The following is a 113,834-nucleotide window of genomic DNA, read 5'->3' on the forward strand; positions in this document are numbered from 1 at the left end:
CTGGTGACGTCCGAAGCTCTTGCACAGCTTGCGTGCGACGATCGTTCCGTCGGCGTTCACAGCAGGGACTCCCTCGTGGTGGGAACGGGCTGGCCCGCCCCGGGCTCTGCCGAGGTGGCGGCCGGGGTCAGCTGCGCCCGGGTCGAGCGGGAGAAACGGCGCTCGATCATGGACTGCGGCACGCTCAGCACCAGCGTCATGATCAGGTACCAGAGGCTGGCCACGATCAGCAGCGGAATCGTCTGGTAGTTGCGGGCGTAGATCGACTGTGCGCTGTTCAGCAGGTCGGCGACGCCGAGCACGCTCACCAGCGAGGTCTCCTTGAGCATGCCGATCACCTGGTTGCCGGTGGCCGGAATGACCGCCGGCATGGTCTGCGGGATGATCACATGCCGGAGCTTGGTGAAGCCTGACATGCCCAGGGACTCCGCGGCCTCGTGCTGTCCGCGGCTGACCGACGCGAACCCGCCACGGATGATCTCCGACATATAGGCGGCCTGGTTCAGCGTCAGCCCCACCACGGCCGCGGTCATCGGTGTCATGATCGCGTTCACGTTCACCGGCGTGGAGATGTCGGTGAACGGGATGCCGATCGAAAGGTTCGGGTACAGCGCCGCGATGTTGAACCAGAAGATCAACTGCACGAGCACCGGCGTGCCCCGGAAGAAGGCGATGTAGAGCTGGGCCAGCCCGGAAATGGGCCGCTGGTGCGACATCCGCATCACCGCCAACACCAGCCCCAAAAGCGTGCCCAGAGCCATGCTCGCCGCGGTCAGAAGCAGCGTGATCAGCAGGCCGTTGAGGATGGTCTGGGTGGTGAAGTAGCTGAACACCACCGGCCAGCGGTAGTTCTCGTTCGTCACCGCGGTCCACACGAGACCGGCGACGATCGCGATCGCGACGGCCCAGGCGACATAGTCGCGCGGACGTTTCGGCGTGATCCGCTTCTTTTCTTCGGCCAGCAGTTGTGACACCGGTCGGCTCCTGGTCTTCGTACCGATCAGATCCGTGGACATGTCAGTCCTGCGGGACGGCCATGGCCGCGGTCTTGATCCCGAGGCCCTTGAGACCCCAGCGGTCCAGCGACTCGGCGTACTTGGGGTCGTCGATGATCGACTGGATGGCGGCCTTGACCGCGGGGGTCAGCGGCGAGTCCTTCTTCAGGGCGAGGGTCGCGGGCTTGGTGGCCACCAGGGGCTTGAGGACGTCGAACGTCTTGGGCTGCTGCTCGGCCGCCCACCCGAGCGCGATGGATTCGTTCATCACCGCGTCGATCCGCTTGGAGACCAGCTGGGTGAGGGCGTCGTTCACGCTGGGCAGGGTCACCGCCTTGATGGCCGGCTTGCCCTTGCTCGTACAGTCCTGCTTGGACAGCTGGGGCAGCCACTGCAGCTCCGCGGTGGTGCCGGAGGCGACAGCCACGCGGTGCCCGCACAGGGTGTGGGTGGTCAGCTTCTGCGGGTTCCCGTAGGGGACGGACACTCCCGTCCCGGAGTTGACGTAGTCGACCATGTCGAGCACCTTCAGCCGGTCCTTCGTGGCGCCCATGGTGGAGGCGGTGAAGTCGTACCGATTGGCCTGCAGGCCGGTGATGATGGTGTCGAACTTGACGTTGTTGATCTGCAGCTTCAGGCCGAGCTTGGCGGCGATCAGCCGGGACATGTCCGGGTTGAACCCGATCGGCGTCTTGTTGTCCGACGCCATGAACGAGGTGGGCGGGTAGGCCAGGTCCATGGCCACCGAGAGCGTGCCCTTGGCCTTCACCGCCGCGGGCAGCAGCTTCACCGCCTTCGCATCCGGCTTCACTCCCACCGAGATGTCGTCGGTGTGCTCGGCCGACGAACCGGACCCCCCGCCCTGCGTCGTGCTCTTCGCCCCCACGTTCTGCCCGGTGCCGCTCGCCCCGCACGCGGCGAGCGCGAGGGCCAGGGCCGTAGTGACGATCGGGACGCTCACGTGCCTGTTGACGTGCATGGCGGCGGCCAGAGCGCCTGCGGTGCGGAATACGGTTGTGCGGCCTGTCCGGTTGCTTTCCATGGCGGTGCCTCCTGGGGAACGCGGGGGATACGGGGATACAGGGGATAGAGGAATCCGGGATGCGGCGACGACGTGCGGATCGGACGGGAGGGACGTCGTCGGTCGGCGCCCGGAAACGCGCAGGGCTCATGGGCGGCCACGCGAGACCGGGCGCCTGCCTGGGAGAAGGTGCTGCGTGAACGGGTGTGCGTCGCGCGTCAGATGCCCAGCATCTGGTTGAGCTCGTTCAGGGACTTGACGGTCACGTAGTCGTAGCCGTGGGTCACCGGGTCGCAGCCGCGGTCCAGGAGGACGAGGTTGCGGAAGCCCATGTCGTGCATCGGCATCAGGTCGTAACGGGTGTGCGAGGAGACGTGCACGAAGTCCTCGGGGGACGCGTCGAGCTGGTCGAGCATGTACTCGAACGCCGCGTACCGGGGCTTGTAGTAGCCGGCCTGCTCAGCGGTGAACACCGCGTGGAAGTCCGCGCCGAGGCGGGGCACGCTCTCCTCGAGGAAGGCGTCTTCGGCGTTGGAGAAGATCACCAGCTTGTAGTTCTCGCCCATCTTCTTCAGCGGTTCCGGCACATCCGCGTGCGGGCCCCAGCTGCGCACGCCGTCGGCGAACCGCTTGCCGGCGTCCGGGGCTGCCTTGATGCCCCACTTGCGGCAGACCCGCTCGAAGGAGTCCTGCAGCACCTGCTCGTAGGGGTAGTACTCGCCGCGGACCTGGTCGTAGCGGTAGCCGCGGAACTCCTTGACGAACTGGTCCCAGTGCTCAGCCGGGACCTGGTCGCCGACGAGTTCACGCGTGATGGGGGTCATCGGCCACTCGATCAACGTGCCGTAGCAGTCGAACGAGACGTACTTCGGGCGGAACTGGAACGAGGGAATGGGCATGGAAGCGCTCACTTTCCTGCTTCGGGGAACTGGTTACGGGCGACACCGTTTCGGGCATGCCCATGACAGGGATGTCGGGGTGGGAGATGATGACGTCGGCGTTCGCCGGGGTCAGGTGGCGTCGACTCGCGCCGGAGCGAGGAAGTCGACGGGGTGGTCGGTGGTGCCGTCGAGCGCCAGGTCGGCGGCGATCTCTCCCATGGCGGGCGAGAGCTTGAAGCCGCTGCCGGAGAATCCGGCCATGACGACGATGTCGTCCTCGCCGGGGAGATGGCCGACGAGCGGGTTTCCGGACTTGGTGTAGCCCTCCATGTAGGCCGACATCCTGATGGGGTCGGGGTTCAGGTCGGGCATGAGTTCACTGATGAGCTCGTGGAAGGTGCCGAGTTCCTCAGGGCGGACCGTACGGTCGAGCCGTTCGGGTTCGGGCACCGGCGCATGGTATTTGAAGGACAGACCGAGCTTGACGGAGATGCCGTCGGGCGACGGGATCCCGAAGCAGTCGTGGGGTGTGCTGCGCACGAAGGAGGGGGCCCCGCCCGCGAACCAGTCGTAGCGGGTGGGCAGGTGCCAGGAACAGACCACCCGGCGGACGTCGACGGTCTGCGGCAGGTCCGCGAGCAGTGTGTTGATCCAGGGGCCCACACTCACCACGGCGGCGTCCACGTGGTCCGTGCCGTGGTCGGTGACGATGTTCACCCCGCCACCGGCCGCGGGAACGACCTCCCGCACCGGGGTGTAGCGGTGCAGACGGGCACCCAGCTGCTCGGCGCGGGCGGCGGCCGCCTGGATGGACGCCTCCGGCCTGATGACGGCGCCCAACCGGTCGAGTACGGCGGTGTGCCCGCCCGGGAGACGATGCTGCGGGTAGCGGCGGGCCAAGGCGTCCCGGTCCAGTGCCTCGTGATCCAGGCCATGGGCGGCGCTGGTGGACAGCAGGAGGCGCATGGCAGGCGAGGCGGTCTCTCCCATCACGAGGCTGCCGCTGCGGCGGCGCAGCTGCCGGCCCGTCTCCGCCTGGAGCTGCTCCCACAGCTCGTCCGCGAGCCGCAGCAGCGGAATGTACCCGGGTTCGCCGAGGTGGGCGGCTCGGAAGATGCGGCTCTCGCCCCCGGCCGCGCCGCGGTCGTGACCCGGCGCGTACCGGTCGTAGCCGATGACCTCGGCTCCGCGGGCGGCCAGTCGCCACATGGCCTGGCTGCCCATGCTGCCGGCGCCGATCACGGCGATGCGCTTCGGGATGCTCATGAGGTCGCTCCTTTCTTCCGGTTGTCTCCCGCTGGGTGGCGTTCACTGTCAGCTCGGGAAAGCTGCAGGTCAATCACTTGTGTGCCACCTTGAGGCAGGGGGAGATGACTCAGAGCAGTTCGATCAGCTGGTCGGTGAACTCGGCGGTGGTCGCCGTTCCGCCCAGGTCACGGGTGCGGATGTCGGTCTTGGCCAGGATCGAGGCGATCGCGTCCGTGATGTCCCTGGCCGCGGCGGGATGGCCGAGGTGGTCGAGCATCATGGCCGCGGACCAGATCGCGCCCAGCGGGTTGGCGATGCCCTGGCCCGCGATGTCGGGTGCGGAGCCGTGCACCGGCTCGAACATCGAAGGGAAGTCCCGCTCGGGGTTGAGGTTGGCCGCCGGAGCGATGCCGATGGATCCGGCGACGGCCGCCGCGAGGTCGCTGAGGATGTCGCCGAAGAGGTTGGAGGCGACGACGACGTCGAAACGGGCCGGGTCGAGGACGAACTTGGCCGCGAGAGCGTCGATGTGCTCCTGGTCCCAGGCGACCTGCGGGAACGAGGCGGCCCGCTCGGTGACGAGCTGGTCCCAGAACGGCATGGTGTGCACGATGCCGTTCGACTTGGTCGCGGAGGTCAGGCGGCCGCCGCGCCGGGAGGCGAGCGTGAAGGCGTAGTCCAGTACGCGTGTGACGCCGGCCCGGGTGAACACGGCCTCCTGCACGGCGATCTCGTCCGGGAAGCCCCTGTTGAGCCGGCCGCCGACTTCGCTGTACTCGCCTTCCGTGTTCTCGCGCACGACGACGACATCGACCTCTCCCGGCCGTGCGCCGCGCACCGGACTGTCGATGCCTTCGAAGACACGGATGGGCCGGAGGTTGACGTACTGGCGGAATTCGCGCCGGATCGGGATCAGCAGCCCCCACAGCGAGACATGGTCGGGCACCCCCGGGTATCCCACCGCGCCCAGCAGGATCGCGTCCTTGTCGCGCAGCTGGTCGATCCCGTCGGCGGGCATCATGGCGCCCTCCCGCAGGTACCGCTCGCACGACCAGTCGTACGACGTGTAGGACAGGTCGAAGCCGTGGCGGCGGCCGACGACATCGAGCACCTGCTGTGCTGGAGGCAGTACCTCGGCGCCGATGCCGTCGCCCGGGATCAGGGCAATGCGGTGGTTCTTCGTCATGCCGACGATTGCAGCAGGGCGGTCCGCAGGGCGTCCAAGACGCAAAGCGGATCTCCCTTATAAGCCGTACCTATCAGCTGTCGGCGGCCGAGGTCGCGGCCGCGACGAACGCCGAGGCTGCGGGCGACAGGCTGCCGCGGCGGGCGACGAGGGCGATGTCCAAGGTGCTCTCCGGCTCGATGTCCAGGACGCGGGCACCCAGCCGCCCGGCGAGGTCCCGCCATGAGTCCGTGACCACCGCGAGCCCGACCCCGGCCAGCACCAGGGGCATCAGCGACACCCGGTGCTCGGTCTCGACCGCGACGGTGAACTCGATGCCCTGCTCTCCCAGCGCGTCGACGTAGGCCCGCATCCCGGTACCCGACTGCCCGACGATCAGCCGCTGTCCCGCAAGCTCCCGGTACTCCACCGCCGTCCGTCCGGCGAACGGGCCGTCGGCCGGCACCACCAGCACAAAACGCTGCCGCCCCAGCGCATAGGAGACGACCTCCTTGTCGGAAAGAGAACCGGCGGACGCCAGGAGCCCCAGCTCCACCGCACCCGTGCGCACCATGTCGATCACATCACGCGACGTGAACGCCGCATTGATCGTCACGGAGACACCGGGATAACGGCGGCTGAAGGCACTCACCAAGCTCGTCAGCGGCTCCACCGCCTGCGACGGCATCGACGCCACATCCAGGCGCCCCTCACGCAGCTCATGCACCGCCGCAACACTCGCCCGCGCCGTCTCCAGACTCCGCACGGCCTCCCGGGCAGGCTCGATCAGGGCCCTTCCTGCCTCCGTCAGCACGGCCCTGCGCCCGATGCGATGGAACAGTTCGGAGCCGAGATCACGCTCCAGCGCCCGCACGGCCTGCGACAGCGACGGCTGGGACACGTACAGAGCCGACGCCGCACGGTTGAACCCCCCACGATCAACAATCGCAAGGAAGTACTCCAGCTGCCGAATGTCCATACGCGCCCTCTGCCCTGGAAGAAATCAACCGACGACTCGATCGGTCCCGACCATGGTGGCGTGAAGGATCGCCTCGACGAAGTACGGACCACCGACGCGCTGGGCGTCATCCTCACCGAAGCGGGGCCACAGCCATCTGAGGCACTCAATGGCTGGCTGCGGCACTCGGTCGCAGCCGTCTCCCGGCCCGAGGCTCGAACAGACACTGAGGGCTTCTCGCATGTGCCGTCACCGACAGGGCCGGTAACTGTCACACTCAATACTGCACCGTCCAGGACGGAACGCTTACGCAAGAGGATGCTCCTCTGGGAATGTTGCGTAGGTTGTTGGAGCGTGCCGGCGATGATGCGGTGGGTGAGCAAGAGTGGCTTCTGCGGCAGCAAGCCGGGGCGGGCCGGGAGACGCGTGCTGGGGAAGCATTTTGTTGAGAACGTCGATAACGGGGCGCGAACACCGGTAGTTCTCGTGTTGGTGATCGGCGTAAGTTTTGCATGCTGAACCGCACCGACGCCGGACCGGTAGATCTTTTGCATCGAGTCGCCGAAGAGGCCGATCACACAGGGGACCTGACCTGCGCCTGCCAGGTGGTCCAACAACAAGGTGTCCTGGTACTCGTCGACGAAGAGATGGGCGGCGATGAGACGGAGGGAGAGTGCAATGACATCGTCGTGGGAGATGCACCCCTCGCTCGGTTTCCGCCCTCGGTCCGAGTACTTGTTGTAGTCGAGGACCTGCTGCCGGAGCTCACGCGGGACAGGCCTGGATAACGCTCCAGAGAAATTCGTGGATGGTGCCGAGTTCGAGGTGACACATCGGACCACCAACCTCCGCGATTTCCGAGGCGGCCCCACCGGCCGCCGCCGCACGCTGGGGTTCGGCCCCGGCCGGCAGCGGAGCCGACCGGGGCGGTCCTGCACACGAAGAGGGGAACTACTCGTCCACGGAGCATGATTTCCATCCCCGTGTCCTATGGGCCACGCGGTGGCCATCGCTGATGGAAAGCGGCCACGGGATCTGGAAACCTACACCCGCTCAGCCGCCGTACGCGCCGGAAGCCGTCAGCCGCAGGGCCGTGTCGATGAGCGGCACGTGGCTGAAGGCCTGGGGGAAGTTGCCCACCTGGCGCTGAAGGCGCGGGTCCCACTCCTCGGCCAGCAGGCCGAGGTCGTTGCGCAGGGACAGCAGCTTCTCGAACAGCTTGCGGGCCTCGTCCACGCGGCCGATCATCGCCAGATCGTCGGCCATCCAGAACGAGCAGGCCAGGAACGCGCCCTCGTCGCCGGGCAGGCCGTCGACGCCCTCGTCGCCGCCCGAGGTCGGGTAGCGCAGGATGAAGCCGTCCGGCGTGGACAGCTCCCGCTGGATCGCCTCGATCGTGCCGATGACGCGCTTGTCGTCCGGCGGCAGGAAGCCCATCTGCGGGATCAGCAGCAGGGAGGCGTCCAGCTCCTTCGAGCCGTAGGACTGCGTGAAGGTGTTGCGCTCCTTGTCGTAGCCCCGCTCGCACACGTCGCGGTGGATGTCGTCGCGCAGCTCCCGCCAGCGCTCCAGCGGGCCGTCCGCGTCTCCGGACTCGATCAGCTTGATCGTGCGGTCGACCGCGACCCAGGCCATCACCTTGGAGTGCACGAAGTGGCGGCGCGGGCCGCGCACCTCCCAGATGCCCTCGTCCGGCTCCTGCCAGTGATCCTCCAGGTAGCGAATCAGCTTCAGCTGGAGCAGCGAGGCGTAGTCGTTGCGCGCCAGACCCGTCATGTGGGCCAGGTGCAGGGCCTCGGTGACCTCGCCGTACACGTCCAGCTGGAGCTGGTGGGCCGCGCCGTTGCCGACCCGGACCGGGGCGGAGTTCTCGTAGCCCGGCAGCCAGTCCAGCTCCGCCTCGCCCAGCTCGCGCTCGCCGGCGATGCCGTACATGATCTGGAGGTTCTCCGGGTCGCCGGCGACCGCCCGCAGCAGCCACTCGCGCCAGGCGCGGGCCTCCTCGCGGTAGCCGGTGCGCAGCAGCGAGGACAGGGTGATGGCCGCGTCGCGCAGCCACGTGTAGCGGTAGTCCCAGTTGCGGACGCCGCCGATGTCCTCCGGCAGGGAGGTGGTCGGCGCGGCGACGATGCCGCCGGTCGGGGCGTACGTCAGGGCCTTCAGCGTGATCAGCGAGCGGACCACGGCCTCCCGGTAGGGGCCGTGGTACGTACAGTGGTCGACCCAGTCGCGCCAGAAGTCCTCCGTCGCCTCCAGCGACTGCTCCGGCTCCGGCAGCGGCGGCGGCTCCTTGTGCGAGGGCTGCCAGGAGATCGTGAACGCGATCCGGTCACCCGGCGCGACCGTGAAGTCCGCGTACGTCGTCAGCGACTTGCCGTAGGTCTCCGCGGATGTGTCGAACCACACGGAGTCGGGGCCGGCGACGGCCACCGTGCGCCCCTCGTGCTTGTGCACCCACGGCACCACCCGCCCGTAGGAGAACCGCATCCGCAGCGCCGAGCGCATCGGCACCCGGCCCGAGACGCCCTCCACGATCCGGATCAGCTGCGGGGCGCCGTCACGCGGCGGCATGAAGTCGGTCACCCGGACCGTGCCCCGCTGGGTGTCCCACTCGGACTCCAGGATCAGCGAGTCGCCCCGGTAGCTGCGCCGAGCGGCGGTGGGGGGCTGCTGATCGGAGGCGTACGCGGGGCCGAGCCGCCAGAAGCCGTGCTCCTCGGTGCCCAGCAGGCCGGCGAAGATGGCGTGCGAGTCGAAGCGGGGCAGGCACAGCCAGTCGACTGTGCCGTCCCGGCAGACCAGGGCAGCGGTCTGCATGTCTCCGATGAGTGCGTAGTCTTCGATGCGCCCGGCCACGTGCAACTCCAGTCGAACGGCCACGTCACCCCACGAGGGGGCTGTCGCTAGTGCGGTCAAGGGGGGTTTCAGCAGGTCTTGCAATGCGTCGTTGAGCCATGAAGCAAAACAGGTCACTCAGCCGTGACGCAAAGCGCCAATTCTTGCTCAACGAACTGACGAGCTCACGTTGTTCCGGTGCTTGCGGGCGGGGGGTGGCGCCGTTGAGCCGGACGGGCTCGGCAGCGAGTGTCCGAGCAGGATACGACGCACGCGGATGATCCGGGTGCCCGTCCAGGCAAGGCGAGTACGCCGAACGAGTGAGCAACGGGTGAGAGACCGGTGAGGGCGATCGCCTCCGTGTCGGGATGTGTGCGGAGCGTGGCCGGAAGCCATCGCCTCGCGGCGCTGATACGCTGGTAGCCCGTGGACCGGTGGGCCCCTTCCCGACAGGGAACCCCCGAACCGCAGCGACGGCGCCCCGGAGATCTCCGGCGGCCAGCCGCACCGCACCCCCAGACCGCGACCACGGGAGCCCCGTCTTGGCCATGCCGCCCGCCGCTTTTCGTAACTCGACGACCAAGCACATCTTCGTCACCGGGGGTGTCGCCTCCTCGCTCGGCAAGGGCCTGACGGCCTCCAGCCTCGGCATGCTGCTCAAGGCCCGGGGCCTGCGCGTCGTGATGCAGAAGCTCGACCCGTACCTCAATGTCGACCCCGGCACGATGAACCCCTTCCAGCACGGTGAGGTGTTCGTCACCAACGACGGCGCCGAGACCGACCTGGACATCGGCCACTACGAGCGCTTCCTCGACCGCGACCTGGACGGATCCGCGAACGTCACCACCGGTCAGGTGTACAACACCGTGATCGCCAAGGAGCGGCGCGGCGAGTACCTGGGCGACACCGTGCAGGTCATCCCGCACATCACCAACGAGATCAAGCACCGCATCCGCCGCATGGCGACGGACGAGGTCGACGTCGTGATCACCGAGGTCGGCGGCACGGTCGGCGACATCGAGTCGCTGCCGTTCCTGGAGACCGTCCGCCAGGTCCGGCACGAGGTCGGCCGTGACAACGTCTTCGTCGTGCATATCTCGCTCCTGCCGTACATCGGCCCCTCGGGTGAGCTGAAGACGAAGCCCACCCAGCACTCGGTTGCGGCCCTGCGCAACATCGGTATCCAGCCGGACGCGATCGTGCTGCGCTGCGACCGTGAGGTGCCCACCGCGATCAAGCGGAAGATCTCGCTGATGTGCGACGTCGACGAGGCCGCCGTCGTGGCCTGCCCCGACGCCCGCTCGATCTACGACATCCCGAAGACCGTGCACGGCGAGGGCCTGGACGCCTACGTCGTGCGCAAGCTGGACCTGCCGTTCCGGGACGTCGACTGGACGACCTGGGACGACCTGCTCGACCGTGTCCACAACCCCGACCACGAGATCACCCTCGCCCTGGTCGGCAAGTACATCGACCTGCCCGACGCCTACCTGTCGGTGACCGAGGCGCTGCGCGCCGGCGGCTTCGCCAACCGGGCCCGCGTGAAGATCAAGTGGGTCACCTCCGACGACTGCAAGACCCCGGCGGGCGCCGCCCAGCAGCTCGGCGACGTCGACGGCATCTGCATCCCCGGCGGCTTCGGCGAGCGCGGCGTGACCGGCAAGGTCGGCGCCATCCGCTATGCCCGTGAGAACAAGGTGCCACTGCTCGGTCTCTGCCTCGGCCTCCAGTGCATCGTGATCGAGGCCGCGCGCAACCTGGCCGACATCTCCGACGCCAACTCCACCGAGTTCGACCCCGCCACCGGGCACCCGGTCATCTCCACCATGGCCGAGCAGATGGACATCGTCGCCGGTGACGGCGACATGGGCGGCACCATGCGGCTCGGCATGTACCCGGCGAAGCTGGCCGAGGGCTCGATCGTGCGCGAGGTCTACGACGGCAAGGAGTACGTCGAGGAGCGCCACCGGCACCGCTACGAGGTGAACAACGCCTACCGCGCCGAGCTGGAGAAGCAGGCGGGCATCCTGTTCTCCGGCACCTCTCCGGACGGCAAGCTCGTCGAGTACGTCGAGTACCCGCGCGACGTCCACCCGTACCTGGTCGCCACGCAGGCCCACCCGGAGCTGCGCTCGCGCCCGACGCGTCCGCACCCGCTGTTCGCCGGGCTCGTCAAGGCCGCGGTCGAGCGGAAGATTTCGAAGTAACACACCAGTTGTACGGTGGCCGGGGTGCATCCCTTCAAAGGGTGTGCACCCCGGTTTCTTTTCGGCAGGTCGCGCGGCACGTGGAAGGACAGGCATGACGATCAAGGACACCCCGGAGGCGTGGGAGATCCGGGCGACTCAGACCCCCTTCGTGGGCAACAAGACCTCCGTGCGCACCGACGACGTGGTCATGCCCGACGGCACCGTGGTCGGCCGCGACTACCAGGTCCACCCCGGCTCCGTGGCCGTCCTGGCCCTCGACGAGGCCGACCGCGTCCTGGTCCTGCGCCAGTACCGCCACCCCGTGCGCCACAAGCTGTGGGAGATCCCGGCCGGACTGCTCGACGTCCCCGGCGAGAACCCGCTGCACGCCGCGCAGCGCGAGCTGTACGAGGAGGCGCACGTCAAGGCCGAGGACTGGCGGGTGCTGACGGACGTCTACACCACGCCGGGCGGCTGCGACGAGGCGGTCCGGATCTTCCTCGCGCGCGATCTGTCGGAGGCCGAGGGCGAGCGCTTCGCGGTCGAGGAGGAAGAGGCCGACATGGAACTCGACCGGGTGCCGGTCGAGGACCTCGTCCGGGGCGTGCTGGCCGGCGAGCTCCACAACAACTGCCTCGTCGTGGGCGTCCTGTCCCTGGTCGCCGCGCGGGGCGGCGACGGCCTGGACGCCCTGCGCCCGGCCCAGGCACCGTGGCCGGCGCGCCCGTTCGAGGCGTAGCGCTCCGCGAGGGGTGCCGCGCGTGTTGTCGGGCGGGTGCGGCACCGTCGTGGCCGGCCGCGCGGTTCCCCGCGCCCCTGGAGGCGCGACCCTGACGCGGTCAGTCCTACGATCTGCTGATCCGATCGGGGGATGCGCCCGCCGTGCCCGCCGTGCTCCTCCGGGGACGTTGCAGAGCGTGAACTAGGCTCTGTGGCACGCCCGAACCGGAGTCCCGGCGGGCTTGCGTGTGCGGTGGGACGGGAGTGTGGCCCGTGGCGGATCAGGTCGTGGAGACAGGCGACGTGCGGCCGGCCGGGCGCGCTGCCGGGGAGATCGAGTTCCTGGGCCGCACACGGGAATTGAAGGAGCTGCGCGCCGACATCGAGCGCGCCGGACTGGACACCCTGGCAGGCCGCAAAGCCCCTCGCGCACGTGTGCTGCTCATCGCGGGACGACCCGGCTCGGGCCGCACCGCACTCGCCGAGGAACTCGTACGGCAGGTCGCGGACCGTTACCCCGACGGGGTACTGCGTGCCCGCCTCACCGACCTCGACGGCACCCCCGTACCCGTCGGGCGCGCCGCCCGGGACCTTCTCACCGCCCTGGACGAGCAGGCCCCGGCCGGGGCCTGCGAGGACGATCTCACCGACGCCCTGCGCACCGCCCTGGCCGCCCGCCGCACCCTGCTCCTGCTGGACGACGCGGCCGACGCCGAGCAGGTCGACGCCCTGCTGCCCGACACCCCGGACTGCCTGGTCGTGGCGGTCTCCGAGGGGCCGCTGACCGGCATCTCGGACGTCCGCCCCTGCACCCTGGGCGGTCTGGACGCCAAATCCGGGGTGGAGCTGCTGACCCGGTACACCGGTTCGGTCCGCATCACCGTCGACCCCCGGGCCGCCGAGGGCCTCGCCGAGGAGTGCCAGGGGCAGCCCGCCGCGTTGATGCTGGCGGGCGGCTGGCTCGCCGCCCGCCCCAAGGCCGCCGTCTCCGACCTCGCCAAGCAGCTGCGCGCCGAGGACACCGAGGGCACCGCGCTGACCCGGGTCTTCCGGCTCGCCCACGCCGCCCTGCCCACGACCGCCGCCCGGATGCTGCGCCTGCTCGCCCTCGCCCCGGCCGGACTGGTCGACCCGCAGACCGCCTCCGCGCTCGTCGGCTGCTCGGTCGGCAGGGCCCGCACCACCCTGGACGACTTCGTCGCCCTCGGCTTCCTGCACGCCGTGGACTCCCCGCTGCCGCAGTACGAGGTGCCCGGCTGTCTGCACCCCCAGCTGAGGATCCTCGCCGAGCACCACGAGCGCCCGGCCGAACTCCAGCTGGCCCGCGCCCGCATGCTGGAGCGGACCGTACGGCTGCTCCAGGCCTGCCGGGCGATCACCGAGACCGACAGTCCCACGGCACGCCAGAAGCTCCTCGACATGCCGCGCGCCCTGCGCTTCCCCACCCCCAGGGCGGCCGCCGACTGGCTGCGCCTGACCCGGCCCGCCCTGCTCGCCTCGGCCAGGCTCGCGGTCGCCGACGGGGAGCTGGACACCCTGGCCCGACGGCTGATGTCGCAGCTGGTGCGGGCCATGGCGGCCCACGTCGGCACTCAGGCCGCCGCGCCCGACCTCTACGACATCCACCGCATGGTCCTCGACGTCGCCGAGCGCCGGAAGCTGCCCCGCGAGCGTGCCGCCGCCCTGCTGAACCTCGGCGACCTCGACGCCCGCACCGGCCGCACGGCCGACGCCCTGGCGCGTTACCGGGCCGCACTGGATGCCGGACGCGAGGTGAACGACCCGTACGCGACCGGCCGCGCGATGGAATCCGTAGGGGGCGCCCACCTGGAGCTCGGCGACTTCGACCGGGCCGCCGACTGGTTCGGCCGCGCCCTGGTCGAGCGGCTCGCCCGGGGCGAGCGTGCCGAGGCCGCCCGGCTCTACGGGCGGATCGCCGCCGCCCACACCTTCGCGGGCCGCTACGGCGAGGCCTTGCGGAACTGGCGCGCGGCGGTCGCCGGGCACCGCAAGAACGGCGATGTGGCCGCTCAGGCGCGGGCCCTGAGCGAGCTGGCGCGGGTCCAGGAGTACGCGGGCCGCCCCGAGGAGTCGTTGCGCACCTGCCGGGAGGCCGTGGAGTGGGCGCGGCGCGCCGAGGACCCGCGGCTGCAGGCCGCCCTGCATCTGCGGGTCGCCGACACCCTCGAACACCTGGGTGATCCCGCGTCGGCAGGGCTGCACCGGGGCGCCGCCGAGCGGATCCTGGGCGACTCGAACCTGCAAAATGACCCCGACGCCTGCGAAATCCGTACCGCATCCGCAGAAGATTGATGCAATGAAAGGCTAGACAGCGAGAACACCTTCATTAAACTGGCTCTGCCGCACGTTCTCCTGCGGTCTCTCCCGGTGTGCCCGTGCGTGCCCGGGTATGTCTAAGAAGTACCCCCCCCATACCCTCTGAGCCAAGGACCGTGATCGACGTGAAGGTCGGCATCCCCCGCGAGGTCAAGAACAACGAGTTCCGGGTGGCCATCACCCCCGCCGGTGTGCACGAGCTGGTGCGCCATGGCCACCAGGTCGTCGTCGAGCGCGACGCCGGCGTCGGCTCCTCGATCACGAACGAGGAGTACGTCGCCGCGGGTGCGCAGATCCTGGACACCGCCGACGAGGTGTGGGCCGCCGCCGACCTGCTGCTGAAGGTCAAGGAGCCCATCGCCGAGGAGTACCACCGCCTCCGCAAGGACCAGACGCTCTTCACCTACCTGCACCTGGCCGCCTCCAAGGAGTGCACGGACGCCCTCCTGGAGTCCGGCACCACCGCGATCGCCTACGAGACCGTCGAGCTGCCCAGCCGCGCGCTGCCGCTGCTGGCCCCGATGTCCGAGGTCGCGGGCCGGCTGGCTCCGCAGGTCGGCGCCTACCACCTGATGCGCGCCAACGGCGGCCGCGGCGTGCTGCCCGGCGGTGTCCCCGGCGTGCTGGCCGGCCGGGCCGTCGTGATCGGCGGCGGCGTCTCCGGCTGGAACGCCGCGCAGATCGCCATCGGCATGGGCTTCCACGTGACCCTGCTCGACAAGGACATCAACAAGCTCCGCGAGGCCGACAAGATCTTCGGCACGAAGATCCAGACCGTCGTCTCCAACGCCTTCGAGCTGGAGAAGGCCTGCCTGGAGGCCGACCTCGTCATCGGCGCGGTGCTGATCCCCGGCGCCAAGGCCCCGAAGCTGGTCACCAACGAGCTCGTCTCGCGGATGAAGCCCGGAAGTGTCCTTGTCGACATCGCGATCGACCAGGGCGGCTGCTTCGAGGACTCCCGTCCGACCACCCACGCCGAGCCGGCCTTCCGGGTCCACAACTCGGTCTTCTACTGCGTCGCCAACATGCCCGGCGCGGTGCCGAACACCTCCACCTACGCGCTGACCAACGCGACGCTGCCGTACATCGTCGAGCTGGCCAACCACGGCTGGGTGGGCGCCCTGCGCCGCGACCCCGCGCTGGCCAAGGGTCTCAACACGCATGACGGCAAGGTCGTTTACCGCGAGGTCGCGGAGGCGCACGGCGTGGAGCACGTGGAGCTCGCCTCGCTGCTCGGCTGAGCCTGCACAGCCGCAAAGTCGGCTAAGTGACCAACCGGCAAAGGCGATAGGTCAACACGGCCCGTCAACGCCGCGCACCCGGCCGGACCTTGCCCGACGAGGTCCGGCCGGATGTGTGTATGGTCACTTCGCGATTCTCGAGCAACTCGCCTCGAACGTAACCCTTCAACCGATTCGCACACCGGTGAAACCTGCCGTGCGACGGCCGTACGCCCTTGACAGCCGGATGTTTCATTGCCGACACATCGGGCCGGGTCCGGCGGATTGTGTTGCTGTGGACGCCCGACACGCCATAGAGTCGCCAATCGTCGGCATGGTGCCACGCTGACCTGTCTAGAAGTTTCCTGGTCACCAAGGAGGTAAGACGACTTGTGAATGAGTCGACATTTACTCCCGGGGGTGGTCAACCAGGAATGCCTGCACGGGACCAGGGTCCCGCGGGGTTCGAGGCTGTCGGCTCCGTCGCTGTGCGCACCTTCGCAGCCCACCAGAGTCAGCAGGCGACTCACACAGCACACCAGAAGATGGATGGCCATCACGTGAACGCCATGGCCGGCGACGGAAGTGGCGCGCCCCACAACCACTTCGCCGACTACGACGAACTGCCCGAGGGGCACTTCTACGACCCCGACGCGGAGTACGAGCCCGACCCCGAGTACGCGGCCACTCTCGCGCCCGACGCGGCCAGACAGCGCCGGGAGCGGGTCGGCCCGACCGGGCGTCCGCTTCCCTACTTCCCGATCCCGGGGCCGCTGCCCGATCACGGCCCCGCGAAAATCATCGCGATGTGCAACCAGAAGGGCGGCGTCGGCAAGACCACGTCGACCATCAACCTGGGTGCCGCGCTCGCGGAGTACGGACGCCGGGTCCTGCTCGTGGACTTCGACCCGCAGGGCGCGCTGTCGGTCGGACTCGGTGTCAACCCGATGGAACTCGACCTCACCGTCTACAACCTGCTCATGGAGCGGGGGATGGCGGCCGACGAGGTGCTGCTGAAGACGGCGGTCCCCAACATGGACCTGCTGCCCAGCAACATCGACCTGTCGGCGGCCGAGGTCCAGCTGGTCTCCGAGGTCGCCCGTGAGTCGACGCTGCAGCGCGCCCTGAAGCCGCTGCTGCCCGACTACGACTTCATCGTCATCGACTGCCAGCCCTCGCTCGGCCTGCTCACGGTGAACGCCCTGACGGCCGCGCACAAGGTGATAGTGCCTCTGGAGTGCGAGTTCTTCGCGCTGCGCGGTGTGGCCCTGCTGACGGAGACCATCGAGAAGGTCCAGGAACGGCTCAACCCGGAGCTGGAACTCGACGGGATCCTCGCCACGATGTACGACTCGCGCACGGTGCACAGCCGTGAGGTGCTCGCGCGGGTGGTCGAGGCGTTCGACGACCACGTCTACCACACGGTCATCGGACGCACGGTGCGCTTCCCGGAGACCACGGTCGCCGGTGAGCCGATCACCACGTACGCCTCCAACTCCGTCGGTGCCGCCGCCTACCGCCAGCTCGCCAGGGAGGTGCTCGCCCGGTGTCACGCCGAGTGAGTCTGCCGGGGGCCGACGAACTCTTCCGTACGACAGGGGGGATGGCGCTTCAGTCGTCCCAACCCAGGCGTCAGGCCAACGGCGACGCCCGGGTGCCCGCTCCGGCGGGGGAGGGCGACGCGGCGGCGGCCGCCGAGGACGCGCCGCAGTCGGTGCCCGCACAGGGCGGTGACGGCGAGGGCGCCGAGCACGTCGCGGCGGATGCGGAGCCGGCCGAGGCCGGGGAGGCCCACAGCCGTTCCGCGGCCGCCGAGCGCTCCGGCTCCGCCCGTCGGCAGGCGGCGCAGGAAGGTTCTGCCGCCGGGGCCGCCGGGGCCGCGTCCCGCAAGCGCGGGCGGAACGCCTCGCGCCGTCCCAGCGGGCGTGAGCGGCACGACGAGAAGATCACGGTGTACGTGTCGGCCGAGGAGCTCATGGACCTCGAGCACGCCCGTCTCGTGCTCCGCGGCGAACACGGCCTGGCCGTCGACCGCGGGCGCATCGTCCGCGAGGCGGTCGCCGTGGTGCTCGCCGACCTGGAGACCCGGGGAGACGCCAGCATCCTCGTACGACGACTGCGCGGGCGGTAGCGGTAGCCTGCGGGGGCCATGACCTCGAACGTTTCTCCACCTCCCGCCGGCGGCCGGTCCGGCCGCCGGCGTGCGCTGGGGAGGGGACCGGCGACTCCGCCGGTCGAGCCACCCTGGCCTCCCGAGGAGGTGGACGGGACAGCTCCGCCGGCTGAGCCCGCCGAGGCGACGGAGTCGACCAAGCCGACGCAGACGGTCCGGCCCGGAGTTCCGGCCGCGGGCGCGGCGGCAGAGGACGCGGTCCGGACGGACACCGGCCCGGCCGGGGCTTCCTCGGCCGAGTCCATGGAAGCTGCCGTGCCGACGGAGGCCGGGGCGCGTCTCGCGCGCGTGAGTGAGGCAGCGGTATCGCCGGGCGCCGTGGAGCCTCCGGTCTCGCCTGCCGAGTCGTCGCAGCCGGTCCGGCCGGCGGTCGTGGACGAGCCGGGCACGCCGTCAGCCGAGGCGGCTCCCGTGGCTCAGGTGGCCGGGGCCGCGGACTCCTCCGGGGCCGGCCCGGGCCCCGCGCCCCGGGCCGGTGAGCCCAGGGCGGCCGACGACGGGGTCTTCAAGGTCCGGCTCGCCAACTTCGAGGGGCCCTTCGATCTGCTGTTGCAGTTGATCTCGCGGCACAAGCTGGATGTCACCGAGGTCGCACTGTCGAAGGTGACCGACGAGTTCATGGCGTACATCCGGGCGATGGGACCGGACTGGGACCTGGACGAGACGACCGAGTTCCTGGTCGTCGCCGCCACCCTGCTCGACCTGAAGGCCGCGCGGCTGCTGCCCGCCGCCGAGGTGGAGGACGAGGGCGATCTCGCGTTGCTCGAAGCGCGGGACCTGTTGTTCGCCCGGCTGCTGCAGTACCGCGCGTACAAGCAGATCGCCGACATCTTCAGCGGACGGCTCGACGACGAGGCCCGGCGCTACCCCCGGACCGTCGGGCTGGAGGCGCACCATGCCGAGCTGCTGCCCGACGTCGTCATCAGCATCGGCGCGGAGGGCTTCGCGAAGCTCGCCGTGAAGGCCATGCAGCCCAAGCCCAAGCCGCAGGTCTACGTCGACCACATCCACGCCCCGCTGGTCAGCGTGCAGGAACAGGCGCAGATCGTCGTGGCCCGGCTCCGACAGCTCGGCGAGGCCAGCTTCCGCGCCCTCGTGGAGGACACCGACGACACCCTGACCGTCGTGGCGCGCTTCCTCGCCCTGCTGGAGCTGTACCGGGAGAAGGCCGTGGCGCTGGAGCAGGAGGCCGCGCTCGGGGACCTGCTCGTGCGGTGGACCGGCGGGGACGGGGACGAGACACCGACCGTCACCGACGAGTTCGACCGGCCGCCCGAGCCGCCGAAGGAGGAGAAGAAGGCGTGAGCGAGCGAACGACCGATCTGCCGGCCGGGCTGAGTACCGTCGCCGGCCTCGACCTCAAGCCGGCCCTGGAGGCCGTCCTCATGGTCGTGGACGAGCCCGCGACCGAGGAGCACCTCGCGAAGATACTGGAGCGGCCCAGGCGGCAGATCGCGGACGCCCTGCGCGAGCTCGCCGACGAGTACACCGTGCAGGGCCGCGGCTTCGAGCTGCGCTACGTCGCGAACGGCTGGCGCTTCTACACGCGGGCCGCGTACGCCCCGGCCGTCGAGCGCTTCGTGCTGGACGGCCAGCAGGCCCGCCTCACCCAGGCCGCTCTGGAGACCCTGGCCGTCGTCGCCTACCGGCAGCCGGTCAGCCGCAGCCGGGTCTCGGCCGTGCGCGGAGTCAACTGCGACGGCGTCATGCGCACCCTCCTCCAGCGCGGTCTGACAGAGGAGGCGGGCACGGAACCCGAAACAGGTGCGATCCTGTACAGGACGACGAACTACTTCCTGGAGCGGATGGGCCTGCGCGGTCTGGACGAGCTCCCGGAGCTCGCGCCCTTCCTCCCGGAGGCGGAGGCGATCGAGGCCGAGACCCAGGAGGGCGTACCGTCGTTCGACCCGGACGCGCCTGACGACGACGTGCCGGGCCGCCCGGTGAGCCCGGGGACCCACGACGAAGACGACCAGACGGAACTTTGATGCGAAGCAGCAGCGGCAGGAACAGCAGCGGAAACAACGGCGGGAGCCGTGGTGGCAACAGCGGCGGCCGCGGCGGGAGTGGTGGTGGTCGCGGCAACTTCCGCGGCGCCGGCAACAACCGCGACGACAAGCAGGGCAGTGGCCGTCCGAAGAAGCCGCGCCCGGAGGAGCGCCGCTACGACGTCGGCCCCGGGGCGACGAAGGACGGCCCCAAGGCCGGGCGCGGCGGCGCCGCGCGCGGCGGCGCCAAGGGCGGGCCCAAGCAGCCCCAGAAGCAGGGGCGCTCGACCCCGGCGCGCCCGCGTGAGTACGACGCGCAGGTCGAGGAGCGCAACCGCGACCGGTACGCCGGGAAGAAGGAGGTCAAGCTCCCGAAGACCTTCCCCGGCGCCGAGCAGGAGGGCGAGCGGCTGCAGAAGGTCCTCGCCCGCGCGGGCTTCGGCTCCCGGCGCGCCTGCGAGGAGCTGATCGAGGAAGCCCGGGTCGAGATCAACGGCGAGATCGTCCTGGAACAGGGCCGGCGGGTCGACCCGGAGAAGGACGAGATCAAGGTCGACGGCCTGACCGTCGCCACGCAGCGCTTCCAGTTCTTCTCGCTGAACAAGCCCGCCGGTGTCGTGTCGACCATGGAGGACCCGGAGGGCCGGCAGTGCCTCGGTGACTACGTCACCAACCGCGAGACCCGGCTCTTCCACGTCGGCCGGCTCGACACCGAGACCGAGGGCGTCATCCTGCTCACCAACCACGGTGAGCTGGCGCACCGCCTGACCCACCCGAAGTACGGCGTGAAGAAGACCTACCTCGCGCACATCGTCGGCCCCATCCCGCGCGACCTGGGCAAGAAGCTCAAGGACGGCATCCAGCTGGAGGACGGCTACGCCCGCGCGGACCACTTCCGGGTCGTCGAGCAGACCGGCAAGAACTACCTGGTCGAGGTCACCCTCCACGAGGGCCGCAAGCACATCGTGCGCCGGATGCTCGCGGAGGCCGGCTTCCCGGTCGACAAGCTGGTGCGGGTCGCCTTCGGCCCGATCACCCTCGGCGACCAGAAGTCGGGCTGGCTGCGGCGGCTGTCCAACACCGAGGTGGGGATGCTGATGCAGGAGGTCGACCTCTAGGGATCGATCGTCCGAGAGGGCTTGTGAGTGACTCGCACCCCCTTTTATAGTCAGAGCGACTATAAAAGGGGGTGCAGGTGCATGGACGGCTACGACAAGTACGCCCACGAACCCTTCGCCGTCACCGTCGACCTGGCCGTGTTCACCCTCCGCCAGGGCGCGTTGCACGTGCTGCTCGTCGAGCGCGGACAGGAGCCCTACGCCGGGCGCTGGGCCCTGCCCGGCGGGTTCGTGCAGCCCGACGAGTCCGCGGAGACGGCCGCCCGGCGCGAACTCGCCGAGGAGACCGGCCTGTCCGACGTCTCGGGGCTGCACCTGGAGCAGTTGCGGACCTACAGCGAGCCCGACCGCGACCCCAGGATGAGGGTCGTGTCCGTCGCCTTCGCCGCACTGCTGCCCGACGCACCCGAGGCGCACGGCGGCAGCGACGCGGCCCGGGCCGACTGGGTGCCGTACGGCACGGCGGGGCCGCTCGCCTTCGACCACGACCGCATCCTGGCCGACGCCCACGACCGCGTCGGCGCCAAGCTCGAGTACACCGGCCTCGCCACCGCCTTCTGCCCGGCCGAGTTCACCCTCGGCGAGCTCCAGCAGGTCTACGAGACCGTGTGGGGCACCGAACTCGACCGGCCCAACTTCCGGCGCAAGGTGCTCGCCACGCCGGGCTTCGTCGAACCCGTCCCGGGTGCGGCGCGACTGACCGGCGGCCGGGGCAAACCCGCCGCGCTGTACCGGGCCGGCACCGCCGCCGCCCTCCACCCGCCCCTCCTCCGGCCCACCCGGGAAGGACGCCCCACATGACCATGCTCGTCCACAAGCAAGCCGCCACCGGAGCGCTCACGGGCCTGGCCCTCGGGGATGCGCTGGGATACCCGACCGAGTTCAGTGACGTTCCGTCGATACTCGCCGAGTTCGGTCCCTGGCGGCAGTTGGACCTGCCCGAGCGGGCCACGGTGTCGGACGACACCCAGATGACGCTGGCGCTCGGCCGGGCGGTGCGGACGGCGATGGACCGGGGGCTGCTCACCCCGCTGCGGCTGGCCCGGCCCCTGCGTGAGGAGTTCGTGAACTGGTACCAGTCCCCGGAGAACAACCGGGCTCCGGGCCGCACCTGCATGAAGGCCTGCTACCTGCTGAAGGACGAAACCCGCCCCTGGCAGGACGCCAGCCAGATCCACTCCAAGGGCTGCGGTGCCAACATGCGCGTCGCGCCCCTGGGCCTGGTGGCCGGCCTGAGTGACGAACAGCGGGCCGGCGCCGCCCAGTTGCAGGCGGCGCTGACACACGGGCATCCGACGGCCCTGGCGGCCTCCGACCTCACCGCGCACGCCGTCCGTCTGCTCGCGCAGGGCGCCGAGCCCACCGGGCTGGTCGGGCTGCTCCGGTCGTACGCCCTGGCGAACCGCAGCCGCTACCACGAGCGCTGGCTCGGCGACCTGTGGCGCCGGGCCGAGGACCCGAGCCCCGAGCGGTTCATCGCGCGCGGCTGGGACGAGTGCCTGGCGGCCCTCGACCGGCTCCAGCACTCCGTGCGCACCGTCTCGCCGGAGACCGACCCGTGTCTGGCCACCGGCGAGGGCTGGATCGCCGAGGAGGCCCTGGCGACCGGGCTGCTGTGCTTCCTGCTCTTCGTCGACGAGCCGGTGACGGCCCTGCGTCGCGCCGCCTGCACCGCCGGCGACTCCGACTCGATCGCCTGCCTGGCGGGCGCCTTCGCGGGCGCGTACCTGGGTGCTGAGGCCTGGCCCACCGAGTGGGCCGACCGCGTCGAGTACCGCGGTGACCTGCTCACCCTCGGGGCGCTGTGGGACGCGTGACGCCTCAGTGCCGCCCGCGGGCCCTCACGCCAGGCGGATCGCGTTTCCCTCCACGGTGATCTGCTCGGCGGGCAACGGCCGGGTCGCCGGGCCCTGGGTCACGGCACCGTCGGCGATCTGGAACCTGCTGCCGTGGCAGGGGCAGTTGATCGTGCCGCCGGAGACGGACCCCACCGTGCAGCGCTGGTGGGTGCAGATCGCCGAGAAGGCCTCGAACCGACCCTGCTCCGGCTGGGTCACCACGACCTCCTCGTCCTTGAAGATCTTGCCGCCGCCGACCGGGATCTCGTCGATGTTGGCCAGGACCTGGCCGGCGGGCCCGCTCGTCGCGCCCTCGCCGGTGGGGGAGCCCGTCGACGCGGAGCCGTTGTCGCCGCCCCCGCCGCAGGCCGCGACGAGCGCCGCCGCGCCCGTCGCGCCCGTCGCGAGGAGAACCGTGCGGCGCGTGGTCTCGTAGGTCATGTCGTCACTCCGAAAGTGCCAAAGAGGGGGTAAATCGGAATTTGGTTTATCTTCGCACTGAAATGACCCAAAGCTGTCGATCCCGGCGTCTCACCGGGCGGGCGCCGCGCACCCCGGCCGCGTGGGCTGACTAGGCTGGTCGGACATAGAGCGACACGCACGTCAGCAAGGAGCATCGCCGTGGCGGTACGAGCGGTCCGGGGCGCCGTCCAACTCGAACGGGACGAGGCCGGGCACATGGACGAGCAGGTCGGAGCCCTGCTCACGGAGATCCTGGAGCGCAACGATCTCGCCGCCGACGACCTGATCAGCATCTGGTTCACGGCCACGCCCGACCTGCACAGCGACTTCCCGGCGGCCGCCGCCCGCAAGCTGGGCATCGTCGACGTGCCGCTGATCTGCGCCCAGGAACTGGACATCGAGGGCGCCATGCCGCGCGTCGTCCGTGTCCTCGCGCACATCGAGTCCGACCGGCCCCGGGCCGACATCGCCCACGTCTACCTCGGCGCCGCGGCCGCCCTGCGCAAGGACATCGCCCAGTGAGGACCGCACTCGTCATCGGCACCGGCCTCATCGGCACGTCCGCCGCGCTGGCGCTGTCCCAGCGGGGCGTCACCGTGCACCTCGCCGACCCCGACCCGGAGCAGGCCCGCACGGCGGCCGCGCTCGGCGCCGGGACGGACGAGGCGCCGGACGGGCCCGTCGACCTCGTGATCGTCGCCGCCCCGCCCGCCCACGTGGCCGACGTGCTCACCGACGCCATGCGCCGCGGCACGGGACGCGGCTACCTCGACGTCGCCAGCGTGAAGGGAGGGCCGCGCCGGGAGCTGGAGGCACACGGCCTCGACCTGTCCGCGTACATCGGCTCGCACCCCATGTCGGGCAGGGAGAAGTCCGGCCCGCTGGCCGCGACCGGAGACCTCTTCGAGGGCCGCCCCTGGGTGCTGACCCCGACCCGGGACACCGACACCGAGGTGCTGAACCTCGCCCTGGAGCTGGTCTCCCACTGCCGTGCCGTGCCGGTGGTGATGGACGCCGACGCCCACGACCGTGCCGTCGCCCTCGTCTCCCACATGCCCCACCTGGTCTCCAGCCTGGTCGCCGCACGGCTTGAGCACGCCGAGGAGGCCGCCGTGCGGCTGTGCGGGCAGGGCATCCGGGACGTGACGCGGATCGCCGCCTCCGACCCCAGGATGTGGATCGACATCCTCTCCGCGAACCCCGCGCCGGTCGCCGACCTGCTCACGGACGTCGCCGCGGACCTGGAGGAGACCGTGCGGGCCCTGCGCGCCCTGCAGTCCTCCGACGACCACAAGCGCCGCGAGGGCGCCGGCGGGATCGAGGACGTGCTGCGGCGCGGCAACGCCGGGCAGGTCCGCGTCCCCGGCAAGCACGGGTCCGCCCCCCGGGCCTACGAGGTCGTGGCCGTGCTCATCGACGACCAGCCGGGACAGCTGGCCCGGATCTTCGCCGACGCGGGCGTGGCCGGCGTCAACATCGAGGACGTACGGATCGAGCACGCGACGGGGCAGCAGGCCGGTCTGGTGCAGCTGATGGTGGAGCCGAAGGCGGCGCCGGTGCTGAGTGCTGCGCTGCGGGAACGGGGCTGGGCGATCCGGCAGTAGGAGGTACGGTCGGCGGGCCGCTTCCGGGGGCTGCCGCCCCCGGCCCCCCGCTTCGGCCTGAACGGCCTCGTCCTCAAGCGCCGGCCGGGCTGGATGGGGGCTGTGCGCCGCGGTCGGCTGCGCGCCGGACGGGCTGGATGCGGCTGGGCGTCAGGGCCGGCTGTGCGCCCGACCGGCTGGATGCCGCTGGACGTCGTCGTCGGCGTCGTCGGCAGCCGGGCGCCGTCGCCGTGGACGCGCGGCCGGACGAGTGACCCGCACCCAGTAACCTTGTGCGGGGCACTCGCGCCCTCACCCCGCCGAGCCCGGTTCAGGAAGGTCCCCACTGTGGAAAGCGCCACGCCAGTGATTGTCGCCATCGACGGCCCCGCCGGCACCGGAAAGTCGAGCACCTCGAAGGCCGTGGCGGCCCAGCTCGGGTTGAGCTACCTGGACACCGGCGCCCAGTACCGGGCGATCACCTGGTGGATGGTGAACAACGGCATCGACATCGACGACCCGTCCGCCATCGCCGCCGCCGCGGGCAAGCCGGAGATCGTCTCCGGTACGGACCCGCAGGGGCCGTCCATCACGGTCGACGGCGTCGACGTGGCCGGTCCGATCCGCACCCAGGAGGTCTCCTCCAAGGTCAGCGCGGTCAGCGCGGTGCCCGAGGTGCGCGCCCGGATCACCGAGCTCCAGCGCTCGATCGCCGCCTCCGCGAAGCAGGGCATAGTGGTGGAGGGCCGGGACATCGGCACGACCGTGCTGCCGGACGCCGACCTCAAGATCTTCCTCACCGCCTCCCCGGAGGCACGCGCCGCCCGCCGCAGCGGCGAGCTGAAGGGCGCCGACGTCCACTCCACCCGCGAGGCCCTGATCAAGCGGGACGCCGCCGACTCCAGCCGCAAGACCTCCCCGCTCGCCAAGGCGGACGACGCCGTCGAGGTGGACACCACCGCGCTCACACTGGCCCAGGTCATCGAGTGCGTCGTCACCCTCGTCGAGGAGAAGCGGGCCGGAAAGTGACCGAACTGCCTTCGGCGCGGGGTGCCGAGGTCGGCCGGCGCATCGGCGTCGGCCTGATGTACGGGCTGTGGAAGCCGCGCGTGCTCGGCGCCTGGCGGGTGCCCGCCAGCGGCCCGGTGATCCTCGCGGTCAACCACTCCCACAACATCGACGGCCCGATGGTCATGGGCGTGGCGCCCCGGCCGACGCACTTCCTGATCAAGAAGGAAGCGTTCATCGGGCCGCTGGACCCCTTCCTGCTCGGCATCGGGCAGGTGAAGGTCGACCGCGACACCACCGACCGCACGGCGATCACCCACGCGCTGGGCGTCCTGGACAATGGGGGAATGCTCGGCATCTTCCCGGAGGGCACCCGGGGCGAGGGCGACTTCGCCGCGCTGCGCGCCGGCCTCGCGTACTTCGCCGTGCGCAGCGGCGCCCCGATCGTCCCGGTGGCCGTGCTGGGAAGTTCCGGGAAGCGGGGACGGTTGATAAAGGCGCTGCCTCCGCTGCGCTCCCGCGTCGACGTCGTCTTCGGCGAGCCCTTCGAGGCGGGCGACGGCAGCGGGCGCCGGACGCGCAAGGCGCTGGACGAGGCGACCGGGCGCATCCAGAAGCAGCTCGCGGCCCACCTGGAAAACGCCAGGCGCCTCACCAGGCGCTAGGCGACACTGAGTAGTGGATCAGCCCGCAACGCAGCGGGTACTCCACCGACCACCACGATGAACGACGAGGTACGGACTTCATGAACGACCACATCCAGCCCGACGGCTCGGACGCGTCCGAGGGCGCGTACGAGCATGACCACGGGGCGCTCGGCGACGCCGAGTTCGCGGAGTTCATGGAGCTCGCCGCGGAGGAGGGCTTCGACCTCGAGGACGTCGAGGGCGCCATCGAGGAGGCGGGCCACGGCCCGCTGCCCGTGCTCGCCGTAGTCGGCCGCCCCAATGTCGGCAAGTCGACTCTGGTGAACCGCATCATCGGGCGCCGCGAGGCCGTCGTCGAGGACAAGCCCGGAGTCACCCGCGACCGTGTCACCTACGAGGCCGAGTGGGCGGGCCGCCGTTTCAAGGTCGTCGACACCGGCGGCTGGGAGCAGGACGTCCTCGGCATCGACGCCTCCGTGGCCGCCCAGGCCGAGTACGCGATCGAGGCCGCCGACGCGGTCGTCTTCGTCGTCGACGCCAAGGTCGGCGCCACCGACACCGACGAGGCGGTCGTCCGGCTGCTGCGCAAGGCCGGCAAGCCGGTCGTGCTGTGCGCCAACAAGGTCGACGGCCCGAGCGGCGAGGCCGACGCGTCCTACCTGTGGTCGCTGGGCCTGGGGGAGCCGCACCCGGTCTCCGCGCTGCACGGCCGGGGCACCGGTGACATGCTCGACCAGGTCCTGGAGGTGCTCCCTGAGGCGCCGCGCCAGACGTTCGGCGGGGGCGGCGTCGGTGGCCCGCGCCGGATCGCCCTGATCGGACGCCCCAACGTCGGCAAGTCCTCCCTGCTGAACAAGGTGGCGGGCGAGGAGCGCGTCGTCGTCAACGAGCTGGCGGGCACCACCCGTGACCCGGTCGACGAGCTGATCGAACTCGGCGGCGTCACCTGGAAGTTCGTCGACACGGCGGGCATCCGCAAGCGCGTCCACCTCCAGCAGGGCGCCGACTACTACGCCTCGCTGCGCACCGCCGCCGCCGTCGAGAAGGCGGAGGTCGCGGTCATCCTGATCGACGGCTCCGAGTCCATCTCGGTGCAGGACCAGCGGATCGTCACCATGGCCGTCGAGGCGGGCCGCGCGATCGTCCTCGCGTACAACAAGTGGGACACCCTCGACGAGGAGCGCCGCTACTACCTGGAGCGGGAGATCGAGACCGAGCTCGGCCAGGTGGCGTGGGCGCCGCGGGTGAACGTCTCGGCGCGTACCGGGCGGCACATGGAGAAGCTGGTCCCGGCGATCGAGACGGCCCTGGCGGGCTGGGAGACCCGGGTCCCGACGGGCCGGCTGAACGCCTTCCTCGGTGAGCTGGTCGCCGCCCACCCGCACCCGGTCCGGGGCGGCAAGCAGCCGCGCATCCTGTTCGGCACGCAGGCGGGCACGAAGCCGCCGCGGTTCGTGCTGTTCGCCTCCGGCTTCATCGAGGCGGGCTACCGGCGCTTCATCGAGCGCCGCCTGCGCGAGGAGTTCGGCTTCGACGGGACGCCGATCCACATCTCTGTGCGGGTGCGCGAGAAGCGCGGCAAGAAGAAGTAGGAGAAACACCGGAAAGGGCGGCCCCGAACGGGGCCGCCCTTTCCGGTGTCCGGTGCTCGCTCAGGCGCCGCCGCGCCGTCCCGGCGGCAGCGCGGCCGGGACGTAGTGCATCCCGGTGCCGTGCGCGATCGTCTCGACGCGCTGCCACTGCGGCTGGTGGCCTGCGGCATGGCGGGCGCTCTGGGCGCCCGCGCTGTAGGCGCTGTAGGAGCCGCCGTACGTGCCTCCGTACGAGCCCGAGCCGTGCGGGGTGTTCCCGAAGGCGGTGAAACCCAGCTTCTCCTCGCCGCTGCGGTCGCCGGGCAGTGCGCGGAAGGACTTGACGTACTCGGCGTAGAGCGCGTCGTAGATCGGCGTGGCCGATGGGCCGCCCTGGGAGTCCTGAGACGATCGCGCGGACGGGATCGACGAGAAGGACTGGCGGCGGGGAACGTCGTATGCGTGCACGTATGTCCAAACGACCCCGGGGGTCAAGGGATGCGGCCCGGGTACGGCTTTCGCGGGTGCACGGCGTGCGCGGGTGACGGGTGGCTCAGGTGCCGGCCAGCGGCAGCGCGGAGGCGACCAGCTTTCCGTTCGCCGCCGCCTTGTCCAGCGCGTCCCGCAGCAGGTCCTCGCGCGGCTGGCGGCCGATCGAGCCGACGGGCGCGGCGAACATCAGCACCTGCTGGTGCTTGTTGGCGGCCGTGCGCCAGCCCTCGGTCACCTGGAGCGGCTGGTGCGCCTGCCACCAGGCCACCGGCCTGCCACCGTTGGTGCCCGGCTGGAGCACCGCGTGCAGCTGGCCCATGGCGAGCAGCACCGACCAGCCGTGCAGCACCGGCGGTACGGCGGACAGCTCGGTCAGCGGCATGAAGCCCTGCTCGATGAGCAGCGGCAGGAAGTCGTCGCCGGTGCCGGTCGCGCCGGGCCGGGCGACGGGCCCGGTCGGCTCCACCACCAGGGCCGGGTGCAGCTCGCCGCCGATCAGGACGAGCCCGCTGGTCACGCCGAGCACCGCCTGCTCCGGCACCACCTTGTCGGGCTCCAGGTCGACGGTGTCGCCGGTGATGGACTTCACCGCGCCCCGCAGCTGCTCCTCGGTGACCTGCACGACCTGCGAGGGCAGACAGCCGGCGTGGGCGAAGGCGAGGACGGCGGTCTCGTCCCCGATGAACAGGACGGTGCTGGTGCGCTCCTGCTCGGAGTCGCCCGGAGTGCGGCAGGACGTGCAGTCGTAACTGCCCGGGGCGGTCTCTCCGGCGAGCAGGCGGTCGGCTTCTTCGTCGCCGATCTCGGCGCGTACCTCGTCGCTGACGTCGAGCATGCGCGGCACGGGTGGCTCCCTCGGGGATGCGGTGCGTGGCAAAGCCGGGTGGCTCCCGGCCCGTGGTCCGGGTAGGTCCCGGCTCATGAAGAAGACAACGGGCGATCTGTGGCGGGAGTCACGCCCCAGGGCGAACGGAATCGAACCATCCAGCGCACAGGGTCACGTTCGACGCGGAATCGCGCACTCACCGTCAACTCGAAGCTGAGCAAGAGGCGTTGGGAGGGTGAAGTGGGTCACAGGCCATCGGGGAGGTTGGTCGACAAATCCCGAAATCCGCGAATGAAGTGGGTGTCCGGAAATCGACGTTACCCGGGGTATCGGTGAAGTGGCCTGCTCCGACGGGCGACTGGTTGATGCCGAGCCGTCGGCCTCCTTAGATTCCTCGGCCGTGTGCAACGAGCACCGCTCGGGTACGTCCGCCGACCGCCGGGTTCCCAGGAACCGGGCACAGCACCGCACCGGCGGACGGGGCGAGCGCGACCCACGCGCCCCATGGCGCGGGGAGTGGCGTTCCGCCTTGGGGGATCCCGGGTGTTTCGAGAGGGAACCACATGTCCGAATGTGCCGATACCACTCGCCACGACGCTCGGAAGAACCAGGTTCGTACAACGGCGGTCCTCGCCGGCGCGGCACTGCTCGCGCCCCTCGGACTGCTCGCCGCGACCGGAAACGCCGCGGCGGCCGACAGCGGAGTGTGGGACCGCATCGCCCAGTGCGAGAGCGGCGGCAACTGGCACATCAACACCGGCAACGGCTACTACGGCGGACTCCAGTTCGCCGCCTCCACCTGGAACGCCTACGGCGGCACGGCCTACGCCCCCACCGCCGACCGGGCCGGCAGGTCCCAGCAGATCGCCGTCGCCACCAAGGTCCAGCGCGCCCAGGGCTGGGGCGCCTGGCCGACCTGCTCGGCACGCGCCGGGGCGAGCGGCGGCGCACCCGCCGCCCCGGTCACCTCCACGGAGCAGGCCCCGGCGAAACCGTCGAAGGCGCCGGCGCGTTCCACGGCACACACGGACCGCGGCTCGTCCCGCGGCGACTACACCGTCCGTCAGGGCGACACACTGAGCGGCGTCGCCGCCCGGCACGGGACCACCTGGCAGCGTCTCTACGCCGCCAACAAGGCCGTCATCGGTGAGGAGCCCGACGTGATCGTGCCCGGCCTGCGCCTCGCACTCTGAGCCGCTGCTCCCCCTCGCCGGGACACGGGCCCCGTCCGGTCGACCGACCGGACGGGGCTCAGGGCGTCCCGGACCGGCCCCTGAGCTCTCCCGCCTCCCCGGCGAACACGACGGCCCCGCGGCGCAGCTCGTAGACGATCGCGGGCCGGTCCCGCAGGGCGAGCGGCAGCCGCTGCTCGGCGATCACCACACACGCGTCCAGCGCGCCCAGCAGCTCGTACGTCCGGGCCGCGACCGAGGGCGACATGCCCTGGGCGGGCTCGTCGACGAGCACCACGCGCGCGTGTGCGAGCAGTGCCCGTGAGAGGGCGAGCATGCGCTGCTCCCCGCCGGAGAGGGTGCCGGCGCGCCGCTCCAGCAAGGGCCGCAGCCGGGGGTAGGCGCAGAGGGCCACGGCGTGGTCGGACGCGGTGAGTTCGAGGTTCTCGCGCACGGTGAGCGAGCCGAACACCGCCTGCCGCTCCGGCACCAGACACAGCCCCCGCCGGGCCCGTTCGTACGCCGGGACACGGGTCACGTCGGTGCCGTCCCACACCACCGCGCCGCCCGACAGGGCGACGGTGCCGGCCAGGGCGCGCAGGGCGGTGGTGCGGCCGGAGCCGTTGCGGCCCAGCAGCACGGTCAGGCCCGGGCCGGGGGCGGTGAGGCTGATGCCGTGCAGGGCCTCCAGGGGGCCGTAGCGCACGCGGGCGTGGCGCAGGGAGACGGTCGTCATCGGCCGGCCCCCGTTCCCAGGGCGTCGAGGACGCGCCCGGGCGGGCCGGAGGCGACGATCCGGCCCGCGGCCATCACATGCACGACGTCGGCGAGACCGGCCACCAGGTCCAGGTCGTGCTCGACGACGAGGAGGGCCGTGCCGTCGGCAGCCAGGGCTTTCAGGACGCGGGCCAGGGCGGTCACTTCGGCGGTGTCGAGCCCGGCGGCGGGCTCGTCGAGGAGCAGGACGCGAGGGCCGCCCGCAAGGACCCGGGCCAGTTCGACGCGGCGCAGCGTCCCGGTGGGCAGCCCGGCGGCGGGTTGTGCGCGCACCGGTCCGTCGAGCCCGAGCAGTCTGAGGGTGCGCTCCACGGCGCCCGGGTCGGTCACCCGGCCCTGCTCGGCGCCCACCCGGACGTTCTCGGTGACGGTCAGCGAGGGGAAGACGGCCAGTTGCTGGAAGGTCCGCCCGACACCGAGCCGGGTGCGGGCGTGGGCGGGCAGCGTGGTGATGTCCCGCCCGCCGAGACGCACCGTGCCGTGCGCGGGCCGCAGCGTCCCGGCCAGACAGTGGAACAGGGTGCTCTTCCCGGCCCCGTTGGGACCGACGACCGCGGTGATCCGCCCGGGGGAGAGGTCCAGGCCGACTCCGTCGAGGGCGGTGAAACCGCCGTAGTGGGCGTGGAGGTGGCGGGCGGTCAGGACGGGGGCGGCGGGGCCCGCGGCGGTCTGACCCGTGGGCGGCAAGGCGGCTGTGGCGGGCGCCGCCGCGCGTGGCCGGGAGCCCGAGGAGGGCTCGGGGGCCGCCTCGGGCCGACCGGCCGCTCCCGCGCCCTTCGCCCTCCGTGCCAGGCGCGTCGCCCCGGTCGGCACCGCTGCCCTCCGGGCCGCCTGCGGCGCCACAGGCCGCAGTAGCCCGCGCACCCGGGCGCCCACCGGCGTCAGGGCCGGGGTGCGGTGCGGCCGGAGGCGTTCCGTGGCCGTGCGCAGGGCCTCGTACGGGCCGCCCGGGAAGCGGCCCACCAGGATCGCCAGGACGCCGATCAGGGCCGCCGCGACGCCGCCCCGGGTGCCGGCGTCCAGCCCGACCAGGAGGGCCGCTGCGGCGAGGGCGCCGAGCGTGCTGTCGGCGCCCAGCACCACCACCGCGGCGAACCACAGCAGGCCGCGCACGGGGTCGTAGGCGGCGGCGTCGAAGGCGCGCAGCCCCATGCCGAGCATGCCGCCGCCCAGTGCGGCCAGCGCGGCGCCCGCGACGAAGGCCAGCAGCTTGAGGGAGGGCACCCGGACGCCCGCCGCCTGCGCGCCCGCCTCGTGGTCCCGCATGGCGACCAGGGCCCGGCCGGTCCGCCCCCGGCGCAGCGCGTGCGTCGCCAGCAGCGCGACCCCCAGCAGGAGCAGCTCCAGCACGTAGTACGCCCGGTCCCCCTCGAAGCCCGCCGGGCGGCCCAGGGACAACCCCGACGTGGCGTACGGCTGGGCGAAGACGAAGCGGCTCACCCCGACGCCGACCGCGAACGTCGCCAGTGCCAGGGCCAGGCCCCGGCGGCCGATCGCCGGCCAGCCCGTCAGCAGGCCCAGCGGCGCCACCAGGACCACCGCCACCGCGAGGGCCGCCAGCTCCGGCAGGCGGGGCAGCCCCGGGAAGCGGCCCGCCGCCAGCAGGGCCGTGAACAGGGCGCCCAGCCCGGCGTACGCCGCCTGCCCCAGGGAGATCTGGCCGCCGCGGCCGGTGACCACCACCAGGGACAGCAGGATCACGGCCAGCGCCGGCACCTGGACGGAGGTGTGCAGGTCCCGGCCGGCCAGGCCCAGCGGCAGCAGGAACAGCACGAGGACCACGATCCAGGCACCCGGCGGGGTCGGCACGCGCGCCGTGGCCGTGCGCGGCAGCACGTCCCGCTCCCCGACCCCGGGCAGCACCAGCGCCGCGACCAGCAACGCGACGACGAACAGGTTCGTGCCCACCGCCTGGAGCAGCGGCTCGGCCCAGCCCGACGGGTGCAGCCGCGTCAGCTGGCTCTGCGCCACCCCGATGCCCAGCGCCACCACCACCGCGACCGGCAGACTCCGCATCCGCGCGGCCACCGCGACCGCCACGACCTCCATCACCAGCAGCGACAGCCCGTACGGGTCGAGCCGCACGTACGGTGCCAGCAGCACACCCGTCAGGCCCGCCGTGAACGAACCGAACGCCCAACCCGTGGCCGCGACCCGGTCCGCGTCGATACCGCCCAGCACGGCGAGCCGCCGGTCGTCGACCACGGCCCGCAGCTCCCGCCCGAACCGCGTCCGGCGGACCACCGCCGCGACCCCGGCGGCCAGCACCAGCACCACCGCCAGCTGCCCCCACGGCTCGTCCGGCACCAGCACCGGCGCGTCGTCCCGCGCCCCCTGCCCCCACAGCAGCGCCGCCCCGCCCACCAGCAGCACGAACACCCCGATGGACGCCACCAGCGTCTGCGCCGGATCACCGCCCAGGACCGCCAAGGGCCGGAAGACGAACCGCTCCAGGACGACACCCAGGCCGGGAGCCAGCACCAGCAGTGTCACGGCCGCCCCGAGCCAAAGGGGCCAGCCCCACTCGACCACGCACTGCCGCAGCGCGTACGCGCACACCATCGCGATCGCGCCGTGCGCGAAGTTGAGCACGCCCGTCGCGCGGTACGTCACGATCAGGCCGATCCCGGTCAGCGCCGCCGCGCTGCCGATCGAGAGCCCGGCGAGGGTGAGGTCGTACGTCAGCGACGACATCAGTCGGTTTCTTCGGCCGGCTCGCAGATCGGGCAGGGGGTCAGCTCACCGCTCGCCACCAGCTTGGAGTCCACCGGGACCGCCTCCGCCTTCCCCGCCACCAGCGGGCAGTCCGCCCGGTGCCACAGCGTGCCGCCCGGCACCATCAGCAGGTCGCCGCTGACCGCGAGCGGCGCGAGCGCGGCCCGGCCGGTCTCCGGAGGCTCGGCCGGCTCGGCCGCCACCAGCAGGCCGTACAGCTCCTCCACGCGCGCGGCGGCGATCGAACCCCGCCCGTGGGCCAGCAGCACCGCCCCGGCGATGACCAGCGCCGCGCCGGGAACCGTGCAGGACGCCAGGTAGGGCAGCTGCCGTTCGGCGTAACGCTCACCGGAGACGCCGTACCAGCCGACGACGCACAGCACCGCGCCGGCGGCCAGGGCCACCCAGCCGGCCCACAGGACGGGATGCACGGTCCGCAGTCGACTGGTCCGCATCGCTGGCTCCCACACGTCGGATTCGCTGTGCACGCGCCTGGCTGCCTGTTCAACTCCGCCGATCGCTTGCACTATGCCCTGTGGAAGCTGACCCTGAAAGCACCGGGCGCACATGGCCCGGACCGACACCCGGTGGTGAGCCAGATGGTTCTCGGCAGCGACCTCAAGCGGGGGAACGCGACGGGGGGTCCACGAGCCGCGGGACGGGGTACGGCGATCGCCGCCGCCCTGGTCCTGGCCCTCGCCCCGGCACTGGCGGCCTGCAGCGACGACAGCGGCGGCGGCAGCCGGTCCACGCCTCCCACCCCGACCGCGGAGCGGACCACGAGCGCGCCGGCCACCGCGCCGGCGGACCGGGCCGCCGCGGAGGCGGAGATCCGGCAGAACTGGCAGAAGTTCTTCGACCCGAAGACCTCGACCGAGGACAAGCAGGCCGTCCTGGAGCACGGCGACCGGATGGGCCCGGTCCTCCAGGCCTTCAGCGGTGACGAGCGCGGCGGTCAGGTCCAGGCGAAGGTCACCAAGGTCGAGTTCACCTCGGCGACCGGGGCGGACGTGACGTACACGCTCACCCTGAAGGGCACCACCGCCCTGCCCGACGCCTCCGGAAGCGCGGTCGAGCAGGACGGCACCTGGAAGGTGTCCGCCAAGACGCTGTGCGCGCTGGTGCAACTGAGCGGCAATGCGTCACCGGTCCCGGGCTGCTGAGGCCCTGGCCGCGGTGCTGCTGCTCGCCCTGAGCGCGGCCTGCGGCAGCCGGCTCCCGGAGAGCGACTTCGAGCACGGCGACCGCACCCCCGCGCCCCGCGACTCCGCGCCCCTGCGGGTCGGCATCATCACCAGCGCCACCAGCCCGGTCGGCGGCAGCGCCTTCACCGGCCCGCGCGACGGCGCCCGGGCCTTCTTCGACCGGCTCAACGGGCGCGGTGGCATCGACGGGCGCCGGGTCGAGGTGCTCAGCTGCGACGACGGCGGCAGCGGCGTCGGCAACAACGAGTGCGTCCACAAGCTCGTCGAGGAGGACAAGGTCGTCGCCCTGGTCGCCACCACCGCCCTCGACTACGCGGGCGCCTCCCGTGTCTCCCGCGCACGCGTACCCGACATCGGCGGCCAGCCCATCGGCACGGCCTACGACACCTACCCGCACCTCTACGGCATCTACGGCAGCCTCGCGCCCCGCGACGGCACCCCCGGCTGGGACGGCACGCTGTACGGCGGCACCGAGGTGTACCGCTACTTCAAACGCGAGCACGGCGCCCGCACCGCCGCCGTCGTCTCCTACAACCAGTCCGCCTCGGCCGCCTACGCCCGGCTCGTCGAGCGGGGGCTGCGCGCCGAGGGCTACAAGGTCGTCACCGAGCAGGTCGACTTCGCCCTGCCCAACTTCCGCGCCGTCGCCGCCGACCTCAAGGAGCAGGGCGCCGACCTGGTCTTCGACGCCATCGACGGGCACGGCAACGCCCGGTTGTGCCAGGCCATGGACGAGGTGGGCGCCGACGTCACCGCCAAGGTGACCAACGTGCAGAACTGGACGTCCACCGTCGCCGACGACTACAGGGACGCCCCACGCTGCCGCAACGCCCTCTGGGCGACCGGCGCCAGCCGCAACTTCGAGGACACCGGCCACCCGGCCGTACGGGAGTTCCGCGAGGCGACCGAGGACCTGAAGACGCACTCCCAGTGGCAGCTGGAGGGATGGGCGGCCGCGCGGTGGTTCACCGACGCGGCGACGTCCTGCGCGCCGACGGGCATCACGCGCGCGTGCGTCGACGCCTTCATGAACCGCAGCCAGGGCTACACCGCCGGAGGGCTGCTGCTCCCCGTCCGCTTCGAACGGTCGCCCGAACCGCCGAAGACCAGCAGGACCTGCCTGTCGGTGGCCCGCTGGCAGGACGGCAAGGGCTGGGTCGGCCAGGGGGACATGAACCGCACCTGTTTCACCGTCCCGCAACTGGCCTACGCGCCTTGAGGACAGTGGTTGTCCGCAAGGCCTGGCAGACTCGCCCCATGTTGGAGACCTCGGCCCGCCTGCTGCGTCTGCTGTCCCTGCTCCAGGCCCACCGCGAGTGGTCCGGCGCCGACCTGGCCGGCCGGCTCGGCGTCAGCGCCCGCACCCTGCGCCGGGACGTGGACCGGCTGCGCGAACTCGGCTACCCGGTCAACGCCAGCCCCGGCACCGGCGGCGGCTACCAGCTGGGCGCCGGCGCCGAACTGCCGCCGCTGCTCCTGGACGACGACGAGGCCGTCGCCGTGGCCGTCGGGTTGCGCACGGCCGCCGGGCAGGGCATCGACGGCATCGGCGAGACCTCGGTCCGGGCCCTCGCCAAGCTGGAGCAGGTGCTGCCGAACCGGCTGCGCCGCCGGGTGGGCGCCCTGAACGCCGTCACCGTGCCGATGCTGCGCAGCACGCTGCCCTCCTCGGTCGATCCGGCCGTGCTCACCGAACTCGCCCACCTGTGCCGGGACGCCGAACGGCTGCGTTTCGAGTACCGGAACCACGACGGCACCCCCACCCGGCGCAGTGTCGAACCGCACCGCCTGGTGTGCACCGAGCGCCGCTGGTACCTGGTCGCCTGGGACCTCGACCGGGACGACTGGCGCACGTTCCGCGTGGACCGCGTCACGCCCAAGCCGCCGCACGGCCCGCGCTTCGTGCCGCGCGACCCGCCCGCCGAGGACCTGGCCGCCTACGTCTCCCAGGGCGTCTCCACGCGCGCGTACGCCACCCACGCCGTCGTGCGGCTCCTGGCGCCCCTGGAGGAGGCCGCCCACCGCATCTCGCCCTCCGCCGGCGTGCTGGAGGCGGAGAGCGAGGACACCTGCCTGCTGCGCTGCGGCGCCGGCAGCCTCGACGTGATGGTCATCCACGTGATGATGCTGGGCTTCGACTTCGAGGTGCTGGAGCCGGACGGGCTGATCGAGGCGATCAGGACGACTCGGGACCGGCTTGATGGCGCTTTGGCTCGGGCTGCGCAGTCACCGCCGCGTACTCCGGATGGTGCAGATCGAACGCCGGCGACTCCGAGCGGATCCGGGGCAGCGTCGTGAAGTTGTGCCTGGGCGGCGGGCAGGAGGTCGCCCACTCCAGGGAACGGCCGAAGCCCCAGGGGTCGTCGACCTCGACCTTCGCGCCGTACCTGGCGGTCTTCCACACGTTGTAGAGGAACGGCAGCGTCGACATGCCGAGCAGGAACGCGCCGATCGTCGACACGGTGTTGAGCGCCGTGAACCCGTCCGCGGCGAGATAGTCGGCGTACCGGCGGGGCATGCCCTCGGCGCCCAGCCAGTGCTGCACCAGGAAGGTGGTGTGGAAGCCGACGAACAGCGTCCAGAACTGGATCTTGCCGAGCCGTTCGTCGAGCATCTTCCCGGTGAACTTCGGCCACCAGAAGTAGAAGCCGGCGAAGATCGCGAAGACGACCGTGCCGAAGACGACGTAGTGGAAGTGCGCGACCACGAAGTACGTGTCCGTCACATGGAAGTCCAGCGGCGGTGACGCCAGGATCACCCCGGTCAGCCCGCCGAACAGGAACGTCACCAGGAAGCCCGTCGCCCACAGCATCGGCGTCTCGAACGACAGCGAGCCCTTCATCATGGTGCCGGCCCAGTTGAAGATCTTCACACCCGTCGGCACCGCGATCAGGAAGCTCATGAAGGAGAAGAACGGCAGCAGCACCGCGCCGGTGGCGAACATGTGGTGCGCCCACACGACCATCGACAGGCCGGTGATCGCCATCGTCGCCCCGACCAGCGTCAGGTAGCCGAACAACGGCTTGCGGCTGAAGACCGGGATGATCTCCGTGATGATGCCGAAGAACGGCAGCGCGATGATGTACACCTCGGGGTGGCCGAAGAACCAGAACAGGTGCTGCCACAGGATCGCCCCGCCGTTGGCCGCGTCGAACACCTGCGAGCCGAACCGCCGGTCCGCCTCCAGCACCAGCAGCGCCGCCGCCAGCACCGGGAACGCCATCAGGATCAGGATGGACGTGAACAGGGTGTTCCACACGAAGATCGGCATCCGGAACATCGTCATGCCCGGGGCACGCATCCCGATGATCGTGGCGATGAAGTTGACCGCGCCGAGGATCGTGCCGAAGCCCGACAGCGCCAGCCCCATGATCCACAGGTCGGCCCCGAGGCCCGGCGTGCGCTCCGCGCTGTTGAGCGGGGCGTAGGCGGTCCAGCCGAAGTCCGCCGGCCCGGAGGGCACCAGCAGCGAGCCGAGCACGATCAGCCCGCCGAACAGGAACAGCCAGTACGAGAACATGTTCAGCCGCGGGAAGGCGACGTCGGGCGCGCCGATCTGCAACGGCATCAACTCGTTCGCGAAGCCCGCGAAGGTCGGGGTGGCGAACAGCAGCAGCATGATCGTGCCGTGCAGCGTGAACGCCTGGTTGAACTGCTCGTTGTTGATGATCTGCAGGCCGGGGCGGGCCAGTTCGGCGCGCATCAGCAGCGCCATCACACCCGCGACCAGGAAGAACACGAACGACGTGATCAGGTAGAGATGGCCGATCTTCTTGTGATCCGTCGTCGTCAGCCAGTCGACCACCACCCGCCCGTGCCGCGTGCGCGGCGCGGGCGGTGCCACCGCCCGTACGGTCTGCGTCCCCATCGCTCGCTCGCCCCTTCGCTCATCGCGTACCGGGCCCGCCGTAGCCCGCGCCTCACGAACCCGCGAGCTCACGCCATGATGCTCGCGTCACCGCGCGCTCCGACAGGGGGCGTACCGGCCTCTCTGTGCGGAAGCCATGCATTTCCCGTGCCGCACCCGCTCCGCCGGGCGGGTGCGGCACGGGAAAGGGACGGAGCCCCGGAGGCACTTCTCCCGGCACTTTCCGCCGGGTTTTTCCATGAGCTCATGTGACACGCGGGAATTACGAATACATGCCTCCGGAAGGCGTAAGGAACCGCTCGTCCGTGTGACGGGCGGAGCCCGAAACTGCTGTCGTGATCTTGTGACAGAAGCGTGACCGGGGGCGGACAGTGACCGGGCGGGCCCGGACTTCCGCGGCCGCCGGGCAGGACATAGCGTGGCGGCATGGCACCGAATCCGACACCTTCCGCGGAACCCGACGACAGCCCGGACACCTATGTCGGCCTGGAGGCCGGCCGGGCCGAACACCTCGCGCGTGAGCGCGGCTGGCCCACGGTGCGCTCATTGCCGCCGGGGGCGATCATCACCATGGAGTACCGCGTGGGCCGGCTGAACTTCGAGGTCAAGGGCGGCCGGGTGGCGCGGGCCTGGAAGGGCTGAGACGACGAAGGCCCTGGTTCCGCTCCGGAACCGGGGCCTTCGTCATGCCGGACGGGGTGCGCACCGTCCCGTGCTCAGCCGCCCGTCAGGGGACGGGCCGACGGGGTCGAACCGCGCGGATGGCGCTCCGTGTGGGGCGGGCGGCGGCTGCCGGCCGGGGTGATCGGCGTGCGCTCCGAGCGGGTCGTGTGCGGGCCCGGCGCCAGGTGGACCGGGGCCCGGGGCGAGCGGGCCGCGACGTCGTCCCGGTCGGGCAGCGGCGTGACCCTCACGGGCGGCGCGTCGACCGGAGCGGCCGAGGCGCCTCGCCTGCGGGCCCGCAGGCGGTCGCGCAGGCGGTCGCGCAGGTCGAAGATCCAGGCCTCCGCGCGGGCGATCAGCGGCTCGAACCACGGCAGGCCGAGCAGGATCAGCAGACCCGCGGTCCAGCCGAGGAGTACATCGCTCAGCCAGTGCGTGCCGAGGTAGACGGTGGCCATCCCGACGCCGAGCGAGGTCACCGCGGACACGGCGGACAGCCAGCGCTGCGCTCTCGCGCTGGAGGCCAGATAGGCCAGGATTCCCCAGGTCACGACGGCGTTGGCAGTGTGACCGCTCGGAAATATATCGCCGCCGAGCCACATCTCGTTCGAGCCGATGGAGGTCGCGTAGTGGGGTCCCAGGCGGCCCATGCCGTATTTGGCGGCGCCGACCGTGATGTTCAGCAGCAGCAGCGAGACACCGAGCGCGAGCAGCGGCCGCAGGGTGTGCTGCCGCCAGGAGCGCCAGCCCAGCCAGGCCGCGACCATCACGGCGGTCGGGCCGCGCTGTCCGAGGACCACGTAGTAGTCGACGAACCAGTGGATCTCCGACCACTGCTGGTACGGGCGGAAGAACATGACCTGCCAGTCGAGCCGGACCAGCCAGGACGTGATCACCACGGCCCACACGATCGCGCCGTAGAAGGACAGGGTCGCCGCGAAGAGCACGATGCGGTGCCTGCTCATCTTCGGCACATCGATGTGGGCCGGTCGTTCCGGCTCACGGTCCAGCCGGGCGAACACCCGGTCCAGACGGGTGAGCTTCGGTTCGGTACGCACCCAATCGACGTTACAGCGAGTGAGCTCAGATCCCGGGCGAATCAACGGCTTTGTGATGACGATGTGATGTGGGATTCCTCTCAGGAGGAGGTTTATTTCCAGCGAATCTGCAATCGCCGGACGCTGCGGCCTTCAATTCCTTTGATCATTCCGGATGCGGGTTTTATTGCGCTTTTGAATTCGTTCACCGGAGCATGGTGCGGAATTCCCCTGTCGCTCACAGCGGGTCAGGGCGGACCGGAGCCGTTCAGCCAGAACGCCCCGTACACCGCGGAGGCCACCCCGACGGCCCCGAGCACCAGCGCTGACCTGCGCATACGCTGCCCGGCCAGGGCCGACGCGAGGGGCAGCAGCAGCGGGAAGGCGGGCATCAGCAGCCGCGGTTTCGAGCCGAAGTAGCTCGACGCGCACAGGGCGAGCGCGGTCACGAGGCCGGTGTAGACCAGCAGCGGCAGCGGCTGGCGCTGACGTACGCCGACCACATACAGCCAGACGACTGACGCGACCCCGAGGATCAGCCCCACGCCGGCCAGGGCCGACGGGAACGACGTGAACTTTTCGGCGACGAACCGGCCGAAGGCATAGCCGCCGTCGAAGCCGTTGCGCCATCCGGCCTGGACGTCGAGATAGCCCAGCGGGCCCTTGCCCGTGTGATGCCCGACCCAGAGCACGTAGCCGGCGGTGCCGAGAGGGGCCAGGAGCATGCCGACGACGCGCCGGGTCCGGGTCCCGGAGCCGGGGGGAGCGCAGGCGCGTGTCGCGCTCCGCGCGCCGTGCGGCCCGGCCGCACTTCCGTCCCGTACGAACGAGGTCACCGCCGCCGCCCACACCGCCGCCACCACGGCCAGTCCCACCGGACGGGTCAGCCCGGCCAGCAGGGCCAGCGCGCCCGCCGTCACCCAGCGGCCGGTCAGGACCGCGTACAGCGACCAGGCCGCGAGAGCCGTGAACAGGGACTCGCTGTACGCCATCGACTGCACGATCCCCACCGGCAGGACGGCCCACAACAGCACCGCGCACACCCCGGCCCGGCGGCCGTACACGAGGTCCGCCACGGCGAAGACGCCCCAGGCCGCGGCGAGCGAGGCGAGCAGGCTGACGAGGAACCCCCCGTCCGCGTACGACAGCGGTGACACCGCCGCCACCAGCCGCTCCAGCCAGGGCAGCAGCGGGAAGAACGCCAGATTCGAGTGCACGTCCCCGTTCGCCAGGCGCACCTCGTAGCCGTAGCCGAGCTCGGCGACCCTGACGTACCACAGCGCCTCCCAGCGGGCGGTCAGCAGCGTGTACGCGTTCTTGTCCCGCGCCCCGCTCCACAGGAACAGGGCGAGCAGGCCCAGGGCGCGGACGGCCGCGTACCCGGCGAGCGCCGGGGCCGCCCGGCGCAGCGCCCCGGCGCGGGCCGGGGCCGCGCGCGTCTCAAGATCGGTCACGGGCCCGATTATCGACCCGGGCCGCAACCGCCCGGCCGGCCGGGGCGTCGACGACCTCGGGGGCAGTGGCGTACGCCACATCCTTCCGCCGGAGGTGTGAGAGGCCCGCCACTGGCCTCCGGCGGGGACTCGCGTACTCTGACGTGTCACTCGCTTTTCGTTTGCGCGGGCCGGAGACCACCGCTCCTCTCCGGCCGAGTCGCGGGGGCGTCCCCCACCCCGTGAGCCCGCCGATCGCGAGGGAACATCTGGGAGGTACGTACATGTCCGGGACGACCACGGCCGCCGCTGCGCTGCGCCGTCGGGCGGCCGGGGCCGGTGCCAACCGCTGGGTGGTTCTCGTCGTCCTCTGCGTCAGCCTGCTGCTGGTCGCCGTCGACGCCACCGTGCTGCACGTGGCGGTCCCCGCCGTCACAGAGGACCTGAAGCCCGGCGGGATAGAGCTGCTCTGGATCGTCGACGTCTACCCACTGGTCTGCGCCTCGCTGCTGATCCTGTTCGGCACGCTGGGCGACCGCGTCGGCCGCCGAAGAGTCCTGCTCCTCGGATACACGCTGTTCGGCGTCGCCTCCGGCCTCGCCGCCCTGGCCGACAGCGCCCAGGTGCTGATCGTGGCGCGGGCGCTGCTCGGCGTGGGCGGCGCGATGATCATGCCGGCGACCCTGTCGATCCTGCGGCAGGTCTTCCCCGACCGGCGCGAGCGGGCGCTCGCGATCGGCATATGGAGTGCCGTGGCCGCGGTGGGGGCCGCGGTCGGTCCGCTGCTCGGCGGTTTCCTGCTGGAGCACTTCTGGTGGGGCTCGGTCTTCCTCGTCAACATTCCGTTGATGCTGGTCAGTCTTCCGGTGGGGCGCCTGCTGCTGCCCGAGTCGAAGGGCGACGGCAAGGGCCCCTGGGACGTGGTCGGTGCGCTGATGGCGGCGGCCGGGCTGTTCGGTGTCGTGCTGGGCGTGAAGCGGCTCGGCAGCGGGGAGTCGGTCGGGAGCCTGCTCACCGTGCTGCCGCTGGTCGTCGGCGCGGCGCTGCTGGTCGGCTTCGTACGGCGGCAGCGGCGGCGGGCGTATCCGCTGGTGGACCTCAAGATGTTCGCGCGGCCGGCGTTCAGCACGTCCGTCGGGTGCATCGTGCTGGCGATGCTCGCGCTGGTCGGGCTGGAACTGATCGCGGCCCAGTACCTGCAACTGGTGCTCGGGCTGTCGCCGCTGGAGACCGGGCTGCGGCTGCTGCCGCTGACCTTCGCGGCGATGGCGGCCGGGCTGGCCGGGGCGCGGATGCTGCGGCGGTTCGGGCCGCGGCGGATGGTGTGCGCCGGGTTCTGCCTCACGGCGTTCGCGGTGGTGCTGCTGACGGCGCTCGGCCGGACGGACGACTGCGCGCTGATGCTGAGCGGCTTCGTGCTGCTCGGCTTCGGGCTGGAGACGACGCTGTTCGGGGCGTACGAGTCGATGCTCAGCGAGGCGCCGCAGGAGCAGGCCGGTGGGGCGGCGGCGATCGGGGAGACGTCGTACCAGCTCGGGGCGGGGATCGGGATCGCGCTGCTCGGCACGGTGATGAACGCGGCGTACGCGCCCGGGCTGTCGGGCGTGCCGGGGGTTCCGGCGTCGGCGTCCGCGTCCGCGGGGCATTCGCTGGGGGAGGCGTACGAGGTCGCCGCGCAGCTGGGCGGGTCCGCCGGTGCCGCGCTGCGGCATGCCGCCCGGGACGCGTTCGTGCACGGACTGCATGTGACGTTGCTGGTGAGTGCGGGGTTGTTGCTGCTCGGGGCGGTGATGGCGTTGCGCTTGCCGCGGGCCATGCAGTGCGAGCCCGCGGAGCCGGCGGAGCTCCCTGCCCCCAGGGACGCGGCGGAGTCCCGCGTCTCGGTGTGACACCCCTTCGCCCACCCACGCACCGCCCGTAGCGGTCGGAGGAGGGGCGAGGGTCGCCCGTGGGGGGTGGTTCGCCGTTGGCGGCTTGCCGGTGTGCGGGGCTATGGGTGGTGCTTGGGTGTGATCAGGTCGTAGCGTCTGACTAGCGGTGCTAGTTGAAGAGCTTCGGAGGGTGTCGATCATGTCCGGTTCGTCCAAGCTGCCTCCCTTCGATCCCGCCGATCCCCTCGGCCTGGACGACCTGCTGGAGCCGGAGGACCTCGGGATCAGGGACACCGTGCGGGCCTGGGCCGCGGACCGGGTGCTGCCGTACGTCGCGGAGTGGTACGAGAAGGGGGAGCTGCCGGGTGTCCGGGAGCTGGCCCAGGAGCTCGGCGGCATCGGTGCCCTCGGGATGTCCCTGGACGGGTACGGCTGCGCCGGGGCGTCCGCCGTGCAGTACGGGCTCGCCTGCCTGGAGCTGGAGGCCGCCGACTCCGGCATCCGCTCCCTCGTCTCCGTGCAGGGCTCCCTCGCCATGTACGCCATCCACCGCTTCGGCAGCGAGGCGCAGAAGCAGCAGTGGCTGCCCCGGATGGCCGCCGGTGAGGTCATCGGGTGCTTCGGGCTCACCGAGCCCGACCACGGATCCGACCCCGCCTCCATGCGCACGTACGCCAAGCGCGACGGCTCCGACTGGATCCTCAACGGCCGCAAGATGTGGATCACCAACGGGTCGGTCGCCGGTGTCGCCGTCGTGTGGGCGCAGACCGAGGACGGGATCCGCGGCTTCGCGGTGCCCACCGACAGCGGCGGGTTCTCCGCACCCGAGATCAAGCACAAGTGGTCCCTCAGGGCCTCGGTCACCAGCGAGCTCGTGCTCGACGACGTCAGGCTGCCCGCCGACGCCGTCCTCCCGGAGGCCACCGGCCTGCGCGGACCCCTCAGCTGTCTGTCCCACGCCCGGTACGGAATCGTCTGGGGCGCCATGGGCGCGGCCCGCAGCAGTTTCGAGGCCGCGGTCGACTACGCGAAGTCACGGGAGCAGTTCGGGCGGCCCATCGGCGGCTTCCAGCTCACCCAGGCCAAACTCGCCGACATGGCGGTCGAACTGCACAAGGGGATTCTGCTCGCCCATCATCTGGGGCGGCGTATGGACGCCGGCCGCCTGCGTCCCGAGCAGGTCAGCTTCGGCAAGCTCAACAACGTCCGGGAAGCGATCGAGATCTGCCGCACGGCCCGGACCATTCTCGGCGCCAACGGGATCTCGCTCGAATATCCCGTGATGCGGCACGCGACCAACCTCGAGTCGGTGCTCACCTATGAGGGCACCGTCGAGATGCATCAGCTCGTGCTGGGCAAGGCGCTCACCGGACTCGACGCCTTCCGGTAGACCGGTCCGGTGACCCTGCGCGGGGGCAGGGCCGGTGAGCGGCCCTGCCTCAGCTCTGGTTGAAGAAGCCGTCCGTGCGGTGCGCGGCCGGGTCGCCGTTGACGATCTCCGTGTTGGCGGGGGTCAGCAGGAACACGCGGGTCGACACTCTCTCGATCGAACCGCGCAGGCCGAAGATCAGCCCGGCCGCGAAGTCGACCACGCGCTTGGCGTCGGAGGCCTCCATGGCCGTGAGGTTCATGATGACCGGCACGCCCTCGCGGAACAGCTCGCCGATGGCGCGCGCGTCCCGGAAGCTGTCCGGGGTCACCGTGCCGATGCGGCGGCCCTTCTCCTCGGCGACGTCCGAGGCCACCTTGACGCGCGGATCGGTGACCCAGGCCTCCCCGGGCTCGGTCCCGTCGGAGTAGTCGTCGTCGTAGTAACGCTCGTCTTCGTTGTCGTCGACGAGGCCAAGCCAGGCACTTGCCTTGCGTACCGATCCCATGGACGCCTCCTCTCACAGCGGTCTTTCTGCTTTCCGCATCCCTATGGTCGTCCATGATGCGGATGGCGCGCCAAGTGGATAGACGCCGCACGGGGGGTTTGTGACGGTACTGGTGCACAGCGAATCCGTCGAGAGTCCGTGTGTCCCAAGGGCCGTTTCCCAAACAGCTGCTGACTGTGAGTGAAATATGATTCTTCGCGGCGTACGAGTGATGGGCGGGGCGTACGGGTGAATGCCCGGGCCGATATGATGCCGCAGCTCAGCGTCGTTACGCAGCTCGGGGGGAGCGTTGTGTTCGGAATCGTCAGGCCCTGTAGACACCGGCTCGGGGAGAAGCTCGCAGGCCAGTGGATGGCGCATTTGTGCGGGCTCTGCCTCGCACTGCGCGGTGACCACGGACAGTTCGCGCGAATAGTGACGAACTATGACGGACTGCTCATATCGGTTTTGACGGAGGCTCAGACGGAGAGTGACGGTGCCGGGCGGCGTACGGCCGGTCCGTGCCCGCTGCGCGGCATGCGCACCGCCTCCGTCGCGCACGGCGAGGGAGCCCGGCTGGCGGCGGCCGTCTCCCTGGTGCTGGCCTCGGCGAAGGTACGCGACCACGTCACCGACGGTGACGGGCTGTTGGCCCGCAGGCCGGTGGCCCGTGCCGCGCGCCGGGTCGCCGCGAGCTGGGACACGGCCGGCGCCCGGACCGGCACCGCCGTGGGGTTCGACACCGCCCTCCTGGTCGATGCCGTGGACCGGCAGGCCGGGATCGAGGCGCTGGCCGGACCCGGGACGCCGCTCCTGACGGTCACCGAACCGACCGAGACCGCGACCGCCGCCGCCTTCGCGCACACGGCGGTCCTGGCCGGCCGGCCGCACAACGCCGGGCCGCTCGCCGAGGCCGGACGGCTCTTCGGGCGCCTCGCGCACCTGCTGGACGCCGTGGAGGACCGGCACGCTGACGCCGCGTCAGGCGCCTGGAACCCGATCGCCGCGACCGGCACCTCCCTCGCGGAGGCCCGCCGGCTCGCCGACGACGCGGTGCACGGCGTTCGGCTGGCGTTGCGGGAGGTCGAGTTCACCGACGAGAAGCTCGTGCACCTGCTGCTCGTGCACGAACTGCGGCGTTCGGTGGACCGGGCGTTCGGCACGGTGCCGGTGTGCGCCTCCCACCAGGGCGGCGGACCCTATGGACAGCAGGGACCCCACGGGCAGCCGCCGCAGGGGCCCTATGGCTCCCCGCACCACCCGTACGCGGGTGGTGGAGTACCTCCGTACGCCGGTGGGGGAGACGGGTTCGGTGGTGGCGGGTTCGGTGGGGGCGCGCCGGTGCCCCAGCCACCCCGTCGGCGTGGGTTCTGGGCCGGCTGCGGGATGTTCTGGCTCCTGTGCTGCACCTGCAAGCTGTGCTGCGCCAAGGAGTACGAGGGGCCGTGGTCCCGCAAGAAGCGCGAGGGTATCTGCCGGGACTGCGACTGCGACGGCTGCGACTGCTGCTGCCCCTGCGACGGCTGACCCGCCCCTTGTGGGCCTCCGGGCTCGATGACCATCCGGACGGTCGACTTCCGGACATGCCCGGTTCCTGGCGGGCCGCGGTGAGGTGCGGCTCGAGGCCGACCCGAGCGAGGCCCGCGCGCGGGGCCCGGGGTGGCGTACGGCGAGCGACGGCTGGGTCGGGCTGGTGCGTGAGGGGGCGTGGGGCGAAGTCCCGCACACCCCCCCCCACGCCGGGCGGCGCCGGGGCGCTTCACCCCACCGCGCGCTGCCGCCGCCGTGCCCTGGGGGCGGCCCCGTAAAGATCCCCCAAAGGTTGAAGTCCGAAAGGCACTCTTGCGCCGACCGGCCGTTCGGCCGAATACTCCCCCTCAGCGCTTGTCAGGGGCACGGCGTGTTCGGAATCCGGACATCTGGTCTCTGACTGCGCCTCACGGGCCCGAAACCCCACGAGGGCCCCCTACTTCCTTTGTGGAGGAACGAAAAGTGAGGATCAAGCGCACCACCCCCCGCAGTGGCATTTCGAGACGGACCCGGCTGATCGCCGTTTCCACCGGCCTCGTTGCCGCCGCAGCGATCGCGATCCCCAGCGCGAACGCCTCCGACACCCCCACCACCTTCAGCGCCGCCGAGCTCAAGAGCGCCAGCGGCTCCTTGCTGAAGGCCGACATCCCGGGCACCGCCTGGGCCGTCGACAGCAAGACCAACCGCGTGCTCCTGACCGTCGACAGCACGGTCACCCAGGCCGAGATAGCGAAGATCAAGCAGCAGGCCGGCGGCAACGCCGACGCGCTCACGATCAAGCGCACCCCCGGCAAGTTCAGCAAGCTCATCCAGGGCGGCGACGCCATCTATGCGAGTAGCTGGCGCTGCTCCCTCGGCTTCAACGTCCGTGCCAGCAACGGCACCGAGTACTTCCTGACCGCCGGTCACTGCACCGACGGCGCGGGCACCTGGTACTCCAACTCCGGCCGCACCACGGTCATCGGCTCGACCGCCGGCTCCAGCTTCCCGGGCAACGACTACGGCCTCGTGCGCTACAGCGGGTCCGTCAGCCGCCCCGGCACCGCGAACGGCGTGGACATCACGCGCGCGGCCACCCCGAGCGTGGGCACCACCGTCATCCGTGACGGCTCCACGACCGGTACGCACAGCGGCCGTGTCACCGCCCTCAACGCCACCGTCAACTACGGCGGCGGTGACATCGTCTCCGGCCTCATCCAGACCACCGTCTGTGCCGAGCCCGGCGACTCCGGCGGTTCGCTCTACGGCAGCAACGGCACGGCGTACGGCCTGACCTCCGGCGGCAGCGGCAACTGCTCCTCCGGCGGCACGACGTTCTTCCAGCCCGTCACGGAGGCCCTGAGCGCCTACGGCGTCAGCGTCTACTAGGCCCCCGGCGGCAGTTCGCAGCACTTCACGGCCCCCGCACGCACCGCGTGCGGGGGCTTCGCGCTGTGTGAGGGCTCTTTCCGGAACCGGGCGTCGGAGGGGCGAAATTCAGCCATGGGCAGACCTCGCAGAGTGCCCGCACATTACTCACGCGTAATGTTTGCAGTGTGAACGCGCGGGAGTTGGTCCGATTTGATCGTGGACGGTCAAAATGGGAGGGCGCGCGAAGCGCTGTCTACGCGCGTCTCGAACTCACCCTTGTGTGCTCCCCGTTGTCCTCGGAATAGTGGGCGCTCGTCAACGAAGCCTTCCGGCTCGTGAGGTCCCCACAACCTCTCGTGCCGACCCCCCACAGGAGGACAGAAGTTGAAGCACCGACGCATACCCAAGCGGCGTGCAGCCGTGGCAGGTGCGGGCATCGCCGCGCTGGTCGCCGCGGGAGTGACGTTCCAGACCGCGAACGCCAGTGAGACCCCTGAGGCTTCCGCACCCCGGACCCTGTCGGTCACCGCGGCCGGAAAGCTCGCTTCGACGCTGGCCAAGGACCTGGGCGGCGACGCGGCCGGGACGTACTACGACACCAAGAGCAAGAGCCTCGTGGTGAACGTGCTCGACGAGGCCGCCGCGCGGGCCGTCGAGAAGGCCGGCGCCAAGGCGAGAGTCGTGGCGAACTCCCTCGCCGAACTCAAGAGTGCCCGCAGCACGCTGAAGCAGGACGCGACGATCCCGGGCACCGCCTGGGTGACCGACCCGACGACGAACAAGGTCGTCGTGACCGCCGACCGTACGGTCTCCAAGGCCGAGTGGGCGACGCTGACGAAGGTCGTGGACGGGCTCGGGGCAAAGGCCGAACTCAAGCGGTCGAAGGGGGAGTACAAGCCCTTCATCGCCGGTGGCGACGCGATCACCGGTGGCAGCGGGCGCTGCTCGCTCGGCTTCAACGTGGTCAAGGGCGGCGAGCCGTTCTTCCTGACCGCCGGCCACTGCACCGAGGGCATCTCCACCTGGTCGGACTCCAGCGGCAAGGAGCTCGGCACCAACGCGGACTCCAGCTTCCCGGACAACGACTACGGGCTGGTCAAGTACACCGCGGAGGTTGCCCACCCGAGTGAGGTGAACCTCTACAACGGGTCCACCCAGAAGATCTCGGGCGCCGCGGACGCGACCGTCGGCATGGCGGTCACCCGGAGCGGGTCGACCACGCAGGTGCACGAGGGCAAGGTCACGGGGCTGGACGCCACCGTGAACTACGGCAACGGCGACATCGTGAACGGGCTGATCCAGACCGACGTGTGCGCGGAGCCGGGTGACAGTGGCGGGTCGCTGTTCTCGGGCGACAAGGCGGTCGGGCTCACGTCCGGCGGCAGCGGTGACTGCACCTCGGGCGGGGAGACGTTCTTCCAGCCGGTGACCGAGGCGCTGTCGGCGACCGGGACGCAGATCGGCTGACACGTGAGTGCGTGAAGTCCCGCCCCTTGTGCGAGGGGCGGGACTTTCGTCTGTGTGCGGTGGCCGGTGGCCGGTGGCCGGTGGTCGCTTGGGTGGGGGTGCGCGTCTTCGCGTGACGCCCGGTGGTGTCTGGCGGGGGTTACGGCGTCTGCGTTGCGTTCGCGCGCCTTCGTGCTGTGGCTGCCGCCAGGGTGATCGCCGTTCCTGCCACGGCCCACGCCGCCAGGACCAGGAGTGACGTCGTCATCGCGTGGTGGTCGAAGTAGGCGATGGAGCGCGTCGACCAGGTGCCGGCGCCCGGGGGGAGGGCCGGGCCGATCGCCTTCCAGAAGGGTGGGAGCAGGGGTGGGGGCAGGGCGCCGCCCGCGCTGGGGTTGCCGAGGATGACCACCAGCAGGATGACCAGGCCGATGCCGATCGTGCCGAAGACGCCCTGGAGGGCGAGGGTGGCCGCGCCCACGGCGAAGATGATCAGGGTGCCCAGGCCCCAGAGGGCCGCGGTGCTGCCCGGCAGGGCGTCCAGGAGCGGGCCCGTGATGAGGGCGCCGCCGAGACCGCCGGTGATCGCGACCAGGGTCATGACCGCCAGGCGGATCGCGGCGCGGGTGGGGTTGGAGGGTTTCGCCCCGGCGCTGACGGCCAGGGCCGCGGCACCCAGGTAGCCGCCCACACACCAGCCGATCACCAGGTAGAAGGACGAGAGCCCGTTGGGGTCGTGGGGCGCGGACGGGATCACGTCGACCGTCCGGATGGTGCGCCGCTCGGACTTCTCCAGGGTGGTGACGAGGGTCGTCAGCGTGGTGGAGAGGACCCTGCCGCCGCCGGAGGCGACCAGGAGGGTGTCGGTGCTGCCCCTGGGGTCGATGACCAGGGCGGCGTCGATGTCGCGGTGGGTGAGCCGGCTCCGGGCCGTTGCCTCGTCGGGCAGTACGCGGGGGTCCAAGGGGGAGCCGGGAAGGCGTTCGATCCGGGTGGCCGCCTGTTCGGCCGCGGCCTGTGGGGCGACCAGGCCGAAGGGCACGTCCTTGGGCTTCGGGTCGTGCAGCGCTCCCACGTAGGAGGCGATGAACAGCAGCTGGAGCGCGATCACGCCGACGACGAGCAGGGTGGCCCGCGGGGTGACGGCGTCTCTCACCTCGGCGAGGAACGAGCGGTGCGGCATGCCTCCACGGTCGGGGGCTGCGAGGCGTTTCCGCAGGTGGGGCGGGGCCGAACGGATGTCGCACATACATTCGAAGATGAGGGTATGGTGGGGATGAGGTAGCTGGGAACAGATGTTCGAGAGCCGGTGTGGCTCACGAGTGCGGGAGGTGCGTGTGCCGGGCTTCACGCATCTGCACACCGTCTCCGGATTCTCGTTGCGCTATGGAGCTTCGCACCCGGAGCGGCTGGCCGAGCGTGCCTCCGAGCGGGGCATGGACGCCCTGGCGCTGACCGATCGCGACACGCTCGCCGGCGCGGTCCGGTTCTCGAAGGCCTGCGGGAAGGCGGGGGTCCGTCCGCTGTTCGGGGTCGATCTGGCCGTGGCGGGTGCGGAGCCCGGGGCCGGGGCCGAGCGGCAGGGGCGGCGGCGCCGGACACCGGTGCGAGGTGGTGCCTTTGTCGACGAGTCGGCTCCTCGGGTGATCTTTCTCGCCCGGGACGGCGCCCGGGGGTGGGGTGACCTGTGCCGGCTCGTCTCGGCTGCCCATGAGGGGGAGGGGGTGCCCCTGCTGCCCTGGGGCCGCAATCATGCCGAGGGGCTGACCGTGCTGCTCGGGCCGGCATCGGATGTCGGGCGTGCCCTGGCGGCGGGACGGCCCGACCGTGCGGCGCGGCTGCTCGTGCCCTGGCGGGAGCTCTACGGTGACGACCTGCGGCTGGAAGCCGTCTGGCACGGCCGGAAAGGTACGGGCCCCGGGTCGCTGCGGCTGGCCGCCCGTACCGTCGGGTTCGCCGCCGAGCAGCGGATCCGGCCCGTGCTCACCAACGCGGTGCGGTACGCCGACTCGGGGTCGGGGCCGGTCGCCGACGTGCTGGACGCCGCCCGGCGGCTGGTGCCCGTCGACCCGGCCAAGGAACTGGACTCCGGCGAGGCCTGGCTCAAGGACGCCGGGGACATGGTCGGTGTGGCGGAGCGGATCGTGGAGGCCGCGGGGTTCCGGCGGGAGACCGCTCACCGGCTGGTGGAGCAGACGGAGGCCACAGCCGCCGAGTGTCTGGTGGACCCCGAGGGCGATCTCGGGATCGGCACCGTCCACTTTCCCGAGCCGCAACTGGTCGGTGCCGGGCGCCGCACCGCCCAGCGGACGCTGGCCTCACGGGCGGCGGCCGGGATGGTGCTGCGCGGATACGACCGGCGGCGGGAGTACTGGGAGCGGATGCACCGCGAGCTGGACATCATCGCCCACCACGGATTCGCCTCCTACTTCCTGACCGTCGCCCAAGTGGTCGACGACGTGCGGAAGATGGGCGTCCGGGTCGCCGCCCGGGGCTCCGGGGCCGGGTCGCTCGTCAATCACCTGCTCGGTATCGCGCATGCCGATCCCATCGAGCACCGGCTGCTGATGGAGCGGTTCCTGTCGAAGGAGCGGGTCGTGCTGCCCGACATCGACATCGACGTGGAGTCCGCGCGCCGGCTGGAGGTCTACCGCGCGATCATCGACCGGTTCGGCACCGAGCGGGTCGCGACGGTCGCCATGCCCGAGACGTATCGCGTACGGCATGCCATTCGTGACGTGGGGGCCGCCCTGTCCATGGACCCGGCCGAGATCGACCGCGTCGCCAAGTCCTTTCCGCACATCCGGGCACGGGACGCCCGCGCCGCGCTGGAGGAACTGCCCGAGCTGCGCGCGCTGGCGGGGGAGAAGGAGAGGTACGGGAGGCTGTGGGAGCTGGTCGAGGCGCTGGACGCCCTGCCGCGCGGGGTCGCCATGCACCCGTGCGGGGTGCTGCTGTCCGACGCCTCGCTGCTGGCGCGTACACCGGTCATGCCGACCAGCGGCGAGGGCTTTCCGATGTCGCAGTTCGACAAGGACGACGTCGAGGACCTCGGGCTGCTGAAGCTGGATGTGCTGGGTGTGCGGATGCAGTCGGCCATGGCGCACGCGGTGGGGGAGGTGGAGCGGGTGTCGGGGGTGAGGGTCGATCTGGACGGGCTGGCGCCGGGGGATCCGGAGACGTACCGGCTGATCCAGTCCACCGAGACCCTCGGGTGCTTCCAGATCGAGTCGCCCGGGCAGCGGGATCTGGTCGGGCGGCTCCAGCCGGCCGACTTCCACGACCTCGTCGTCGACATCTCGCTGTTCCGGCCCGGCCCGGTCGCCGCCGACATGGTGCGGCCGTTCATCGAGGCGCGGCACGGTCGGGCGCCGATCCGGTATCCGCACCCGGATCTCGAGGAGCCGCTGAAGGAGACCTACGGCGTCGTCGTCTTCCACGAGCAGATCATCGACATCGTCGCCATCATGACCGGCTGCGGGCGCGGCGAGGCCGACCGGGTGCGGCGCGGGCTGTCGGATCCGGAGTCGCAGGGGCGGATCAAGGTGTGGTTCGCACAGCACGCGGCGGCGAACGGCTATGACGCGGAAACGATTCAGCGGACCTGGGAGATCGTCGAGGCCTTCGGTTCGTACGGCTTCTGCAAGGCGCACGCGGTCGCCTTCGCCGTTCCGACGTACCAGTCGGCGTGGCTGAAAACGCATCACCCGGCCGCCTTCTACGCGGGCTTGCTCACGCACGACCCAGGGATGTACCCGAAGCGGCTGCTGCTGGCGGACGCACGGCGGCGTGGGGTGCCCGTGCTGCCGTTGGACGTGAACACGTCGGGCGTCGCGCACCGTATCGAACTGGTGTCCGGTAAGTGGGGGCTGCGGCTGGCGCTCTCCGATGTGCACGGCATCAGAGAGGCCGAGGCCGCGCGGATCGCCGAAGGGCAGCCGTACGCCTCGTTGGTCGACTTCTGGGAGCGGGGCCGGCCCAGCCGTCCGCTGGCCCAGCGGCTCGCGCAGGTGGGAGCGCTGGACGCGTTCGGCGCCAACCGCCGGGATCTGCAACTGCATCTGACCGAGCTGCACCGGGGCGCCCGGGGCGGGGGCGGTGGCCAGCTCCCCTTGGCCGGCGGACGGAAGACCGCACCGGCCGGGCTGCCCGACCTCACCTCGTCGGAGCGGCTCAGCGCCGAGCTGGGCGTGCTGTCCATGGACGCCTCACGCAATCTGATGGACGACCACCGGCAGTTCCTCGACGAGCTGGGCGTGGTGTCGGCGCGGCGGCTGCGCGAGGCCCGGCACGGGGAGACGGTGCTGGTCGCGGGCGCCAAGGCAGCCACCCAGACACCGCCGATCCGGTCCGGCAAGCGCGTCATCTTCTCCACCCTGGACGACGGCACGGGCCTGGTCGACCTCGCCTTCTTCGACGACTCCCACGACACCTGCGCCCACACCGTCTTCCACTCCTGGCTGCTGCTGGTGCGCGGGGTGGTGCAGCGCCGCGGCCCCCGCAGCCTCAGCGTGGTGGGCGCCGCCGCCTGGAACCTCGCGGACCTGCTGGACGTGCGCCGGGAGGAGGGGCTGGAGGGGGTCGCGGCCCGGCTGGCCGGCCCCGGCGAAGGCGGTTCCGGTGACGACGGTTCCGGTGACGACGGCGAGGGGGCCGCACGCCGGCGGCTCGCCGGGTCGGACGGAGCGCCCGCGCCGACGGGCTCCGCGGCCAGGGATCCGATGGAGCAGCGGAAGATCCGCATGCCCACGGGGTACGAGATGCACCCCTGGGCCGATCTGCGTCCTGCGGGCGAAGGGCCCGCGAACACCAGGAAGTTGTGGCATCAGAGTCCGGGGAGTGCGGGATGACCATCCTCTGCGTACGTTTCCAGCTGCCTCCGGCGAGCGAGGCCGACCTGCCCCACCTGCTCGGGATGCTCGAGGAGTTCACGCCGGTCGTCCAGGCCCTGCCACCGGACGGGGCGCTGGCCGACCTGCGCGGCGCCGAGCGCTACTTCCGGCGGGACGCCGTCGAACTGGCCTCGGTGATCCGAGTGCGGTCGCTCGCGCTGTACGGCGTCGACTGCGTGATCGGGGCCGGGCCCGGGCCGATGCTGGCCCGGATGGCGCTGCGCGACGCCGTGCCCGGGGTGACGTGTGCGGTGCCCGACGAGCCGGACGCCGTCGCGGAGTTCCTCGCGGACAAGCCCGTCGCCGCGCTGCCCGGCGTGGGCACCGCGACCGCCCGCACACTGGGCGACTACGGCCTCGACACCCTCGGCCGGGTCGCCGCCGCGCCGCTGTCCACGCTCCAGCGGCTGATCGGCGCGAAGGCCGGCCGCGAGCTGCGCGAGAAGGCGAACGGCGTCGACCGCGGCCGGGTCGTACCGAACGCCGTCTCCCGGTCCCTCGCGACGGAACGCCCCTTCGGGCGCGACGAACTGGACCCGGACCGGCACCGCCGGGCGCTGCTGTCGGCCGCCGAGGAGATCGGCGCCCGGCTGCGCGCCCTGGAGAAGGTCTGCCGCACCCTCACCCTCACCGTGCGCTACGCCGACCGGTCCGCCACCACCCGCAGTCGCACCCTGACCGAACCGACCGCGCACTCCCCGGCACTGACCAGGGCCGCGTACGGCATGTACGAGGCGCTCGGCCTGCAACGCGCCCGGGTCCGCGCGATCGCTCTGCGCGCCGAGGGGCTCGACCCCGCCGGCCAGGCCTCCCACCAGCTGACCTTCGACCCGGTGGACGAGAAGGTCCGCCGTATCGAGGAGGTCGCGGACCGCGCGCGAGCGAAGTTCGGGCCGCGGGCGGTGATGCCCGGGGGGCTAGGGGGGCGGGCGGCGTAGAGCCTTCCGCGTGACGTCAGTTGGCCCACGGCGGCGCGATGCGGGTGCCGTCGGCCAGCCGTGCCTCCAGGCCGATCGAGGTGGTGACCCAGGAGTACGCGGTCCGGTCGGTCGGGTTCTCGACGGTCAGGGTGGCACCGGGGTTGATGATCACCGTGTCGCCCGCGGCGATCCGCTCGGTGCGGCCGTCGAGGGTGATCAGCAGTTCGCCGTCGAGCAGGTGGAAGATCTCCTCCCGGCTGACCGTGTGCGCGGGTGCCTTGAGGCCGGCCGGGATCTCACCGCGCCAGGCGCACAGCTCCTTGCTGCCGCTGCCCGGGGTGGCGTACGAGACGAATCGGGCGCCGTGGATCTCGTGGGTGACGGCTTCGGACGAACGGACGATGGGCATGAGGCCTCCAAGTGGTCAAGCTGCTTGACTATATGGTCAAGCTGCTTGACCATCACGTCAAGGGTGTTTCAATGCATGCGTGCAGAACTCCGAGGCCATGGCCCTGTCCGCCGTCCTGCTCGCCGCCGCCGGCGGGCTCACGCAACGCATCCACGAAGGCGTGATCGCTCGCGGCTTCGAGGGGGTGCGGCCCGCTCACGGCTTCGCCTTCGCGCGGCTCGCTCCGGACGGCGCGACAGTCACCGACCTCGCCGTCCACCTCGGGGTGACCAAGCAGGCCGCGAGCCAACTCGTCGACGAGATGGTGCGCAAGGGGTACGCCGAGCGGCGGCCGCACCCCGGCGACGCGCGGGCGCGGCTGGTCGTGCTGACCGGGCGGGGCTGGGACTGCACGCGGGCCGCGGAGGAGGCGGCCGCCGAGGCGGTGCGGGAGTGGGGTGCGGTGCTGGGGGAGGGGGAGCTGCGCGTACTGCGGGAGCAGTTGCTGCGGATCGCTCCTCGGGGGCCCATTCGGCCTGCCTGGTGAGAGGGGGTCAGGCGGGATCCTCTGCGCCGGTTACCACTGGAAGTTTTTACTGACGCGTAACTTCCCAGTTTGACTACTCGCCCGTAACTTGACGAATGAACAGCATCCTCGTGATCCGGATCACAGGGCGTAGTGCCGTCGCACCCCCCTTGAGCCGCAAGGAGATCACCCGATGCTGCCCTGGAAACGAGCGCTCAGACCCCTGGCCGCGCTGCTGCTGACCGCCGCGGCCGTCACCGTCCCCGCCACCACCGCCCAGGCCTCCACCGCCCCGAGCTCCGGCTGGAACGACTACTCCTGCAAGCCGTCCGCCGCCCACCCCCGCCCCGTCGTCCTGGTCCACGGCACCCTCGGGAACTCCGTCGACAACTGGCTGGGCCTCGCCCCCTACTTGACGGTCCGCGGCTACTGCGTCTTCTCGCTGGACTACGGACAGCTCGAGGGCGTCCCCTTCTTCCACGGCCTCGGCCCCGTCGAGAAGTCCGCCGGACAGCTGAAGGACTTCGTGGACAAGGTTCTCGCGGCCACCGGCGCCTCCGAGACCGACGTCGTCGGGCACTCGCAGGGCGGCATGATGCCCCGCTGGTACGTGAAGTTCCTCGGCGGAGCCGCCAAGGTGAACGCCCTGGTCGGCATCGCGCCCAGCAACCACGGCACCGACCTGAACGGCTTCACCCACCTGCTGCCGTACTTCCCGGGCGCCGCGGACCTGCTGTCGAAGAACACCCCCGCCCTCGCCGACCAGGTGACCGGCTCCGCCTTCCTCGCCAAGCTCAACGCGGGCGGTGACACCGTGCCCGGCGTGCGCTACACCGTCATCGCCACCCGGTACGACGAGGTGGTCACGCCCTGGCGCAGCCAGTACCTGAGCGGGCCGGGCGTGCGCAACGTCCTGCTCCAGGACCTGTGCCCCGTCGACCTGTCCGAGCACGTGGCCGTCGGGCTGCTCGACCGGGTCGCCTTCCACGAGGTGGCCAACGCCCTCGATCCGGGGCGGGCCAGGCCCACCACCTGTGCATCGGCCTTCGAATGACACGTGTCATCCATGGACACGTGCCAAAGAAACGTTTCGGGGCCTGCCCGGCCTGAGCCGCCGGACAGGCCCCGGGTCAGGGGGCGGTGAGGGTCAGCTGCCGTGTCGTCCGGCGCTCACCGTCCGGCGCCGGGCCGACAGGAAGAGGGCCGTCGAGCCGAGCGCCAGCGTGGCCGCGCCACCGATCGCGAGACGGGTGGTGCTGCTGTCGCCGCCGGTCTCGGCGAGGTTCTCGGTGGCACCGGCCGCCTTCGGCCGGTTGGGCGCCGGTGCGGCGGCCTTCGGCCGGTCCGCCGTGCTCTCCTTCGGGGCCGCGGCCGGTTCCGCCGAGGTGCTCGGGTCGTCGTCGCCGTGTCCGTGGTGCTCGATCGTCGACTTGTCGTTGCCCTCCTCGATCTGCTGCTCGCTGGGAGCGGAGGCGGACGGGGCCGGGGCGGCGCCGCCTGCCGCGCCGCCGGCGCCGCCGAAGCTGACGTCCGAGCAGGAGTAGAAGGCCTCCGGGCTGTCCGACCGCTGCCACACGGCGTACAGCAGGTGCTTGCCGGAGCGCTGGGGCAGGGTGCCGGAGAAGGTGTAGAAACCGCCGGTGGCGGCCGGGTCGGTGGACGTCGCGACCGGCTTCGCGAGATCCAGGTCCTTCCACGCGAGCGGCTTGGCCGGGTCGTATCCGGGCTTGGTGAGGTAGACCTTGAAGGTGCCCTTGTGAGGCGCGGTCACGCGGTACTTGAAGGTGTGCGAGCCGCTGCGCACGCTGGTCGCGGGCCAGTCGGCGCGGGCCAGGTCGAGGCCCCTGAACTGCTCGTTGTTCGCGCTGCACAGCTTGCCGTCCGGGATGAGCTGCTGGTGCCGGCCGCCCGCGTCGCCGATGCGGATGCCGTTCCAGTCGTAGAGGGCCTGGGTGCCGCCGGCCGCGACCGCCGCCTTGCACGCGGCCGACCTCGGGCTCTCGGGGCCTTCGGCGTAGCACTGTGAGATCCGGCTGACCGGGTCGCCCATCGAGCCGTGCGCGGCGGCCGGGCCGGCGGTCAGCGCGGTCAGGGCGAGCGGCAGGCCGCCGACGGCGGCGACGGTGACTGCCTTGCGGCGTGCGGGCATGCGGGAACTCCTCGGAACGGTTCATGGGACAGGTCCGGGCCCTGGTGGGCCGGATCCCGTGGGGTGGTCCCGAAGCTAGCCGCTGAAAACCGGGAAATCGCCTGCTGAGGGCGGGTGGAGGAGATCCTTATGGCCCGCTTAAGGGAGTGTTCGGACTGGCATCAGGTAGGTACCGTCACGGCATGGCAGACGAGGAGATCCGGCCGGCCGGGGCCGCCGACGTACCGGTCGTCGCGGACGTGATCGACGCGGCCTTCCGCCCCTACATCGAACGCATCGGGCGGGTGCCGCAGCCCATGGAGGAGGACCACGCGGCGAACGTGGCCGCGGGCAAGGTGTTCGTGACGGGTGATCCCGTGACCGGGCTCGTCGTGGTGGAGGCGTTCGAGGACCACCTCTTCCTCGACACCATCGCCGTCCACCCCACCGCGCACGGCGGGGGCGTCGGGCGACGGCTTCTGCGGTTCGTGGACGCACACGCGCGTGCGCTGGGGCTGCCCGAGGTCAGGCTCTACACGAACGCGCTGATGTGGGAGAACCAGAAGATCTATCCGAGATACGGCTACGAACTGGTGGAACGCCGCGCGGACGGGCCCTACGACCGCGTGCACTACCGCAAGTGGCTGCTCTGAGCGTGCGTCTCATGATCGGCACCGGCCGTTCAGGCGTCCGGCCACCAGGTGCGTGCGATGTCCTTGCGGACCTCGGGGCGTCCCGCGGGGCGCTCGTCGGCCTCGTCGCGGACCCGGCGGACGTCCGTCTTCTTCAGGGGCTTCTGCACGGTCACACGGCGCATGGCTGCCTCCTTAGGGTCTACCGGGTTCCGCGTTCTCACGGGGGTAGACCTTTCGGGGGAGAGTTACTCATCGCTCCCGGTCTGTCAGTGGCGGCAGTCACGATTCGAGTGTCAGTGGCGGGTGTCACTCTTGGGCTCATGACGAACGTGGACTGGGACGCCGAGGCCGCCTCCTTCGACGAGGAGCCGGACCACGGCCTGCGCGATCCCGAGGTGCGCCGTGCCTGGGCCGGGCGGCTGCGCGGCTGGCTGCCCGCGCGGGCGGGAGACATCCTGGATCTCGGCTGCGGCACCGGAAGCCTGTCACTCCTCGCGTCCGAGCAGGGGCACCGGGTGACGGGGGTGGACCTCTCCCCGGCGATGGTGACGCTCGCCAGGGAGAAACTGGCCGGACGTGACGCGGTGTTCCTCGTCGGAGACGCCGCGTCACCGCCGGTCGGGGAGGAGCGCTACGACGCCGTGCTCGTCCGGCATGTCCTGTGGGCCCTGCCCGACCCCGGCCGCGTCCTCAGGCGCTGGCGCGGGCTGCTGCGGCCGGGCGGGCGGCTGGTGCTGGTCGAGGGCGTGTGGGGAAGCGCCGACCCCGTCGGCATACCGGCGGAGCGGCTCACCGGCCTCCTCACCCCGATCGCCGGGCAGGTGCGCCTGGAGCGGCTGTCGGGCGATCCGTCGCTGTGGGGCAAGGAGGTGACGGACGAGCGGTACGCGGTGATCGCGCAGGTCCGGACGTCAGGCCAGGAGCGCGGTGAAGTCGCCGCCACGGGCGAGTGACTCCAGTTCGTCGAGCGCGGCCAGGGCGGCCCGTGCGGCCTCCGGGTCCGTCTCGGCGAGGCCGCTCTCGGCGAACTCGTCCTCGTCCAGGCGTCGTACGTCCGTGCCGTCCGCGGAGCGCCACAGATCCAGGTCCAGATCCTCCACGACCAGCTCCGGCCCGGAGCGCACGGCGGGGCGGGTGATGTCGCAGTACCAGCCCTTCAGCGCGCCCGTGGCGGAGCGGACCTCCTTGATCGCGTACCAGCGGTCGCGCCAGTAGTACTCCGTGAAGACGTCCCCGGACTCGAAGCGGACGAAGCCGAAGTCCCGGACGGCGGAACCCGCCCACGGAGCGTGGACCGCGACCCGCGTGCCGTCGTCCGACAGCAGTTCGCCCCGGTAACGGATCTTCGTGCGGCCCGCCTTGACGAGTACGACGTCCAGCTGCGGGGCCCGGTCAGGCGAGTTCTCGGACATAACGCACTTCCTTCGCGCAGATGTCGTAGCCGAACCACGTGTTGATGGCGATCATCGGTTCGTTTCCCGTGTCGTTGCCGGTGAACGCCTCCGTGTACCCCGCCGCGCGGGCGCGGTGCAGGGAGTCGTTCTTGGCGAGCTTCGCCAGGCCCCGGCCGCGGAATTCCCGGGCGGTGCCGGTCATGGCGGTGGCATAGCGGGAGTCGCCGTCGGTGTACGCCACGCTGAAGGCGGCGGGACGGCCGTCGACGACGGCGACCGTGGTCAGGTCGCGGTTCAGGAGCGGGTGCTTCCAGTTCTCTTCCAGCCAGGCCTCGTAGTCCGTGAACTCGACGTCGATGTCGCTCGGTTCGTCCGACGTCGTCGCCGCGTCCAGTTCGAAGATCGGGCGCGGGTCGTCCGCGAAGTCGGTGGCCGTGCGCAGTTCCACGCCGGCCGGCGGCTCCTGGCGGGGCGGCAGTGTGCCGCCCGCCAGGTCCAGGCGCAGGAAGTACGCGGAACGGCTGGCCCGGAAGCCGTTCCGCTCGGCGAAGGCGTGGTTGGCCGGCTCGTCCAGCACCCAGGCGAACAGCTTCCGCACGCCCAGCCCCGCGAGGCGCTCCTCGGCGGTGCGCAGCAGCAGCGAACCGGCGCCGCGCTGCCTGCGGTCGGGGCGCACATAGATGTTGGCGGAGCCCTGGCCGGGCTCCGGGCTGTCGTGGGCGACGCTGATCTGGGCCGTGCCGATGATCTCGCCGTCCTCCTCGGCCATCAGCTGGCCGAAGTGGGCGTCCGGATGGGCGTGCGTCAGGGTGTGCACCACGGACTCGGGCGTGGACAGCATGTAGGGCAGGGCGAGGCGGCGGGTGTCGGAGAACCCCTCGGCGTCGGCTCGGACGTCGGGACGCAGGTCGCGCACGATCATGGTCATGGAGGCGCACGCTACGCGTGGACCCGTCCGGGGTGCCTCTCATTTTCCGCCGGGTGCGCGACAATCGGCCTGTGACCTTGAAGATCGACATCGACGACAGTGCTCCGCCCTACGAGCAGGTGCGGGCGCGGATCTCCGAGCAGGCGCGGTCGGGTGCGCTGCCGGTGGGTTATCGGCTGCCGACCGTGCGGGGGCTGGCCGAGTCGCTGGGCCTCGCCGCCAACACGGTCGCCAAGGCGTACCGGGCGCTGGAGGCGGACGGGGTGATCGAGACGCGGGGCCGCAACGGCACGTTCGTGGCCGCCGCCGGCTCCGCGGCGGACCGCGAGCTGGCCTCGGCCGCACAGGCCTATGCGGAGCGGGCCAGGAGGCTCGGGCTGGGCGAGGACGCCGCCCTCGCCGCGGTCCGGGACGCCCTGCGGGCGGCTTACGGGGAGTAGAGCGCCCCGTGCCCTAACCGGACCGCTGCGTCAGACGCTCCGGTGTCCGTGTGATGTCCAGCCCCGCCGACCTCCCCACCCGTGCGAACGCCATCGCGTCCTCCACCGCGGCGCCGCCCGGGTCGTTGTTGAAGTACGCGTAGACGTCCTCGCCGCCGGGCCAGGTCGTGGCGATCCGGTCGAGCCAGGTGGCGAGGGAGCGGCGGCCGTAGCGGGGCCAGGGCCGGGCGCGGCCCTGGTGGAAGCGGACGTAGCCCCAGTCGGTGGTGCGCCACAGCGGCGTGACCGGGCGGGCCAGGATGTCGGCCCAGCACAGGGCGGCGCGCCGGGACTCCAGGACGCGGCGGACCTCCGGTGTCCACCAGGAGTCGTGGCGCGGCTCGACCGCGACCCGGGTCGAAGCCGGGAAGCAGGCCAGGCACGCGTCCAGCAGGGCCGGGTCGGCGCGCAGGGTGGGCGGGAGCTGGAGCAGGACCGGGCCGAGGCGGTCCCCGAGGCCCGCCGCATGGCTCATCAGGCGGTGCACCGGCTCCTCGGGCTCCTTGAGCCGCTTGATGTGGGTCAGATAGCGGCTCGCCTTGACCGCGACGGTGAAGTCCCCCGGCACCCGCCCCCGCCAGTCCTCGAAGGTCTCCCGGGCCGGCAGCCGGTAGAAGGCGTTGTTGATCTCGACGGTGGCGAAGTGCCCCGCATACTCCTCCAGCCAGAGCCGCATCGGCAGCCCGGACGGGTACAGGACATCCCGCCAGTCCTTGTACTGCCACCCGGACGTGCCGACGAACAGGGTCATATCCCTATCAAAGCATCCCTGTCGAAGCACCACAGGCCCTGGACGGCGGGCAGGGGCGGCCCGGTCCTGCGGGCGGCCCCGCTACGCGTCGGTGCGCGTGTGGAAGCGGTAGAACAGCAGCAGGAAGAGGGCTGCCGTGACCAGCAGCGTGGTGATGACGACCGGACGGAGGTCGTCGCCGGTCTGGCTGTAGAGGAAGCCCAGTGCGACCCCGGCGAAGGCGGCCCGGAGCAGGGCGTGCAGGGCGTGGAGGTCGCGCCTGAGGCGCCGGGTCACCTGGACCACGGCGATGCAGAGGGCCGTGAAGGCGAACGCGCTCCACACACCCGACGCCACATCCGGTCCGGTGATCGGACCACCGTGACGCCGGTTCACCGCGACCCAGTTGCCGTAGACGACACCGAGCACGACGGGCAGGACCCAGCGTGCGACGCGGTGGGTGGGTTCGCTGAACACGGTGGGCGCCGTGTGCGCCATCAGAGGCCTCCCTGGTCCATGCGGAGCTCGGCGTCGCTCCGCCCCCACCTTGGCACGCCCGGGTAACAGGGAGGTGAGAAGCGGTTGTGAGCAAATCCGGCGGGTGGCCCCGCTACAGATACAGCCCCGCGTCGACGCCCCCGCGCGGCTCCGGCAGGGACGTCGGAGACGTGCCCCGGCGCAGCGCGTACAGCTCCGCCAGCGTCGCGCCCTCGCGGCCGATGCCGTCCTCCCGGCCCAGCCAGTTCACCGCCTCGGAGCGGGCCAGCGGACCGACCTCGATCCGGGCGAGGCAGCGGCCGGGGCGCACCACGGCCGGGTGCAGGCGCTCCAGGTCCTCGTTGGTCGTGACCCCGACCAGGACGTTGCGGCCCTGGCCGAGCAGTCCGTCCGTCAGGTTCAGCAGCCTCGACAGCGCCTGGCCCGCCGTGTGCTTGGCCTCACCGCGGATCAGCTCGTCGCAGTCCTCCAGGAGCAGCAGCCGCCAGCGGCCCTTGCCCGTCGCGTCCTCCTCGCCGATGGCGATGTCCATGAGGTAGCCGACGTCGGAGAAGAGCCGCTCGGGGTCGAGGACGCAGTCCACCTGGCACCAGTCGCGCCAGGAACGGGCCAGCGTGCGCAGCGCCGACGTCTTGCCGGTGCCCGGCGGGCCGTGCAGCAGCAGGAGACGGCCCGCGATGTCCTCGGGGGTCGTCTTCATCAGGCGGTCCATGGCGTCCGCCACCGGCGCGGTGTAGTTGGGCCGGACCTCTTCCCAGGTGCCCGCCGCGATCTGGCGGGTGGTGCGGTGCGGGCCGCGGCGCGGGGAGACGTACCAGAACCCCATCGTGACGTTCTCCGGCTGCGGTTCGGGCTCGTCCGCCGCGCCGTCCGTGGCCTGGTCGAGAACCTTCTTCGCCAGCTCCTCGCTGGTCGCCGTCACCGTGACGTCGGCGCCCCGGTTCCAGCGGGAGACCAGCAGCGTCCAGCCGTCGCCCTCGGCGAGGGTCGCGCTGCGGTCGTCGTCCCGTGCGACGCGCAGCACCCGCGCGCCGGACGGCATCAGCGTCGCCCCGGACCGTACGCGGTCGATGTTCACCGCGTGGGAGTACGGCTGCTCGCCCGTCGCGAAGCGGCCGAGGAACAGCGCGTCGACGACGTCGGACGGGGAGTCGGAGTCGTCGACGTTGAGCCGGATCGGCAGCGCCTCGTGCGGGTTACCAGACATGCCGCCATGATCCGGCACGGGGACGCCGCGTGCACCCTGTTTCCCGGTGCACGCGGCATGTTGCCCCTGCGCAGGTCAGCCCCCGGAGCGGGAGACCAGCCGACGTGCCTGCCGGGTCCTGCGCACGACGGCGTACCCCTTGGTCAGGGCACGGTCCCTGGCGAACGTACGGGCGATCGCGCGGCCCTCGATGACCCGCTCGAACTCCTCGATGCCCGTGCTGCGGCGCACCGTCACCCGCCGCAGCGCGTACGGCCCCTGCGCCCGGCGCGCGAGGCCGTTGCCGACGGCGAGGGCCTGGGCGTAGCCCGTCTCGCGCACCGCCTGCCGGACCCGGCGGCTGGAGTAGCCGTAGGGGTAGGCGAACGAGGCCGGGACGGCGCCCAGTTGGTCCGAGACGATCTCCTTGCAGTGGATCAGCTCGAACCGCAGCGTGGCGTCGGAGACCTGGTCGAGCTGCGGGTGGCTGTGACTGTGCCCGCCGATCTCGACGCCCCCCGCCGCGAGTTCGCGGACCTGGTCCCAGTCCAGCATGGTGTCCAGGCCGCCCCCGGTGTCGTACGGCCCCCTGAGCCACCCGGTCGAGACGAACAGGGTGGCCGGGAAGCCGTGTTTGGCGAGCGCGGGGAGGGCGTGCCGGTGCACGCCCTCGTAGCCGTCGTCGAAGGTGATGAGCACCGGCCGCTCGGGCAGCGGACGGCCGGAGCGCCAGCCCGCCGCCAATCGGGCCGTGGTGACCGGGGTGAGGCCCCGGTCGGCGAGCACCGCCATCTGCTCGGCGAACGCCTCAGGGGTGACGGACAGGGCGCGGGTCGCCTCGTTGGGGTCGGTCGCGACCGCGTGGTACATGAGGATCGGTACGCGGGCGTCACTCACGGGCCGCCACCTCCACGTCCGGCACCGAGAACGTGGTGCCGCCCCGGCGCGCCCGGACGCTGCCGACGACGTAACCGCCCGCCGCCGTCAGCACCCCGGCCACGATCGCCCCGGCCCGTCCCGCGCCGCCCGGCCGGGCCAGCAGGGCGTCCCTCAGACCCCGGGCCACCCCGGCCGGCAGGACCCTGGTGGTGTACCGGCGCTCGGACTCCAGGCCCTTGTCGGTGCCGACGCTCCGGGCGACCAGGGCCTTGGACAGGCCCTCGGCGTAGGTGCGGGTGCGGAAGTAGCGGAAGTGCTCCCGGATCTCGGGCACCCGGTGATGGATCACCGCCCGGTCGTCGATCAGCAGCACCGCGTCAGGCCGGGCGCGGCTGAGGCGGATGCACAGTTCCGTCTCCTCGCAGCCCAGCGGGCGTTTGTCGCCGTCCCGGCCGATGCCGGTGGCGAAGCCGCCCGCCGCGTCGAAGGCGCTGCGGCGGAAGGAGGCGTTGCCACCGAGCACGTTGCGTACCCGCACCCGGCCGCGCGGCAGGCCCCGGTAGGTGCAGCCCACCACCCAGTCGAACTCCTCCGGGAACCAGCGGGGCCGCCGCCCCGACGCCCAGACCGGCACCGTACGCCCGCCGACCGCCATCACCCGCGGGTCGGTGTACGCCTCGGCGAAGTGCCGCAGCCAGTCGCGCTCGGCCACGGCGTCGTCGTCGAGGAAGGCCACGATCTCGCCGCGGGCCGCGGCGATGCCGGTGTTGCGGCCGGCGGACAGCCCGCGAGGGCCCGCGTTGGCGAGCACCCGCACCGCAGCGCCGTCGGAGGCCTCTTTGTACTCCTTGGCCAGACGCTCCCGGAGCGTCTCGTTGTGATCGACGACCAGCAGCGTCTCCAGGGCCGGCCGTGACTGCGCGCGGACCGAGGAGACCGCCGCGAGGATGTCCTCCCAGCGGTCCTCGGTGTACGCGCAGATCACGACGGAGATGCCGGGACCGCTCAAGACACCTCTCCCCGCATCGCGGCCGGCATCGACGACTGGGACGAACGGCGACGCAGCGCACGGCGGTTGGAGCGCTCCTGCACGATCACTCGCAGCACGCGCAGCCCGTCCCGCACGGCCCGCAGATTGCTGACGCCGTGGATGCGCAGATACTCGTAGCTCGGGATCTCCTGCACCTTGAGCCCGGCCTTGACGACCCGGATGTTCATCAGCGTCTCGACCTCGAAGCCGGTGCAGTCGAGGTCGATCTTGTCGAGGCAATGCCGCCAGAACGCGTTGTAGCCGTAGCACAGGTCGGTGTAGCGGGCGCCGAACTTGCGGTTGACGGCCGTGCACAGCGCCCAGTTGCCGAGCTTGCGGATGAAGGTCATGTCGTCGGTGCCGCCGCCGTTGGCGAAGCGGGAGCCCTTGGCGAAGTCCGCGCCGGAGACCAGCGCGGAGACGTAGGAGAGGATTTCCCCGCCGTCCGCCGAGCCGTCCGCGTCGATCATCACGATGATGTCGCCGGTGCAGGCCTGGAAGCCGGTGATCAGGGCGTCGCCCTTGCCCTTGCCGCGCTGCTCGACGACCTTGACCTCGGGCCACAGCTCGCGGGCCACCTCGACGGTGTTGTCGGTGGAGTTGCCGTCGACCAGGACCACTTCGTGTATCCAGTCGGGCAGGGTCTTGAAGACGTACGGAAGGTTCTCCGCCTCGTTCATGGCCGGGATGACCACGCTCACCGGCGGCGCTATCGCCAGGTGCGAGGAGACGGGCCGGTACTTCCCGGCGGTCGGCGGATGCGGGTCCGTCGCGGCCGGCTGCAGTACGGAACTCATGAGTCTGGTCCCTCTCGTCCGGTGGACCGCCCCCCCAGGGCAGTCCGGATCCAGTCCGGTTCGAAAGGGGGGTTATCACCCGTGGCACGCCGAGATGGAGCTTCGGGCACGCCGGGTGAGCTGGCAAATCTGGCCGGCCACGAAAACGGCAGCCGACCGCGCGGCACGGCCCGGAGACAGTTGTGATCACCGAGCACGGCACCCCCCTACCGCGCCCCGCGCCGGTACGTCGCGGTCCCTGAGCCCTCCCCTGGAGCCGCGTACTGACAGACCGATGCGGGTGAGATGTATGACGGTATTGACGATTGAACCCGTATGGCAAGACCTGGAACGGCCCCTCACGTTTTTGTTGGTTTGGGCGTTGCGACAGACCTCTTGTGCGACGCAAGTTGCACGTTCCCGTCCCATAAACATGCGTTCCCCGGAGGCGATCAGGGCCTCCGGGGAACAGGTGTTCAGATGTCGGTGCGGGGGGTTGTCACCCCACGATCTGCAGCAGCCGGTTCGGCGAGCCCGAACCCGCGCCGGTGACCTTGCCGGTGACGGCACCGTTCACCAGGGCCGAGGCGACCTGGGCCGGGGTGGACGAGGTGTGGCCCGCCAGGTAGACCGCCGCCGCGCCCGCGACGTGCGGGGTCGCCATCGAGGTGCCGGAGATGGTGTTGGTCGCGGTGTCACTGGTGTGCCAGCCGGCCGTGATCGACGAGCCGGGCGCGAAGATGTCCAGGGCGGAGCCGTAGTTGGAGTAGCTCGCCTTGGCGTCCGTGCTCGTGGTGGCCCCGACCGTGATCGCCTCGGCGACCCGGGCCGGGGAGGACGAGGAGGCGGAGGTGCTGCTGTTGCCCGCGGCGACGGCGTACGTGACGCCGCTGGCTATGGAGTTGCGGACCGCCGTGTCCAGGGTGGCGGAGGCGCCGCCGCCGAGCGACATGTTGGCCACCGAGGGGCCGGAGTGGTTCTTCGTCACCCAGTCGATGCCCGCGATCACACCGGCCGTGGTGCCGGAGCCGCTGTTGTTCAGCACCCGCACACCCACGATCTTCGCCTTCTTGGCGACGCCGTAGGTGGAGCCCGCGATGGTGGTGGCCACATGGGTGCCGTGGCCGTTGCCGTCGGAGGCGTTGGTGTCGCCGTCGACGGCGTCGTAACCGTGTGCGGCACGGCCGCTGATCTGCTGATGGGTGATGCGCACACCGGTGTCGATCACATAGACCGTCACCCCGCTGCCCGCGCTGTCCGGGTAGGTGTAGGTGCCGGAGAGCGGGAGCGAGGCCTGGTCGATGCGGTCCAGGCCCCAGGGGGCGTTGGTCTGGGTGGCGGCGAGCGTGACGCGCTGGTTCTGCTCGACGGAGGCCACCGCCGGGTCGGCGGCGAGCCGCCGGGCCTCGGTGGCGGAGAGGGTGGCGGAGTAGCCGTTCAGCGCCTTGCCGAACGTTTTTTCGACCGAGCCGCCGTACTCCTTCACCAGGCCCTTCCCCGCGGCCGAGGACGCCTTCAGGCCCGCGCTCTTCTTGAGCGTGACGAGGTAGCTGTCCTTGATCGCGGTCGGCGAGTCCGCGGCGAGCACCCGGCCCTCGGCGGGTGCGGCCTGGGCGGGAAGGGTGGTGAGCCCGCCCACGAGGGCGGCGGTCGCCAGCGAGGTGAGTGCGGCGAACCCGAGTCTCTTGCTACGCAGTTGTGCCATTACGAGGGAGTCCTCCTCTAGGCGGCGCACGCCTGGGTGGGGCGCGCGTCATGTGGGGGATGTGCGCGTGCTCGCGCACACGAGCCGGGGAGCGTCGCGTTCCGCTCCCGGCCGAAGTAAAGCGTCGACCAACTACCGGCGTAGAACAAGGGAGTTGAGCATCAGTCAACAAAGCTGTCATGGGCACGTAACAAGAGAAGCCCGGCGCGTAACAAGAGACGTGGTGAACGCGCCAAGCATCCGGGGAACGGCGGAAAAGACTTGGCATGGACACTTCCTGTCAACACGCGTAGCTGCTACGACGGTTATGGCAGAGATCCTGCTAAAGGGAGGTTCCATGAGACGTTCCCGACTTGTCGTCCTCGTGAGCTCGCTCCTCCTCGCCGTCGGCACCGCCCTCACCGGGGCAGCGACGGCGCAGGCGTCCTCACTCGCCGCAACGGGCGGCTATGTGGCGCTCGGTGACTCCTACTCCTCCGGAGTCGGAGCCGGCAGCTACATCAGCTCCAGCGGCGACTGCAAGCGCAGCACGAAGGCCTATCCCTACCTCTGGGCCGCCGCCCACTCACCCGCGACCTTCGACTTCACGGCCTGCTCGGGCGCCCGAACGGGTGATGTTCTGGCGGGTCAGCTCGCCCCGCTCAGCGCCTCCACCGCCCTCGTCTCGATCAGCATCGGGGGCAACGACGCCGGATTCGCCGACGTCATGACGACCTGCGTGACCCAGTCCGACAGCTCCTGCGTCTCCCGCATCAACACCGCCCGGGCCTACGTCGACTCCACGCTCCCCGGCAAGCTCGACGGCGTGTACTCGGCCATCCGCTCCAAGGCCCCCACCGCCCGGGTCGTCGTCCTCGGCTACCCCCGCTTCTACCAGCTCGGCGCCACCTGTCTCGGCCTGTCCGAGACCAAGCGCAAGGCCATCAACGACGCCTCCGACCACCTCAACACCGCCATCGCCAAGCGCGCCGCGAACCACGGCTTCGTCTTCGGTGACGTACGCACCACCTTCACCGGCCACGAGATCTGCTCCGGCGACTCCTGGCTGCACAGCGTCAGCTGGCTCAACATCGGCGAGTCGTACCACCCGAAGGCACCCGGCCAGTCGGGCGGCTATCTGCCCGTGCTCAACAGCAACGACTGACCGCTCAGCCGGAGTCCGAGTCCGAATTCGAGTCCGAGTCCGGGTCCGAGCCCGGGTCCGGGTCCGTGCCGGAAGGAGAAGGGGAGGCCCCGCCCGTCGGGGTCTCCGTCTCGCAGGTCACCGAGAACGGCACCGAGTCGGACGTGGCACGCACCGGCTCCCGTACCTCGACGCTGATCTCGTTCTCGAACGTCCCGGTCTCCGCCTCGGTCGTCACCCGCACCGTGTCCTGCTTCGAACGGCCGCCGCCCTCCGCGAACGACAGCGTCTTCCAGCCCCCGTCGAGTACCTGGCCGTCCCGCGTCACCCAGCGGTAGCTCACCTCGGCCGGCAGCCGGCCCACCGTGAGCGTCGCCGTGAACTCGGGCGCCTGGGCGTCGGGCGGCGGACACGTCCCCGAGTAGTCCGTGCGCCGGCCCTCCAGGGCGACCCGCACCGACTGCGGCGGCGGACTGCTCTCCTTGGTCCTGCTCGGGGTCGGCGACGGGCTCGACTTCTCGGTTCCGGTGTTCCGCGGCGGGCTCTTGGTCGCGGTGGGCGTACTCTCCCCGGCCCCCTGGTCGTTGCCGCCGGAACCGTCCCCCTTGTTCAGCAGCGCGTACGTCAGCCCGCCCACCGCGAGCGCCAGCGCGATCACGCCCGCGACCAGCACCCGACCGGCCCGGCGGTCCCGGTCCCGGCCGGTGGCCGTCGTGGCCGCAGTCGAACCGGACGCCGGCGACCGACCCGGGAACGGCATCGGGGGCGTGGGAGCGGGCTCGGGACGACCGGCGACCGTGGGCGGGAACGGAACCGCCCGCGTGGTGTCCGCGCGCGGCGAGCCGCCCGCGGCGACGACCCGCAGATCATGCTCGGCCCGCTCGGGAGGCAGCCGCTGCTCGGGATCCTTGCGCAGCAGTCCCTCGATCACCGGGGCGAGCGGACCGGCCCGGTACGGCGGCGGCAGTTCCTCGTCGACGATCGCCCGCAGCGTGCTCAGCGGCGTGTCGTGCCGGAAGGGGGAGTGGCCCTCGACCGCCGCGTACAGCAGCACCCCGAGCGACCACAGGTCGGACTCCGGGCCGGGTGTACGGCCGAGCGCCCGCTCCGGGGCGAGGAACTCGGGCGAGCCGATGACCTCTCCGGTCATGGTCAGCGCGGAGCTGCCCTCGACCATGGCGATGCCGAAGTCGGTGAGCACGATCCGGCCGTCGTTCGAGATCAGCACGTTGGCCGGCTTCACGTCCCGGTGCAGCACCCCGGCCTCGTGCGCGGCCCGCAGCGCGGCCAGCACCTCGGCGCCGATGTGCGCGGCCCGCTGCGGTGACATCGGGCCCTCGGCGTCCAGGACCTCCGCCAGGGAGAGGCCGCGGACCAGTTCCATGACGATCCACGGCCGGCCGTCGTCCGTCGCCACGTCGTACACCGTCACCACGTTGCGATTGGCGACCCGGGCCGCCGCCCACGCCTCCCGCTCCAGCCGGGCGTACATCCGCTGCACGTCGTCGCCCGCCAGCCCGGCCGGTGCGCGCACCTCCTTGACGGCGACCTCGCGGTGCAGCACCTCGTCGCGGGCGCGCCACACGGTGCCCATACCGCCCTCGCCGAGCGGTGCCAGGAGCCGGTAGCGGCCCGCGATCACACGCTCATGGCCCGGTTCTTCGAACACGGCGCCCCCATTCGCAGCCGGGCGAAATCTCCATGAGGTGTGTTTTCCCCATGAGGTCGGATTTCCTCACGACGTCCGCTGTTCTCCTGACGTCCGATGCTTCACGAACGTAACTCAGCCGAGTGCGGATGCCGCCCCCTTGAAGACGAGTCCGGCCCCGAGGACCACCACGGCGAAGGCCGAGCCGAGCGGCGCGGTCCGGCGTACCAGGGCCGCCATCGGGCCCGCCGTCCAGCGGGGGCGCCGGTCCAGCAGCCGGGTCATGCCGCTGCCCGCCTTGACGACGGCGTACCCGGCGGCCGTGAGGGTGAGCGCCAGTCCTACGCCGTACGCGACGACGAGCAGCAGACCGAACCAGGCCTGCCCGAGGGCCGCGGCGCCGACCAGCACCACCACGGCGGACGGGCTGGGCACGAGCCCGCCCGCGAAGCCCATGAGGATCGTGCCGCGGAGGGTGGGCGCGACGGGGTGGCTGTGCGTGGAACCCCCGTGGGTGTGCTCGATCGCGTGGGGGTGGGGGTGGGGGTGGGGGTGGCTGTGATCGTGCGGGTGGTCGTGGTCGTGGTCGTGGTCGTGGTCGTGGTCGTGGTGATCTCGGTGGTCGTGCGCGTGGCCATGGTGGTGGCTGTCGTGGTCGTGGGTGTGGCTTCCGTGGCCGTGATGAGGGCCGTGCGGATGGGTGTGCGCACGGTTGCGCAGGGCGCGGCGGACCAGGCTCGCCCCCGCCAGGGTCACCAGCAGGCCGCTGGCGACGCCGAGCCATGCGAGCACCGAGGGCGCCGCCGCCGAGCCGGCCGTGACCAGCAGGCCCAGGGCGACCACGCCCAGGGTGTGGGTGACCGTCACCGAGGCGGCCATGGGCAGGACGTCCTTCATCCGGGCCCGGCCGCCCCGGGCCGCCGCCGTCGCGGCCATGATGGTCTTGCCGTGGCCCGGGGCGAGCGCGTGCATCGCACCCAGGACGACGGCGATGAGGAGGGCCAGCGCGGCGAAGCCGGCGGTGAGGTCCTGCCGGGCGACCAGGTCGTCCAGGGCACGTGTCCAGCGGTCCGCGCCGCGCGGGAGGACGGAGGCCGCGGGGGCGTCCGACTCCTCCTCGCTGAGGGCGGCTCCGCCGGGGCGCACCCGCAGGGCGGCCGACGCGGTGTCGGCCGGGGAGGACAGCAACTCCTCGGGGTAGCTGGTCAGTTCGGCCGATATCGACTTCTCCGGCACATCCGACGCGGCGAGCGTCATACGGTCGCCGCGGGCCGTGATCTCCCGCCAGCCCGGGCCGGTGGAGGCACCGGCGCCGCGGAAGCCGAGGGACACGGTCTTCTCGTCCGCCGGGAGCGGAGCGGTCAGCTCGCACTCCACCCGGAGGGTGTCGAGCCCCGCCTGCCCGGGCCGCACGCGCGCGTGGCTGCGCTCGGCGGTGAGGGCGACCTCGCGTCCGTCGACGCTCGCGCGGCTGTCCTCGGCGGCCGTGGCGCACCGCTCGCGGGCCCACATGGCGATGCCCAGCCGTTCGATGTCCGGCCCCGCCTGGGTCGCCGGGATCTCGGCGAGGTCCTCGACGTGGTGGACCCGAAGTTCACCGGGGGCGGCGACCAGGCCGTCGTAGCGGTTGACGGTGAAGTTGCCCAGCGGGTGGGCGCTCGCCGTGGCGGCGGGCAGCAGGGTGAGCGCGCAGGCGGCCGTGAGGACGGCGGCGCCGGACGCGAACAGCCGGCGCAGGGTCACCGGTTCCCCTCCAGGTCCTTGAGTGCGGTACGGGCCTCGCGCGCGCCGAGGGGCGAGAAGCCGGGGTTCAGGTCCAGCGCGGCCTCGAGATGCGCGCGTGCCTCGCGCGTGTCGCCGGTGGCACGTTCGATGACGCCGCGGTGGTAGAGGAAGGCGGCGCTGCGGTAGCCGGTGGCGGTGGCCCGGCGGGCGTACGGCAGCGCTTCCTCGTCGCGGCCGTTGACGTGCAGGGCCCAGGCGAGGGCGTCGGCGGTGTGCACGCTGTGGCGGCGGTCCCACTCGGCGCGGGCTGCGCGCAGGGCCTCCTTCTTGTCGCCGTGGTCGGCGGCGGCCATGGCCGTGTCCAGGTCGGCGTTGACCCCGCCGGCGCGGGCGAGGGACGTCCAGGCGTCGACGAGCGCGTACTGGTCGCCGGCCTTCGCCCGGTCGCCGTCGGCGCCGCGGTCCTCGTACAGCTCGCCGAGGGCGACGAGCGGGCCGGGCAGCGGGAAACGGGCGACGACCTGCTCCAGCCCCCGCACGGCGGCCGCCCGGTCGCCGCTCGCGGCCTGGGCGCGGGCGCGGCCCTCCAGGGCGGGCAGGTAGGCGTCGTCGGCGGCGAGGGCACGGGCGTAGTGGCCGAGGGCGGTCTCGTAGTCGCCCTGGTTCCAGGCGAGTTGCCCTAGGGCGGTGGCGACGTACGCGACGTCCGCGGGCGCGTGTGCGGATTCCAGGGCGCGCTCCAGTACGGCACGCGCCGTGCGGACGTCGCCGCGCAGCTCGCGCACGTACGCGTACCGCGTGAAGACGGGTACGCCGGGGCGCCTGTCGTCGGCGGTGTCCGCGGCCTCGGCGGCGTCGTCGTACCGGCCGAGTTCGACGAGGGCGTCGATACGGGTGCACAGGGCGCGTTCGTTGTAGGGGTTCTGCTTCAGGGCCCGGTCGGCGTACGTCAGGGCGCCCGGGAAGTCGTGCCGGGCGGCGGCGAGGGCGGCCCGCCCGGCCAGGGCCTGGTCGTTGCCCGGCTCCAGTCCGAGGGACCGCTTCAGGGCGCGCTCGGCCTGCGGGTACCGGGAGGGGTCGCCGTTGGTCCGGGCCTGCTCGACGTAGGCGACGCCGAGAGTGGCCCAGCTGCCGAAGTCCCTCGGCTGGGCCCGGAGATGCTTCTGCAGGGACGCGATGCCCGCGTCGAGGTCCCCCCGGGCGAGATCGCCGGGCGACAGCGCCCCGGCCGCGGACACGGCGGCGACGCCGGCCCCGCGGTCCCGCGCACCCCCGACCGCGATGGCCCCACCGGTCACCGCGACGGCCAGCAGCACGGCACACCCGGTCAGATGCAGGGCCCGCCACCGCCGCCCCCCGTCGGCGGCCCGCCGCACCGCCGCAGCCCGCGGACCGACGCCGTCGTCCCCCGCCGGACGCTCGACGCCGGTGTCGCCCTCGGAGGGACGGGCATCAGGCAGTCCGGTGCCGGTGTCAGGCCGGTCTCCACCGCGGGACCCGGCCGGGTCCTCGGCTGCGCCGGTTCCCCCGCGGGCGGTGTCCGTCCGGGCCTCGGCTCCGCCGGTCTCCGTGCTCCCGGCGGCGGGCCGGTCCTGGCCGGACCCGGTCGTCCCGGCCGCCGTACCCCGCGACCCGGTCGGCTCGGCCCCCGCGCCGGCGGCCGGACCCGAACCCCCGTCCCGCTCCCCGGTGATCTCAGGCTCCGGGGCCGTCGACGGCGCTCGGTCGTCGTCGCGCCTCTGCGGTGTGCTGTCGGTCGTACGCGGAGGCATGACCTCTCCTCGGTCGGATGTGCTGGTGCGGGGGTCGGCGGCGCGGCCCGTGCCGTGGGGGTCGGGGGACGGGCCGCGCCAGTCGGTGGGAGCGGAGCGGGTCAGTACGCCCGGTTCCGCATGCGGCGCCACCACATCAGGGCCGCGCCGATCAGGACGATGCCGCCCGCCCCGGCCCCGGCGGACGCGGCGATCAGGCGCATGTCGTCCGAACCCTGCGCGCCGGCCGGCTGGAGCGCGTCGCCCAGCTGGCTGCGGACGTCGTTGCCGCCGTCCACGCCCTTGGCGAGCGGGCCGCGCGAACCCTCCGTCGGCAGAGCCACGTACGGGAAGGCCTTCTCGAACTTCTTGTCGTTCTCGTCGACCGCGTCACCGAGGTCGTTCTTCGCGCCCAGCAGCTCGCCCTCGACGACCTGGAGCGACGCGTCGATCACGTCGTCGGTGAGGCGACGGCCGTTGGGGAAGCCGGCGTTGTCCCCGTCGAGGACACCCAGCCGCTTGGGCTTCGCGGCCGGCTTGATCGAGGTGTTGAGCCGCAGCTGCTCCGACGGCGTCACGTGCGGCGGCTGGTTGAGGTCCTTGACGCCCTTGAGGAACACGTCGACCAGGTCGTTGCGCGGCTCGGCCGGCGCCGGGATCTTGTAGATCGCCTCGATGAGCTTGGGCAGCTCCGGGTTGGTGACGTTCTTCAGGAACTGGGCGTCGTCCCGCGGCGTGGACGCGTTGAACGTGTCCTTGTCCTTGATCGGGTTGACGACCTCGTTGACCAGCGGGTTGCCGAGGCGCGAGACCTGCGAGAAGTAGCCCTTGGCGTTCTTGCGCTGCGTCGTCGACCAGATGCCGACGACCGGCTGCTCGTGGGACTCGGTGATGAAGCTGTTGGGGACCTGGAGGGCGATCGAGTTGACGTTGTAGCCCTTGAGGGTGTCGTTGCCGACCTCGGAGAGGTTGCCGCCGTACAGCAGGTCGAAGACGCGCAGGTCCAGGAAGAACGGGTCGTCGGCCTGCCCGGCGAACGTCTGGGCGCCGCCGGCGAGCTTGTGCACCGCCTGCTTGCGCAGGGTGTCGTAGTCCGGCATCGACGCCTTGCCGACGTTCGACGGCGCCACCGGCACGTCGTCGGCGACCTTCGTCTTCGACACGGCCTTCAGGTCCCGCAGCTTGATCAGCTCGAGGTCGTACGTCTGCGTGATGTTCAGGTCGGGGTCGTCGAGGCTCTCGACCGGGCCCGTGTTGTACAGGAACGTCTTGTCGTTCTTCGTGTGCGTCTTGAACGTGTACCGGAAGAGCAGGTCCTCCTTCGCGTCACCGTTGCTGTCGATGCGCAGGTCGTACTGCGCGTCCTCGGCGAACGTGAAGAAGTTGGGCCCGCCGGCCGGTTCCTCGAAGGGGATCCAGTTCGCGACGATGGTCGTCGTGTCCGGCTTGTCCGGGCTGACGAACGCGTACACGTCGGTGTTGTCGTACTGCGGGGTCCCCGAGATCAGCGGGGCCTCGCGGTGGCTGGAGGCGGAGGCCGCCTCAGGTTCCAACGCGGTCACACCGGCGGCCGCGAGCCCGCCGGTGGCCAGCGCGCCACAGATCACGGTCGCGATGCTCGCGCGTCCCGCACCGGTCCTGGAGATAGGTGTCATGCCGTCCGTCCTCCGTGCCAACTTGCCTGACACACGCCATTCGGAGCGGTCGGCGAAGCGGATTGGTCGAATCTCAAACGTTCTTACGGCCCGTCGGGAAAGTTGTTTCATCGCCGGGCGACCCGCGTTTTCGGCGCGCTGTTCCGTAACTTCTGCCGGAGGTGTGTGTGGTGCGAATGCCTCGTGCGAGGGGACAGGCCCGGTGCGGCCTCGGAGAGGGGGACCGAGTGGAGGCGGACGAGCTGCTGCTGCGCGTGGCGGGTGGGGACCAGCAGGCCTTCGAGGATTTGTACGGACTGGTGTCCGGCCCCGTGTTCGGGCTCGTGCGGCGAGTGGTGCGCGACCCCGCCCAGTCGGAGGAGGTGGCTCAGGAGGTGCTGCTCGAACTGTGGCGGTCCGCGGCGAAGTTCGACCCGGGCCGGGGCAGCGCGATGGCGTGGATCCTCACCCTCGCCCACCGCCGAGCCGTCGACCGGGTGCGCAGCGCCCGCGCGGCCGGGGAGCGCGAGCAGCGCGAGGCGCTCCGCGCGAACCAGCCCGCCTTCGACCAGGTCACCGAGGAGGTCGAGGCCGGACTCGAACGCGAGTGGGTGCGCCGCTGCCTGGACCGGCTCACCGTTCTGCAGCGCCAGTCGGTCACCCTCGCCTACTACGAGGGCTACACGTACCGTGAGGTGGCCGAGCGGCTCTCCCTGCCGCTGGGCACCGTCAAGACCCGGATGCGCGACGGACTGACCCGTATGCGCGAGTGCCTGGGAGGTGTGGCATGAGCCTCTTCCGCCGCGAGGACCTGCACTCGCTCGCCGCGCCCTACGCGCTCGACGCCCTGGAGCCGCCGGAGCGGGTCCGCTTCGAGAAGCACCTGAGGGACTGCGACCGCTGCGCCGCCGAGGTGCGCGCCCTGACCGAGGACGCGGTCCGGCTCGCCTGGTCCGCGGCCGCCCCGCCCCCCGCCGCGCTGCGCGACCGGGTCATGCTCGCCGTACGGACGACTCCGCAGGACCCGGCGCCGCAGGGTGCGGCGCGCGAGCCGGCGCGGGCGCGGGCGACGCAGTTGCCGCCGCACGTGTGGGGCACCCAGCCGCCGCCGCGACAGCGGCGGCGGATCCCGCTGTTCGTACCCTTCGCGACGGCCACCGCCGCGGCGGCGCTCGTGGTCGCCTCGCTGTTCGCCGTACAGGCGAACCGGGCCCAGGACCGGCTGACCGCCGAGCAAGATCGGTCACGTGAGATCGCCCACGTTCTGGCGGCTCCGGACGCCCGTGCGAGCAGTGGCCGGGACGGGCGGGGCCGCACCGTCGGAGTGATCGCTTCCGCCACGGAGGGGAGTGCGGTGGTCACCCTCGGCGGATACGGTGCCCCGCCGGGCGGCCGTGTGCACCAGTTGTGGCTCATGCGCCCGGGCGCGCAACCACGCTCCCTGGGGCTCTTCGAGAGCGACACGCCCCTGGTCGCAACGGATCTCGGCACCTCGGCGACGTCACTGGCCGTGACCGTCGAGCCCGCCGGAGGATCACCGCAGCCCACTACCCAGCCGATCGTCCAACTCGCCCTGAAATCTGTTGGATTCGGAGAGTAATCGGAGATACATCGTCAACCCCCTTATGGGGAAGGTGAATCCTGTGACCGCGATACACGCGTGCCCGGACGGGACGATAGGGTTAACCTGCCCGGGCCGGGTGGACTCGTACGGGTGGGGAGTGACATGGAACAGATAACAGTGCGCAGCAGGGCCAGGGTCCCTGCGATCACCTGCGGGAGCAGCGCGACCAGTTCGCGCCTCGACCGCCACCTCTCGGTGCTGGGCGGTCCTGCCGTCCCCCAGCGGGAGACGGTCGAGGCGACCTCGCTGATGCGTGAACTGACGGCGCGTCGGCCGCAGGACCGCAGTGGCAGGGGCGCGCGCGTGCGTCGCGTCTCGCTCTTCGCGCCGCTGCGCCGGCTGCGCCGCTCGCTGTTCGGCAGCAGGTAGGGGCCCGCGCTCGGGCGGTCACACCGCCTCCGGCGCAGCGCTGCGACACCCGTCGTCCGTCATCCCCGCGGCACGCAGCGGCGCCAGGTGTGTTCCCGAGCGCGGTACGCCCCCTGTCGGTGCCTCATCCCCGCCCGGCAGTGACCGGGGGCGACGGCCGCGACCGCGGTCGCCCGCTCACCGCTCGCCGTGCGCGTACTGACGCACGGCGAGCGGCACGAACACCCCGAACAGCACGGCACACCACATGAGCGACCCCGCGACGGGATGGGCCACCGGCCAGGCCGCCCCGTCGGGCACGGGCGCGTTGCCCAAGAGGTCCCGCAGTGCCGTCGCCACCGCGCTGATCGGATTCCACTCGGCGACCGTCCGCAGCCCGGCCGGCAGCCCGCTCGTCGGGATGTACGCGCTTGACAGCAGCGGCAGCAGGAACGACGCCCCGCCCAGCTGGCCGGCCGCCTCCTCGTTGCGGGTGAGCAGGCCGAGGTAGATCCCGGCCCAGGTGCACGCGAAGCGGAACAGCATCAGCAGCGCGAACGCACCCACCGCCGCGAGCACGCCGCCCTCGACCCGCCAGCCCACCGCGAGCCCCACCAGCAGGAACGGCACCGTCCCGACGGCCGTGGCCACCAGGTCCGCCGCGGCCTGCCCCAGCGGTACGGCCGCCCGGCTCATCGGCAGTGTGCGGAAGCGGTTCGTCACGCCCCGGTGCATGTCCCCGGCCGCCTGGAACATGCCGGTCATGATCCCGCCCGAGGCGGTCGCCACCAGCAGGCCCGGCACGAGGAACGCCCGGTAGGCCTCGCCCGGCACCGCCAGCGCGCTGCCGAAGACGTAGCCGAAGAACAGCAGCATGCTGATCGGCATCGTCTGGGTGAGGATCAGCAGTCCCGGGTTGTTGCGCATCCGCAGCAACTGGCGGCCCAGCATCGCGGTCCCGTCGTACGCCAGCATGCTCATGCGGCACGCTCCTTCTCGTCGGTCGTCCCGGCCGTGTTCTCCGTCAGACGCAGGAACACGTCGTCCAGGGTCGGCGGGCGCAGGCTCACGTCGAGCAGCGGCACACCCGCCGTGTCCAGGGCCCGCACCAGCAGCGGGATCGTGAGTGTCGGGTCCTTGCTGACCGCGCCGACGGCGTTGCGCTCGTGGTCGAACGACGGCTGGGCGCCCGTCAGCCGGTCGAGCACGGCCGCGGCCCTCGTGAGCACGTCCGCGTCCGGCACGACGACCTCGGCGTGCGCCCCGACGAGGGACTTGAGCTGCGCCGGGGACCCGGTGTGCGCCACCCGGCCCCGGTCCACCAGGGCGATGTCGTCGGCCAGTTGGTCGGCCTCCTCCAGGTACTGGGTGGTGAGCAGCACGGTCGTGCCCTCGGCGGTCAGGCCGCGCACCACGTCCCGTACGAGGGTGCGGCTGACCGGGTCGAGGCCGGTCGTCGGCTCGTCCAGGAACAGCACGTGGGGGCGGCGGATCAGGCTCGCCGCGAGGTCCAGGCGGCGGCGCATGCCGCCGGAGTAGGTGGACGCGGGGCGGTCGGCGGCCTCGGTCAGGCCGAAGCGGTCGAGGAGTTCCGCGGTGCGGCCGGCCGGACCGCGCACCCGGTGCAGCCGGCCGAACAGCTGGAGGTTCTGGCGCCCGGTGAGGTCCCCGTCGATCGAGGTGTCCTGCCCGGTGACGCCGATCCGGCCGCGTACGGCGGCGGCTTCGCGGACGAGGTCGTGCCCCGCGACCCGGGCGGAGCCGGCGTCCGGCCGCAGCAGCGTGGTCAACAGCCGTACGGCCGTCGTCTTCCCCGCGCCGTTCGGCCCGAGGATCCCGCAGACCGTGCCCTCGGCGACCGCGAGATCCAGCCCGCGCAGGGCATGGACCGTCCCGAACCGCTTCTCCAGACCCTCACTAAGTACAGCGTACGTAGAAGTCATGGCGTGACCATAGCGCACGACGTACGCTGTACGTAACTAGGATGGTGGCCGAGGTGATGAGCGATGGCGGGCCGAGCGGCCGTACCCGAAGTGATCTGGGCGCGCCCCGAGCGCACCGGCCGTGGGCCGAAACCGGCGTTCACCCGCGCCGACATCGCCGCGGCGGCGGTGCGCATCGCCGACGCGGAGGGGCTGGACGGGGTCACCATGCGGCAGGTCGCCGCGGAACTGGGCTGCGGCACGATGTCGCTGTACAACTACGTCCCCCGCAAGGAGGACCTGTACGAGCTGATGATCGACGCCATCGGCGCCGAGCACGAGATGTTCGAGCCCACGGGCGACTGGCGGGCCGACATGCTCCGCAACGCGGAGGAGACGCGCGCCATCATGCACCGCCACACCTGGGTGCCGCGGCTGATGCCGGGGGTGTTCGGCTTCAGCCCCAGCACCCTGCGCTACCTGGAGCACTGCCTGGCCTGCCTCGAACCGCTCGACGTGCCGGCCGGCACGAAGACGGAGCTGATCGCGCTGCTCAACGGCGTCGTGACGACGTACACCGGGAACGACATCGCGACCGCCGAACGCACCCGCTCCATGCCGTGGTCCGCGGAGGAGGAGAACGCGGTCCGCATGGCCTATCTGGGCAGCCAGATCGCCACCGGCGCGTATCCCCGGCTGACCGCGGCCTTCACGGAGCAGAGCGGGCCGGTCGATCTGGAGGCGGTGTTCCGGCGGGCCCTCGAACGCGTCCTGGACGCCTTCGACCCCGAGCGGCGTTAGAGCAGCGCCAGTTGCCCCTCGGGGCCCTCCTCGGGCTCCTCCAGCACCGATGCCGGCCGGCGGGCCGCATCCGCAACCGGCAGGACGCCCGCCGTGCGCAGGTCCGTCGCCGTGACCGGGTCGGGGATCTCCGGCTCTTCCAGCGGGCGCAGTTCGGCCAGCAGCGCGAGGACGGTGATCAGCTCCAGCAGTTCCGACGTCCAGTTCTGTGGCCAGGTCACGGGACGGATCGCCGCCAGCGTGCCCGGCTCGCCGATGGCGACGCGGGTCGCGAACCACTGCTCCAGGACGCGCACTCCGCCCACCTCGAAGTCCCAGGCCTCCGGCGGCACCGGGGAGATGCGGCCCTCGTCCAGGAACAGGGCCTCCTCGTCGCGGTCGTAGTGCAGCGCCACGGGCCGGGAGGGCAGCGGGGCGCGGACGTAGGGGCGGCGGCCGCCGGGGAGCTTCGGGCGTTCGCCGTCACGGCGCATCAGCCACAGCAGCCGGTGGCCGTGCTCCAGGCCCCGCTCCCACGCGTCGGCGTCCCCGGTGAGCGGGACGGTGAGGTCCGGGCGGGCCGTGGCCGTGATCCAGGCCAGGACGTCCAGCGGTACCGGGGTGGCGCCCAGGCGGGTGCCGAGGTGCTCCAGCAGGCCGGGGGCCAGGTTCGGCTCGTGGCCGCCCGGGCGGCGGAACAGCGGGCGGATCCGGCCGGGGCGGAGCAGCGGGAGCAGCGAGGTGACGAGCAGGGGCGGGATGGCCCCGGGCGCCTCCACCACGAAGGCCTGCCGCTCGTCCGCCACCCGCCACATTTCCGGGCGGGCCGCGTCGATCAGACGCTGGTCGGGGATCAGCCACTGCTCGTCGTAGGGCGCGAGAAGGACGCGTACCGGCTCCGGGCAGGGCCCCGAGGCGCGCACCAGCTTCTCCGTGCCGCTGTCGGTCCGGCCGGGCAGCCGGCCGACGGCCGTGTGCAGCGTGCGCGAGCGGGTCGGCTCGAACAGGGACTCCCGGTCGGGTCCCTCGGCCTTCACCAAGGCGTCCCAGCGGGCCTCGAGGGACGCCGCGTCGGGCGCCGCCGGCCAGCCCCGGCCGAGCCGCGGCGGTGCGACGGACCACGGCATGAGGTCCGCCAGCAGCGGAGCGTCGTCGTGCGTCACGCAGGGCATCGTACGACCTGCCGGCGACACGCGGGTCAGGTGGCGTCCAGGGTCACCGTGAAGGAGAACCGGTCCCCGCGGTAGTGGATGACGGCCACGTCCAGAGGCCGCCCGCCGGCGTCGTACGTCACGCCCGTGTAGTGCAGGATCGGGCTCAGCAGGGGAACTCGGAGCAGCTTCGAGGTCTCCGGATCGGCCAGCCGCGCCTCCACCGTGTCCGTGATGCGGCTGATGTCCGCCCCCACCACGTCCCGCAGCACCTTGGTCATGGGCCACCGGACGAGGTCGTCCAGGTCGATCCGCGTGGCCAGTTCGGGGCGCACGAAGTTGCGGGCGTGGTTCGTCGGCTCGCCGGTCTTCTCGTCGCTCCGCAGCCGGTGGTACGTCGCGACCTCCCGCACGTCCGGGAAGAACTCGGCGAGTTCGCCCGGCACGGGCGCGGTGCCGTGGTCCAGCAGCTCGGTCGTCATGCCGGACTGCTGGGCCACGATCGCGTCCACCGAGCCGAGCAGGCGCACCGGGGAACCCCTGCGCGCGTGCGGCTCGATGAACGTGCCCCGCCGCCGGTGGCGTGTGATCAGCCCCTCGTCCTCCAGCTCCTTCAGCGCCTGCCGCATCGTCAGCACGCTCACGCCGTAGTGCCCGGCCAGCTGCTCCTCGGTGGGCAGCCGCAGCGGGTCCTGGGGCGAGCGGCCGAGGATCGAGGCGCGCAGCGACTGCGACACCTGGTACCAGAGCGGCAGCTTGCGGTTCAGGACGATGGAGTCCGGGGCGAAGGAGGTCACGGGCCATCCGTACCGGTAGGAAATGATCAGTGCAAGGGGCCTCCGACGGAGCTCCGTGGAAGAAGGAGCGGCGTTCGGTGCGTGCTCTCGGCGTGCCCGGCGTCGCGACGCCGCGGAGATCCGTCAGAAGCCCCCTAGGGGCGGAAGTGCCGCTCCATGCCCTGCCAGACGTCGTCGTAGCGCTGCTGGAGGTGTTCCGCGCGGGCCGCGTGCGGGGTGAGGGCGATCGGCCAGCGCGTCTCGAACATGAACGCCAGGCCGTCGTCGATCTTCTGCGGCTTCAGCTCCGCGGCGCTCGCCCGGTCGAACGTCTCCCGGTCCGGGCCGTGCGCCGACATCATGTTGTGCAGCGAACCGCCGCCCGGTACGAAGCCTTCCGCTTTCGCGTCGTACGCGCCTTCGATCAGGCCCATGTACTCGCTCATCACGTTCCGGTGGAAGTACGGCGGGCGGAAGGTGTCCTCGCCCACCAGCCAGCGCGGCGCGAACACCACGAAGTCGGCACCGGCCAGGCCCGGGGTGTCCGACGGGGACGTCAGCACCGTGAAGATCGACGGGTCCGGGTGGTCGTAGGTGATGGTGCCGAGCGCGTTGAAGCGGCGCAGGTCGTAGACGTAGGGCACGTGGTTGCCGTGCCAGGCGACCACGTCGAGCGGGGAGTGGTCGTAGGTGGCCGTCCACAGGTTGCCGCAGAACTTGTTCACCACCTCCACCGGGCCCTCGACGTCCTCGTACGCGGCGACCGGTGCGCGGAAGTCCCGGGGGTTGGCGAGCCCGTTGGCGCCGATCGGGCCCAGGTCGGGGAGGCGGAAGGGCGCGCCGTAGTTCTCGCACACATACCCGCGGGCGGACTCGTCGAGCAGCTCCACCCGGAAGCGGACCCCGCGCGGGATCAGCGCCACATGTCCCGGCTCCGCATGCAGCAGACCGAACTCGGTGCGCAGCAGCAGCCCGCCGCGCTCGGGCACGATCAGCAGCTCGCCGTCGGCATCGCTGAACACCCGGTCCATCGAGGCGTTGGCCGTGTAGAGGTGCACGGCGACGCCGGTGCGCTGGGTGGCGTCGCCGTTGCCGCCGAGCGTCCACAGGCCCGCCAGGAAGTCGGTCTCGGGCGCCGGGTCGGGCAGCGGGTTCCAGCGCAGGCGGTTGGGGTCGGGCACGGTCTGGGTGAAGGGGGCGGTGCGGACCGAGCCGTTGTGGGTCCGGGTGAACGCCGGGTGCGCGGCCGACGGGCGGATCCGGTACAGCCACGAGCGGCGGTTGTGTGCCCGCGGCTCGGTGAACGCCGAACCGCTCAGCTGCTCCGCGTACAGCCCGAGCGGGGCCCGCTGGGGCGAGTTGCGGCCCTCGGGCAGTGCGCCCGGGACGGCCTCCGAGCTGTGCTCGTTGCCGAAGCCGGAGAGATAGGTCAGCCCTTCGGCGGTCTTCCGCGCTTCCCCGCGCTCGAACCCGCTCGCGCGGGAGGTACCCCCATCGCCCATGATCGCTGCTCCCTTGCGTTCGATTCCTATGCAATACCGTAGGATTGCGATTTCCCCGACGCAAGAGGGGCGCGCCCCTCCTCTCGACGGATGACCTGAACCCGACTTGAGAATGATCCGCCGGGCCGGACGTGTGTTCTAGGCTCACGGATATGTCGTGGACACGGAAACCTCTGGCCGCGCTCGCGGTCTGTGTCCTCCTCCTGGCCGGATCCGCGGGCTGCGGTTCCGGTGACGCCCGGGAGGGCGTCGCGTCACCCGCGCCGGTGGGCAAGCTGCTGGAGGACCGGGACCCTGAGGGCCGGCCCTATCGCGAGGTCGAGCCGGAGGACGCTCCCGACGTCGGGATCGAGGTGCAGCCCGACGCGGCAGGCGGCTGGGACGTACGCCTGACCGTGCGGAACTTCCGCTTCTCACCGGCCGGCGCGGCAGCCCGGGCGGTGGCCGGACGCGGCCTCGCGCACCTCTACGTCGACGGCCGTCCCGTCGCCCGCCTCCGTGCCCCGGCGTACCGGCTGGACGCCCGCCTCGTACCGCGCGGCACGCACCGCGTCACGGCCCGCCTCTACGCCGACGACGCCACCGCCTGGGCGGTGGACGGCAAGCCCGTGGAGAGCACGGCCGACATCACCGCCTCGGAGCCCGGCCCGGGCGTGACGCCGGACACCTCCTCCCGGCGCAAGGCCCGGACGCAGGGGACGGACATCGGGGGGCGAGGTTCACCGGACCGCGCCGGAACGGCATCATGAAGCCCGTGCCCCACGCGACATCGCTCCGTCGTGCGCCCGTGCAACGGCGCAGTGCCGAACGCCTGACCAGGATCCTCGACGCCTGCGCCGACCTTCTGGACGAGGTCGGCTACGACGCCCTGAGCACCCGTGCCGTCGCCCAGCGGGCCTCGGTCCCGATCGGCTCGGTCTACCGCTTCTTCGGCAACAAGCGCCAGATGGTCGACGCCCTGGCCCAGCGCAACCTCGAGCGGTACTCCGTGCGCGTCACCCAGCGCCTTCAGGAGGCCGGTGAGGACGAGGGCTGGCGCACGGCCATGGACGCCGTGCTCGACGGATACCTGGAGATGAAGCGCACCGCGCCCGGCTTCTCCCTCGTCGACTTCGGCAACCAGATCCCGGTCGGCGCCCGCCACGCCGAACCCAACCACCGCGTCGCCGACCGCCTCACCGAACTCCTCTCCGGCTACCTCGACCGCGAGCCCGACGAGGATCTGCGCCGCGTCTTCCTCATCGCCGTCGAGACCGCAGACACCCTCGTGCACCTGGCGTTCCGGGTCGCACCGGAGGGCGACCAGCGGATCATCGACGAGGCCCGGGAGATGCTGCGCGCCTATCTCGCCCGGGCGCTCGACTGACCGGGTCCCGTCAGGGCCTCCCCGCCGTGCATACCGGTCGGTATGCTCGGGTGCGTCAGCGTCACCGCAGCCGCCGCCCCAGGAGGACCCGTGTCCCGCACCGCCCTGCGTATCTGTCCCCTGTGCGAGGCCACCTGCGGCCTGACCCTCACCATCGAGGGGACGCGCGTCACCCACGCCCGCGGTGACCGCGACGACGTGTTCAGCCGGGGGTTCATCTGCCCCAAGGGTGCCTCCTTCGGGGCCGTCGACTCCGACCCCGACCGGCTGCGCACGCCGCTCGTACGCCGGGACGGCGAGCTGCGCGAGGCCACCTGGGAGGAGGCCTTCGACGCGGTCGCCGCGGGTATCCGGCCGGTCGTGGAGCGCCACGGCCCGAATGCCGTCGGGGTCGTCCTCGGCAACCCCAACGTGCACACCATGGCCGGTGCCCTCTACCCGCCCGTCCTGCTCGCAGGGCTCGGCACCCGCAGCGTCTTCACCGCCTCCACGGTCGACCAGATGCCCAAGCACGTCTCCAGCGGACTCCTCTTCGGCGACGCGAACGCCATCCCCGTGCCCGACCTCGACCGCACCGACCATCTGCTCCTGATCGGCGCCAACCCGCTGGAGTCCAACGGCAGTCTGTGCACCGCCGCCGACTTCCCGGGCAAACTCAAGGCGCTCAAGGCCCGGGGCGGCACCCTCGTCGTGATCGACCCGCGGCGCACCCGCACGGCGAAGCTCGCCGACCGGCACATCGCCGTCCGGCCCGGCACCGACGCGCTGCTGCTGGCGGCGATGGCGCGGGTGCTCTTCGACGAAGGTCTCGTCGAGCCCACCCCGCACGTCCAGGGCGTCGAGGAACTGTCCATCGCCCTGCGGGAGTTCACCCCCGAGGCCGTCTCGGAGGCCTGTGACGTCGAGGCCGGCGCGATCCGCGCCCTCGCCCGCGAGCTGGCCGCCGCGCCGACCGCCGCCGTCTACGGCCGCATCGGCAGCTGCACCGTCCCGCACGGCACCCTGGCCAGCTGGCTCGTCGACGTGCTGAACATCCTCACCGGCAACCTCGACCGGCCCGGCGGCGCGCTCTTCCCGCAGGCCGCCACCGACAGGACCCCGCGCCCCGCCGGACCCGGCCGGGGCTTCGCCCTCGGGCGCTGGCACTCCCGGGTGAGCCGGCACCCCGAGGCGAAGGGCGAACTGCCCCTGTCGGCCCTCGCGGAGGAGATCGACACCGCCACCGACGAGGGCGAGCCGGTGCGCGCGCTGATCGCCGTCGCCGCCAACCCCGTGCTGTCCGCGCCCGACGGCGACCGGCTCGACAAGGCGCTCGACTCGCTCGACTTCATGGTCAGCGTCGACCCGTACCTCAACGAGACCTCGCGCCACGCCGACGTGGTCCTGCCCCCGCCCCCGCCCTCCCAGAGCCCGCACCACGACTTCGCCTTCAACACCCTCGCCGTCCGCAACCAGGTCCGCTACACCCGCCCGGCGGTCCCGCTGGAACCCGGCCGCATGGCGGAGACGGAGATCCTCGCCCGGCTGATCCTGGCCGTCACGGGCATGCACGGGGCCGACCCGGCGGCCGTCGACCGGATGGTCATCGACCAGACCCTCGGCAAGGCCGTGCGGGAACCGCACTCCCCGGTCCACGGCCGCGACCCCCGCGAGCTCGCCGCGCAGCTCACCGGCGACACCGGCCCCGAGCACCGGCTCGACATGATGCTGCGCCTCGGCCCCTACGGCGACGGCTTCGGCGCCCGGCCGGACGGGCTCGGCCTGGAGAAGCTGCTCGCGCACCCGCACGGCATCGACCTCGGCCCGCTCCGGCCCCGCCTGCCGCAGCCCCTGAAGACCCGCAGCGGCAAGGTGGAGCTGCTGCCCGGCCCGATCGCCGACGACCTGCCCCGTCTGCGCGCGGCGCTGGCCGAACGCCCCGAGGGGCTCGTCCTGGTCGGCCGCCGCCATCTGCGTTCGAACAACAGCTGGATGCACAACGTGCCCGCCCTCACCGGCGGCTCCAACCGCTGCACCCTTCAGATCCACCCCGAGGACGCCGAGCGGCTGGGCGTCGAGGAAGGTGCCGCCGTGCGCGTCAAGGGCGCCGGGGGAGAGGTCACCGCACCCGCCGAGGTCACGGACACGGTCCGCCGGGGCGTGGTGAGCCTGCCGCACGGCTGGGGCCACAACCGTCCCGGCACCCGCCTCAGGCACGCCTCCACGGACCCCGGCGTCAACGTCAACCAGCTCCTCGACGGCCGTCTGCTCGACCCGCTGTCGGGCAACGCGGTCCTCAACGGTGTGCCGGTCGAGGTGGCCCCCGAGACGGGCCCGGGAGACCCCTCCGTGACCGAAAAGCTCACCGCTCTGACCTGAGCAAAGCTGTGACCAGCAGTTTTGCGCTTATTGCTCGCACGTCAACGTCTTGTTAACGCTGCTTGAACGCACCTAACGTCTCGGACACCGCCGGCCCTGGTGGGATGTTCAAGGGCGAACGTTAGGTATCCACTCATGCTGACCATCCTCGGCTTCGCCATGATCGTGACCTTCCTGGTCCTGATCATGATGAAGAAGTTGTCGCCGATCGCGGCGCTCGTGCTGATTCCCGCGCTGTTCTGCGTGTTCGTCGGCAAGGGCGCCAAGCTCGGCGACTACGTCATCGACGGCGTGACCAGCCTCGCCCCCACCGCGGCGATGCTCATGTTCGCGATCGTCTACTTCGGTGTGATGATCGATGTCGGTCTCTTCGACCCGATCGTCCGCGGCATCCTCAAGTTCTGCAAAGCCGACCCGATGCGGATCGTCGTCGGCACCGCAGTGCTCGCCGCGATCGTGTCGCTGGACGGCGACGGCTCGACGACCTTCATGATCACCGTCTCGGCGATGTACCCGCTGTACAAGCGCCTGAAGATGAGCCTGGTCGTGATGACCGGTGTCGCCGCCATGGCCAACGGCGTGATGAACACCCTCCCGTGGGGCGGGCCGACCGCCCGCGCCGCGACCGCGCTGAAGCTCGACGCCAGCGACATCTTCGTCCCGATGATCCCGGCGCTCCTGGTCGGCCTGCTCTTCGTCTTCGTCCTCTCCTACGTGCTCGGTGTGCGCGAACGCCGGCGGCTGGGCGTGCTGACGCTGGACGAGGTGCTGGAGGAGGAGAAGGCGACCGAGACGGTCCTCGTCGGCTCCGGTGGCTCCGCCGACGGCAAGGCCTCGATGCGCAAGGGCGGCACGGCCGCGGCGGGTGTCACGGGTGGCGCGGGCTCCGGCACGGACGCTCCCGAGGGCGCCACGGGCTCCGCCGGCTCCGCGGACTCCGGGGACGACGACACCTTCCAGGGCCTCGACCCCAACCGCTCCACCCTGCGGCCCAAGCTCTACTGGTTCAACGCGCTGCTCACGGTCGGCCTGCTCACCGCCATGATCATGGAGTGGCTGCCGATCCCGGTGCTGTTCCTGCTCGGTGCCGCGCTCGTCCTCTCCGTGAACTTCCCGCACATCCCCGACCAGAAGGCCCGTCTGGCCGCCCACGCCGACAACGTCCTGAACGTCTCCGGCATGGTCTTCGCCGCCGCCGTCTTCACCGGCGTCCTCCAGGGCACCGGCATGGTCGACCACATGGCCAAGTGGATGGTGGACGTCATCCCCGGCAGCATGGGCCCGCACATGGCCCTCGTCACCGGCATCCTGAGCCTGCCGCTCACCTACTTCATGTCGAACGACGGCTTCTACTTCGGGGTCCTGCCCGTCCTCGCCGAGGCCGGTGCCGCGCACGGGGTCACCCCGCTGGAGATGGCCCGCGCCTCCCTCGTCGGCCAGCCGCTGCACATGTCCAGCCCGCTCGTCCCGGCCGTCTACGTCCTGGTCGGCATGGCCAAGGTGGAGTTCGGCGACCACACCAGGTTCGTCGTGAAGTGGGCCGCCCTGACCTGCCTGGTCATCCTCGGCGCGGGCATGCTGTTCGGGATCATCTGAGCCACTTCATGGAGGACGTCATCGTGAGGCCCGGCAGGAACCGCGGCTGGCTGCTCCGCCTCGTCATCGCCTTCGGCTTCGCGCAGGGGGCGGTGTCGATGGCGCGGCCCGCCGTCTCCTACCGGGCCCTGGCGCTGGGCGCGGACGAGCGTGCGGTCGGTGTGATCGCCGGTGTGTACGCGCTGCTGCCCCTGTTCGCCGCCGTTCCCTTGGGACGCCGCACCGACCACGGCCGCTGCGCGCCCCTGTTGCCGGTCGGCGTGGTCCTCATTTCGGGCGGCTGCGCCCTCAGCGGCGTCGCCGGCTCCCTGTGGACGATGGCCCTGTGGAGCGGGGTGATGGGACTCGGACACCTGTGCTTCGTCATCGGATCCCAGTCCCTCGTCGCCCGTCAGTCCGCGCCGCACGAGCAGGACCGCAACTTCGGCCACTTCACGATCGGCGCCGCCCTCGGCCAGCTGGTCGGCCCGGTCGCCGCGGGCGCGCTGATCGGCGGCGCGGACATGGCCGGCAGCAGCGCGCTCGCCCTCATCGTGGCGGGCGCGACCGCGGCGGTCGCGTTCACCTCACTGTGGCGCATCGAGCATCGCCGTACGGCGGCCGAGTCCCGGCCGGACAAGAGCCACCGGGTCCCCATCCGGGGCATCCTGCGCACCCGGGGGGTGCCGGCGGGCATCTTCGTCAGCCTCGCCGTGCTGTCCGCGACCGACATCCTGACCGCCTACCTGCCGGTGGTCGGCGAGCACCGGGGCATCGCGCCGTCCGTGATCGGCATCCTGCTCAGTCTGCGCGCGGCGGCGACGATCGCCTGCCGCCTGGTGCTGACGCCCCTGCTGCGGCTGCTCGGCCGGACCCTGCTGCTGTCGCTCACCTGTCTGCTGGCGGCCCTGCTGTGCGCGGGCATCGCACTGCCGGTGCCGGTGTGGGCGCTCGGACTGCTGCTGGTCGCGCTGGGCTTCTGCCTCGGGGTCGGTCAGCCGCTGTCCATGACGACGGTCGTCCAGGCCGCCCCCGACGACGCCCGCTCCACGGCCCTGGCCCTGCGCCTGACCGGCAACCGGCTCGGCCAGGTGGCCGCGCCCGCCGGGGCCGGGCTGATCGCCGGAGTCGCGGGGGTGGCGGCGCCGTTCGTGATGCTCGGGGTGCTGTTGCTGCTGTCCTCCGGGGTCGCCGTACGGTCGCCGGGGGAGCCGAGGGAGCCGAGGGAATCGGGCGAGCCCCCCCGGCCGCGGGTCCGGCTGCGCCGGAAGAGCGATATCTGACGCGTCGCAGGGCGCAGTTGCCGCTCTTTCGACGGTCATGTGACAGAGAGTCAGGTGACGAGGTGTTTGTATGAAAATCATCTGACTTGGAGGCATGTTCATGCCCGTCGTACCCCCCGCGTGCCGTGCCGGCACCCGCACCGCCGTCCTCGCCGCTCTCACCCTCGCAGGGACCACCCTGAGCGCGGTGCCCGCTGTCGCCGCTCCGGGGGACAACGGGGACGTCAAGATCCACGCCCGCGAGACGGCCGCCACCGATCGCCGCAACGATCCGAAGGTCTGCGACTTCTACCTCGCCGCGTTCGACTTCGAGGGAGGCGAGACGGTCAACTGGACCATCCAGACCCTGCCCGAGGTGCCGGCCGAGAGCGGCTCCGTCACCCTCGACGCGGCGGGCGCGGGCCGCTCCCCGCTCATCGACCTGCCCAACGGGCAGTACAAGCTGACGTGGCTCACCGACCGGGCTCATGGCGCGGGCAAGTTCAAGGTGTTCCAGGTCGACTGCCCGGCCTCCAAGGCCACGCCCACCGTGATCACCCCCAACGGCGGCCCACCGGCGGGTGGCGGCGGCATCGCCCGTGCCGAGGCCTTCACGCCGGTCACCGGCGCGGCCGCCGTCGGGCTGGCCGCCGTCGCGGGGACGGTCTGGTTCCGGCTCCGTCGCCGCCCCGATGGCGCCGCGTAGGCCGCGTTCCACGGGTCGCCCCGCCCGGGTGGGGCAGGGCGGGGGTGCGCTCGGGCCTGACGCCGAGTCGATGCGGCGCAGGGGTGGTGCCGGGCCCGGCGCCGCCTCGGGGGTGCGGCGTGGGGCTGGTTCCGGTTCTGCCGATGCGCCGCCGGGGCGGCGTGGGGGCGGTGCCGGGGCTCCTGCGGTTCCGGTGGGCCGACGGGGGGCTCCCGCCGGCCCGGGGACCCGGCGCGGGGGCGGGGCCGGTTCCGCCCGCGTGCCGGCAGGGCGCGGGCGTGCGGCCGGGGCCGCCCCCGCGGTGGTCCGGCGTGGCTCCGGATCCGGTCACGGCGCCGTCCCGCCAGGGCGGTACCCCGCGTCCGCCGGTGTCCCCGGGCCGTGGCCCCGACGGTCCCGCAGGCCCTGGTACCGGACGCGTGCCTACCGGCTGACGCGGACGATCGTGGTGACCGTCTCGCTGCTGGTGGTGGTCGGTCTCGGCTGGGACCGGGGCGAAGAGCCCGGCGCGACGGTCACGGCCCCGCCGCCGGACTTCGCCGAGGCCGCCCATCCGGCCGGTTCCGGCAGGGGCACGGGCGAGCTGCCGGGTGCCCCCGGCGCGGGCGAGGCCGCTCCGCCGGGAGACTCCGGCGCCGGCAAGGCTGCCCCACCGGGTGCCCCGGGCGGGGGCGAGGCTGCTCCGTCGGGAGTCCCCGGCGCGGGTAAGGCTGTCCCACCGGGCGCCCCCGGCGCGGGCAGGGCGGCTCCGCCGGATGCCCCTGGCGCGGGTAGGGCTGTCCCGCCGGGTGCCCCCGGCGCCGGCAAGGCTGCCCCACCGGCTGCCCCACCCGGAGCCTCCGCCGCCAGCACCGCTGCCCCGCCCGCCGCCACCGCCGCCCCCCGACCAGGCCCTCGCACCGACACACCCCGGGCGCCCGCGTCCCCCACACCGGCGGCCCACGCCCCGGGCCCCCGCACCCCCCGGCCCTCCGCCCCCGGGCCCCGCAAGGACGGCCCCGCCCCGCACGCCGACCGGCCCGCAGCCGCCGTGCCACGCCCCGCGCCCAAGCACGCCGCCCCTGACCCCCTCGCCCGGAAGCCCCACGCACCGGCCGGCCCCCGCCCCCTGCCCCGCTCCCGGGCCACCCGTCTCCTCATCCCGTACCTCCGCCTCGACGCCCCGGTCATGGACCTCGGCCTCGACCGCGACCGGCGCCTCACCGCGCCCCCGGACGACGATCCCAAGCTCGTCGGCTGGTACCGGCACGGCGCCTCGCCCGGGGAGCAGGGCACCGCCGTGGCCGTCGGGCATCTGGACACGGACAGCGGGCCCGCCGTCTTCGCGGGGCTGACCGAGCTGAAACGGGGCCGCGTCATCAAGGCCCGCCGCGCCGACGGACGGATCGCCGTCTACACGGTCGACAAGATCAAGTCGTACGAGAAGGCGGACTTCCCGAGCAAGGAGGTGTACGGCGCCCGAGGCCGCCCCGAACTGCGCCTGATCACCTGCGGCGGCAGCTACGACCGCCGGAAGGGCTACTCCGGGAACGTGGTCGTCTTCGCCCACCTCACCGGCATCCGCTGACCCGGGCCGGACCCGCCCCGACGGCCGGATCCGGCCGTCCGCCTTCTCACCAGATGGACCGAGGCCCCCGATCCTGCCCGGTGTCTTCCCCAGGCCGCACACATTCCGTTAACTTCCGTGACCCACAGCCCCGTACGACCCGCACGGGGCTTCCGACCGCGGAGCACCAGCGCCCTGATGACCCCTCGGGGGCCCCTCATGACACGCGCCATTTCCCTGCACGACGTGAGCAAGGCCTACACGCGGGGCGTCCGCGTGGTGGACCGGCTGTCGCTGGACATCGCGCCCGGCGAGTTCCTCGTGCTGCTCGGCCCGTCCGGCTGCGGCAAGTCGACCGTACTCAGAATGATCGCCGGGCTGGAGGAGATCGACGAGGGCCGGCTGCTGCTCGACGGCGAGTACGCCAACGACCTCCCGCCGTCCGGCCGGGACATGGCGATGGTCTTCCAGAACTTCGCCCTCTACCCGAACATGACCAGCCGCGCCAACATCGGCTTCCCGCTGCGGATCGAGGACCCGGGCGCGGACCCGCGCCCCCGCGTCGACGCCACCGCCCGCATGCTCGGCATCGAGGACCTCCTCGACCGCCTCCCCGCCCAGCTCTCCGGCGGCGAACGCCAGCGGGTCGCGATGGGCCGGGCCATCGCCCGCCACCCCTCCGCCTTCCTCATGGACGAGCCGCTGTCCAACCTCGACGCCAAGCTCCGCACCCATCTGCGCGCCGAGATCTCCCGGCTCACCCAGGAGCTGGGCGTCACCACGATCTACGTCACCCACGACCAGGCCGAGGCCATGTCGCTCGGCGACCGGGTCGCCGTGCTGCGCGGCGGTGTGCTCCAGCAGATCGACAGTCCCCGTGTCGTCTACGCGCTGCCCAGCAACGTCTTCGTCGCCGCCTTCATCGGCACCCCGCGCATCAACCTGCTGCGCGGCCTGGTGCGCGCCCCGCTCGACGGGGCGATGACCATCAGCCTGGGCAAGCAGTTCCTGCGCCTGCCCGAGCCGCTCTCCCTCGACCACCAGCTGCTGCGCGTCCAGCAGGGCCGTGAGGTCATCGTCGGCCTGCGCTCGGAGGCCGTACGGATCGCCAAGCACAGCGCGGCCCGCCCCGGCGAGGTGCCGATCACCGGCCTGGTCGAGCACGTGGAGTTCCAGGGGCACGAGATCCTGGTCCACTTCAACACCGGCTCCAGCCCCGCCGTCGTCCCCGAACTGGAGGCCCCGCGCCCCCGCCCCGGCCGCCCCGCCCGGCGGCGCCGGCGCGACGGCTCGGTCCTCACGAGGCTCCGGGAGCGGACCGGGGCCGGGCGGGCCGGACCCGTGGTCACCCTGGAAGGCCCCGAGGACGCCCGGAACACCGCGACCGCCGAACCGCGCCTGCCCGGGGACCTCATCGTCCGCACCACCCCCGACCTGGCCCTGCGCCACGGCATGCAGGTGCCGCTCCTCGTCGACCTCGCCCACCTCTTCGTCTTCGACCAGAACGGCGACCGCATCTGCCCGCACCCGGCGCGCCTGCCCGACCTGGGGGAGTGAGGAGCCGCACACCCGGGCGTGGCCCGCACCGTGCTGTGATGGCCCCGGCATCCGGGGCGACACCCCGGGACGTCTGGCGCCAAAAAACTATCGCCGCTAGTTTATGTGTCGGACGACGACGCCCCGCCCCGGAGGAAGCGCGATGAAGGCACACGACGGCATGTACATCCAGGGCGCCTGGCGCCCCGCCGCCGGCCAGGACGTGATCGAGGTCGTGAACCCGGTCGACGAGCAGGTCATCGGCACGGTACCCGCGGGCACCGCCGAGGACGTCGACAACGCCGTACGGGCCGCCCGCGCCGCCCTGCCGGAGTGGGCCGCGACTCCGCCCGCCGAGCGCGCGGCCCGGCTGGCCGCCCTGCGGGACGTGCTCGTGAGCCGCGCGGAGGAGATCGCCGAGACCGTCACGGCCGAACTCGGCTCGCCGCTGAAGTTCTCGCAGGCCGTCCACGCGGGCGTGCCGATCGCGGTCGCGGGCTCGTACGCCGAGCTGGCGGCGGCGTACTCCTTCGAGGAGAAGACGGGCAACTCGGTCGTGCACCACGAGCCGGTCGGCGTCGTCGCCGCCATCACGCCCTGGAACTACCCGCTGCACCAGATCGTCGCCAAGGTCGCCCCGGCCCTCGCGGCGGGCTGCACGATCGTGGTGAAGCCCGCCGAGGACACCCCGCTGGTGGCCCGGCTCTTCGCCGACGCGGTGCACGAGGCCGGGCTCCCGCCGGGCGTCTTCAACCTGGTCACCGGTCTCGGCCCGGTCGCCGGCCAGGCCCTCGCCGAGCACCCCGGGGTCGACCTAATCTCCTTCACCGGCTCCACCGCCGTAGGCCGGCAGCTCGCAGCGATCGCCGCCGGACAGGTCAAGAAGGTCGCCCTCGAACTGGGCGGCAAGTCCGCCAACGTCATCCTCCCGACCGCCGACCTGGCCAAGGCGGTCAACGTCGGTGTCGCCAACGTCATGTCCAACTCCGGGCAGACGTGCAGCGCCTGGACGCGGATGCTGGTCCACCGCGACCAGTACGACGAGGCGGTCGGGCTGGCCGCGGCCGCCGCCGCCAAGTACGGCGACCGCATCGGGCCGGTCGTCAACGCCAAGCAGCAGGCCCGGGTGCGCGGCTACATCGAGAAGGGCGTCGCGGAAGGCGCCCGCCTGGTCGCAGGCGGACCCGAAGCCCCGCGCGAGACCGGCTACTTCGTCAGCCCGACCGTCTTCGCCGACGTCACCGAGGACATGACCGTCGCCCAGGAGGAGATCTTCGGCCCGGTCCTGTCGATCCTGAGGTACGAGGACGAGGAGGACGCCCTGCGCATCGCCAACGGCACGGTGTACGGCCTGGCCGGTGCCGTCTGGGCCGGTGACGAGGCCGAGGCGGTGGCCTTCGCGCGCCGGATGGAGACCGGCCAGGTCGACATCAACGGCGGCCGCTTCAACCCCCTGGCCCCCTTCGGCGGCTACAAGCAGTCGGGCGTGGGCCGCGAACTCGGCGTGCACGGCCTGGCCGAGTACCTCCAGACCAAGTCCCTCCAGTTCTAGTCAGGGGAGTCCCTTCCGTCATGGCCGTCCGCGCCGCCGTCCTGCCCGCCGTCGGCTCCCCGCTGGAGATCACCGGCATCGAACTGCCCGACCCCGGACCCGGCCAGGTCCGCGTCCGGCTCGCCGCCGCCGGGGTCTGCCACTCCGACCTGTCCCTGTCCGACGGCACCATGCGCGTGCCCGTCCCCGCCGTCCTCGGCCACGAGGGCGCCGGCACGGTGGTCGCCGTCGGTGAGGGCGTCACCCATGTCGCGCCCGGCGACGGGGTCGTCCTCAACTGGGCCCCGTCCTGCGGCGCCTGCCACGCCTGCTCGCTCGGCGAGGTGTGGCTGTGCGCCAACGCCCTGGGCGGCGCCGCCGACGTCTACGCCCGCACCACCGGGGGCACCGACCTCCACCCCGGCCTGAACGTCGCCGCGTTCGCCGAGGAGACGGTCGTCTCCACGTCCTGCGTCCTGCCCGTCCCGGACGGCGTCCCGCTCACCGACGCGGCCCTCCTCGGCTGCGCGGTCCTCACCGGCTACGGCGCCGTCCACCACTCGGCCCGTGTCCGGCAGGGCGAGACGGTCGCGGTGTTCGGCGTCGGGGGAGTGGGCCTCGCCGCCCTCCAGGCGGCCCGGATCGCGGGCGCCTCGAAGATCGTCGCGGTGGACGTGTCCGCCGAGAAGGAGGAGCTGGCCCGGGCGGCCGGAGCCACCGACTACCTCGTCGCCGCCGACACCACCGCCCGCGAGATCCGGGGCCTCACCGGCAAGCAGGGCGTCGACGTCGCCGTGGAGTGCGCCGGGCGCGCGGTCAGCATCCGCACGGCCTGGGACTCCACCCGGCGCGGCGGCCGCACCACGGTCGTCGGCATCGGCGGCAAGGACCAGCAGGTCACCTTCAACGCCCTGGAGATCTTCCACTGGGGCCGCACCCTCTCCGGCTGCGTCTACGGCAACTCCGACCCTGCGCAGGACCTCCCCGTCCTGGCCGAACACATCCGGGCCGGCCGCCTCGATCTGAGCGCGCTGGTGACGGAACGCATCTCCCTGGACGGCATCCCGGCGGCCTTCGAGAACATGCTGGCGGGCAAGGGCGGCCGGTCGCTGGTCGTCTTCTAGCCCGACACACCGGCGCCCCGGCCTCCCCGCGAGGCCGGGGCCCTCGGCGTGCCCGGACCGCGGTCGATGCCAAGTACAGGCAAAAGTCCTGGTGCGCGACCCGTTGACGCACATACCGTCCGGTCAGTACGTTCCCCGGAACCCGCGCCACCCCCCCGTTCCGTCCCCGTACTCCCCCGGAGCGTGCACCACATGGACACGGCACCTTCCGCCCAGCCCGTCGCGACCACGCCCGCCGTCGGCAACCGCCGCCGAGTGGCCACCGCCGCGGCACTCGCCTCGGCCGTCGAGTGGTACGACTACTTCGTCTTCGGCATCGCCGCCGCCCTCGTGCTCGGCGACCTCTACTTCCCCGCCGGCAACGCCACGGCAGGCGTGCTCGCCTCGTTCGCGACCTTCGCCGTCGGCTTCCTCGCCCGCCCCATCGGCGGCATCGTCGCCGGCCACCTCGGCGACAAGCGCGGCCGCAAGCCGATGCTGGTCCTCGCCCTCACCCTGATGGGCGTGGCCACCACCGGCATCGGCCTGCTGCCGACCTACGACACGATCGGTGTGGCCGCCCCGATCCTGCTCGTGCTCCTGCGCGTGGTGCAGGGCGTCGCGGTCGGCGCCCAGTGGGGCGGCGCGATGCTCCTGGCCACCGAGTACGCCCCGGAGGGCAAGCGCGGTGTCTACGGCAGCGTCGTCCAGCTCGGCGTCCCCATCGGCGTGGTGACCGCCAACACCGTCTTCCTGCTGGCCGGCGCGCTCACCAGCGACTCGGCGTTCGCGGCCTGGGGCTGGCGCGTGCCGTTCCTGATCGGCCTGCTGGTGCTCGGCCTCGCCTGGTACATCCACACCCGCGTCGAGGAGACCCCGGCGTTCCGGGAGGCCGAGCGGGCGCTCGCGGAGAAGGAGAAGTCCGAGCAGAGCTCGCCGCTGCGCACCATCCTGCGCGGCCACCTGGGCACGGTGTTCCTGGCCGGCGGCTCCTTCGCCGTGAACACCGCCACCTTCTACATCCTCATCACCGGCGTCCTCGACTACACGACCCGCGAGCTGGACATGGAGAAGGGCGCGGTGCTCACCGTCTCGCTCTGCGTCAGCCTCACCCAGCTCGTGCTGATCCCGGCCGCCGCCGCGCTCTCCGACCGTGTCGGCCGCATCCGGATCTACGCCGTCGGCGCGATCGGCATCGCGCTGTGGGCCGTACCGCTCTTCCTGCTGATCGACACGGGCTCGCTGTTGTGGCTCGCGGTCGGCACGTTCGTCGCCAGCTGCTTCCTGAGCATCATGTACGGCCCCCAGGCCGCCCTGTTCGCCGAGCTGTTCACGCCCGAGATGCGCTACACCGGCGCCTCCCTCGGCTACCAGATCGCGGCCGTCGCGGGCGGCGGGCTCGCCCCGTTCATGATGGTGCTGCTGCTGGAGGCGACGGGCACGTCGATGGCCGTGTCCGGGTACATCGTCGCGCTCTCGGTGATCGCCCTGGTGTCGATCAAGATCCTGGCGGACCGGGCGCGTACGGCGGAAGCGAAGACGGAGCCGGAGGCGGAGACGAGGGCCGAGTCAGCGGGCTGAGTCCCGGGCATCCTCGGGCCGTGGCTCCGGAACCGCTCCCGGAGCCACGGCCCGGGCCGCCGCCCGCGACCGCGACACCGCCACACCCGCCAGGCACAGCGCACCGCCCAGCAGCGTCAGCAGCCCCGGCACCTCGCCGAGGAACAGCCAGGACATCAGGACCACCAGCGCGGGCGCCGCGTACGTCGTCGCGCCCATCCGGCTCGCGGTCGTCCGGGACAGGGCGTACGCCCACGTCGTGAAGGCGAGGGCGGTCGGGAAGACGCCCAGGTAGAGCATGTTGAGCGTCGCGGAGGGCGGGGCGTCACCGGCCTCGTGGAGGAGCTGCCCCGCGAACGGCAGACACAGCACGGCGCCGACCAGGCACCCGAACGTCGTCACCTGCAACGGGCTCGCCGTGCCCAGCGCCGGCTTCTGCGCCACGACACCACCGGCGTAGGCGATCGCGGCCAGCAGGCACAGCACCACCCCGAGCACCGAGGAACCGCCCTCGCCCGACATCGAGAGCCCCACCGTCACGGCACCGGCGAACGACACGGCCATCCCCGCCAGCAGGCGCGGCGGCATGGGGTCGCCGAGCAGCCGGGAACCCAGCAGCGCGATGAGGATCGGCCCGGTGTTCACGACCAGGGCGGCCGTCCCCGCGTCCACCTGCTGTTCGCCCCAGTTGAGGGCGACCATGTAGAAGCCGAACCACAGCAGTCCCGATATCGCGATCCCGCGCCAGGCCGAGCGCGGCGGCAGTCCCTCCCGCCGCAGCAGGCAGATCACCCCCAGCGTCAGCACTCCGGCCAGCAGCCGCCCGAGCGCCAGCGCCCCCGGCGAGTACGCGTCACCGGCGCTGCGGATCGAGACGAAGGCGGACGCCCACAGCACGACAGTGACCGCGGCCGCACCGGCGGCCAGCAGCTCCGCCCGGCGGGCGGGACGGGACGGGGAGGTGTTCGACATCATGCTCCTGAGGCTAGGTCCGGGAGGGACCCGGAAGCTCGCGGATTTCGGACGGGGCTACCGCAACGTCGCCGCCTCCACCCCCAGCAGGCCGGACAGGGCGCGTTCACCTGCCGCCGTCACCTTCACGGCCTGTTCGGAGCCGATGCGCACGCACCAACCCGACTCCAGGGCGTGCCGGCACAGGGCCGCGCCGGCGACTCCCGCCAGATGCGGACGGCGTTCGGTCCAGTCGAGACAGCCGCGGGCCAGGGGACGCCGGCCGCGCCGTTCGAGGCCGATGCCGGCCGACGCGAACCACTCCAGTCCCGCGTCGGTGAGCGCGAACCCCGTCTTCTGCTCCAGCAGCCCGCGCGCGGTCAGCGCGTCGGTGACCGCGATGCCGAGCCGCCCGGCGAGATGGTCGTAGCAGGTGCGGCCCCGGGCCATCGCCGAGCCGGCGCTCGACTCCCGCAGGTTGCGTGGCCGCACGGCCGTGCCCGGCGCGACCTGGGCCGCCAGGTCCTCCACCAGCTGGGCGACGCGGGCGTCGGCCAGCCGGACGTAGCGGTGCCGGCCCTGCCGTTCCTCGGCGAGCAGTCCGCCCGCCACGAGCTTGCCCAGGTGCTCGCTCAGCGTCGACGCCGCGACCCCCGCGTGCCGCGCCAGCTCGCTCGCGGTCCAGGCCCGCCCGTCGAGCAGCGCCAGCAGGCACGCGGCCCGGGTCTCGTCCGCGAACAGCGCGGCGAGCCGTGCCAGGGCCGTGGCCCGCGGGTCCCTCGTCGTCATTCCCCCAGCATGGAACACGGACGGTTCGGCCGTCGCCGAAGGGTCGTCACGCCGTGCGCCGCACCTGCTCGTACTGCCGCGCCAGTCCGTCCAGGAGGGCTGTCAGCCCGGTCTCGAAGGCGCGCTCGTCGATCTTCTCCTGCTGCTCGGCGAGGAGGTGGGCCTGCTGGAGGTGGGGGTAGTCGGCGGGGTCGTAGGCGCTCGCGTCGTCCACGAAGCCGCCGGCGAAGGAGCCGAGCGCGGAGCCCATCACGAAATACCGCATCAGCGCGCCGATGGACGTGGCCTGCGCCGGCGGCCAGCCCGCGGCGACCATCGCGCCGTAGACGGCGTCCGCGAGGCGCAGTCCGGCCGGGCGGCGGCCGGGGCCGCGGGCCAGCACCGGGACGATGTTCGGGTGGTCGCGCAGCGCGGCCCGGTAGGAGACGGCCCAGTCGTGCAGCGCGGTCCGCCAGTCCCGGCCGTCCTGGAACATCGCCAGGTCCACCTGGCCGCTCACCGAGTCGGCTACCGCCTCCAGGATCTCGTCCTTGGTGCGGAAGTGGTTGTACAGCGAGGGCCCGCTGACCCCCAGTTCGGCGGCGAGCCGCCGCGTGGAGACGGCGGCGAGGCCCTCCGCGTCCACGAGCGCGCGGGCCGTCTCGACGATCCGGTCGGTGCTGAGCAAGGGCTTGCGCGGTCGGGCCATGGCGCACATAGTAGGGCTGCGCACAGAAACTAGCAGTGCTAATTAAAATGTACGGCTTACGGCTTTTCAGTGGGGTGACCTGTGGTGAATCTGGAGCTCAGCGAGGAGCAGAGCGCGGTCCGGCAGCTCGCGCGGGACTTCGTGGAGCGTGAGATCACCCCGCACGTCGTCGCCTGGGACCGTGCCGAGGAGGTCGACCGCGGGATCGTCAAGAAGCTCGGCGAGGTCGGCTTCCTGGGCCTGACGGTCGACGAGGAGTACGGCGGCTCCGGCGGTGACCACCTCGCGTACTGCCTGGTCACGGAGGAACTGGGCCGGGGCGACTCGTCCGTGCGCGGCATCGTCTCCGTCTCCCTCGGGCTCGTCGCCAAGACCGTCGCCGCCTGGGGGAGCGAGGAGCAGAAGCGGCGCTGGCTGCCGGGGCTGACCTCCGGCGCGTCGGTCGGCTGCTTCGGCCTGACCGAGCCGGGCACGGGCTCGGACGCGGGCAACCTGGCGACCCGGGCGGTACGGGACGGCGACGACTACGTGATCAACGGCAGCAAGATGTTCATCACCAACGGCACCTGGGCCGATGTCGTCCTGCTCTTCGCCCGCTCCACGGACGCCCCGGGCCACAAGGGCGTCTCGGCCTTCCTCGTCCCCACCGGCACCCCCGGCCTGACCCGCCGCACCGTCCACGGAAAGCTCGGGCTGCGTGGCCAGGCCACCGCCGAACTCGCCCTTCAGGACGTGCGCGTACCGGCCTCCGCGCTGCTCGGGGAGGAGGGCAAGGGCTTCTCGATCGCCATGTCGGCTCTGGCCAAGGGCCGGATGTCGGTCGCCGCGGGCTGCGTCGGCATAGCCCAGGCCGCCCTCGACGCCGCCGTGCGGTACGCGGGGGAGCGTGAGCAGTTCGGCAGGACCATCGCCCACCACCAGCTCGTCCAGGAGCTGCTCAGTGACATCGCCCTGGACGTCGACGCCGCCCGGCTGCTGACCTGGCGGGTCGCCGACCTGATCGACCGGGGGCGGCCGTTCGCCGTCGAGTCGTCCAAGGCCAAGCTGTTCGCGTCGGAGGCGGCCGTCCGCGCCGCGAACAACGCGCTTCAAGTCTTCGGCGGCTACGGCTACATCGACGAGTACCCCGCGGGCAAGCTGCTGCGCGACGCCCGCGTGATGACCCTCTACGAGGGCACGAGCCAGATCCAGAAGCTGGTCATCGGGCGGGCGCTGACGGGGGTTTCGGCGTTCTGAGTACGTGCCTGAGTACTTCGGCGGATGTGGCGCGGGCCACGTCCGCCGATGCTTTCCCCCATGAGTGACACACCGGGCAAGCAGCAGAACACGGCCGCCTTCTACGGCCAGGCCGTCGCCTCCTTCGCCGTCGCCATGGCGGCCACCGCCATCGGCATCTACCAGCTGAGCGCCGACGCCTGGGTGCGGGCCTTCCTCGCCATCGCCGTTCTGTACCTGGTCACCTCCTCCTTCACCCTGGCCAAGGTGATCCGGGACCGGCAGGAGGGGGCGGCCCCCTCGTACACCCCCTTCGAGAAGCACTGAGCGGCCACACTAAGCGCTCGCTCACCTTCGGCGGTATGGTGTTCCTCCTGCCAGTGGAGAGGGGCGAGTGATGAGTACGGCGGAGGAGACGGCCGGCGGCGAGGCGCAGGCGTGGGGCGAGGTCACGCCCGACGCGGCGCGGCGGCTGCTGGTCGCCGCGGTGGAGGCCTTCGCCGAGCGTGGCTACCACGCCACGACGACCCGTGACATCGCGGGCCGCGCCGGCATGAGCCCGGCCGCGCTCTACATCCACTACAAGACCAAGGAAGAGCTGCTGCACCGCATCAGCAGGATCGGGCACGAGAAGGCCCTGGAGATCCTGCGGACGGCGTCCCGGCGCGAGGGCAGCCCCACCGAGCGGCTCGCCGACGCGGTGAGCTCCTTCGTGCGCTGGCACGCGGGCGGCCGTACCACCGCGCGGGTCGTGCAGTACGAACTCGACTCGCTCGGGCCCGACGCCCGCGCCGAGATCCTCGCGCTGCGCCGCAAGGTCGACGGCGAGGTGCGCGGGATCATCGAGGAGGGCGCGCGGTCGGGCGAGTTCGAGGTCCTCGACGTGCACGGCACGACGCTGGCCGTGCTGTCCCTGTGCATCGACGTGGCGCGGTGGTTCAACGTCGACGGGCCCCGGACGCCGGAGGAGGTCGGCGCGCTGTACGCCGACCTCGTGCTGCGGATGGTCGGGGCCCGGACCCCAGGGGCCTGAGCGGGCCGCGCCTCAGAAGTAGTAGCGCGCCACGGACTCGGCGACGCAGACCGGCTTGTCGCCGCCCTCGCGCTCCACGCTGAAGGCGACGGCCACCTGGACGCCGCCGGGCACCTCGTCGACCGCGCTGATCGCCGCGGTGGCGCGCAGACGGGAGCCGACGGGGACCGGGGCGGGGAAACGGACCTTGTTCGTGCCGTAGTTGACGCCCATCTTCACGCCCTCGACGGCGATCAGCTGCGGTCCGAAGAGGGGCAGCAGCGACAGGGTCAGATAGCCGTGCGCGATGGTGGTGCCGAAGGGGCCCGCGGCGGCCTTCTCCGCGTCGACGTGAATCCACTGGTGGTCGCCGGTGGCCTCCGCGAAGAGGTCGATCCGCTTCTGGTCGATGTCGAGCCAGTCCGTGTACCCCAGTTGTTCGCCCACCGCCGACTTCAGGTCGTCGACGGACGTGAAGATCCTCGGCTCTGCCATGTCTTCCAGGCCTCTCGTGTGCAGGGGTTCTGCGCGCAGAATTCTCTAAGCGACTGCTTAGCATGGTCGGCTGTAGGGGCTCTGTCAACGGACTCGGTAGGGTTCGAGGGGTGCCTCAGATTCCAGAGAAGATCCATGAGCTCACGGTCGGCCAGCTCGCGGCGCGGAGCGGCGCCGCCGTTTCCGCCCTGCACTTCTATGAGTCCAAGGGCCTGATCAGCAGTCGCCGGACCTCGGGCAACCAGCGCCGCTACTCCCGTGACACGCTGCGCCGGGTCGCCTTCATCCGGGCCGCGCAGCGCGTCGGCATCCCCCTGGCGACGATCCGCGACGCGCTCGCGGAACTGCCCGAGGAGCGCACGCCCACCCGCGAGGACTGGGCGCACCTGTCCGAAGCGTGGCGCACCGAACTGGAGGAGCGCATCAAGCAGCTGAATCGCCTGCGGGATCACCTCACCGACTGCATCGGCTGCGGCTGCCTCTCCCTCGACACCTGCGTCCTGTCCAACCCGGACGACGTCTTCGGCGAACGCCTCACGGGATCCCGCCTGATGGTCGACCGGGGCGGTCGCGGGTAGCCGCTGCCCGGCCCGCCCCGTACTCCGTCAGCCCGGCCGCGACCAGTTGCGCGTTCGACCCCGCCCGTTCCCCGCCCGGCAGGACCAGGACGTCCTCCAGCCCGACCCGCGTGGCCAGGCCCAGCCGGCCCGCGAGGCGCAGGACCGGCCAGGCGCCCCCGTCCTCGCCGTGCAGCAGCACCGGGCGTCCGTGCGCGGCCCCGATGCCGGACAGCAGCGCCCGCGCGCAGGAGACGGCGCCCAGCGGGTCCGTGTGCGTCACCTCCGCCAGGACCCTCAGCACCTTCGGCCCGAGCGGTGAGGCCGCGAACCGCTCCGCCCCGTCCGTCCCCGACCAGATGCCGGCCTCCACCCCCACCCCGAGCTCCATGAGCAGGGAGGCCGTCTCCTCCGCACCCGGCTCATGCCAGTTGACCGAGGCGTGGTCGGGCAGCACCGTCCACTCGCGTATCCGCTCCAGCCGGGCGGCGGGGTCGGGCTCGGCCCACGCGCCCGTGGTCACACCGACCGGCACCGGCACCCGCGCCCGGATCGCCGCCAGCGTCGGCGCGAGCACCCGCGGCGACAACGTGTCCCGCCCGCAGGGCGTCTTGGGATGGACATGGATGTCCGTCGCCCCGGCGGCGACGGCCTCGGCGGCCGAGTCGGCCATCGCCTCGGGTGTCAGCGGCACGGCCGCACCGTCAGCGGCCGTCCGCGAACCGTTCAGGCACACCTGCATCATGCCGTCGATGGTGCCAGTCACCACCGACAGTGGGGGTGCGGCATCCCCGGCGCACCCCCCCGCGCACCGCCTCCGTCAAGCCGACACCAACAGCCTCGCCCGCCGGGCGTACGCCAGGGACTCGGGCGTGAGCACCGGACGCGGCACCAGGATTCCGCAGTCCGTGCAGACCGGACCGGACGAGGGTTCGTGGTCCAGGTCGTACCTCCAGACGAGCTGCTCCCCACCGCACACCGGGCATTCCGAGCCGGGCTCGCGCTCCAGCGCGGCGATCAGCCGGCGCAGCACCTCGGCCAGCGGTTCACGGGGGTGGACCGCCGGATCGTCGCACCACGCCACACCGAAGCCGCCCCAGGTCAGCCGGTGCCAGTCGTCCACACTGCCCGGCCTGCGCAGTCCGTCGTGCTTCTCCTTCTTGCGGCGCTCGGCGAACTCGACCTCGTAGGCCAGCCAGACCGCCCGCGCCTCCTCCAGTTCGTCCAGTGCGGCCACGAGCCGCACCGGATCGGGGGAGCGGTCCTCGGGACCGAACCCCGCCCGGGAGCACAGATGGTCCCAGGTCGCCCTGTGCCCGTAAGGCGCGAACCTCTCAAGGCACTTGCGCAGCGAATAACGCCGCAAGGCCAGATCGCACCGCGGATCGCGGACCTGTCTCGCCAGACTCCGGAAACCGGCCATCGTCCTGCACCTCCGTCACACCTGCACCTGTAATCCGGTCACTTCGGCGTCGTCGTACGGACGTCGCCGAATAGACGTATCGACAAGCGAATCGGCTCCATCCGATTTCAAATGGCCTCCATAAGCGGCCCCAAGAGGCTCGCGAGTCGACTGCCGTGATCCCTGTGCCTGTTGTGCTGACTTCGAAAAGTGACGCTTGTTCATCTTCAAGCCGAGCGATACCGGCGGTAACATCCGGCCCACCCCCGTCGGGAGGAGCCCCCCATGCCACGGCGTGCCCCACGCACCGTTCTCGACAGAATGAGAACTCCCAGCGGAATCCCCGGGTTCCTGAAGACAGCATCGGTATGCGCCCTGATCGCAGGTCTCTTGTCGCCGCTTGCCCCGGCTGCCGCCTCGGAAACGGCGACGGCACAGGCCACGGCCGCGGCGAACGACCACTGCGGCACACAGTGTTCGGACATCCTCCCGCCCGGCCAGAACGGCAACGCCACCCTCGCCCAGATCCTCCTCAACCAGGCCTTCGGCACCCAGCCCGAGCATGCCGAGGACCAGCTCGGGCCCTACGCCGGCCTCGCCAAGGGCTACCCCGGCCTCACCAATGACAAGATCAACAACTTCTTCAACGACGCGTCGTTCGGGGTCCCCGCCGACCAGGTCGCCTCCACCGTCAGACCCGCCGGACGCAGCGACGTGACGATCGTCCGGGACAAGAAGACCGGTGTGCCGCACATCACCGGTACCACCAGATACGGCACGGAGTTCGGCGCCGGCTACGCGGCAGCCCAGGACCGGCTGTGGCTGATGGACGTCTTCCGGCACGTCGGGCGCGGTCAGCTGACCTCCTTCGCGGGCGGTGCGCCCTCCAACCAGAGCTTGGAGCAGCAGTTCTGGCGGCACGCCCCGTACACCGAGGCAGATTTGCAGGCCCAGATCGACAACGCCGTCGCCACCAACGGCGAGCGCGGACAGCAGGCCCTCGCCGACGTCAAGGCCTATCTCGACGGCATCAACTCCTACATCGACGCCTCCGACAGCGGCCGCTCCTTCCCCGGTGAATACGTGCTCACCGGGCACAAGGACTCAGTCACCAACGCCGGGACCATCGAGCACTTCAAGATCACCGACCTGGTCGCACTGGCCTCCGTCATCGGCGCGCTGTTCGGCTCGGGCGGAGGCGGCGAGGTGAACAACGCCCTGTCGCTGCTGGCCGCCCAGGAGAAGTACGGCGTCACCGAGGGCACCAAGGTCTGGGAGTCCTTCCGGATGCGCAACGATCCGGAAGCCGTCCTCACCCAGCACGACGGCAGCTTCCCGTACGGAACCAAGCCCGCCGACCCGCAGGGCGCGGCCCTGCCCGACGCGGGCTCGGTGAAGCCCGAGCCGCTCGTGTACGACCGCACAGGCAGTGCCACCACGGCCCGTGCGACGGGCGCCTCCGGGGAGGCCGCGAAGGCCGCCCGCTCGTCCGCCCGGCGCGGCATGTCCAACGCCCTCGTGGTCAGCGGCGAGCACACGGCCAGCGGCCACCCCGTCGCCGTGTTCGGCCCGCAGACCGGCTACTTCGCCCCCCAGCTGCTCCTGCTCCAGGAGATCCAGGGCCCGGGCATCAGCGCCCGCGGCGCCTCCTTCGCGGGCTTGAGCATGTACGTCGAGCTCGGCCGCGGCCAGGACTACGCGTGGAGCGCCACGACCTCCGGCCAGGACATCATCGACTCCTACGCCGTCGAACTGTGCCAGGACGACTACCACTACCTCTACCGCGGCACCTGCACGCCGATGGAGAAGATCGAGCAGAAGAACGCCTGGAAGCCCACGGTCGCCGACGGCACCGCGGCCGGCTCGTACACCATGCGCGTCTGGCGCACGAAGTACGGCCCGGTCGAGTACCGCGCGACGGTCGGCGGCAAGCGGGTCGCCTACACCACCCTGCGCTCGTCCTTCCTGCACGAGGCCGACTCCATCATCGGCTTCCAGATGCTGAACGACCCCGGCTACGTCAAGGGCCCGGACTCCTTCCAGAAGGCCGTGCAGCACATCAACTACACCTTCAACTGGTTCTACGCCGACTCCGAGCACACCGCGTACTACAACAGCGGCGACAACCCGGTGCGCGCGAGCGGCGTCGACGCCGAGTTCCCGGCGTGGGCACGGCCGGCGTACGAGTGGCGCGGCTGGGACCCGGCGACCAACACGGCCGACTACACCCCGCCCTCCGCCCACCCGAACTCCATCGACCAGGACTACTACGTCTCCTGGAACAACAAGCAGGCCAGGGACTACACGACCGCGCCCTGGGGCAACGGCTCCGTGCACCGCGGCAACCTCCTGGAGGACCGGGTGAAGAAGCTGGTCCAGCAGGGCGGGGTGACCCGGGCCGCGCTGGTGAAGGCCATGGCCGACGCCGGGCTGGCCGACCTGCGGGCCGAGGACGTCCTGCCCAGGCTCCTGAAGGTCGTCGACAGCGCGCCGGTCACCGACCCGGCCGCCGCGGCCGCCGTGAGCAAACTCCAGGCCTGGCTCGCCGCCGGTGGCAAGCGCACGGAGACCGCCGCCGGTTCGAAGAAGTACGCCGACGCCGACGCGATCCGCATCCTGGACGCCTGGTGGCCGCTGCTGGTCAAGGCCGAGTTCGAACCGGGCCTGGGCAGCGAGCTGTACGCGGCCGTCACGGCCAACCTCCCCGTCGACGAGTCCCCGTCGGCCGCGCACGGCCCGACCGGCTCGCACGCGGGAAGCTCCTTCCAGTACGGCTGGTGGAGCTACGTCGACAAGGACCTCCGCGCGGTGCTCGGTGAGCAGGTGAAGGGGCCGCTGGCCCGGAAGTACTGCGGCGACGGCAGCCTCGGCGCCTGCCGGGACACCCTGGTCAGCACCCTGAAGGAGGCGGCCGGCAAGACCGCCGCCCAGGTCTACCCCGGCGACGACGTGTGCGCGGCGGGCGACCAGTGGTGTGCCGACTCGATCAACCACCGCACCCTCGGCGGCATCAAGCACGGCAAGATCAGCTGGCAGAACCGGCCGACCTACCAGCAGGTCGTGGAGTTCACCTCACACCGGTGACGCCCCACGCGGCGGCGGGTCAGCGCATGCGGCCCGCCGCCAGTACCAGCCGGGCCAGCTCCTCGTGCAGGATGTCGCTGTGCGCACCGGCCGGCAGGCCGCCGCGTCTGACCACCGCCGCCACGTCGACGTTCACGCACCCCGAGGCGGGCAGTGTCGCCTCCAGGGCCTCGGCAAGGGTGTACGCACGCGTGCCGGGCACCGCCCGCACCCCGTCGTAGCCCATGGCTCCCCACTTGGCACCCAGGGCCCGCCCGATGCCCGGTCCGCCGGCCGACCGGCTGTCGCCCGCCATCCGCGAGGCCAGCGGATACATCGTGCCCAGGGCCGCGTCGTGCCGGGAGTGGCAGCACACCAGGGGCCCGTCGACGCGGTTCTGCTGCCCCTGGAGCACCCCTCCGGCCCGGGCGTCGTGCGGCAGCCGGGCGGCGAACGCGTAGTGCGAGAACGCCCCTTGGAGCAGCGTCACCGACTTCACCGTACGCACGCCCTCGGGAAGGCCCCGCAGCGCGAACGACACCAGCCGCGCGCCGAAGCTGTGCCCGACCAGGTGCACACGCACGCCCGGCGCCGCCTTCGCCAGCTGCCCGACGACCCGGCCCAGACCTCGCTCCCCGACGGTCCCGGCGCGCCGCTTCATCGCGTAGTACGTCGCCTGCCGCAGCAGTTCGTGCGCCCCGTCCCAGGGGTTGGGGATCCGCAACCCCTGCTGCGTCCCGGACGCCTCGAGCTCCGCCAGCGCCCGCGCGAACTCCTCACAGGCCGCCGCCGACGATCCGGCGAACATCTCCGGCTCGCTCTGCGGTACGCCCTCCGCCACCGTGTCCGCCGCGAACAGCGCCTGCGGCCCGGGGGCCACCACCTCCACCAGCGTCCGCACCAGCCGCCCGAACTCCTCCAGTTCGGCCTCCTCCGGCGGCTGCTGCTCCAGCAGCCGGGCGATCTGGTCGACCAGGATCGCCCGGCCCCGGAAGGTCTCCAGCAGCGCGTGCCCGGGTGACGCCACGATGTGGCGCATCGTCCTGCCAAGGGGGGAGCTTGGCCATACGTCACGGGCGCATTCGGCTCAGCGGTAGAGCAGGTACGTCCGCCGCATCCTGCGGAACGCCGCCAGGTCCTCCTGCCACCCGGCCACCACCTCGTCGGTGTCCGCGCCCGCGTCGATCATCGTCCGCACGCGCGTGGAACCGGTGAGCTTGTCGATCCAGTGGTCCGGGCGCCAGGCGAAACCGCTCCAGACCTGCTTGGCGGTGACGAGCAGGGCGATCCCCGTCCTCACGGGATCGAACGCGGCCCGGTCGTGCACATGGAGCTGCACACCGCCGATCGTCTTGCCCTGGAACTTCGAGAAGGTGGGCGCGAAGTACGCCTCCCTGAACCGCACTCCGGGCAGGGCGAGTTCGTTCGCCGCGGCCGCCCAGCGCCGGTCGACGCCCTCCGCGCCCAGCAGTTCGAACGGGCGGGTCGTGCCGCGCCCCTCCGACAGGTTCGTGCCCTCGAACAGGCACGTCCCCGAGTAGACCAGGGCCGTCTCCGGCGTCGGCATGTTCGGGCTCGGCGGCACCCAGGGCAGCCCGGAGGCGTCGTAGAAGTCCGAGCGCTTCCAGCCCGGCATCGTCACGGTCTCCAGCGGCACGGCCTCGGTCAGGAACTCCTCGTTGAACAGCCGCGCCAGCTCGGCGACGGTCATCCCGTGGGCCTGGGCGATGGGCTGCCGCCCGACGAACGTGGCGAACTCCTTGTGCAGGACCGGGCCGAGGGCCGCCCGGCCGGTCACCGGGTTCGGCCGGTCCAGCACGACGAACCGTTTGCCGGCGAGCCGGGCGGCCTCCATGCAGTCGTACAGCGTCCAGATGTACGTGTAGAAGCGGGCGCCGACGTCCTGGATGTCGAAGACGACGGTGTCGACGCCGGACGCGGTGAAGATGTCCGCGAGCGCCCGGCCGCTCTTGAGGTACGTGTCGTAGACGGGCAGGCCGGTCGCCGGGTCGTCGTAGCGGCCCTCGGAGCCGCCGGCCTGGGCGGTGCCGCGGAAGCCGTGCTCAGGACCGAAGACGGCCCTGAGATCCACTCGGGTGTCCGCGTGCATGACGTCGACGATGTGCCGGACGTCGCGCGTGATGCCTGTGGGGTTGGTGACGATGCCGACCTTCTGGCCGTCGAGCAGGGTGTAGCCGTCGTGGGCGAGTCGTTCGAAGCCGGTGCGCAGTTGCCTGGGGCGCTGGGCGGCGGCGGTGCCGGGGGCGGCCGCGACGGCTGCCGCCGTGGCCGCGGTGAGGACGGCTCGTCTGGAAGGGCGCATGCGGTGACCTCCTTGAGCGGGGACGGTCGGCATGGGCACGGTATGCGCTTCCGCGGGCCCTGGGGAGGCTGCGGGCCGCCTCTGGCTTGTCGCGCAGTTCCCCGCGCCCCTTTCGGGGACGTTGTCAGCCGCCCTTCCCTGCTACATACCGACCGGTTAGTCTGGCGCCATTGCAGAGCCGCGACTGAGGAGACCGATGGTGGGAGCCTTTCAAGAGGCCGGAGTCGTTGTCACGGGGGCCGGCGGCGGAATCGGGGCCGCGCTCGCCCGGCGGTTCGCCGCAGAAGGGGCCCGGGTCGTCGTCAACGACCTCGACGCCGAGCGGGCCAAGCAGGTCGCGGACGACATCGGCGGCATCGCCGTGCCCGGCGACGCCTCGGCGATCGTCGGCGACGCCCGCGACGCACTCGGCGGGACCGTCGACGTCTACTGCGCCAACGCCGGTGTCGCCGCCGACGGCATCGAGCCCGGGCAGCCGCTCGACGAGAAGGCGTGGGCCCTGTCCTGGGACGTGAACGTCATGGCTCATGTGCGGGCCGCGCAGGAACTGCTGCCCGGCTGGCTGGAGCGCGGCAGCGGCCGGTTCGTCTCCACCGTGTCCGCCGCCGGGCTGCTCACCATGATCGGGGCCGCCCCCTACGCCGTGACCAAGCACGGCGCGCTCGCCTTCGCCGAGTGGCTGTCGCTGACGTACCGGCACCGGGGCGTGAAGGTCCACGCCATCTGCCCACAGGGCGTGCGCACCGACATGCTGGCCGCCACCGGCAGCGCGGGCGACCTGGTGCTCCAGCCGACCGCGATCGAGCCGGAGGCCGTTGCGGACGCCCTGCTCCAGGGCATCGAGGAGGACCGGTTCCTGATCCTTCCGCACCCCGAGGTCGCCGCGTACCACCAGGCCCGGGCCGGTGACCCCGACCGGTGGCTGTCCGGCATGAACCGCATCCAGCAGCAGTGGGAGGAGGCCCGGTGACCGGGTCCCGTTACGCGGCCAAGCCCTGGCTCGACCTGCTCAGCGAAGCCCAGAAGGGCGCGATCAGCCCGGCCGGCTCCCTCGTGCACGCCCTGCGCCGGGCCGTGGCCGAGACGCCCGACCGCGACTTCCTGGCCTACTTCGACGGCCGTCTGACCTACCGGGAGGTCGACGAGCTCAGCGACTCCGTCGCCGGGCACCTCACGGCGCGCGGTCTTCAGCACGGCGACCGGGTCGCGGTGCTGCTGCAGAACTCCCCGCACTTCGTGCTCGCCGTGCTGGGCGCGTGGAAGGCGGGCGCGGTCGTCGTGCCCGTCAACCCGATGTACAAGTCGGGCGAGGTGTCCCACGTCCTGCGGGACGGCGAGGTCGCCGCGCTGATCTGCTCGGACCGGGCGTGGGAGTCGTATCTGCGCGAGACGGCGGCGCACTCGCCGGTGCGGATCGTGCTCACCGGATGCGAGCTGGACTTCCAGAGCCGCGGCGACGCGCGCGTGCTCACCTTCGAGCGGCTCCCGCAGGCCGCGGACGCCGACGACCTGGTGACCGT

General features: G+C 71.9%; 101 protein-coding genes and 2 pseudogenes (1 of these 103 running past the window's edge). 56 read left to right on the top strand and 47 right to left on the bottom strand.

Annotation, left to right across the window (positions count from 1 at the left end; genetic code table 11):
• Positions 1–56: 56 nt before the first annotated feature.
• From ACIRDU_RS24525 to ACIRDU_RS24555, 7 genes are all read right to left on the bottom strand, one after another.
• Positions 57–1,016 carry an amino acid ABC transporter permease gene (locus ACIRDU_RS24525; protein WP_403582645.1) on the bottom strand — a complete coding sequence of 320 codons (960 nt, stop codon included), beginning with the start codon at positions 1,014–1,016 and terminating at the stop codon, positions 57–59.
• A 1-nt stretch (position 1,017) separates the two neighbouring features.
• Positions 1,018–1,956, bottom strand: a complete 939-nt coding sequence (locus tag ACIRDU_RS24530; protein WP_403582648.1) for an ABC transporter substrate-binding protein — start codon at positions 1,954–1,956, stop codon at positions 1,018–1,020.
• Between the two features lie 278 nt (positions 1,957–2,234).
• Positions 2,235–2,915: a haloacid dehalogenase type II gene (locus ACIRDU_RS24535; protein WP_403582651.1), complete on the bottom strand. Its 681-nt coding sequence runs from the start codon at positions 2,913–2,915 to the stop codon at positions 2,235–2,237.
• 111 nt (positions 2,916–3,026) lie between these two features.
• Positions 3,027–4,163, bottom strand: coding sequence for an N-methyl-L-tryptophan oxidase (gene solA, locus ACIRDU_RS24540; RefSeq protein WP_403582654.1), 1,137 nt, complete (start codon positions 4,161–4,163; stop codon positions 3,027–3,029).
• A 109-nt stretch (positions 4,164–4,272) separates the two neighbouring features.
• Positions 4,273–5,331, bottom strand: coding sequence for a tartrate dehydrogenase (locus tag ACIRDU_RS24545; protein ID WP_403582657.1), 1,059 nt, complete (start codon positions 5,329–5,331; stop codon positions 4,273–4,275).
• Positions 5,332–5,404: 73 nt separating this feature from the next.
• Positions 5,405–6,289: a LysR family transcriptional regulator gene (locus ACIRDU_RS24550; RefSeq protein WP_403582660.1), complete on the bottom strand. Its 885-nt coding sequence runs from the start codon at positions 6,287–6,289 to the stop codon at positions 5,405–5,407.
• 1,032 nt (positions 6,290–7,321) lie between these two features.
• Entirely contained in the window at positions 7,322–9,124 is a 1,803-nt protein-coding gene (locus ACIRDU_RS24555; protein WP_403583214.1) for a glycoside hydrolase family 15 protein, read from the bottom strand.
• Positions 9,125–9,651: 527 nt separating this feature from the next.
• On the opposite strand from ACIRDU_RS24555, the gene ACIRDU_RS24560 reads away from it, so the two are divergent.
• From ACIRDU_RS24560 to ACIRDU_RS24610, 11 genes are all read left to right on the top strand, one after another.
• Positions 9,652–11,310, top strand: a complete 1,659-nt coding sequence (locus tag ACIRDU_RS24560; protein ID WP_403583217.1) for a CTP synthase — start codon at positions 9,652–9,654, stop codon at positions 11,308–11,310.
• A gap of 94 nt (positions 11,311–11,404) precedes the next feature.
• Positions 11,405–12,031: an NUDIX domain-containing protein gene (locus ACIRDU_RS24565; RefSeq protein WP_390991980.1), complete on the top strand. Its 627-nt coding sequence runs from the start codon at positions 11,405–11,407 to the stop codon at positions 12,029–12,031.
• 254 nt (positions 12,032–12,285) lie between these two features.
• Positions 12,286–14,325, top strand: coding sequence for a tetratricopeptide repeat protein (locus tag ACIRDU_RS24570; RefSeq protein WP_403582663.1), 2,040 nt, complete (start codon positions 12,286–12,288; stop codon positions 14,323–14,325).
• Between the two features lie 140 nt (positions 14,326–14,465).
• Positions 14,466–15,590, top strand: coding sequence for an alanine dehydrogenase (ald, locus tag ACIRDU_RS24575; RefSeq protein WP_403582666.1), 1,125 nt, complete (start codon positions 14,466–14,468; stop codon positions 15,588–15,590).
• Between the two features lie 413 nt (positions 15,591–16,003).
• Positions 16,004–17,131: a ParA family protein gene (locus ACIRDU_RS24580; protein WP_283973253.1), complete on the top strand. Its 1,128-nt coding sequence runs from the start codon at positions 16,004–16,006 to the stop codon at positions 17,129–17,131.
• A complete protein-coding gene (locus tag ACIRDU_RS24585) occupies positions 17,116–17,700 on the top strand; it encodes a hypothetical protein (protein ID WP_403582670.1) in 585 nt (194 codons plus the stop codon). Before ACIRDU_RS24580 ends, ACIRDU_RS24585 begins: the two co-directional genes overlap by 16 nt.
• Positions 17,701–17,985: 285 nt before the next feature.
• The gene (locus ACIRDU_RS24590) at positions 17,986–19,047 is read left to right on the top strand and encodes a segregation/condensation protein A (protein WP_403583220.1); all 1,062 of its coding nucleotides are present in this window, start codon (positions 17,986–17,988) and stop codon (positions 19,045–19,047) included.
• A complete protein-coding gene (scpB, locus tag ACIRDU_RS24595; protein ID WP_403582672.1) occupies positions 19,044–19,730 on the top strand; it encodes an SMC-Scp complex subunit ScpB in 687 nt (228 codons plus the stop codon). The genes ACIRDU_RS24590 and scpB overlap by 4 nt, the downstream gene beginning before the upstream one ends.
• Positions 19,730–20,848, top strand: coding sequence for a pseudouridine synthase (locus ACIRDU_RS24600; RefSeq protein WP_403582675.1), 1,119 nt, complete (start codon positions 19,730–19,732; stop codon positions 20,846–20,848). Before scpB ends, ACIRDU_RS24600 begins: the two co-directional genes overlap by 1 nt.
• A gap of 81 nt (positions 20,849–20,929) precedes the next feature.
• A complete protein-coding gene (locus ACIRDU_RS24605) occupies positions 20,930–21,649 on the top strand; it encodes an NUDIX hydrolase (RefSeq protein WP_403582678.1) in 720 nt (239 codons plus the stop codon).
• Positions 21,646–22,665 (top strand): ADP-ribosylglycohydrolase family protein, encoded by a 1,020-nt coding sequence (locus ACIRDU_RS24610; protein WP_403582681.1) that lies wholly within the window; start codon positions 21,646–21,648, stop codon positions 22,663–22,665. The genes ACIRDU_RS24605 and ACIRDU_RS24610 overlap by 4 nt, the downstream gene beginning before the upstream one ends.
• A 24-nt stretch (positions 22,666–22,689) precedes the next feature.
• Here ACIRDU_RS24610 and ACIRDU_RS24615 read toward each other — a convergent pair whose 3' ends face one another.
• Complete coding sequence (locus tag ACIRDU_RS24615) at positions 22,690–23,127, bottom strand: Rieske (2Fe-2S) protein (protein ID WP_403582684.1); 438 nt, start codon at positions 23,125–23,127, stop codon at positions 22,690–22,692.
• 180 nt (positions 23,128–23,307) lie between these two features.
• Between ACIRDU_RS24615 and aroH the strand changes: the two genes are divergently transcribed.
• The 5 genes from aroH (at position 23,308) to der (ending at position 27,978) form a co-directional block, all read left to right on the top strand.
• The gene (aroH, locus tag ACIRDU_RS24620) at positions 23,308–23,670 is read left to right on the top strand and encodes a chorismate mutase (protein ID WP_031106761.1); all 363 of its coding nucleotides are present in this window, start codon (positions 23,308–23,310) and stop codon (positions 23,668–23,670) included.
• On the top strand, positions 23,667–24,752 hold the full coding sequence (locus ACIRDU_RS24625; RefSeq protein ID WP_403582687.1) for a prephenate dehydrogenase: 1,086 nt from the start codon (positions 23,667–23,669) through the stop codon (positions 24,750–24,752). Before aroH ends, ACIRDU_RS24625 begins: the two co-directional genes overlap by 4 nt.
• 345 nt (positions 24,753–25,097) lie before the next feature.
• Positions 25,098–25,760, top strand: coding sequence for a (d)CMP kinase (gene cmk / locus ACIRDU_RS24630; RefSeq protein WP_403582690.1), 663 nt, complete (start codon positions 25,098–25,100; stop codon positions 25,758–25,760).
• Entirely contained in the window at positions 25,757–26,404 is a 648-nt protein-coding gene (locus ACIRDU_RS24635; RefSeq protein ID WP_403582693.1) for a lysophospholipid acyltransferase family protein, read from the top strand. Before cmk ends, ACIRDU_RS24635 begins: the two co-directional genes overlap by 4 nt.
• A gap of 80 nt (positions 26,405–26,484) precedes the next feature.
• The gene (gene der / locus ACIRDU_RS24640; protein ID WP_403582695.1) at positions 26,485–27,978 is read left to right on the top strand and encodes a ribosome biogenesis GTPase Der; all 1,494 of its coding nucleotides are present in this window, start codon (positions 26,485–26,487) and stop codon (positions 27,976–27,978) included.
• Between the two features lie 60 nt (positions 27,979–28,038).
• Here der and ACIRDU_RS24645 read toward each other — a convergent pair whose 3' ends face one another.
• Together ACIRDU_RS24645 and ACIRDU_RS24650 are read right to left on the bottom strand one after the other, a co-directional pair.
• Positions 28,039–28,425 (bottom strand): hypothetical protein, encoded by a 387-nt coding sequence (locus ACIRDU_RS24645; protein WP_403582697.1) that lies wholly within the window; start codon positions 28,423–28,425, stop codon positions 28,039–28,041.
• An 85-nt stretch (positions 28,426–28,510) separates the two neighbouring features.
• Positions 28,511–29,293 (bottom strand): hypothetical protein, encoded by a 783-nt coding sequence (locus ACIRDU_RS24650; protein ID WP_403582700.1) that lies wholly within the window; start codon positions 29,291–29,293, stop codon positions 28,511–28,513.
• A gap of 545 nt (positions 29,294–29,838) precedes the next feature.
• On the opposite strand from ACIRDU_RS24650, the gene ACIRDU_RS24655 reads away from it, so the two are divergent.
• Entirely contained in the window at positions 29,839–30,468 is a 630-nt protein-coding gene (locus ACIRDU_RS24655; protein WP_403582703.1) for a transglycosylase family protein, read from the top strand.
• A gap of 58 nt (positions 30,469–30,526) precedes the next feature.
• Here the strand turns inward: ACIRDU_RS24655 and ACIRDU_RS24660 are convergent, their stop codons facing one another.
• The 3 genes from ACIRDU_RS24660 to ACIRDU_RS24670 are packed head-to-tail and all read right to left on the bottom strand — an operon-like array spanning position 30,527 to position 34,394.
• A complete protein-coding gene (locus ACIRDU_RS24660) occupies positions 30,527–31,183 on the bottom strand; it encodes an ABC transporter ATP-binding protein (RefSeq protein ID WP_403582705.1) in 657 nt (218 codons plus the stop codon).
• A complete protein-coding gene (locus ACIRDU_RS24665) occupies positions 31,180–33,918 on the bottom strand; it encodes a branched-chain amino acid ABC transporter permease/ATP-binding protein (protein WP_403582707.1) in 2,739 nt (912 codons plus the stop codon). Before ACIRDU_RS24665 ends, ACIRDU_RS24660 begins: the two co-directional genes overlap by 4 nt.
• Positions 33,918–34,394, bottom strand: coding sequence for a hypothetical protein (locus tag ACIRDU_RS24670; RefSeq protein ID WP_403582709.1), 477 nt, complete (start codon positions 34,392–34,394; stop codon positions 33,918–33,920). The genes ACIRDU_RS24665 and ACIRDU_RS24670 overlap by 1 nt, the downstream gene beginning before the upstream one ends.
• A 144-nt stretch (positions 34,395–34,538) precedes the next feature.
• On the opposite strand from ACIRDU_RS24670, the gene ACIRDU_RS24675 reads away from it, so the two are divergent.
• Genes ACIRDU_RS24675 through ACIRDU_RS24685 form a run of 3 tightly spaced genes read left to right on the top strand, consistent with a single transcriptional unit; the run spans position 34,539 to position 37,442 of the window.
• Positions 34,539–35,102, top strand: coding sequence for a hypothetical protein (locus tag ACIRDU_RS24675; protein WP_403582711.1), 564 nt, complete (start codon positions 34,539–34,541; stop codon positions 35,100–35,102).
• Positions 35,077–36,363, top strand: coding sequence for an ABC transporter substrate-binding protein (locus ACIRDU_RS24680; RefSeq protein ID WP_403582715.1), 1,287 nt, complete (start codon positions 35,077–35,079; stop codon positions 36,361–36,363). Before ACIRDU_RS24675 ends, ACIRDU_RS24680 begins: the two co-directional genes overlap by 26 nt.
• A 38-nt stretch (positions 36,364–36,401) precedes the next feature.
• Positions 36,402–37,442 (top strand): helix-turn-helix transcriptional regulator, encoded by a 1,041-nt coding sequence (locus ACIRDU_RS24685; protein ID WP_403582718.1) that lies wholly within the window; start codon positions 36,402–36,404, stop codon positions 37,440–37,442.
• A 43-nt stretch (positions 37,443–37,485) separates the two neighbouring features.
• Here the strand turns inward: ACIRDU_RS24685 and ctaD are convergent.
• Positions 37,486–39,012, bottom strand: a pseudogene (ctaD, locus tag ACIRDU_RS24690) (cytochrome c oxidase subunit I); the annotation flags it as partial.
• A 426-nt stretch (positions 39,013–39,438) separates the two neighbouring features.
• Between ctaD and ACIRDU_RS24695 the strand changes: the two are divergent.
• On the top strand, positions 39,439–39,654 hold the full coding sequence (locus ACIRDU_RS24695) for an I78 family peptidase inhibitor (protein WP_003989240.1): 216 nt from the start codon (positions 39,439–39,441) through the stop codon (positions 39,652–39,654).
• A 74-nt stretch (positions 39,655–39,728) separates the two neighbouring features.
• Here the strand turns inward: ACIRDU_RS24695 and ACIRDU_RS24700 are convergent, their stop codons facing one another.
• Positions 39,729–40,733 carry a phosphatase PAP2 family protein gene (locus ACIRDU_RS24700; protein ID WP_403582721.1) on the bottom strand — a complete coding sequence of 335 codons (1,005 nt, stop codon included), beginning with the start codon at positions 40,731–40,733 and terminating at the stop codon, positions 39,729–39,731.
• A gap of 227 nt (positions 40,734–40,960) precedes the next feature.
• Positions 40,961–42,166, bottom strand: coding sequence for a mannosyltransferase family protein (locus ACIRDU_RS24705; RefSeq protein ID WP_403582723.1), 1,206 nt, complete (start codon positions 42,164–42,166; stop codon positions 40,961–40,963).
• 263 nt (positions 42,167–42,429) lie between these two features.
• On the opposite strand from ACIRDU_RS24705, the gene ACIRDU_RS24710 reads away from it, so the two are divergent.
• Positions 42,430–44,034: an MFS transporter gene (locus ACIRDU_RS24710; RefSeq protein ID WP_403582725.1), complete on the top strand. Its 1,605-nt coding sequence runs from the start codon at positions 42,430–42,432 to the stop codon at positions 44,032–44,034.
• A gap of 181 nt (positions 44,035–44,215) precedes the next feature.
• Complete coding sequence (locus tag ACIRDU_RS24715; RefSeq protein ID WP_403582728.1) at positions 44,216–45,406, top strand: acyl-CoA dehydrogenase family protein; 1,191 nt, start codon at positions 44,216–44,218, stop codon at positions 45,404–45,406.
• A 49-nt stretch (positions 45,407–45,455) separates the two neighbouring features.
• On the opposite strand, the gene ACIRDU_RS24720 is transcribed toward ACIRDU_RS24715, so the two are convergent.
• Complete coding sequence (locus ACIRDU_RS24720) at positions 45,456–45,893, bottom strand: cell division protein SepF (protein ID WP_248507614.1); 438 nt, start codon at positions 45,891–45,893, stop codon at positions 45,456–45,458.
• Between the two features lie 291 nt (positions 45,894–46,184).
• Here ACIRDU_RS24720 and ACIRDU_RS24725 point away from each other — a divergent pair, with 291 nt between their 5' ends.
• The 3 genes from ACIRDU_RS24725 to ACIRDU_RS24735 all read left to right on the top strand — a co-directional run bounded on the left by ACIRDU_RS24725 (position 46,185) and on the right by ACIRDU_RS24735 (position 50,219).
• Positions 46,185–47,399, top strand: coding sequence for a DUF5685 family protein (locus tag ACIRDU_RS24725; RefSeq protein ID WP_403582732.1), 1,215 nt, complete (start codon positions 46,185–46,187; stop codon positions 47,397–47,399).
• Positions 47,400–47,864: 465 nt separating this feature from the next.
• Positions 47,865–48,770, top strand: coding sequence for a S1 family peptidase (locus tag ACIRDU_RS24730; RefSeq protein WP_403582734.1), 906 nt, complete (start codon positions 47,865–47,867; stop codon positions 48,768–48,770).
• 366 nt (positions 48,771–49,136) lie between these two features.
• Positions 49,137–50,219 (top strand): S1 family peptidase, encoded by a 1,083-nt coding sequence (locus tag ACIRDU_RS24735; RefSeq protein ID WP_403582736.1) that lies wholly within the window; start codon positions 49,137–49,139, stop codon positions 50,217–50,219.
• Positions 50,220–50,358: 139 nt separating this feature from the next.
• Here the strand turns inward: ACIRDU_RS24735 and ACIRDU_RS24740 are convergent, their stop codons facing one another.
• Positions 50,359–51,381 (bottom strand): DUF3533 domain-containing protein, encoded by a 1,023-nt coding sequence (locus ACIRDU_RS24740; protein ID WP_403582738.1) that lies wholly within the window; start codon positions 51,379–51,381, stop codon positions 50,359–50,361.
• Positions 51,382–51,535: 154 nt separating this feature from the next.
• Here ACIRDU_RS24740 and ACIRDU_RS24745 point away from each other — a divergent pair, with 154 nt between their 5' ends.
• Positions 51,536–55,048, top strand: a complete 3,513-nt coding sequence (locus ACIRDU_RS24745; RefSeq protein WP_403582741.1) for a DNA polymerase III subunit alpha — start codon at positions 51,536–51,538, stop codon at positions 55,046–55,048.
• Positions 55,045–56,028, top strand: a complete 984-nt coding sequence (locus ACIRDU_RS24750) for a DNA polymerase thumb domain-containing protein (protein ID WP_403582744.1) — start codon at positions 55,045–55,047, stop codon at positions 56,026–56,028. Before ACIRDU_RS24745 ends, ACIRDU_RS24750 begins: the two co-directional genes overlap by 4 nt.
• 16 nt (positions 56,029–56,044) lie before the next feature.
• Here the strand turns inward: ACIRDU_RS24750 and ACIRDU_RS24755 are convergent, their stop codons facing one another.
• Positions 56,045–56,419 carry a cupin domain-containing protein gene (locus ACIRDU_RS24755; protein ID WP_403582747.1) on the bottom strand — a complete coding sequence of 125 codons (375 nt, stop codon included), beginning with the start codon at positions 56,417–56,419 and terminating at the stop codon, positions 56,045–56,047.
• Between the two features lie 79 nt (positions 56,420–56,498).
• Here ACIRDU_RS24755 and ACIRDU_RS24760 point away from each other — a divergent pair, with 79 nt between their 5' ends.
• Together ACIRDU_RS24760 and ACIRDU_RS24765 are read left to right on the top strand one after the other, a co-directional pair.
• Entirely contained in the window at positions 56,499–56,945 is a 447-nt protein-coding gene (locus ACIRDU_RS24760) for a MarR family winged helix-turn-helix transcriptional regulator (protein WP_403582750.1), read from the top strand.
• Between the two features lie 172 nt (positions 56,946–57,117).
• Positions 57,118–57,978, top strand: a complete 861-nt coding sequence (locus tag ACIRDU_RS24765; RefSeq protein ID WP_403582752.1) for an esterase/lipase family protein — start codon at positions 57,118–57,120, stop codon at positions 57,976–57,978.
• 93 nt (positions 57,979–58,071) lie between these two features.
• Here ACIRDU_RS24765 and ACIRDU_RS24770 read toward each other — a convergent pair whose 3' ends face one another.
• On the bottom strand, positions 58,072–59,073 hold the full coding sequence (locus ACIRDU_RS24770; RefSeq protein ID WP_403582756.1) for a lytic polysaccharide monooxygenase: 1,002 nt from the start codon (positions 59,071–59,073) through the stop codon (positions 58,072–58,074).
• A gap of 182 nt (positions 59,074–59,255) precedes the next feature.
• On the opposite strand from ACIRDU_RS24770, the gene ACIRDU_RS24775 reads away from it, so the two are divergent.
• Positions 59,256–59,705, top strand: a complete 450-nt coding sequence (locus tag ACIRDU_RS24775; protein WP_403582759.1) for a GNAT family N-acetyltransferase — start codon at positions 59,256–59,258, stop codon at positions 59,703–59,705.
• Positions 59,706–59,734: 29 nt separating this feature from the next.
• On the opposite strand, the gene ACIRDU_RS24780 is transcribed toward ACIRDU_RS24775, so the two are convergent.
• Positions 59,735–59,869 carry a hypothetical protein gene (locus ACIRDU_RS24780; protein WP_107308287.1) on the bottom strand — a complete coding sequence of 45 codons (135 nt, stop codon included), beginning with the start codon at positions 59,867–59,869 and terminating at the stop codon, positions 59,735–59,737.
• Between the two features lie 138 nt (positions 59,870–60,007).
• Here ACIRDU_RS24780 and ACIRDU_RS24785 point away from each other — a divergent pair, with 138 nt between their 5' ends.
• A complete protein-coding gene (locus ACIRDU_RS24785) occupies positions 60,008–60,640 on the top strand; it encodes a class I SAM-dependent methyltransferase (RefSeq protein WP_403582761.1) in 633 nt (210 codons plus the stop codon).
• Here ACIRDU_RS24785 and ACIRDU_RS24790 read toward each other — a convergent pair.
• Both ACIRDU_RS24790 and ACIRDU_RS24795 read right to left on the bottom strand, forming a co-directional pair.
• Positions 60,599–61,099 (bottom strand): DUF402 domain-containing protein, encoded by a 501-nt coding sequence (locus ACIRDU_RS24790; protein ID WP_403582764.1) that lies wholly within the window; start codon positions 61,097–61,099, stop codon positions 60,599–60,601. The genes ACIRDU_RS24785 and ACIRDU_RS24790 overlap by 42 nt on opposite strands.
• Positions 61,080–62,009, bottom strand: coding sequence for a GNAT family N-acetyltransferase (locus ACIRDU_RS24795; RefSeq protein WP_403582767.1), 930 nt, complete (start codon positions 62,007–62,009; stop codon positions 61,080–61,082). Before ACIRDU_RS24795 ends, ACIRDU_RS24790 begins: the two co-directional genes overlap by 20 nt.
• Before the next feature lie 71 nt (positions 62,010–62,080).
• On the opposite strand from ACIRDU_RS24795, the gene ACIRDU_RS24800 reads away from it, so the two are divergent.
• On the top strand, positions 62,081–62,449 hold the full coding sequence (locus ACIRDU_RS24800) for a GntR family transcriptional regulator (protein ID WP_403582770.1): 369 nt from the start codon (positions 62,081–62,083) through the stop codon (positions 62,447–62,449).
• A 13-nt stretch (positions 62,450–62,462) separates the two neighbouring features.
• Here ACIRDU_RS24800 and ACIRDU_RS24805 read toward each other — a convergent pair whose 3' ends face one another.
• From ACIRDU_RS24805 to ACIRDU_RS24835, 7 genes are all read right to left on the bottom strand, one after another.
• A complete protein-coding gene (locus ACIRDU_RS24805) occupies positions 62,463–63,239 on the bottom strand; it encodes a DUF72 domain-containing protein (protein ID WP_403582772.1) in 777 nt (258 codons plus the stop codon).
• Positions 63,240–63,320: 81 nt separating this feature from the next.
• Entirely contained in the window at positions 63,321–63,716 is a 396-nt protein-coding gene (locus ACIRDU_RS24810) for a hypothetical protein (protein ID WP_403582774.1), read from the bottom strand.
• A 112-nt stretch (positions 63,717–63,828) separates the two neighbouring features.
• Positions 63,829–64,923 (bottom strand): DUF5925 domain-containing protein, encoded by a 1,095-nt coding sequence (locus ACIRDU_RS24815; RefSeq protein WP_403582777.1) that lies wholly within the window; start codon positions 64,921–64,923, stop codon positions 63,829–63,831.
• Between the two features lie 75 nt (positions 64,924–64,998).
• Positions 64,999–65,799, bottom strand: a complete 801-nt coding sequence (locus tag ACIRDU_RS24820; RefSeq protein ID WP_403582780.1) for a polysaccharide deacetylase family protein — start codon at positions 65,797–65,799, stop codon at positions 64,999–65,001.
• Entirely contained in the window at positions 65,792–66,790 is a 999-nt protein-coding gene (locus ACIRDU_RS24825) for a glycosyltransferase family 2 protein (RefSeq protein ID WP_403582782.1), read from the bottom strand. Before ACIRDU_RS24825 ends, ACIRDU_RS24820 begins: the two co-directional genes overlap by 8 nt.
• Entirely contained in the window at positions 66,787–67,608 is an 822-nt protein-coding gene (locus ACIRDU_RS24830) for a glycosyltransferase family 2 protein (RefSeq protein ID WP_403582785.1), read from the bottom strand. Before ACIRDU_RS24830 ends, ACIRDU_RS24825 begins: the two co-directional genes overlap by 4 nt.
• Before the next feature lie 478 nt (positions 67,609–68,086).
• Positions 68,087–69,292, bottom strand: coding sequence for a S8 family peptidase (locus ACIRDU_RS24835; RefSeq protein ID WP_403582787.1), 1,206 nt, complete (start codon positions 69,290–69,292; stop codon positions 68,087–68,089).
• Positions 69,293–69,629: 337 nt separating this feature from the next.
• Between ACIRDU_RS24835 and ACIRDU_RS24840 the strand changes: the two genes are divergently transcribed.
• On the top strand, positions 69,630–70,436 hold the full coding sequence (locus tag ACIRDU_RS24840; RefSeq protein WP_403582790.1) for an SGNH/GDSL hydrolase family protein: 807 nt from the start codon (positions 69,630–69,632) through the stop codon (positions 70,434–70,436).
• A gap of 4 nt (positions 70,437–70,440) precedes the next feature.
• Here the strand turns inward: ACIRDU_RS24840 and ACIRDU_RS24845 are convergent, their stop codons facing one another.
• The 4 genes from ACIRDU_RS24845 to ACIRDU_RS24860 form a co-directional block, all read right to left on the bottom strand.
• A complete protein-coding gene (locus ACIRDU_RS24845; RefSeq protein ID WP_403582793.1) occupies positions 70,441–72,084 on the bottom strand; it encodes a serine/threonine-protein kinase in 1,644 nt (547 codons plus the stop codon).
• Between the two features lie 114 nt (positions 72,085–72,198).
• The gene (locus ACIRDU_RS24850) at positions 72,199–73,806 is read right to left on the bottom strand and encodes a nickel transporter (RefSeq protein WP_403582796.1); all 1,608 of its coding nucleotides are present in this window, start codon (positions 73,804–73,806) and stop codon (positions 72,199–72,201) included.
• Positions 73,803–75,560: a tetratricopeptide repeat protein gene (locus ACIRDU_RS24855; RefSeq protein WP_403582798.1), complete on the bottom strand. Its 1,758-nt coding sequence runs from the start codon at positions 75,558–75,560 to the stop codon at positions 73,803–73,805. The genes ACIRDU_RS24850 and ACIRDU_RS24855 overlap by 4 nt, the downstream gene beginning before the upstream one ends.
• A 101-nt stretch (positions 75,561–75,661) precedes the next feature.
• Complete coding sequence (locus ACIRDU_RS24860; RefSeq protein WP_403582801.1) at positions 75,662–77,194, bottom strand: DUF4331 domain-containing protein; 1,533 nt, start codon at positions 77,192–77,194, stop codon at positions 75,662–75,664.
• A gap of 227 nt (positions 77,195–77,421) precedes the next feature.
• Here ACIRDU_RS24860 and ACIRDU_RS24865 point away from each other — a divergent pair, with 227 nt between their 5' ends.
• The 3 genes from ACIRDU_RS24865 to ACIRDU_RS24875 all read left to right on the top strand — a co-directional run bounded on the left by ACIRDU_RS24865 (position 77,422) and on the right by ACIRDU_RS24875 (position 79,166).
• On the top strand, positions 77,422–77,964 hold the full coding sequence (locus ACIRDU_RS24865) for a sigma-70 family RNA polymerase sigma factor (RefSeq protein ID WP_403582803.1): 543 nt from the start codon (positions 77,422–77,424) through the stop codon (positions 77,962–77,964).
• Entirely contained in the window at positions 77,961–78,773 is an 813-nt protein-coding gene (locus ACIRDU_RS24870; RefSeq protein WP_403582806.1) for an anti-sigma factor domain-containing protein, read from the top strand. Before ACIRDU_RS24865 ends, ACIRDU_RS24870 begins: the two co-directional genes overlap by 4 nt.
• A 126-nt stretch (positions 78,774–78,899) precedes the next feature.
• Positions 78,900–79,166: a hypothetical protein gene (locus tag ACIRDU_RS24875; RefSeq protein WP_403582808.1), complete on the top strand. Its 267-nt coding sequence runs from the start codon at positions 78,900–78,902 to the stop codon at positions 79,164–79,166.
• Between the two features lie 177 nt (positions 79,167–79,343).
• Here the strand turns inward: ACIRDU_RS24875 and ACIRDU_RS24880 are convergent, their stop codons facing one another.
• Both ACIRDU_RS24880 and ACIRDU_RS24885 read right to left on the bottom strand, forming a co-directional pair.
• Entirely contained in the window at positions 79,344–80,126 is a 783-nt protein-coding gene (locus ACIRDU_RS24880) for an ABC transporter permease (RefSeq protein WP_403582810.1), read from the bottom strand.
• Positions 80,123–81,088, bottom strand: a complete 966-nt coding sequence (locus ACIRDU_RS24885) for an ATP-binding cassette domain-containing protein (protein ID WP_403582813.1) — start codon at positions 81,086–81,088, stop codon at positions 80,123–80,125. Before ACIRDU_RS24885 ends, ACIRDU_RS24880 begins: the two co-directional genes overlap by 4 nt.
• 63 nt (positions 81,089–81,151) lie before the next feature.
• Between ACIRDU_RS24885 and ACIRDU_RS24890 the strand changes: the two genes are divergently transcribed.
• On the top strand, positions 81,152–81,868 hold the full coding sequence (locus ACIRDU_RS24890) for a TetR/AcrR family transcriptional regulator (RefSeq protein WP_403582815.1): 717 nt from the start codon (positions 81,152–81,154) through the stop codon (positions 81,866–81,868).
• Here the strand turns inward: ACIRDU_RS24890 and ACIRDU_RS24895 are convergent.
• The 3 genes from ACIRDU_RS24895 to hmgA form a co-directional block, all read right to left on the bottom strand.
• Positions 81,865–83,019 carry a type ISP restriction/modification enzyme gene (locus ACIRDU_RS24895; RefSeq protein ID WP_403582818.1) on the bottom strand — a complete coding sequence of 385 codons (1,155 nt, stop codon included), beginning with the start codon at positions 83,017–83,019 and terminating at the stop codon, positions 81,865–81,867. The genes ACIRDU_RS24890 and ACIRDU_RS24895 overlap by 4 nt on opposite strands.
• Before the next feature lie 26 nt (positions 83,020–83,045).
• Positions 83,046–83,795, bottom strand: coding sequence for a GntR family transcriptional regulator (locus tag ACIRDU_RS24900; RefSeq protein WP_403582821.1), 750 nt, complete (start codon positions 83,793–83,795; stop codon positions 83,046–83,048).
• 134 nt (positions 83,796–83,929) lie between these two features.
• A complete protein-coding gene (hmgA, locus tag ACIRDU_RS24905; RefSeq protein WP_403582823.1) occupies positions 83,930–85,276 on the bottom strand; it encodes a homogentisate 1,2-dioxygenase in 1,347 nt (448 codons plus the stop codon).
• A gap of 152 nt (positions 85,277–85,428) precedes the next feature.
• On the opposite strand from hmgA, the gene ACIRDU_RS24910 reads away from it, so the two are divergent.
• The 11 genes from ACIRDU_RS24910 to ACIRDU_RS24960 all read left to right on the top strand — a co-directional run bounded on the left by ACIRDU_RS24910 (position 85,429) and on the right by ACIRDU_RS24960 (position 99,840).
• The gene (locus ACIRDU_RS24910) at positions 85,429–86,025 is read left to right on the top strand and encodes a hypothetical protein (RefSeq protein WP_403582826.1); all 597 of its coding nucleotides are present in this window, start codon (positions 85,429–85,431) and stop codon (positions 86,023–86,025) included.
• Positions 86,022–86,642 carry a TetR family transcriptional regulator gene (locus tag ACIRDU_RS24915; protein ID WP_403582828.1) on the top strand — a complete coding sequence of 207 codons (621 nt, stop codon included), beginning with the start codon at positions 86,022–86,024 and terminating at the stop codon, positions 86,640–86,642. Before ACIRDU_RS24910 ends, ACIRDU_RS24915 begins: the two co-directional genes overlap by 4 nt.
• Positions 86,643–86,732: 90 nt before the next feature.
• Complete coding sequence (locus tag ACIRDU_RS24920) at positions 86,733–89,000, top strand: molybdopterin oxidoreductase family protein (RefSeq protein WP_403582832.1); 2,268 nt, start codon at positions 86,733–86,735, stop codon at positions 88,998–89,000.
• Positions 89,001–89,099: 99 nt separating this feature from the next.
• A complete protein-coding gene (locus ACIRDU_RS24925; RefSeq protein WP_403582833.1) occupies positions 89,100–90,596 on the top strand; it encodes a CitMHS family transporter in 1,497 nt (498 codons plus the stop codon).
• A 23-nt stretch (positions 90,597–90,619) separates the two neighbouring features.
• Positions 90,620–91,858, top strand: a complete 1,239-nt coding sequence (locus tag ACIRDU_RS24930; RefSeq protein ID WP_403582836.1) for an MFS transporter — start codon at positions 90,620–90,622, stop codon at positions 91,856–91,858.
• Positions 91,859–91,952: 94 nt separating this feature from the next.
• Complete coding sequence (locus ACIRDU_RS24935) at positions 91,953–92,543, top strand: hypothetical protein (RefSeq protein WP_403582838.1); 591 nt, start codon at positions 91,953–91,955, stop codon at positions 92,541–92,543.
• A gap of 448 nt (positions 92,544–92,991) precedes the next feature.
• Positions 92,992–94,110: a class F sortase gene (locus ACIRDU_RS24940; protein WP_403582841.1), complete on the top strand. Its 1,119-nt coding sequence runs from the start codon at positions 92,992–92,994 to the stop codon at positions 94,108–94,110.
• Between the two features lie 198 nt (positions 94,111–94,308).
• Positions 94,309–95,646, top strand: coding sequence for an ABC transporter ATP-binding protein (locus ACIRDU_RS24945; RefSeq protein ID WP_403582843.1), 1,338 nt, complete (start codon positions 94,309–94,311; stop codon positions 95,644–95,646).
• 142 nt (positions 95,647–95,788) lie between these two features.
• Complete coding sequence (locus ACIRDU_RS24950) at positions 95,789–97,177, top strand: aldehyde dehydrogenase family protein (RefSeq protein ID WP_403582845.1); 1,389 nt, start codon at positions 95,789–95,791, stop codon at positions 97,175–97,177.
• Positions 97,178–97,197: 20 nt separating this feature from the next.
• Positions 97,198–98,280: a Zn-dependent alcohol dehydrogenase gene (locus ACIRDU_RS24955; RefSeq protein WP_403582847.1), complete on the top strand. Its 1,083-nt coding sequence runs from the start codon at positions 97,198–97,200 to the stop codon at positions 98,278–98,280.
• Positions 98,281–98,472: 192 nt separating this feature from the next.
• On the top strand, positions 98,473–99,840 hold the full coding sequence (locus tag ACIRDU_RS24960) for an MFS transporter (protein ID WP_403582849.1): 1,368 nt from the start codon (positions 98,473–98,475) through the stop codon (positions 99,838–99,840).
• On the opposite strand, the gene ACIRDU_RS24965 is transcribed toward ACIRDU_RS24960, so the two are convergent.
• Genes ACIRDU_RS24965 through ACIRDU_RS24975 form a run of 3 tightly spaced genes read right to left on the bottom strand, consistent with a single transcriptional unit; the run spans position 99,829 to position 102,256 of the window.
• A complete protein-coding gene (locus ACIRDU_RS24965; RefSeq protein ID WP_403583221.1) occupies positions 99,829–100,791 on the bottom strand; it encodes a DMT family transporter in 963 nt (320 codons plus the stop codon). The genes ACIRDU_RS24960 and ACIRDU_RS24965 overlap by 12 nt on opposite strands.
• Before the next feature lie 57 nt (positions 100,792–100,848).
• Positions 100,849–101,559 (bottom strand): ArsR/SmtB family transcription factor, encoded by a 711-nt coding sequence (locus ACIRDU_RS24970; RefSeq protein WP_403582852.1) that lies wholly within the window; start codon positions 101,557–101,559, stop codon positions 100,849–100,851.
• A gap of 46 nt (positions 101,560–101,605) precedes the next feature.
• Positions 101,606–102,256 (bottom strand): TetR/AcrR family transcriptional regulator, encoded by a 651-nt coding sequence (locus tag ACIRDU_RS24975; RefSeq protein WP_403583224.1) that lies wholly within the window; start codon positions 102,254–102,256, stop codon positions 101,606–101,608.
• A 75-nt stretch (positions 102,257–102,331) separates the two neighbouring features.
• Between ACIRDU_RS24975 and ACIRDU_RS24980 the strand changes: the two genes are divergently transcribed.
• From ACIRDU_RS24980 to ACIRDU_RS24990, 3 genes are all read left to right on the top strand, one after another.
• Positions 102,332–103,483, top strand: a complete 1,152-nt coding sequence (locus tag ACIRDU_RS24980; RefSeq protein WP_403582855.1) for an acyl-CoA dehydrogenase family protein — start codon at positions 102,332–102,334, stop codon at positions 103,481–103,483.
• A 60-nt stretch (positions 103,484–103,543) separates the two neighbouring features.
• A complete protein-coding gene (locus ACIRDU_RS24985; RefSeq protein WP_403582857.1) occupies positions 103,544–103,789 on the top strand; it encodes a YiaA/YiaB family inner membrane protein in 246 nt (81 codons plus the stop codon).
• Positions 103,790–103,859: 70 nt separating this feature from the next.
• Positions 103,860–104,495, top strand: coding sequence for a TetR/AcrR family transcriptional regulator (locus tag ACIRDU_RS24990; RefSeq protein WP_403582860.1), 636 nt, complete (start codon positions 103,860–103,862; stop codon positions 104,493–104,495).
• A 12-nt stretch (positions 104,496–104,507) separates the two neighbouring features.
• Here the strand turns inward: ACIRDU_RS24990 and ACIRDU_RS24995 are convergent, their stop codons facing one another.
• A complete protein-coding gene (locus ACIRDU_RS24995) occupies positions 104,508–104,969 on the bottom strand; it encodes a MaoC family dehydratase (RefSeq protein WP_385653964.1) in 462 nt (153 codons plus the stop codon).
• A gap of 110 nt (positions 104,970–105,079) precedes the next feature.
• On the opposite strand from ACIRDU_RS24995, the gene soxR reads away from it, so the two are divergent.
• On the top strand, positions 105,080–105,547 hold the full coding sequence (gene soxR / locus ACIRDU_RS25000) for a redox-sensitive transcriptional activator SoxR (protein ID WP_403582866.1): 468 nt from the start codon (positions 105,080–105,082) through the stop codon (positions 105,545–105,547).
• On the opposite strand, the gene ACIRDU_RS25005 is transcribed toward soxR, so the two are convergent.
• Both ACIRDU_RS25005 and ACIRDU_RS25010 read right to left on the bottom strand, forming a co-directional pair.
• Positions 105,504–106,271 (bottom strand): 3-keto-5-aminohexanoate cleavage protein, encoded by a 768-nt coding sequence (locus ACIRDU_RS25005; protein WP_403583228.1) that lies wholly within the window; start codon positions 106,269–106,271, stop codon positions 105,504–105,506. The genes soxR and ACIRDU_RS25005 overlap by 44 nt on opposite strands.
• A gap of 75 nt (positions 106,272–106,346) precedes the next feature.
• On the bottom strand, positions 106,347–106,949 hold the full coding sequence (locus ACIRDU_RS25010) for a hypothetical protein (RefSeq protein WP_384159887.1): 603 nt from the start codon (positions 106,947–106,949) through the stop codon (positions 106,347–106,349).
• 264 nt (positions 106,950–107,213) lie between these two features.
• On the opposite strand from ACIRDU_RS25010, the gene ACIRDU_RS25015 reads away from it, so the two are divergent.
• Entirely contained in the window at positions 107,214–110,012 is a 2,799-nt protein-coding gene (locus ACIRDU_RS25015; RefSeq protein WP_403582868.1) for a penicillin acylase family protein, read from the top strand.
• 19 nt (positions 110,013–110,031) lie between these two features.
• On the opposite strand, the pseudogene ACIRDU_RS25020 reads toward ACIRDU_RS25015, so the two are convergent.
• A pseudogene (locus tag ACIRDU_RS25020) lies at positions 110,032–111,003 on the bottom strand (serine-threonine protein kinase); the annotation flags it as partial.
• 75 nt (positions 111,004–111,078) lie between these two features.
• Positions 111,079–112,314 carry an exo-beta-N-acetylmuramidase NamZ domain-containing protein gene (locus tag ACIRDU_RS25025; RefSeq protein WP_403582871.1) on the bottom strand — a complete coding sequence of 412 codons (1,236 nt, stop codon included), beginning with the start codon at positions 112,312–112,314 and terminating at the stop codon, positions 111,079–111,081.
• A 196-nt stretch (positions 112,315–112,510) separates the two neighbouring features.
• Here ACIRDU_RS25025 and ACIRDU_RS25030 point away from each other — a divergent pair, with 196 nt between their 5' ends.
• On the top strand, positions 112,511–113,284 hold the full coding sequence (locus ACIRDU_RS25030; protein ID WP_403582874.1) for an SDR family oxidoreductase: 774 nt from the start codon (positions 112,511–112,513) through the stop codon (positions 113,282–113,284).
• Positions 113,281–113,834, top strand: partial view of a class I adenylate-forming enzyme family protein gene (locus tag ACIRDU_RS25035; RefSeq protein ID WP_403582877.1) — the 5' portion only. It continues 1,111 nt past the right edge of the window; 554 of the gene's 1,665 nt are visible here — the first part of the coding sequence; its start codon is at positions 113,281–113,283; the stop codon falls past the right edge of the window. Before ACIRDU_RS25030 ends, ACIRDU_RS25035 begins: the two co-directional genes overlap by 4 nt.

Origin of the sequence: Streptomyces sp. NPDC093598, from assembly GCF_044764825.1 — a bacterium.
In the GTDB taxonomy this organism is placed as follows: Bacteria; Actinomycetota; Actinomycetes; order Streptomycetales; family Streptomycetaceae; genus Streptomyces.

Bases quoted from the DNA above. Each gene is read 5' to 3' on its own strand.
- ACIRDU_RS24795 (WP_403582767.1), bottom strand. From the start codon at position 62,009: ATGACCATGATCGTGCGCGACCTGCGTCCCGACGTCCGAGCCGACGCC.
- ACIRDU_RS24780 (WP_107308287.1), bottom strand. From the start codon at position 59,869: ATGCGCCGTGTGACCGTGCAGAAGCCCCTGAAGAAGACGGACGTCCGC.
- ACIRDU_RS24525 (WP_403582645.1), bottom strand. From the start codon at position 1,016: ATGTCCACGGATCTGATCGGTACGAAGACCAGGAGCCGACCGGTGTCA.
- ACIRDU_RS24875 (WP_403582808.1), top strand. From the start codon at position 78,900: ATGGAACAGATAACAGTGCGCAGCAGGGCCAGGGTCCCTGCGATCACC.
- ACIRDU_RS24885 (WP_403582813.1), bottom strand. From the start codon at position 81,088: ATGACTTCTACGTACGCTGTACTTAGTGAGGGTCTGGAGAAGCGGTTC.
- ACIRDU_RS25005 (WP_403583228.1), bottom strand. From the start codon at position 106,271: ATGATGCAGGTGTGCCTGAACGGTTCGCGGACGGCCGCTGACGGTGCG.
- ACIRDU_RS24715 (WP_403582728.1), top strand. From the start codon at position 44,216: ATGTCCGGTTCGTCCAAGCTGCCTCCCTTCGATCCCGCCGATCCCCTC.
- ACIRDU_RS24790 (WP_403582764.1), bottom strand. From the start codon at position 61,099: ATGTCCGAGAACTCGCCTGACCGGGCCCCGCAGCTGGACGTCGTACTC.
- ACIRDU_RS24960 (WP_403582849.1), top strand. From the start codon at position 98,473: ATGGACACGGCACCTTCCGCCCAGCCCGTCGCGACCACGCCCGCCGTC.
- ACIRDU_RS25025 (WP_403582871.1), bottom strand. From the start codon at position 112,314: ATGCGCCCTTCCAGACGAGCCGTCCTCACCGCGGCCACGGCGGCAGCC.
- ACIRDU_RS24910 (WP_403582826.1), top strand. From the start codon at position 85,429: ATGTCGTGGACACGGAAACCTCTGGCCGCGCTCGCGGTCTGTGTCCTC.
- der (WP_403582695.1), top strand. From the start codon at position 26,485: ATGAACGACCACATCCAGCCCGACGGCTCGGACGCGTCCGAGGGCGCG.
- ACIRDU_RS24985 (WP_403582857.1), top strand. From the start codon at position 103,544: ATGAGTGACACACCGGGCAAGCAGCAGAACACGGCCGCCTTCTACGGC.
- solA (WP_403582654.1), bottom strand. From the start codon at position 4,163: ATGAGCATCCCGAAGCGCATCGCCGTGATCGGCGCCGGCAGCATGGGC.
- ACIRDU_RS24610 (WP_403582681.1), top strand. From the start codon at position 21,646: ATGACCATGCTCGTCCACAAGCAAGCCGCCACCGGAGCGCTCACGGGC.
- ACIRDU_RS24675 (WP_403582711.1), top strand. From the start codon at position 34,539: ATGGTTCTCGGCAGCGACCTCAAGCGGGGGAACGCGACGGGGGGTCCA.
- ACIRDU_RS24995 (WP_385653964.1), bottom strand. From the start codon at position 104,969: ATGGCAGAGCCGAGGATCTTCACGTCCGTCGACGACCTGAAGTCGGCG.
- ACIRDU_RS24895 (WP_403582818.1), bottom strand. From the start codon at position 83,019: ATGCCCTGCGTGACGCACGACGACGCTCCGCTGCTGGCGGACCTCATG.
- ACIRDU_RS24565 (WP_390991980.1), top strand. From the start codon at position 11,405: ATGACGATCAAGGACACCCCGGAGGCGTGGGAGATCCGGGCGACTCAG.
- ACIRDU_RS24605 (WP_403582678.1), top strand. From the start codon at position 20,930: ATGGACGGCTACGACAAGTACGCCCACGAACCCTTCGCCGTCACCGTC.
- ACIRDU_RS24860 (WP_403582801.1), bottom strand. From the start codon at position 77,194: ATGACACCTATCTCCAGGACCGGTGCGGGACGCGCGAGCATCGCGACC.
- ACIRDU_RS24545 (WP_403582657.1), bottom strand. From the start codon at position 5,331: ATGACGAAGAACCACCGCATTGCCCTGATCCCGGGCGACGGCATCGGC.
- ACIRDU_RS24750 (WP_403582744.1), top strand. From the start codon at position 55,045: ATGACCATCCTCTGCGTACGTTTCCAGCTGCCTCCGGCGAGCGAGGCC.
- ACIRDU_RS24805 (WP_403582772.1), bottom strand. From the start codon at position 63,239: ATGACCCTGTTCGTCGGCACGTCCGGGTGGCAGTACAAGGACTGGCGG.
- ACIRDU_RS24755 (WP_403582747.1), bottom strand. From the start codon at position 56,419: ATGCCCATCGTCCGTTCGTCCGAAGCCGTCACCCACGAGATCCACGGC.
- ACIRDU_RS24550 (WP_403582660.1), bottom strand. From the start codon at position 6,289: ATGGACATTCGGCAGCTGGAGTACTTCCTTGCGATTGTTGATCGTGGG.
- ACIRDU_RS24935 (WP_403582838.1), top strand. From the start codon at position 91,953: ATGTTCATGCCCGTCGTACCCCCCGCGTGCCGTGCCGGCACCCGCACC.
- ACIRDU_RS25010 (WP_384159887.1), bottom strand. From the start codon at position 106,949: ATGGCCGGTTTCCGGAGTCTGGCGAGACAGGTCCGCGATCCGCGGTGC.
- ACIRDU_RS24655 (WP_403582703.1), top strand. From the start codon at position 29,839: ATGTCCGAATGTGCCGATACCACTCGCCACGACGCTCGGAAGAACCAG.
- ACIRDU_RS24830 (WP_403582785.1), bottom strand. From the start codon at position 67,608: ATGAGTTCCGTACTGCAGCCGGCCGCGACGGACCCGCATCCGCCGACC.
- ACIRDU_RS24950 (WP_403582845.1), top strand. From the start codon at position 95,789: ATGAAGGCACACGACGGCATGTACATCCAGGGCGCCTGGCGCCCCGCC.
- ACIRDU_RS24810 (WP_403582774.1), bottom strand. From the start codon at position 63,716: ATGGCGCACACGGCGCCCACCGTGTTCAGCGAACCCACCCACCGCGTC.
- ACIRDU_RS24710 (WP_403582725.1), top strand. From the start codon at position 42,430: ATGTCCGGGACGACCACGGCCGCCGCTGCGCTGCGCCGTCGGGCGGCC.
- ACIRDU_RS24695 (WP_003989240.1), top strand. From the start codon at position 39,439: ATGGCACCGAATCCGACACCTTCCGCGGAACCCGACGACAGCCCGGAC.
- ACIRDU_RS24580 (WP_283973253.1), top strand. From the start codon at position 16,004: ATGCCTGCACGGGACCAGGGTCCCGCGGGGTTCGAGGCTGTCGGCTCC.
- ACIRDU_RS24560 (WP_403583217.1), top strand. From the start codon at position 9,652: ATGCCGCCCGCCGCTTTTCGTAACTCGACGACCAAGCACATCTTCGTC.
- ACIRDU_RS25015 (WP_403582868.1), top strand. From the start codon at position 107,214: ATGCCACGGCGTGCCCCACGCACCGTTCTCGACAGAATGAGAACTCCC.
- ACIRDU_RS24870 (WP_403582806.1), top strand. From the start codon at position 77,961: ATGAGCCTCTTCCGCCGCGAGGACCTGCACTCGCTCGCCGCGCCCTAC.
- ACIRDU_RS24775 (WP_403582759.1), top strand. From the start codon at position 59,256: ATGGCAGACGAGGAGATCCGGCCGGCCGGGGCCGCCGACGTACCGGTC.
- ACIRDU_RS24880 (WP_403582810.1), bottom strand. From the start codon at position 80,126: ATGAGCATGCTGGCGTACGACGGGACCGCGATGCTGGGCCGCCAGTTG.
- ACIRDU_RS25030 (WP_403582874.1), top strand. From the start codon at position 112,511: ATGGTGGGAGCCTTTCAAGAGGCCGGAGTCGTTGTCACGGGGGCCGGC.
- ACIRDU_RS24535 (WP_403582651.1), bottom strand. From the start codon at position 2,915: ATGCCCATTCCCTCGTTCCAGTTCCGCCCGAAGTACGTCTCGTTCGAC.
- ACIRDU_RS24720 (WP_248507614.1), bottom strand. From the start codon at position 45,893: ATGGGATCGGTACGCAAGGCAAGTGCCTGGCTTGGCCTCGTCGACGAC.
- ACIRDU_RS24990 (WP_403582860.1), top strand. From the start codon at position 103,860: ATGAGTACGGCGGAGGAGACGGCCGGCGGCGAGGCGCAGGCGTGGGGC.
- ACIRDU_RS24815 (WP_403582777.1), bottom strand. From the start codon at position 64,923: ATGTCTGGTAACCCGCACGAGGCGCTGCCGATCCGGCTCAACGTCGAC.
- ACIRDU_RS24840 (WP_403582790.1), top strand. From the start codon at position 69,630: ATGAGACGTTCCCGACTTGTCGTCCTCGTGAGCTCGCTCCTCCTCGCC.
- ACIRDU_RS24680 (WP_403582715.1), top strand. From the start codon at position 35,077: ATGCGTCACCGGTCCCGGGCTGCTGAGGCCCTGGCCGCGGTGCTGCTG.
- ACIRDU_RS24835 (WP_403582787.1), bottom strand. From the start codon at position 69,292: ATGGCACAACTGCGTAGCAAGAGACTCGGGTTCGCCGCACTCACCTCG.
- ACIRDU_RS24615 (WP_403582684.1), bottom strand. From the start codon at position 23,127: ATGACCTACGAGACCACGCGCCGCACGGTTCTCCTCGCGACGGGCGCG.
- ACIRDU_RS24665 (WP_403582707.1), bottom strand. From the start codon at position 33,918: ATGTCGTCGCTGACGTACGACCTCACCCTCGCCGGGCTCTCGATCGGC.
- ACIRDU_RS24670 (WP_403582709.1), bottom strand. From the start codon at position 34,394: ATGCGGACCAGTCGACTGCGGACCGTGCATCCCGTCCTGTGGGCCGGC.
- ACIRDU_RS24740 (WP_403582738.1), bottom strand. From the start codon at position 51,381: ATGCCGCACCGCTCGTTCCTCGCCGAGGTGAGAGACGCCGTCACCCCG.
- ACIRDU_RS24945 (WP_403582843.1), top strand. From the start codon at position 94,309: ATGACACGCGCCATTTCCCTGCACGACGTGAGCAAGGCCTACACGCGG.
- ACIRDU_RS24660 (WP_403582705.1), bottom strand. From the start codon at position 31,183: ATGACGACCGTCTCCCTGCGCCACGCCCGCGTGCGCTACGGCCCCCTG.
- ACIRDU_RS24890 (WP_403582815.1), top strand. From the start codon at position 81,152: ATGGCGGGCCGAGCGGCCGTACCCGAAGTGATCTGGGCGCGCCCCGAG.
- ACIRDU_RS24975 (WP_403583224.1), bottom strand. From the start codon at position 102,256: ATGTGCGCCATGGCCCGACCGCGCAAGCCCTTGCTCAGCACCGACCGG.
- ACIRDU_RS24855 (WP_403582798.1), bottom strand. From the start codon at position 75,560: ATGCCTCCGCGTACGACCGACAGCACACCGCAGAGGCGCGACGACGAC.
- hmgA (WP_403582823.1), bottom strand. From the start codon at position 85,276: ATGGGCGATGGGGGTACCTCCCGCGCGAGCGGGTTCGAGCGCGGGGAA.
- ACIRDU_RS24915 (WP_403582828.1), top strand. From the start codon at position 86,022: ATGAAGCCCGTGCCCCACGCGACATCGCTCCGTCGTGCGCCCGTGCAA.
- ACIRDU_RS24965 (WP_403583221.1), bottom strand. From the start codon at position 100,791: ATGTCGAACACCTCCCCGTCCCGTCCCGCCCGCCGGGCGGAGCTGCTG.
- ACIRDU_RS24785 (WP_403582761.1), top strand. From the start codon at position 60,008: ATGACGAACGTGGACTGGGACGCCGAGGCCGCCTCCTTCGACGAGGAG.
- ACIRDU_RS24590 (WP_403583220.1), top strand. From the start codon at position 17,986: ATGGAAGCTGCCGTGCCGACGGAGGCCGGGGCGCGTCTCGCGCGCGTG.
- ACIRDU_RS24970 (WP_403582852.1), bottom strand. From the start codon at position 101,559: ATGACGACGAGGGACCCGCGGGCCACGGCCCTGGCACGGCTCGCCGCG.
- ACIRDU_RS24600 (WP_403582675.1), top strand. From the start codon at position 19,730: ATGCGAAGCAGCAGCGGCAGGAACAGCAGCGGAAACAACGGCGGGAGC.
- ACIRDU_RS24955 (WP_403582847.1), top strand. From the start codon at position 97,198: ATGGCCGTCCGCGCCGCCGTCCTGCCCGCCGTCGGCTCCCCGCTGGAG.
- ACIRDU_RS24685 (WP_403582718.1), top strand. From the start codon at position 36,402: ATGTTGGAGACCTCGGCCCGCCTGCTGCGTCTGCTGTCCCTGCTCCAG.
- ACIRDU_RS24765 (WP_403582752.1), top strand. From the start codon at position 57,118: ATGCTGCCCTGGAAACGAGCGCTCAGACCCCTGGCCGCGCTGCTGCTG.
- ACIRDU_RS24770 (WP_403582756.1), bottom strand. From the start codon at position 59,073: ATGCCCGCACGCCGCAAGGCAGTCACCGTCGCCGCCGTCGGCGGCCTG.